Annotated in this window: 128 protein-coding genes, 5 tRNA genes, 3 rRNA genes and 1 pseudogene (1 of these 137 only partly in view); 16 read left to right on the forward strand and 121 right to left on the reverse strand. The window is 30.2% G+C overall.

Going from position 1 to position 115,343, the window contains the following annotated elements; all coding sequences use genetic code 11:
• The 6 genes from KHQ81_12675 to KHQ81_12700 form a co-directional block, all read right to left on the reverse strand.
• A protein-coding gene (locus KHQ81_12675) for an MBL fold metallo-hydrolase (protein QVK17686.1) crosses the window boundary here: on the reverse strand, window positions 1-813 show its start. It extends 1,149 nt beyond the left edge of the window; the window shows 813 of its 1,962 coding nt (coding positions 1-813); the start codon lies at window positions 811-813; the stop codon falls past the left edge of the window.
• A 737-nt stretch (window positions 814-1,550) separates the two neighbouring features.
• The gene (gene rlmD / locus KHQ81_12680) at window positions 1,551-2,924 is read right to left on the reverse strand and encodes a 23S rRNA (uracil(1939)-C(5))-methyltransferase RlmD (protein QVK17687.1); all 1,374 of its coding nucleotides are present in this window, start codon (window positions 2,922-2,924) and stop codon (window positions 1,551-1,553) included.
• Window positions 2,925-3,039: 115 nt separating this feature from the next.
• Window positions 3,040-3,921 carry a DUF89 family protein gene (locus tag KHQ81_12685; GenBank protein QVK17688.1) on the reverse strand — a complete coding sequence of 294 codons (882 nt, stop codon included), beginning with the start codon at window positions 3,919-3,921 and terminating at the stop codon, window positions 3,040-3,042.
• Window positions 3,922-4,373: 452 nt separating this feature from the next.
• Window positions 4,374-5,042, reverse strand: coding sequence for an ABC transporter ATP-binding protein (locus KHQ81_12690; GenBank protein ID QVK17689.1), 669 nt, complete (start codon window positions 5,040-5,042; stop codon window positions 4,374-4,376).
• Window positions 5,032-6,672, reverse strand: a complete 1,641-nt coding sequence (locus KHQ81_12695; protein ID QVK17690.1) for an iron ABC transporter permease — start codon at window positions 6,670-6,672, stop codon at window positions 5,032-5,034. The genes KHQ81_12690 and KHQ81_12695 overlap by 11 nt, the downstream gene beginning before the upstream one ends.
• Before the next feature lie 18 nt (window positions 6,673-6,690).
• Complete coding sequence (locus KHQ81_12700; GenBank protein QVK17691.1) at window positions 6,691-7,740, reverse strand: Fe(3+) ABC transporter substrate-binding protein; 1,050 nt, start codon at window positions 7,738-7,740, stop codon at window positions 6,691-6,693.
• A 351-nt stretch (window positions 7,741-8,091) separates the two neighbouring features.
• Between KHQ81_12700 and KHQ81_12705 the strand changes: the two genes are divergently transcribed.
• Complete coding sequence (locus tag KHQ81_12705) at window positions 8,092-8,745, forward strand: DUF421 domain-containing protein (GenBank protein ID QVK17692.1); 654 nt, start codon at window positions 8,092-8,094, stop codon at window positions 8,743-8,745.
• 181 nt (window positions 8,746-8,926) lie between these two features.
• Here the strand turns inward: KHQ81_12705 and KHQ81_12710 are convergent, their stop codons facing one another.
• Window positions 8,927-10,129 (reverse strand): L-serine ammonia-lyase, encoded by a 1,203-nt coding sequence (locus KHQ81_12710; GenBank protein QVK17693.1) that lies wholly within the window; start codon window positions 10,127-10,129, stop codon window positions 8,927-8,929.
• Window positions 10,130-10,354: 225 nt separating this feature from the next.
• Between KHQ81_12710 and KHQ81_12715 the strand changes: the two genes are divergently transcribed.
• Window positions 10,355-10,684 (forward strand): hypothetical protein, encoded by a 330-nt coding sequence (locus KHQ81_12715; GenBank protein ID QVK17694.1) that lies wholly within the window; start codon window positions 10,355-10,357, stop codon window positions 10,682-10,684.
• Between the two features lie 31 nt (window positions 10,685-10,715).
• Here KHQ81_12715 and KHQ81_12720 read toward each other — a convergent pair whose 3' ends face one another.
• The 12 genes from KHQ81_12720 to KHQ81_12775 form a co-directional block, all read right to left on the reverse strand.
• Window positions 10,716-11,516, reverse strand: a complete 801-nt coding sequence (locus KHQ81_12720; protein QVK17695.1) for a hypothetical protein — start codon at window positions 11,514-11,516, stop codon at window positions 10,716-10,718.
• 26 nt (window positions 11,517-11,542) lie between these two features.
• Entirely contained in the window at window positions 11,543-13,522 is a 1,980-nt protein-coding gene (gene uvrB / locus KHQ81_12725) for an excinuclease ABC subunit UvrB (GenBank protein ID QVK17696.1), read from the reverse strand.
• A 311-nt stretch (window positions 13,523-13,833) separates the two neighbouring features.
• The gene (locus tag KHQ81_12730; protein ID QVK17697.1) at window positions 13,834-15,279 is read right to left on the reverse strand and encodes a S41 family peptidase; all 1,446 of its coding nucleotides are present in this window, start codon (window positions 15,277-15,279) and stop codon (window positions 13,834-13,836) included.
• Window positions 15,280-15,292: 13 nt separating this feature from the next.
• Entirely contained in the window at window positions 15,293-16,396 is a 1,104-nt protein-coding gene (gene prfB, locus KHQ81_12735; GenBank protein QVK17698.1) for a peptide chain release factor 2, read from the reverse strand.
• A 57-nt stretch (window positions 16,397-16,453) separates the two neighbouring features.
• Window positions 16,454-18,967: a preprotein translocase subunit SecA gene (secA, locus tag KHQ81_12740; GenBank protein QVK17699.1), complete on the reverse strand. Its 2,514-nt coding sequence runs from the start codon at window positions 18,965-18,967 to the stop codon at window positions 16,454-16,456.
• Between the two features lie 239 nt (window positions 18,968-19,206).
• Window positions 19,207-19,824, reverse strand: a complete 618-nt coding sequence (locus tag KHQ81_12745; GenBank protein ID QVK17700.1) for an SMI1/KNR4 family protein — start codon at window positions 19,822-19,824, stop codon at window positions 19,207-19,209.
• A 96-nt stretch (window positions 19,825-19,920) separates the two neighbouring features.
• The gene (locus tag KHQ81_12750; protein QVK17701.1) at window positions 19,921-23,046 is read right to left on the reverse strand and encodes an SMC family ATPase; all 3,126 of its coding nucleotides are present in this window, start codon (window positions 23,044-23,046) and stop codon (window positions 19,921-19,923) included.
• Window positions 23,037-24,209 carry an exonuclease SbcCD subunit D gene (locus KHQ81_12755; GenBank protein QVK17702.1) on the reverse strand — a complete coding sequence of 391 codons (1,173 nt, stop codon included), beginning with the start codon at window positions 24,207-24,209 and terminating at the stop codon, window positions 23,037-23,039. Before KHQ81_12755 ends, KHQ81_12750 begins: the two co-directional genes overlap by 10 nt.
• Before the next feature lie 91 nt (window positions 24,210-24,300).
• Entirely contained in the window at window positions 24,301-24,858 is a 558-nt protein-coding gene (raiA, locus tag KHQ81_12760; GenBank protein ID QVK17703.1) for a ribosome-associated translation inhibitor RaiA, read from the reverse strand.
• 78 nt (window positions 24,859-24,936) lie between these two features.
• Complete coding sequence (locus KHQ81_12765; GenBank protein ID QVK17704.1) at window positions 24,937-25,158, reverse strand: cold-shock protein; 222 nt, start codon at window positions 25,156-25,158, stop codon at window positions 24,937-24,939.
• 97 nt (window positions 25,159-25,255) lie between these two features.
• Window positions 25,256-25,936, reverse strand: coding sequence for a ComF family protein (locus KHQ81_12770; GenBank protein ID QVK17705.1), 681 nt, complete (start codon window positions 25,934-25,936; stop codon window positions 25,256-25,258).
• Between the two features lie 4 nt (window positions 25,937-25,940).
• Window positions 25,941-26,909: a DEAD/DEAH box helicase family protein gene (locus KHQ81_12775; GenBank protein ID QVK17706.1), complete on the reverse strand. Its 969-nt coding sequence runs from the start codon at window positions 26,907-26,909 to the stop codon at window positions 25,941-25,943.
• Window positions 26,910-27,156: 247 nt separating this feature from the next.
• Here KHQ81_12775 and KHQ81_12780 point away from each other — a divergent pair, with 247 nt between their 5' ends.
• From KHQ81_12780 to KHQ81_12790, 3 genes are all read left to right on the forward strand, one after another.
• A complete protein-coding gene (locus KHQ81_12780) occupies window positions 27,157-27,354 on the forward strand; it encodes a hypothetical protein (GenBank protein ID QVK17707.1) in 198 nt (65 codons plus the stop codon).
• A 176-nt stretch (window positions 27,355-27,530) separates the two neighbouring features.
• Entirely contained in the window at window positions 27,531-29,222 is a 1,692-nt protein-coding gene (locus tag KHQ81_12785; protein ID QVK17708.1) for a hypothetical protein, read from the forward strand.
• Between the two features lie 20 nt (window positions 29,223-29,242).
• Window positions 29,243-29,494 carry a hypothetical protein gene (locus tag KHQ81_12790; GenBank protein QVK17709.1) on the forward strand — a complete coding sequence of 84 codons (252 nt, stop codon included), beginning with the start codon at window positions 29,243-29,245 and terminating at the stop codon, window positions 29,492-29,494.
• Between the two features lie 269 nt (window positions 29,495-29,763).
• Here KHQ81_12790 and KHQ81_12795 read toward each other — a convergent pair whose 3' ends face one another.
• The 26 genes from KHQ81_12795 to KHQ81_12920 form a co-directional block, all read right to left on the reverse strand.
• Window positions 29,764-30,219 (reverse strand): hypothetical protein, encoded by a 456-nt coding sequence (locus KHQ81_12795; protein ID QVK17710.1) that lies wholly within the window; start codon window positions 30,217-30,219, stop codon window positions 29,764-29,766.
• Window positions 30,200-31,033: a hypothetical protein gene (locus tag KHQ81_12800; GenBank protein ID QVK17711.1), complete on the reverse strand. Its 834-nt coding sequence runs from the start codon at window positions 31,031-31,033 to the stop codon at window positions 30,200-30,202. The genes KHQ81_12795 and KHQ81_12800 overlap by 20 nt, the downstream gene beginning before the upstream one ends.
• Window positions 31,026-31,307 carry a hypothetical protein gene (locus KHQ81_12805; GenBank protein ID QVK17712.1) on the reverse strand — a complete coding sequence of 94 codons (282 nt, stop codon included), beginning with the start codon at window positions 31,305-31,307 and terminating at the stop codon, window positions 31,026-31,028. The genes KHQ81_12800 and KHQ81_12805 overlap by 8 nt, the downstream gene beginning before the upstream one ends.
• A 152-nt stretch (window positions 31,308-31,459) precedes the next feature.
• Window positions 31,460-31,939, reverse strand: a complete 480-nt coding sequence (locus KHQ81_12810; GenBank protein ID QVK17713.1) for a hypothetical protein — start codon at window positions 31,937-31,939, stop codon at window positions 31,460-31,462.
• Window positions 31,939-32,364: a hypothetical protein gene (locus KHQ81_12815; GenBank protein ID QVK17714.1), complete on the reverse strand. Its 426-nt coding sequence runs from the start codon at window positions 32,362-32,364 to the stop codon at window positions 31,939-31,941. The genes KHQ81_12810 and KHQ81_12815 overlap by 1 nt, the downstream gene beginning before the upstream one ends.
• Window positions 32,365-32,540: 176 nt before the next feature.
• A complete protein-coding gene (locus KHQ81_12820) occupies window positions 32,541-36,182 on the reverse strand; it encodes a hypothetical protein (protein QVK17715.1) in 3,642 nt (1,213 codons plus the stop codon).
• A gap of 38 nt (window positions 36,183-36,220) precedes the next feature.
• Window positions 36,221-36,598, reverse strand: coding sequence for a DUF5011 domain-containing protein (locus KHQ81_12825; GenBank protein ID QVK17716.1), 378 nt, complete (start codon window positions 36,596-36,598; stop codon window positions 36,221-36,223).
• A 49-nt stretch (window positions 36,599-36,647) separates the two neighbouring features.
• Window positions 36,648-36,911 carry a hypothetical protein gene (locus KHQ81_12830; protein QVK17717.1) on the reverse strand — a complete coding sequence of 88 codons (264 nt, stop codon included), beginning with the start codon at window positions 36,909-36,911 and terminating at the stop codon, window positions 36,648-36,650.
• 35 nt (window positions 36,912-36,946) lie between these two features.
• Complete coding sequence (locus KHQ81_12835) at window positions 36,947-39,349, reverse strand: hypothetical protein (GenBank protein QVK17718.1); 2,403 nt, start codon at window positions 39,347-39,349, stop codon at window positions 36,947-36,949.
• A 2-nt stretch (window positions 39,350-39,351) separates the two neighbouring features.
• Complete coding sequence (locus KHQ81_12840; GenBank protein ID QVK17719.1) at window positions 39,352-39,798, reverse strand: hypothetical protein; 447 nt, start codon at window positions 39,796-39,798, stop codon at window positions 39,352-39,354.
• A 1-nt stretch (window position 39,799) separates the two neighbouring features.
• The gene (locus tag KHQ81_12845; protein QVK17720.1) at window positions 39,800-40,615 is read right to left on the reverse strand and encodes a hypothetical protein; all 816 of its coding nucleotides are present in this window, start codon (window positions 40,613-40,615) and stop codon (window positions 39,800-39,802) included.
• On the reverse strand, window positions 40,612-40,905 hold the full coding sequence (locus KHQ81_12850) for a hypothetical protein (protein ID QVK17721.1): 294 nt from the start codon (window positions 40,903-40,905) through the stop codon (window positions 40,612-40,614). Before KHQ81_12850 ends, KHQ81_12845 begins: the two co-directional genes overlap by 4 nt.
• Window positions 40,906-40,910: 5 nt before the next feature.
• The gene (locus tag KHQ81_12855; GenBank protein ID QVK17722.1) at window positions 40,911-41,237 is read right to left on the reverse strand and encodes a hypothetical protein; all 327 of its coding nucleotides are present in this window, start codon (window positions 41,235-41,237) and stop codon (window positions 40,911-40,913) included.
• A gap of 8 nt (window positions 41,238-41,245) precedes the next feature.
• Complete coding sequence (locus KHQ81_12860) at window positions 41,246-41,692, reverse strand: hypothetical protein (protein QVK17723.1); 447 nt, start codon at window positions 41,690-41,692, stop codon at window positions 41,246-41,248.
• Window positions 41,693-41,701: 9 nt separating this feature from the next.
• Window positions 41,702-41,899, reverse strand: coding sequence for a hypothetical protein (locus KHQ81_12865; GenBank protein ID QVK17724.1), 198 nt, complete (start codon window positions 41,897-41,899; stop codon window positions 41,702-41,704).
• Between the two features lie 11 nt (window positions 41,900-41,910).
• Window positions 41,911-42,867: a phage capsid protein gene (locus KHQ81_12870; GenBank protein QVK17725.1), complete on the reverse strand. Its 957-nt coding sequence runs from the start codon at window positions 42,865-42,867 to the stop codon at window positions 41,911-41,913.
• 26 nt (window positions 42,868-42,893) lie between these two features.
• Window positions 42,894-43,493 (reverse strand): phage scaffolding protein, encoded by a 600-nt coding sequence (locus KHQ81_12875; protein ID QVK17726.1) that lies wholly within the window; start codon window positions 43,491-43,493, stop codon window positions 42,894-42,896.
• 91 nt (window positions 43,494-43,584) lie between these two features.
• Entirely contained in the window at window positions 43,585-43,971 is a 387-nt protein-coding gene (locus KHQ81_12880) for a hypothetical protein (GenBank protein ID QVK17727.1), read from the reverse strand.
• Between the two features lie 237 nt (window positions 43,972-44,208).
• On the reverse strand, window positions 44,209-45,033 hold the full coding sequence (locus KHQ81_12885; GenBank protein QVK17728.1) for a hypothetical protein: 825 nt from the start codon (window positions 45,031-45,033) through the stop codon (window positions 44,209-44,211).
• Window positions 45,033-46,610, reverse strand: coding sequence for a capsid protein (locus tag KHQ81_12890; protein ID QVK17729.1), 1,578 nt, complete (start codon window positions 46,608-46,610; stop codon window positions 45,033-45,035). The genes KHQ81_12885 and KHQ81_12890 overlap by 1 nt, the downstream gene beginning before the upstream one ends.
• Window positions 46,611-46,624: 14 nt before the next feature.
• Window positions 46,625-48,097, reverse strand: a complete 1,473-nt coding sequence (gene terL / locus KHQ81_12895) for a phage terminase large subunit (GenBank protein ID QVK17730.1) — start codon at window positions 48,095-48,097, stop codon at window positions 46,625-46,627.
• Window positions 48,094-48,552: a hypothetical protein gene (locus tag KHQ81_12900; protein ID QVK17731.1), complete on the reverse strand. Its 459-nt coding sequence runs from the start codon at window positions 48,550-48,552 to the stop codon at window positions 48,094-48,096. The genes terL and KHQ81_12900 overlap by 4 nt, the downstream gene beginning before the upstream one ends.
• A 71-nt stretch (window positions 48,553-48,623) precedes the next feature.
• Window positions 48,624-48,818, reverse strand: a complete 195-nt coding sequence (locus KHQ81_12905) for a hypothetical protein (protein ID QVK17732.1) — start codon at window positions 48,816-48,818, stop codon at window positions 48,624-48,626.
• A gap of 243 nt (window positions 48,819-49,061) precedes the next feature.
• Window positions 49,062-49,535, reverse strand: coding sequence for a hypothetical protein (locus tag KHQ81_12910; GenBank protein QVK17733.1), 474 nt, complete (start codon window positions 49,533-49,535; stop codon window positions 49,062-49,064).
• A gap of 3 nt (window positions 49,536-49,538) precedes the next feature.
• A complete protein-coding gene (locus KHQ81_12915; GenBank protein ID QVK17734.1) occupies window positions 49,539-50,129 on the reverse strand; it encodes a hypothetical protein in 591 nt (196 codons plus the stop codon).
• A 3-nt stretch (window positions 50,130-50,132) separates the two neighbouring features.
• Window positions 50,133-50,441 carry a hypothetical protein gene (locus KHQ81_12920; GenBank protein QVK17735.1) on the reverse strand — a complete coding sequence of 103 codons (309 nt, stop codon included), beginning with the start codon at window positions 50,439-50,441 and terminating at the stop codon, window positions 50,133-50,135.
• A gap of 127 nt (window positions 50,442-50,568) precedes the next feature.
• On the opposite strand from KHQ81_12920, the gene KHQ81_12925 reads away from it, so the two are divergent.
• Complete coding sequence (locus tag KHQ81_12925) at window positions 50,569-50,739, forward strand: hypothetical protein (GenBank protein QVK17736.1); 171 nt, start codon at window positions 50,569-50,571, stop codon at window positions 50,737-50,739.
• 148 nt (window positions 50,740-50,887) lie between these two features.
• Window positions 50,888-51,343, forward strand: a complete 456-nt coding sequence (locus KHQ81_12930; GenBank protein ID QVK17737.1) for a hypothetical protein — start codon at window positions 50,888-50,890, stop codon at window positions 51,341-51,343.
• On the opposite strand, the gene KHQ81_12935 is transcribed toward KHQ81_12930, so the two are convergent.
• The 24 genes from KHQ81_12935 to KHQ81_13050 form a co-directional block, all read right to left on the reverse strand.
• Window positions 51,340-51,522, reverse strand: coding sequence for a hypothetical protein (locus KHQ81_12935; GenBank protein ID QVK17738.1), 183 nt, complete (start codon window positions 51,520-51,522; stop codon window positions 51,340-51,342). The genes KHQ81_12930 and KHQ81_12935 overlap by 4 nt on opposite strands.
• Window positions 51,519-51,692 carry a hypothetical protein gene (locus KHQ81_12940; protein QVK17739.1) on the reverse strand — a complete coding sequence of 58 codons (174 nt, stop codon included), beginning with the start codon at window positions 51,690-51,692 and terminating at the stop codon, window positions 51,519-51,521. Before KHQ81_12940 ends, KHQ81_12935 begins: the two co-directional genes overlap by 4 nt.
• Window positions 51,693-51,705: 13 nt before the next feature.
• Window positions 51,706-51,918: a hypothetical protein gene (locus tag KHQ81_12945; GenBank protein QVK17740.1), complete on the reverse strand. Its 213-nt coding sequence runs from the start codon at window positions 51,916-51,918 to the stop codon at window positions 51,706-51,708.
• Between the two features lie 10 nt (window positions 51,919-51,928).
• Window positions 51,929-52,528 (reverse strand): hypothetical protein, encoded by a 600-nt coding sequence (locus tag KHQ81_12950; protein QVK17741.1) that lies wholly within the window; start codon window positions 52,526-52,528, stop codon window positions 51,929-51,931.
• Entirely contained in the window at window positions 52,525-52,875 is a 351-nt protein-coding gene (locus KHQ81_12955) for a hypothetical protein (GenBank protein ID QVK17742.1), read from the reverse strand. Before KHQ81_12955 ends, KHQ81_12950 begins: the two co-directional genes overlap by 4 nt.
• Entirely contained in the window at window positions 52,817-53,347 is a 531-nt protein-coding gene (locus KHQ81_12960) for a hypothetical protein (protein ID QVK17743.1), read from the reverse strand. Before KHQ81_12960 ends, KHQ81_12955 begins: the two co-directional genes overlap by 59 nt.
• Window positions 53,331-54,035, reverse strand: coding sequence for a ThiF family adenylyltransferase (locus KHQ81_12965; GenBank protein QVK17744.1), 705 nt, complete (start codon window positions 54,033-54,035; stop codon window positions 53,331-53,333). Before KHQ81_12965 ends, KHQ81_12960 begins: the two co-directional genes overlap by 17 nt.
• 6 nt (window positions 54,036-54,041) lie before the next feature.
• Window positions 54,042-54,383, reverse strand: coding sequence for a hypothetical protein (locus tag KHQ81_12970; protein QVK17745.1), 342 nt, complete (start codon window positions 54,381-54,383; stop codon window positions 54,042-54,044).
• Between the two features lie 5 nt (window positions 54,384-54,388).
• The gene (locus KHQ81_12975) at window positions 54,389-54,574 is read right to left on the reverse strand and encodes a hypothetical protein (GenBank protein ID QVK17746.1); all 186 of its coding nucleotides are present in this window, start codon (window positions 54,572-54,574) and stop codon (window positions 54,389-54,391) included.
• Entirely contained in the window at window positions 54,571-54,771 is a 201-nt protein-coding gene (locus tag KHQ81_12980; protein QVK17747.1) for an HTH domain-containing protein, read from the reverse strand. The genes KHQ81_12975 and KHQ81_12980 overlap by 4 nt, the downstream gene beginning before the upstream one ends.
• A gap of 1 nt (window position 54,772) precedes the next feature.
• Window positions 54,773-55,036 carry a hypothetical protein gene (locus tag KHQ81_12985; GenBank protein ID QVK17748.1) on the reverse strand — a complete coding sequence of 88 codons (264 nt, stop codon included), beginning with the start codon at window positions 55,034-55,036 and terminating at the stop codon, window positions 54,773-54,775.
• A 169-nt stretch (window positions 55,037-55,205) separates the two neighbouring features.
• Window positions 55,206-55,589 carry a hypothetical protein gene (locus KHQ81_12990; GenBank protein QVK17749.1) on the reverse strand — a complete coding sequence of 128 codons (384 nt, stop codon included), beginning with the start codon at window positions 55,587-55,589 and terminating at the stop codon, window positions 55,206-55,208.
• A complete protein-coding gene (locus tag KHQ81_12995) occupies window positions 55,586-55,831 on the reverse strand; it encodes a hypothetical protein (GenBank protein QVK17750.1) in 246 nt (81 codons plus the stop codon). The genes KHQ81_12990 and KHQ81_12995 overlap by 4 nt, the downstream gene beginning before the upstream one ends.
• A complete protein-coding gene (locus KHQ81_13000) occupies window positions 55,824-56,501 on the reverse strand; it encodes a hypothetical protein (GenBank protein QVK17751.1) in 678 nt (225 codons plus the stop codon). The genes KHQ81_12995 and KHQ81_13000 overlap by 8 nt, the downstream gene beginning before the upstream one ends.
• A complete protein-coding gene (locus KHQ81_13005) occupies window positions 56,498-56,848 on the reverse strand; it encodes a hypothetical protein (protein ID QVK17752.1) in 351 nt (116 codons plus the stop codon). Before KHQ81_13005 ends, KHQ81_13000 begins: the two co-directional genes overlap by 4 nt.
• Before the next feature lie 15 nt (window positions 56,849-56,863).
• Entirely contained in the window at window positions 56,864-57,565 is a 702-nt protein-coding gene (locus tag KHQ81_13010) for a hypothetical protein (GenBank protein ID QVK17753.1), read from the reverse strand.
• Window positions 57,566-57,713: 148 nt separating this feature from the next.
• The gene (locus KHQ81_13015) at window positions 57,714-58,370 is read right to left on the reverse strand and encodes a hypothetical protein (GenBank protein ID QVK17754.1); all 657 of its coding nucleotides are present in this window, start codon (window positions 58,368-58,370) and stop codon (window positions 57,714-57,716) included.
• 99 nt (window positions 58,371-58,469) lie between these two features.
• Entirely contained in the window at window positions 58,470-59,327 is an 858-nt protein-coding gene (locus KHQ81_13020; protein ID QVK17755.1) for a recombinase RecT, read from the reverse strand.
• 58 nt (window positions 59,328-59,385) lie between these two features.
• Window positions 59,386-59,631 carry a hypothetical protein gene (locus tag KHQ81_13025; protein QVK17756.1) on the reverse strand — a complete coding sequence of 82 codons (246 nt, stop codon included), beginning with the start codon at window positions 59,629-59,631 and terminating at the stop codon, window positions 59,386-59,388.
• Window positions 59,631-61,730 (reverse strand): hypothetical protein, encoded by a 2,100-nt coding sequence (locus KHQ81_13030; protein QVK17757.1) that lies wholly within the window; start codon window positions 61,728-61,730, stop codon window positions 59,631-59,633. The genes KHQ81_13025 and KHQ81_13030 overlap by 1 nt, the downstream gene beginning before the upstream one ends.
• 112 nt (window positions 61,731-61,842) lie before the next feature.
• Complete coding sequence (locus KHQ81_13035) at window positions 61,843-62,172, reverse strand: hypothetical protein (protein QVK17758.1); 330 nt, start codon at window positions 62,170-62,172, stop codon at window positions 61,843-61,845.
• Window positions 62,173-62,454: 282 nt separating this feature from the next.
• A complete protein-coding gene (locus KHQ81_13040; protein ID QVK17759.1) occupies window positions 62,455-63,156 on the reverse strand; it encodes a phage antirepressor in 702 nt (233 codons plus the stop codon).
• Between the two features lie 22 nt (window positions 63,157-63,178).
• Window positions 63,179-63,376: a hypothetical protein gene (locus KHQ81_13045; protein QVK17760.1), complete on the reverse strand. Its 198-nt coding sequence runs from the start codon at window positions 63,374-63,376 to the stop codon at window positions 63,179-63,181.
• 17 nt (window positions 63,377-63,393) lie between these two features.
• The gene (locus KHQ81_13050) at window positions 63,394-63,585 is read right to left on the reverse strand and encodes a helix-turn-helix transcriptional regulator (GenBank protein QVK17761.1); all 192 of its coding nucleotides are present in this window, start codon (window positions 63,583-63,585) and stop codon (window positions 63,394-63,396) included.
• Between the two features lie 273 nt (window positions 63,586-63,858).
• On the opposite strand from KHQ81_13050, the gene KHQ81_13055 reads away from it, so the two are divergent.
• The 5 genes from KHQ81_13055 to KHQ81_13075 all read left to right on the forward strand — a co-directional run bounded on the left by KHQ81_13055 (window position 63,859) and on the right by KHQ81_13075 (window position 68,481).
• The gene (locus KHQ81_13055; GenBank protein ID QVK17762.1) at window positions 63,859-64,212 is read left to right on the forward strand and encodes a helix-turn-helix transcriptional regulator; all 354 of its coding nucleotides are present in this window, start codon (window positions 63,859-63,861) and stop codon (window positions 64,210-64,212) included.
• A 58-nt stretch (window positions 64,213-64,270) separates the two neighbouring features.
• Complete coding sequence (locus KHQ81_13060) at window positions 64,271-65,650, forward strand: hypothetical protein (protein QVK17763.1); 1,380 nt, start codon at window positions 64,271-64,273, stop codon at window positions 65,648-65,650.
• 49 nt (window positions 65,651-65,699) lie between these two features.
• Window positions 65,700-66,557, forward strand: a complete 858-nt coding sequence (locus KHQ81_13065) for a DNA adenine methylase (protein QVK17764.1) — start codon at window positions 65,700-65,702, stop codon at window positions 66,555-66,557.
• Between the two features lie 125 nt (window positions 66,558-66,682).
• Entirely contained in the window at window positions 66,683-67,138 is a 456-nt protein-coding gene (locus KHQ81_13070; protein ID QVK17765.1) for an ImmA/IrrE family metallo-endopeptidase, read from the forward strand.
• Window positions 67,139-67,143: 5 nt separating this feature from the next.
• A complete protein-coding gene (locus tag KHQ81_13075) occupies window positions 67,144-68,481 on the forward strand; it encodes a recombinase family protein (protein ID QVK19640.1) in 1,338 nt (445 codons plus the stop codon).
• Here KHQ81_13075 and KHQ81_13080 read toward each other — a convergent pair.
• The 3 genes from KHQ81_13080 to KHQ81_13090 form a co-directional block, all read right to left on the reverse strand.
• Window positions 68,425-68,823 carry a hypothetical protein gene (locus tag KHQ81_13080; GenBank protein ID QVK17766.1) on the reverse strand — a complete coding sequence of 133 codons (399 nt, stop codon included), beginning with the start codon at window positions 68,821-68,823 and terminating at the stop codon, window positions 68,425-68,427. The genes KHQ81_13075 and KHQ81_13080 overlap by 57 nt on opposite strands.
• A 739-nt stretch (window positions 68,824-69,562) precedes the next feature.
• Complete coding sequence (locus KHQ81_13085) at window positions 69,563-70,288, reverse strand: leucine-rich repeat domain-containing protein (protein QVK17767.1); 726 nt, start codon at window positions 70,286-70,288, stop codon at window positions 69,563-69,565.
• Between the two features lie 63 nt (window positions 70,289-70,351).
• Window positions 70,352-70,930, reverse strand: coding sequence for a leucine-rich repeat domain-containing protein (locus KHQ81_13090; protein QVK17768.1), 579 nt, complete (start codon window positions 70,928-70,930; stop codon window positions 70,352-70,354).
• Between the two features lie 211 nt (window positions 70,931-71,141).
• Between KHQ81_13090 and KHQ81_13095 the strand changes: the two genes are divergently transcribed.
• Entirely contained in the window at window positions 71,142-72,569 is a 1,428-nt protein-coding gene (locus KHQ81_13095) for a DDE-type integrase/transposase/recombinase (protein QVK17769.1), read from the forward strand.
• 483 nt (window positions 72,570-73,052) lie between these two features.
• Here the strand turns inward: KHQ81_13095 and KHQ81_13100 are convergent, their stop codons facing one another.
• On the reverse strand, window positions 73,053-73,916 hold the full coding sequence (locus KHQ81_13100; protein ID QVK19641.1) for a DegV family protein: 864 nt from the start codon (window positions 73,914-73,916) through the stop codon (window positions 73,053-73,055).
• Window positions 73,917-73,932: 16 nt separating this feature from the next.
• A complete protein-coding gene (locus KHQ81_13105; protein QVK17770.1) occupies window positions 73,933-74,796 on the reverse strand; it encodes a DegV family protein in 864 nt (287 codons plus the stop codon).
• Between the two features lie 175 nt (window positions 74,797-74,971).
• On the opposite strand from KHQ81_13105, the gene KHQ81_13110 reads away from it, so the two are divergent.
• Window positions 74,972-75,598 carry a YigZ family protein gene (locus KHQ81_13110; protein ID QVK17771.1) on the forward strand — a complete coding sequence of 209 codons (627 nt, stop codon included), beginning with the start codon at window positions 74,972-74,974 and terminating at the stop codon, window positions 75,596-75,598.
• Between the two features lie 15 nt (window positions 75,599-75,613).
• On the opposite strand, the gene KHQ81_13115 is transcribed toward KHQ81_13110, so the two are convergent.
• The 23 genes from KHQ81_13115 to KHQ81_13225 all read right to left on the reverse strand — a co-directional run bounded on the left by KHQ81_13115 (window position 75,614) and on the right by KHQ81_13225 (window position 92,365).
• Window positions 75,614-75,868, reverse strand: a complete 255-nt coding sequence (locus KHQ81_13115; GenBank protein ID QVK17772.1) for a sporulation transcriptional regulator SpoIIID — start codon at window positions 75,866-75,868, stop codon at window positions 75,614-75,616.
• Window positions 75,869-75,978: 110 nt separating this feature from the next.
• The gene (locus tag KHQ81_13120) at window positions 75,979-76,638 is read right to left on the reverse strand and encodes a M23 family metallopeptidase (GenBank protein QVK17773.1); all 660 of its coding nucleotides are present in this window, start codon (window positions 76,636-76,638) and stop codon (window positions 75,979-75,981) included.
• A 107-nt stretch (window positions 76,639-76,745) separates the two neighbouring features.
• Window positions 76,746-76,970 (reverse strand): DUF1146 family protein, encoded by a 225-nt coding sequence (locus KHQ81_13125; GenBank protein ID QVK17774.1) that lies wholly within the window; start codon window positions 76,968-76,970, stop codon window positions 76,746-76,748.
• Window positions 76,971-77,113: 143 nt separating this feature from the next.
• Window positions 77,114-77,485: a hypothetical protein gene (locus KHQ81_13130; GenBank protein QVK17775.1), complete on the reverse strand. Its 372-nt coding sequence runs from the start codon at window positions 77,483-77,485 to the stop codon at window positions 77,114-77,116.
• 64 nt (window positions 77,486-77,549) lie between these two features.
• Window positions 77,550-77,759 (reverse strand): hypothetical protein, encoded by a 210-nt coding sequence (locus KHQ81_13135; GenBank protein QVK17776.1) that lies wholly within the window; start codon window positions 77,757-77,759, stop codon window positions 77,550-77,552.
• 109 nt (window positions 77,760-77,868) lie between these two features.
• The gene (locus KHQ81_13140) at window positions 77,869-79,122 is read right to left on the reverse strand and encodes a hypothetical protein (GenBank protein QVK17777.1); all 1,254 of its coding nucleotides are present in this window, start codon (window positions 79,120-79,122) and stop codon (window positions 77,869-77,871) included.
• 122 nt (window positions 79,123-79,244) lie between these two features.
• On the reverse strand, window positions 79,245-79,640 hold the full coding sequence (gene atpC / locus KHQ81_13145) for an ATP synthase F1 subunit epsilon (GenBank protein ID QVK17778.1): 396 nt from the start codon (window positions 79,638-79,640) through the stop codon (window positions 79,245-79,247).
• A 12-nt stretch (window positions 79,641-79,652) separates the two neighbouring features.
• Complete coding sequence (atpD, locus tag KHQ81_13150; protein QVK17779.1) at window positions 79,653-81,074, reverse strand: F0F1 ATP synthase subunit beta; 1,422 nt, start codon at window positions 81,072-81,074, stop codon at window positions 79,653-79,655.
• Window positions 81,075-81,100: 26 nt separating this feature from the next.
• Complete coding sequence (atpG, locus tag KHQ81_13155) at window positions 81,101-81,973, reverse strand: ATP synthase F1 subunit gamma (GenBank protein QVK17780.1); 873 nt, start codon at window positions 81,971-81,973, stop codon at window positions 81,101-81,103.
• A 36-nt stretch (window positions 81,974-82,009) separates the two neighbouring features.
• The gene (gene atpA / locus KHQ81_13160) at window positions 82,010-83,518 is read right to left on the reverse strand and encodes a F0F1 ATP synthase subunit alpha (protein ID QVK17781.1); all 1,509 of its coding nucleotides are present in this window, start codon (window positions 83,516-83,518) and stop codon (window positions 82,010-82,012) included.
• Window positions 83,519-83,536: 18 nt separating this feature from the next.
• The gene (gene atpH / locus KHQ81_13165) at window positions 83,537-84,073 is read right to left on the reverse strand and encodes an ATP synthase F1 subunit delta (GenBank protein ID QVK17782.1); all 537 of its coding nucleotides are present in this window, start codon (window positions 84,071-84,073) and stop codon (window positions 83,537-83,539) included.
• 3 nt (window positions 84,074-84,076) lie between these two features.
• Complete coding sequence (atpF, locus tag KHQ81_13170) at window positions 84,077-84,601, reverse strand: F0F1 ATP synthase subunit B (protein ID QVK17783.1); 525 nt, start codon at window positions 84,599-84,601, stop codon at window positions 84,077-84,079.
• 60 nt (window positions 84,602-84,661) lie between these two features.
• Entirely contained in the window at window positions 84,662-84,949 is a 288-nt protein-coding gene (gene atpE / locus KHQ81_13175; protein ID QVK17784.1) for an ATP synthase F0 subunit C, read from the reverse strand.
• A 27-nt stretch (window positions 84,950-84,976) separates the two neighbouring features.
• Complete coding sequence (locus KHQ81_13180) at window positions 84,977-85,702, reverse strand: F0F1 ATP synthase subunit A (protein ID QVK19642.1); 726 nt, start codon at window positions 85,700-85,702, stop codon at window positions 84,977-84,979.
• 186 nt (window positions 85,703-85,888) lie between these two features.
• Window positions 85,889-86,284, reverse strand: coding sequence for an ATP synthase subunit I (locus KHQ81_13185; GenBank protein ID QVK17785.1), 396 nt, complete (start codon window positions 86,282-86,284; stop codon window positions 85,889-85,891).
• Window positions 86,285-86,299: 15 nt separating this feature from the next.
• Window positions 86,300-86,596 carry an AtpZ/AtpI family protein gene (locus tag KHQ81_13190; GenBank protein ID QVK17786.1) on the reverse strand — a complete coding sequence of 99 codons (297 nt, stop codon included), beginning with the start codon at window positions 86,594-86,596 and terminating at the stop codon, window positions 86,300-86,302.
• Between the two features lie 12 nt (window positions 86,597-86,608).
• Window positions 86,609-87,256 carry a uracil phosphoribosyltransferase gene (gene upp / locus KHQ81_13195; protein QVK17787.1) on the reverse strand — a complete coding sequence of 216 codons (648 nt, stop codon included), beginning with the start codon at window positions 87,254-87,256 and terminating at the stop codon, window positions 86,609-86,611.
• A 168-nt stretch (window positions 87,257-87,424) separates the two neighbouring features.
• On the reverse strand, window positions 87,425-88,669 hold the full coding sequence (locus tag KHQ81_13200) for a serine hydroxymethyltransferase (GenBank protein ID QVK17788.1): 1,245 nt from the start codon (window positions 88,667-88,669) through the stop codon (window positions 87,425-87,427).
• A 15-nt stretch (window positions 88,670-88,684) separates the two neighbouring features.
• A complete protein-coding gene (gene rpiB, locus KHQ81_13205; GenBank protein ID QVK17789.1) occupies window positions 88,685-89,131 on the reverse strand; it encodes a ribose 5-phosphate isomerase B in 447 nt (148 codons plus the stop codon).
• Between the two features lie 143 nt (window positions 89,132-89,274).
• On the reverse strand, window positions 89,275-90,156 hold the full coding sequence (locus KHQ81_13210; GenBank protein QVK17790.1) for a DUF3137 domain-containing protein: 882 nt from the start codon (window positions 90,154-90,156) through the stop codon (window positions 89,275-89,277).
• Between the two features lie 56 nt (window positions 90,157-90,212).
• On the reverse strand, window positions 90,213-91,022 hold the full coding sequence (locus KHQ81_13215) for a hypothetical protein (GenBank protein ID QVK17791.1): 810 nt from the start codon (window positions 91,020-91,022) through the stop codon (window positions 90,213-90,215).
• 126 nt (window positions 91,023-91,148) lie between these two features.
• Window positions 91,149-91,634: a hypothetical protein gene (locus tag KHQ81_13220; protein ID QVK17792.1), complete on the reverse strand. Its 486-nt coding sequence runs from the start codon at window positions 91,632-91,634 to the stop codon at window positions 91,149-91,151.
• A 5-nt stretch (window positions 91,635-91,639) separates the two neighbouring features.
• Window positions 91,640-92,365 (reverse strand): helix-turn-helix transcriptional regulator, encoded by a 726-nt coding sequence (locus tag KHQ81_13225; GenBank protein QVK17793.1) that lies wholly within the window; start codon window positions 92,363-92,365, stop codon window positions 91,640-91,642.
• 308 nt (window positions 92,366-92,673) lie between these two features.
• Between KHQ81_13225 and clpP the strand changes: the two genes are divergently transcribed.
• Complete coding sequence (clpP, locus tag KHQ81_13230; GenBank protein ID QVK17794.1) at window positions 92,674-93,252, forward strand: ATP-dependent Clp endopeptidase proteolytic subunit ClpP; 579 nt, start codon at window positions 92,674-92,676, stop codon at window positions 93,250-93,252.
• Window positions 93,253-93,257: 5 nt separating this feature from the next.
• Window positions 93,258-94,016, forward strand: coding sequence for a methyltransferase domain-containing protein (locus KHQ81_13235; protein ID QVK17795.1), 759 nt, complete (start codon window positions 93,258-93,260; stop codon window positions 94,014-94,016).
• A gap of 475 nt (window positions 94,017-94,491) precedes the next feature.
• Here KHQ81_13235 and KHQ81_13240 read toward each other — a convergent pair whose 3' ends face one another.
• The 24 genes and pseudogenes from KHQ81_13240 to KHQ81_13355 form a co-directional block, all read right to left on the reverse strand.
• Window positions 94,492-95,382 carry a hypothetical protein gene (locus KHQ81_13240; GenBank protein QVK17796.1) on the reverse strand — a complete coding sequence of 297 codons (891 nt, stop codon included), beginning with the start codon at window positions 95,380-95,382 and terminating at the stop codon, window positions 94,492-94,494.
• 278 nt (window positions 95,383-95,660) lie between these two features.
• Window positions 95,661-95,885 (reverse strand): cytoplasmic protein, encoded by a 225-nt coding sequence (locus KHQ81_13245; GenBank protein ID QVK19665.1) that lies wholly within the window; start codon window positions 95,883-95,885, stop codon window positions 95,661-95,663.
• A gap of 245 nt (window positions 95,886-96,130) precedes the next feature.
• Window positions 96,131-97,192: a hypothetical protein gene (locus tag KHQ81_13250; protein QVK17797.1), complete on the reverse strand. Its 1,062-nt coding sequence runs from the start codon at window positions 97,190-97,192 to the stop codon at window positions 96,131-96,133.
• Window positions 97,193-97,662: 470 nt separating this feature from the next.
• Window positions 97,663-98,058, reverse strand: coding sequence for a hypothetical protein (locus KHQ81_13255; GenBank protein ID QVK17798.1), 396 nt, complete (start codon window positions 98,056-98,058; stop codon window positions 97,663-97,665).
• A 98-nt stretch (window positions 98,059-98,156) separates the two neighbouring features.
• Window positions 98,157-99,329 carry a D-alanine--D-alanine ligase gene (locus KHQ81_13260; protein QVK17799.1) on the reverse strand — a complete coding sequence of 391 codons (1,173 nt, stop codon included), beginning with the start codon at window positions 99,327-99,329 and terminating at the stop codon, window positions 98,157-98,159.
• 21 nt (window positions 99,330-99,350) lie between these two features.
• A complete protein-coding gene (locus tag KHQ81_13265; protein QVK17800.1) occupies window positions 99,351-100,949 on the reverse strand; it encodes a UDP-N-acetylmuramoyl-tripeptide--D-alanyl-D-alanine ligase in 1,599 nt (532 codons plus the stop codon).
• 4 nt (window positions 100,950-100,953) lie between these two features.
• Entirely contained in the window at window positions 100,954-101,706 is a 753-nt protein-coding gene (locus tag KHQ81_13270; GenBank protein QVK17801.1) for an alpha/beta hydrolase, read from the reverse strand.
• A gap of 139 nt (window positions 101,707-101,845) precedes the next feature.
• On the reverse strand, window positions 101,846-103,180 hold the full coding sequence (locus tag KHQ81_13275; protein QVK17802.1) for a phosphoglucosamine mutase: 1,335 nt from the start codon (window positions 103,178-103,180) through the stop codon (window positions 101,846-101,848).
• 261 nt (window positions 103,181-103,441) lie between these two features.
• Window positions 103,442-104,248, reverse strand: a complete 807-nt coding sequence (gene cdaA, locus KHQ81_13280) for a diadenylate cyclase CdaA (GenBank protein QVK17803.1) — start codon at window positions 104,246-104,248, stop codon at window positions 103,442-103,444.
• 343 nt (window positions 104,249-104,591) lie between these two features.
• On the reverse strand, window positions 104,592-104,957 hold the full coding sequence (locus tag KHQ81_13285) for a hypothetical protein (GenBank protein QVK17804.1): 366 nt from the start codon (window positions 104,955-104,957) through the stop codon (window positions 104,592-104,594).
• Between the two features lie 446 nt (window positions 104,958-105,403).
• The gene (locus tag KHQ81_13290; GenBank protein ID QVK17805.1) at window positions 105,404-105,736 is read right to left on the reverse strand and encodes a hypothetical protein; all 333 of its coding nucleotides are present in this window, start codon (window positions 105,734-105,736) and stop codon (window positions 105,404-105,406) included.
• Window positions 105,737-105,929: 193 nt separating this feature from the next.
• Window positions 105,930-106,490, reverse strand: a pseudogene (locus KHQ81_13295) (hypothetical protein).
• Between the two features lie 392 nt (window positions 106,491-106,882).
• Window positions 106,883-107,656 (reverse strand): alpha/beta hydrolase, encoded by a 774-nt coding sequence (locus KHQ81_13300; protein QVK17806.1) that lies wholly within the window; start codon window positions 107,654-107,656, stop codon window positions 106,883-106,885.
• Between the two features lie 63 nt (window positions 107,657-107,719).
• A tRNA-Gly gene (locus KHQ81_13305) sits at window positions 107,720-107,793 on the reverse strand.
• Window positions 107,794-107,802: 9 nt separating this feature from the next.
• Window positions 107,803-107,887, reverse strand: a tRNA-Leu gene (locus KHQ81_13310).
• Between the two features lie 11 nt (window positions 107,888-107,898).
• Window positions 107,899-107,974: transfer RNA gene (locus KHQ81_13315), tRNA-Lys, on the reverse strand.
• An 8-nt stretch (window positions 107,975-107,982) separates the two neighbouring features.
• Window positions 107,983-108,058: transfer RNA gene (locus KHQ81_13320), tRNA-Thr, on the reverse strand.
• A gap of 3 nt (window positions 108,059-108,061) precedes the next feature.
• Window positions 108,062-108,137, reverse strand: a tRNA-Val gene (locus KHQ81_13325).
• A 19-nt stretch (window positions 108,138-108,156) separates the two neighbouring features.
• A 5S ribosomal RNA gene (gene rrf / locus KHQ81_13330) occupies window positions 108,157-108,261 on the reverse strand.
• Window positions 108,262-108,348: 87 nt separating this feature from the next.
• Window positions 108,349-111,239, reverse strand: a 23S ribosomal RNA gene (locus KHQ81_13335).
• Window positions 111,240-111,496: 257 nt separating this feature from the next.
• Window positions 111,497-113,027 (reverse strand): 16S ribosomal RNA (locus KHQ81_13340).
• Together the 16S, 23S and 5S rRNA genes with 5 tRNA genes alongside form the textbook arrangement of a ribosomal RNA operon.
• A 745-nt stretch (window positions 113,028-113,772) precedes the next feature.
• Window positions 113,773-114,312 (reverse strand): cob(I)yrinic acid a,c-diamide adenosyltransferase, encoded by a 540-nt coding sequence (locus KHQ81_13345; GenBank protein ID QVK17807.1) that lies wholly within the window; start codon window positions 114,310-114,312, stop codon window positions 113,773-113,775.
• An 11-nt stretch (window positions 114,313-114,323) separates the two neighbouring features.
• Complete coding sequence (locus KHQ81_13350) at window positions 114,324-114,815, reverse strand: hypothetical protein (protein ID QVK17808.1); 492 nt, start codon at window positions 114,813-114,815, stop codon at window positions 114,324-114,326.
• A 12-nt stretch (window positions 114,816-114,827) separates the two neighbouring features.
• Window positions 114,828-115,244 carry a DUF4430 domain-containing protein gene (locus tag KHQ81_13355; protein ID QVK17809.1) on the reverse strand — a complete coding sequence of 139 codons (417 nt, stop codon included), beginning with the start codon at window positions 115,242-115,244 and terminating at the stop codon, window positions 114,828-114,830.
• Between the last annotated feature and the right edge of the window lie 99 nt (window positions 115,245-115,343).

The raw sequence follows: 115,343 nt of genomic DNA on the forward strand, positions 1-115,343 counted from the left end.
AAACTGCATAATTAATCCATCAATTTCTTTTTCTACATACTTCTCATTTGCAATCTGAGATATTTCATAAACATTATCTGTAAAGGTTACTGTTCCTGAAGAAACATACTTACCAATACCACAGTCTATTTGACCTTTTTTATCACGTGGTAATACTTCACCATACATATACAAGCCTCTGCGAGTCATTGCAACTCCTGCATTTACATTTTCTTCTATGACTGCATCAGTAAAGCCTTTTGGCGCATATACCTTAATATTTTTTTCTGCACTACTATTTAATACTCCTAATATTCCTCCATAATGATCTACGTGGGAATGAGAACATATTACAGCACTAATTGGTATGTCTCCAAAATATTCATTAACTAACTTTATTGCAGCTTCTGCTGTTTCTTGTGAAGTTAAACAATCTATTATAATCCAGCCTGTATTTCCTCTAACAAAACTCATATTTGCTAGATCAAAACCTCTAACCTGATATATTTTTTCTGTAACCTTAAATATACCAGAAATTAGATTCAACTTCCCTTGTTCCCAAAGTTTCGGATTAACAGTATAGGGGATTTTATCCTTTAATAAAAAATTATACCTTTCTAAATCCCATACAGGCATTAAAGCTCCTTCTATATATATTACAGGGAGTGGTACATCAACAACCACATTCTTTTTCGCTAATTTTTCTTCAATTTCCAATCTACCCCAGTGAATATTCTTATATATTTCTTCATTTATTAACTTTGTTTTAAGGGTAGCATTTTTTCTTCTACCATTTAGTTCTTCGGTATTATTTTTTTTCTCTTTACAATTCAAAGTAACACCTCCAATATTACACTACACTTTAATTTATTCAGACTATCCGTTAAGTGTGATGTATAACAACATAAAGTAGTAAATCTACATGGATAAATATTTATCTTATATCTACTTAATGATACTTGCTACTTGTATTTATTCAAAAAAACAATAAAAAAACCACGACATCAAGTCGTGGTTTTCAATGGTGGAGGCGAACCGCACCTTGCTACCATTATGTCACCCAAACTTAATAAACTCATCTCTTATTTATGATATATTTACTCTATCATCATCAAAATTTAAAAATTTCCTCAATTCTTAACTACTTTAATCACGGCATTTTAACTTCCTATTAATAGACATAACTGAACAATTATCTAAAACTGATAATTTTACCTATTAATTGATTTCTTCAAAATAACAATTCATTATAGTATTCTACAAACTTCTAACTATACCTTTTAAATATCAGTAAATATTCCAATATATTTATATTTTATCATCAATATATAAAATAAACATTAATTTACTAATATACAATTTACAATACACAAAAAGACCATGAATTTTTAAGCTATAATAGCTCTCTTCATAGTCTTTCTCTACTTTATATTAAATTTGAAATAACATATCCCCTTATACCCTATCAAATACCAACTCTTACTTTAACACCATTAATTTGCTCTTTATTCTTAAAATCATCACCTTTTGAGCTAAAGTTAAAAAGCTGGTAAAGTGCGCGAATTCAACGTTTACAAGGTATCTTTGCGTTGTATTCCTATTACACATTCCACATGCATCGTATGTGGGAACATATCAACTGGTTGTACCTCAATAATCTTATAATTATTTTCATTTAATATCTTTAAATCTCTTGCTAAGGTTGCTGGGTCACATGATACATAAACTATTCTTGGTATTTCCATTTCAATTATAGTCTCTAGTAGTTTCTTATCGCACCCTTTTCTTGGTGGGTCTACAACAATCACATCTGGTTTAATGTTATCCTCTTGCCAGTTTTTTATGATTTCTTCTGCCTTACCTGCTTCATAATGGGCATTAGTGAAATTATTTAACTTCGCATTTAATTTCGCATTTTCAATCGCATCTGGTATGATTTCTACCCCGTATATCGCTTTCGCTTGTTTCGATAAATATAGTCCAATTGTTCCAATTCCACAATAAGCATCTATTATATATTCATTTCCTGTTAGATTAGCATATTCTAAGACTTTATCATATAACTTTTTAGTTTGAACTGGATTTACTTGATAAAATGAACGTGATGATATCGCAAACTTCACATCCCCTATATAATCATAAATATAAGGTTTTCCATAAAGAACAACAGTTTTTTCTCCCATAATGGTATTTGTCTTACTTTTATTAATATTTTGAATAATTGATTTAATTAGAGGAAATTTTGTGATTAAGTCATTAATAACCTCTTCTTTATTTTTTAGATTCTCTTCCTTTGTTACTAAGGTAACCATATATTCATCTGTTATATATCCTTTTCTTACAATCACATGGCGTAGAATCCCGCTATGTGATTCTTCATTATAAGGAGTAATATTATACCTTTTAGAAATAACCTTCATATAATTAATGATTTCATCCGTTACTTTATCTTGAATATCACAACTTGTCATATCGATAATCTCATGGGTGTTTTCTTTATAAAATCCCGCTACAACATTACCATTACTTAAACCAAATGGTACTTGTGTCTTATTACGATACTTCCAACTATCATCCATTCCTATACAATCATGGACATTAATATCAATTTTCCCAATTCGCTTTAAAGTCTCTTGAACCATATCTTTTTTTATAGTTAATTGCCCATTATAAGAAAGATGTTGAATACTACATCCACCACACTGATTATATATTGGGCAATTTGGCTCTACTCTGTCCTCACTTTTTTTATACATTTGCAATACTTTACCAATCGCAAAATTCTTTTTTATCGCAATGATTTTGACAGATATCGATTCCCCGGGTAATGAATTTTTGATAAATATCGGAAAATTATTAACTTTTGCGACACCTAATCCTTGATGTGTCATTCCTGTTATTTCAACATCATATAGTCTATTCTTTTCTACTGGCCTACTAGTCATTTATTAATACACCTTCTTTTTCATCATACCCTTATTTTACCTTAATCTAATGTTTTTTAGTAGTAAAAAAACAAATAAACTGGTATACACCAGTTTATCTAATAAATCAAACTTGTTAGTTTCTATAAGCACTCTCATGCATAAATACACATTCAAATTTTTTCTTATTCAATTTATCAACTAACATATCACATTTACATAAAAATAGATAATATATATTTTTACCACAACCAAACAAAGTTTCAAAATTACCCTGACCCTTTGAAATAATTAAATCTGAATTTTCTATAATAGAATTACATTCCTGACTAACACAATTAATATCTGTACCAGGAATACCCGTCCCATTATCAACAATCATTCCATATTTATCAAGCCCTACATAATAAGCATCTTCTTTTGTTACATCATTATACACAGGTCTACCTCTTGTAATAATACTTATAGTAATATTAGGATATTGTTTCTTAATTTCCCTTATTAATACCTTATCTAATACTACTTCTCCTGCATTATCCAATAGATAACATAAATGAGTAGCCTTATTCAACTCATTTTTAAACTTCATATATACTTCATTATCTATTTGATGTTTTAAAGATTTTTCAATACTTTCCATTACCATACATTCATTAACATCTTCTAAAGCACCAAAATCAATAATATTACCTGCCATCGCATATTTTATGCTTTCTAATAAACCATCTTCACAATCATCTAATTTTCCATAAATACTTGCTTCCAATTTAAGAATTAAATCATTAAAATATTTTTTCTCTTCTACATATATATTAGTATCTATTCCATACTCTTCTTCAAGTATATCAAATAATTTTTCATTAATCGTCGGAGAACTTGATTTTCCATCTTCTTCACTGATAATTCTTAAAGACCTTTTTATAAATTCAAATTTTTTCTCTTCATCTTTAAAATAATAATTAGCCAGTTCAACGACCTTTTTTACCATACATGGTATACATTCAATACTTAAACGCAATTGCATCTCCTCTTTCTTTATAAAAATATTTCTTTGCTGTAGTAGACTTCTTTCATAATTAAATCTTAATAACTAGTCAATCTTATGTTAATTTGCTTTAACTACTTATTTAAATACTTATTAATTAATTAATAAGTACTTAAATGCGAGATGGCTACATATCTTGTTAGTTTAGTGGTCTAGACAAACCTGCACTTACTTAATTTTAACACAAATAAATTAGTAAACACAATAAAGGTCTTACTCTTACTCTAATTATGATAGAATATTATCAGTTTGTCTAAATATAAATTTGATTTTGGTATGAGATTTTTTTTATGTTTTCTCTAACATTATCTAAACAACATGCAAAAAAACCATAAAATCACTAGAGGATCAAATGGTTTTGTTTTATTTATATAATTTACAAGCGTATAATATTATCTCTTATTATTTAATTTTTAAAGAAGCTTTTATCTTAAAGTTATTTTTTTCTCAATATTTCCTTGATTTAGAAATACAATTTGATCTGCCAACACATTTGCATCTACTCTATCATGCGTAACAAATATAGATGTAATATTTGCTTCTTTTAATATTAATCTTAATTCATTTCTTATCTTCTGTTTTAAGTTTGTATCTAAATTACTAAACGGCTCGTCTAGTAGTAACAGTGCTGGATTGGGTGCTAATGCTCTAGCTAGAGCAATCCTTTGCTGTTGTCCACCACTTAGTTCATAAGGATAACGTTTTTTAATTTCTGGTAGATTGACGAGTTTTAGAAGTTCATTCACTCTTTCTATTTTATCTTTCTTATTCTTTCCTTTTAATCCATACATAATGTTTTTTTCTACTGTCATATGAGGAAATAATGCATAATCTTGAAACACAAAACCTATTCCTCTTTTTTCTGGTTCAATAAATTTTTCATTATCAAATACAATCTGATCATGAATTTTTATTTCACCACTACTTGGTATTTCTAAACCTGAAATAAGCCGTAATAAAGTACTTTTACCACTTCCACTTTGTCCTAATATCGCAACAATTTTTCCTTCTTTAATTTCTAAATCGAAATCCTTTATCACATGAGTATTTGTTGATTCATATGTGAAATTTAGTTTCTTAATATTAATAATCAACTCTTTTCCCGACCTTTCCCACAATTTTATTCAGAATATAGATAGATAATACACTTATCATAATAATCATCAAAGCAGGAATTGCAGCTTCATGAATCATTTCATCATTAGCGTATTCATAAGATTTTGTTGCTAATGTATTATAGTTAAATGGTCTTAAAATAAGTGTTAATGGTAATTCCTTTAATACATCAATAAATACTAATATGATTGAGCTAATAATAGAAGGCTTTAACATAGGGATATCGACTTTTAGAAACGTTTTAATTCGGTTCATTCCTAATGTCCTTGACGCCTCATGAAATGTATTGCCAATCTTATCAAATCCTGATTCAATAGAATTATAACCAATTGCCATATAACGAATGACATAGGCAAATAAAAGCATTATTAATGAAGAGGTTAAAACAAGTTTTTTTGTATCTGGATTAAAAAATTTATATAATGGATAAAAATTATTATCTACAGTTATAAATGACGTAATTACTGCAATTGCAATAACTGCTCCTGGAATTGAATAACCTAATGTTGTAATTCTTGTAATGATTTTTGATAGTCGTGTTTTAAATAAACGACTATAATTCCCAATAATTAATGCAAATAAGACAATAATAATCGTTGCAATCAAAGCATTAATGAATGTATTTAACGATAAAAATAAGTAACTAGTAAAATTAATTTTACGGATTGTGAGTAATCCCCAACTAAATAATTGAAGTGTTGGAATAATAAAACCTACTGCTAATACTATTAATCCATAACTAGTAGCAAGTAACGCTTTGATTCCCGTTAATCTAGTTCTTTTTATAGGTCTAATTTTTGTATTAGCATAACTATAGTTGGTTCTACCCCTTGAAAACCTTTCTAAAACCAACACAATTCCAACAATCATCATCAACAATACAGATAACCTTACCGCTGAAGTTACATCACCAAATGAAAACCAAGCGGTAAAAATCGCTGTACTAAATGTCTTAATCCCAAAATACTTAACAACCCCATAATCATTTAACACTTCTAATATAACTAAAATAACACCCCCTATGATAGAAGTTTTTAATATTGGTAACCCAATATAGATAAATGTCTCAAAAGGACTTCTTCCTAAAATCCTAGAGGATTCAATAAGAGCTGCTGATTGTTTTTCTAAAAAAGATTTCGATATAATATATATATAAGGAAACATAAACATAGTGAAAATAAAGATAGTTCCTTCCATTGTCATAATATCAAAATATTTAGGATTCACACTGATATTATTGGTTCTAAAAAAAACTTGAATACTTCCTGTATAACTAAATAAGCCGCCATACGTATAGGCTGCTATATATGGTGGAATTGATAACGGTAAAATAAGACTCCATTCTAACATTTTCCGTAAAGGAAAATCATAAACTGAAATCACCCATGCTAAACTCACCCCTATAATTGAGGTTAATAAAGCTGTTATACTAATTAAGTAAAGTGTGTTTTGGGTATATTCAGGTAGTAAATACGTCTTTATATGAAACCAAACATCATTTGGTTGTTCAAACACTTTGAATAAAATAGTGGTTGTTGGAAGAATGATTAGTAGTACAAATAATAAACTAATTAAAAACCAACCATTAAAATTTCTTTTTACCGACATAATTATCAACTCTTTTATTTACTTCCAATCAACTTCATTAAAGATTTCAACAGCTCTCTGATTGTTTTCACCTAATTGTGATAAATTAATATCTTGAGCCTTAAAATCTCCCCATGATTTTAATAATTCAGATGCTTCAACACTTGGATTCGCTGGATACTCATAATTAGCTTGTGCATATTGTGCTTGTGCTTTTTTACCTGATAAGTACTCTAGTAATTTAATCGCATTGTCTTTATTTTTTGCATGTTCAGTAACACCAGCACCACTGACATTAATATGAGTCCCTGTAGTTCCTTGATTAGGGAAATAAACGCCTACTTGTTCTCCAACTTTAACCTCTTCTGGGTCAGCTGAATTTAATAATTTACCTATATAATAAGTATTCATTATCGCAATGTCACCAATTCCTGCAACCACAGCTTTTGCTTGATCACGGTCATTTCCTTCTGGTGTTCTAGCCATATTATTGACAATACCCTGGGCCCAATTTTTAGCTTCTTCTTCACCATTTATCGCAATTAATGATGCTAATAACGACTGATTATATATATTTGATGATGAACGAACTAATATTTTACCTTTCCATTTATCACTTGATAAATCTTCATAAGTTGATAAATCTTCTGGATTAATTCTATCTTTTGCATAAACCATTACTCTTGCTCGAACAGTTAATCCATACCAATAATTTTCTGAATCTTGTAAGTTATCTGGAATATTAATTTCTAAAGTCTCACTTGAAATAGCTTGTAAAAGTCCTTTATCTTTCGCTCGATATAATCGTCCCGCATCAGCTACCACTAATAAATCAGCTTCTGTGTCTTTATCTTCTAATTGTAATCGGTTAATTAGTTCATCAGCAGATGCTTTTTGAACATTTACCTTTATCCCTGTATCTTTAGTAAATTCATCATATAATGCTTGATCGGTGTCATAATGTCTATCAGTATAAATATTAACAACTTCTTCTGTTGTTTTTTGTTCTAACTGACACCCTGTCATTAATAATACAGGCAAAAATATATATAGTACAAATGATAATTTCTTAAATGTAATTTTATTCATCTGTTTTCCTCCTCTAAATGATAATGATTATCAATTACGATACTAATATACAGATTTATTTTGGATTTGTCAACAAAAATAAATAATCTAATTTTGTATGGTTATCCATTTTTAGTTTTTACATTAGGTTTTATTTAATTCAATAAAAAAATAAATGCTTTATAAACATAAACTTACAAACATTTTTTATTCAATAGTCTCATTAGGTTCTAATAAATCCTTCCTTATAAATGTAATAAATTACCATTATTGAAACACTATTATTTCAGACACAATACACATTCATGAATATGAGTAAATAATTCACTAATAATAATAATATGTTTACTAATCAAAAATGAGGAAGATAATATGTTAAATTCAATATACACACAAATAACAATTGAATTAATCGGTGGATTTATCGCATTACTAATCAGTGTTAAAATAATCGGTAAAAGGCAAATATCACAAATTACTCCTTTTGACTTTATTTCAGCAATAGTTTTAGGAGAAATATTAGGTAATGCAGTTTACGATAAAGATACGAATATACTCCATATTTTTTATTCTCTTTTTTTATGGACAATATTATTATATATAATCGAAAAAATCTCTCAAAAGTCTATTAAATCCAGAGATATAATTCAGGGCACACCAACTTTTATAGTCAAAAAAGGTAAGTTTGATTTTAATAAAATTAAAAAAGAAGGACTAGATTTCGCTGAGGTATTATCACTATTTAGAGAAAAAGGTGTTTTTTCAATCCAAGATGTTGATTATGTTATTCTAGAATCCAGTGGTAAAATTTCCATCATCCAAAATACAGATGATTTAGCAAAATTAACACTTCCTGTTGTGTTAGATGGAAAAATAGTCAAAGAAAATTTAAACTATACAAATCATGATGAAAATTGGTTATTAGAAAAACTAGAAAAGTTTCAGATAAGCAATTTAAAACAAGTTTTATATGCTGAATGGAATGTCGATGATGATATCTATATCCAAAAAAAATCTGATGAATAAAAAAGAAACTGATATTATTATCAATTCTTTCACAATCTGAATTCACACCAAAATATATAATAACCATTAGATTAATCATAATATTATTTGTCAAATTATAGAAAAACCCATTCATTACCAAATGGTTGACTTAAAAATATAATATATCAAAAAAGAGGAAAGTGATACTTTCCTCTTTAACTTATCTATACATCATAACACACTTTGCTAGACCTCCAGTTGAGGTTTCACGATACTTACTATTAATATCTTTGCCGGTTTCAACCATCGTTGAGATTGCCATATCAAGTGTTATAATATGCTTTCCATCTGTTAATAACGCATATTTAGCTGCGTCAAAAGCACGTCTTGCTGCGATAGGATTTCGTTCTATACACGGTACTTGAACCAATCCATCTACTGGATCACATGTTAATCCCAAATGATGCTCAAGCCCAATTTCAGATGCATATTCAATTTGATAAATATCTCCACCTAGTAAATAGGCACAAGCCCCAGATGACATTGCACAAGCAGTTCCTATTTCAGCTTGACAGCCTGCTTCTGCTCCTGAAATCGAACCATTTTCTTTTATTAAATTTCCGATAATCCCACCTGTAGCTAAAGCTTTAACAATCTCCTCATCACTATACCCATAAAAAGATTGTAAACTATACATTAACCCTGGGACAGCTCCACTAGCACCACAAGTTGGGGCTGTGACAACCTTGTTACCAGAAGCATTTTGTTCAGATACTGCTTCACTACAAGCAAACATTAATGTTGTAAAATCATTATCAGCAATATATCTATCATAAAACATCTTCGCTCTTCTTCTAAATTTTAAAGAACCTGGTAAAATACCTTCTTCTTTTAAACCTTCTTCAACAGATGTCTTCATGACTTTCCAAATATCTCTTAAATAATCAAAAATCTCTTTACCTTCTGCATATTCTACATATTCGTGTATTTTTTTATTATTCGTTTGACACCAATCAAGTATTTCTTTCATTGAATTCAACTGATAGACCGCTTGATTTCCTTTTCTTTTTTCCCCTAATTCCATAATTTGACCACCACCAACGGAAAACACTAAATAAGAATCAAGTTCATTTCGATTTTTGTCTAACGCATAAAACTTCATTCCATTTGTATGATAGTCATATACCACTTCAGGTTTAAACACAACATTTGTTTTGTTTTCACCTAATGTTCTTAAGATAATCCAATCAGTTAAGTGACCCTTTCCTGTTGCAGCTAAACTTCCATATAACTCAACATAATAATTATCAACTGATAAATGCTTTGTCTTTTCTAAAAATCTTTTTGCAGCTTTATGAGGACCCATTGTATGAGAGCTGGATGGTCCAAAGCCTACTTTATACAATTCTTTTAAACTATCCATTGTAACCAATCTCCTATACTAATATATTGAACATAATATATCAAAATATACTCTAGATTTAATTGTGTTTCATATTATCCTATACCACTATAACACAAACAGTAAGCGCTTTCAACTATAATTTATAAAATATATTTTCTAAATTTATCCATGTAAAATTAATGAAAAATTTCACATGGAAGATATTTTATGTTATAATTAAACAATGTAAAGGAGATGGGGGATATGAAAAGTATTGTATCACAATTTTTTTTTCACATTGTTTCAAGAAACCAAGCACAACTTAATCGTTTATTAGATGAAAACTGCATTTATACTAATTTAAGTAAGTCAATATTAGGACGACAAAAAGTGATCAACTATATAAACAACCTACGTAACACTTACAACATAAATCGCATATCAATACTTAATTGTGTAAAGGACAGTAAAGATACTTTATTAGTTTCATATCATGTCATTACTGGTAAAGAGACTATGCCAGTTTATGGTTCAGCAGTTATACAAATAAACGAAAAAAAAATTGGTTATATTAAAAATTATATTGTTAAATAAAACAGTGGATATCATTCCACTGTTTTTAATTCTAACTTATATCTACCGCTTCATTTTTAATTTCATCATCAATCGTTAAATTGAATTCTCCAAAATAATTAAATACAATGTTAGCCTCAATTTTATCAATTCTTATATTTATCATAGGATCTTGTTCTTTAGCTTTTTTGATAATAGCGGAAACTGTATCGGTTAAATCTAAATCTATTTTTCTAATTAATTTTTCTTCTAAATCTAGATACACATGATAACTAACATCTTTTGTGAATTCAGACACCTCTTGTTCTGTTAGACTTAATTTTTTAAAGTCAGGTCCTAGTATAATTTTTATTAATTCCACTAAATCTTTAGTAAGTAGATACTCGGTCACTTTTTCACCACTACTTAAGGTCTCACTTCCTATTTTTTTAGAGGAATCATAATCGTTGATAACCTCGTAAAAAAAGCTATAATCAAGAATAACATCATCAATATCAGATATAGATAAAGTTTGTTTTTCCCATGAGCCATAATTGCGGACAAAATGCGTTGCACTTTCACCATGATATTGATAATACCCAGTTATGGTCTTATAACCCAAATTCTCTTGATATTCAATAATTCCTCCATCTTCAGATGTCATATCCAAGAACACAATGTAGGTAATATCCTTCTCTTTTCCATAACATACCTTTTCTATCTTCAACTTATAATAAAAATTGTTCTGCGTCTTCATATTTTTATAGATGTCTTCAAATGTTACTTCTTGACTAACTTCTTTTTTACAACCAGTTAAAATAATAAACAAAAAACTTAATGTGATTAATAAACTCTTTTTTAATAAATAGTTCATTTCATCCCCCTCAAAATTATAAATATTTACAACTCAACTTTCAACTCAAATATAACGTCACGAAGAGAAGCAGCTCTTTCAAAATCTAACTCTTTAGCTGCTTTCTTCATATCTTTTTCTAAATTAGCAATCATCCCTATTTTCTCTTCTTTTGTCATCTTTTTAATTGATTTTTCTTCATAATCAGTTTCTTCTGCAGCTTGTGTTGCTTTAATTAAATCCCTAATATCTTTTTTTATTGTTTGTGGTGTAATATTATGATGTTTATTATACTCATCCTGTATTTGACGACGACGATTTGTTTCTTCTATCGCTATTTTCATAGAATCGGTTATCTTATCCGCATACATAATTACTTTACCATTCACATTTCGTGCAGCACGTCCCGTTGTTTGTATTAATGAACGTTGACTTCTTAGGAATCCTTCCTTGTCTGCATCTAATATCGCAACTAGCGATACTTCTGGTAAATCTAATCCTTCACGTAATAAGTTAATTCCAACTAAGACATCATATTTACCAATTCGCAAATCACGAATTACTTCAATTCGTTCTAATGTTTTTACCTCAGAATGTAAATAGGCAACTTTAAATCCTACATCTTCAAAATAATCTGTTAGCTTTTCTGCCATCCTAATGGTTAGTGTCGTTACTAAAATACGTTCTTTTTTATCAATACGCTCTTTTATTTCATCGATTAAATCATCAATTTGCTGTTCTGTAGGTCTCACTTCAATAATTGGGTCTAGTAGACCTGTTGGTCTGATGATTTGTTGAACAACTTCTTTTACATGTGATAACTCATAATTACCAGGTGTTGCTGAAACATAAATCACCTGATTTATTTTGTTTTCAAACTCCTCAAATTTCAATGGTCTATTATCTAAAGCAGATGGTAATCGAAAACCAAAATCTACTAAGGTTGATTTTCTTGAACGGTCACCATTATACATCCCTCGAACTTGTGGTACAGATACATGTGATTCATCAATCACAAGTAACCAATCATCTTTAGGAAAGAAATCTAGCAAGGTATAAGGTGTTTCACCAGATTGTCTTCCTGTTAAATGACGAGAATAGTTTTCAATCCCAGAACAAAATCCCATTTCTTTCATCATTTCAACATCATAGTTTGTCCTTTGTTCAAGACGCTGTGCTTCAAGTAAATGATCGTTATCTCGTAATTCTTTTAATCGCTCTTCTAACTCTTGCTTTATTGCACTGATAGCTCTTTTTAATTTATCTTCACTCGTAACGAAATGTGACGCAGGGAAGATGGCTACATGTGTCCGTTCACCTATAATTTCACCTGTGACAATATCAACTTCACGTATTCTGTCTATTTCATCTCCGAAAAATTCAACCCTAATACAATTATTTTCGTGAGATGCTGGAATTATTTCAACCACATCCCCCCTTACTCGAAATGTAGCACGGTGAAAATCTAAATCATTTCTTTCATATTGAATCCTTACTAATTCACTTAACAATTTATTACGATCCATTTCTAAACCAGTCCGAATGGATACTACCATATTACTGTACTCTTCTGGATCTCCTAATCCATAGATACAAGATACCGATGCGACAATAATAACATCACGTCTTTCAAATAAAGCCATAGTTGCACTATGTCGTAATTTATCTATCTCATCATTAATACTGGCATCTTTTTCGATATATGTATCACTTGAAGGTACATAAGCTTCTGGTTGATAATAATCATAATAACTCACAAAGTATTCTACTGCATTATTTGGGAAAAACTCTTTTAGTTCTGAATAAAGTTGTCCCGCTAATGTTTTATTATGAGCTAAAACTAAAGTTGGCTTATTTATTTGATTGATTACATTGGATATTGTATATGTTTTACCAGTCCCTGTTGCACCCAATAAGATTTGTTCTTTTTTCCCTTTAACAATTCCTTCTACTAATTTTTCAATCGCTTTCGGTTGATCTCCTGTAGGTTTATATTTCGACACAAGTTCGAATTTTCTAGATTGCATTACATCACCTCGATATACATACTACTTTATTAATTATAACATTTTTAATGAATATTGTTAACAATTTAACTAAGTATAATTGTAAAATATTTATTTTGATACTGTTTTTATTAATTATGACAAAATCTACTGTTTTAAAATATTTCATTATTATTTTCGTCATTCATTTCCTACAATTTATTATCATTTTTTTATTATTTTCTTCTAACAGTTTTATATACAAAATTCTCTTTTTTTCAATATCTAATATTTAGATGTAAAAAAACCAGTACTGATCATACAGAACTGGTTTTTTGATAATATTTATTTTATTATTGATTTATAATATAATCTAATGCTTTTTGATATTGATCATCATAATTTTTATCAGTAATATAATTTATAATATCTAAATTTAAATAATAAGCTGTTCTATCATCTACTACACCCGTTTGATCAAGTCCTTTCATAGCTTGATAAGCTAATACTGCGTTTTTGGTATCATTATCAAAATAACCATCTATACGTGTTGTAGATAATTCTTTATGATTCAAAAAAGTTTGTACATCTTTTATTTCTTCATTAACATGGTCAAAACTAATCTCTTGAGATGAATCTATATAAGAAATACCCGCATATTTTGTCTGTTCAACCTCAATTGTTGGTTCTACACCAATATGATGAATCCACTCTTTATTCGGTGTCAACCAGATATGAGTTGTTAATTTAACCATTTGAGTTTTTTCAATATTTATAGGAAATGAACTTTGCATAGTTCCTTTACCAAAAGTTGTTTTTCCGATTAACTGATAATTACCGATTTCATGCATGGTTGCTGCGAATACTTCCGCAGCTGATGCACTGTTTTCATTCATTAATACAACAATATTGTAGTAAATTTCATGATTATCATCATCTAGATAATAAAGGGTTTGTTCCTTGTCTTTTGATTCAGAATACATAAAAGGACGATCCGTATTTATATAATAATCTAAAACTTCCTTTACAGTAGTAACCAATCCACCAGGATTATCTCTCACATCAATAATTAAATCGTCTAGATTTTGATCTTCTAAATGACTCATCGCTGCTAAAAGTTCTCCATAAGTAGGCGCCATAAAAGAACTAATCAATAAATAACCAATCCTATGATTATCTACTATCTGAAAATCATAATTAATTGTTTTCAAATTAATCAAATCTATTGTCACATTAATATTACTTACCACATTTGAATTATCTGAATATACACCGAGTGTTCTTGTAGTTCCTTTTTCACCTTTAATTAATTCTGCAACCTCAGTAATCGTTTTATTTTCTATATCAATACCATCAACTGTTTTAATCGTGTCTCCCTTTTGTAAACCTGCAATATCTGCTGGTGAACCTTCAATCACATTAAAAATTAATGGATAATGCCCATTTAGTGTTACAGATATACCAATCCCATACATCATTTCTTTTAATCGATTGGTATGCTCTATGTACGCCTCTTCAGATAAATAAGTTGAATATGGATCATCTAGTGACTCTACCATTCCATTTAAAGCACCCTCAGTTAATAAATCATCATTTTGGTAATAATAAGATTTTTCTCTTATCACTTCAGATAAATAGTCTTCAACCCTTTCAACAGGTTCAACGGAATTATTAATGGTAGCCGTCGTGGACTCTTGATGTTTAATAAATTTATCACTTAAAGTTGTTCCTAATATACCTAAAATAATCCCTAAAGAAACAAGTAACCCCCCAATAATAATATTGGTTTTTTTATTCATACTTTTATCCACCTTAATTTTTTATTCTATGTTTTAAATACTCATTAATGAAAAAATCAATATTTCCATCCATCACCGATTGAATATTACCCATTTCTGCACTGGTTCTATGATCTTTAACAAGAGAATAAGGATGAAAAACATACGAACGAATTTGACTTCCCCAACCAATTTCTTTATATTCTCCACGAAGATTTTGTAATTCTTCTTGTTGTTTTTGTAATTCGTGTTGATATAATTTTGTTTTCAACATTTTCATCGCTGTTTCACGATTAGCGATTTGACTTCTACCATTTTGACAAGTAACTACAATTCCAGTTGGTAAATGGGTTATTCGAATGGCAGAATCCGTAGTATTAACGTGTTGCCCACCAGCTCCACTAGAACGATAAGTATCTATTTTTAAATCATCACTTTTAATGTCAATTTCGACCTCTTCATCTAATTCTGGCATCACGTCAACTGAAGCAAATGAAGTATGTCTTCTACCAGAAGAATCAAAAGGTGAAATTCTCACTAAGCGATGAACCCCTTTTTCAGCCTTCAAATAACCATATGCATTGGTTCCTTTAATTAGAAGTGTGACACTTTTTATTCCTGCTTCTTCACCAGGCAAATAATCTAAAATCTCGACTTTAAAATCTTTATCCTCTGCATAACGTGTATACATTCTAAGTAACATTTCTCCCCAATCCTGACTTTCTGTTCCACCAGCACCAGGATGAATCTCTAAAATCGCATTTTTTTGATCATATATTTCAGATAATAATAATTCAATCTCAAATTGATTAATATCTTTATGTAATTGTTTAACCATTGATGACATTTCTTTTATCAGTGTCTCATCATTAAAATCTTCAATTAAATCAATTCCTACCTCAACATCTTCAATCCGTGATTTTATATCATCCAAAGTTGATATTTGATTTTTTAAATAATTATTTCTATCAATTACCTTTTTTGCTTCTCTTTGATTGCTCCAAAAATTAGCTTCATTCATCACTTCATTCAATTGTTTCATTTCTTTATCAATTGCATCTTGATCTATATATTGATTTAAATCTTTAAAATGATCATTAATTTCTTTTAATAATTGCTTGATTTCTAATAAATCCATCATATCATCCTGCCTTTTTATACAAATTGACCCTTGATACACCAAGGGTCATTTTTATTAAGAACCACAACATTGTTTATATTTTTTGCCACTTCCACATGGACATGGATCGTTACGATTAACCTTTTGCTTACGAACAGGTTGTTTTTTCGCAGTTGTATCTTCTTTTCCTGATTTAGCCGCAACTGGTTTAGCTACTTCCTCACGTTGTAAGTTATCTTGCACTTGCGCTCTAATAATATATTTTAATACATCTTCATTAATTGAAGCGACCATATTTGTAAATAACTCAAACCCTTCTTGTTGATATTGAATAAGAGGGTTATTTTGTCCATAGGCAACAAGACCAATACTTTGACGTAAACCATCCATTATATCTATATGATCCATCCATTTCATATCAACAATTCTTAAAACAATTACTTTCAAGAATTCATGGAATACTTCTGGTTCATAGATTTCTTCTTTTTTATTTAATATTTTAAATGCTTTTTGATTAAAGAATTCATTTAAATCATTCTTACTTAAATCTTTTACTTCATCTAATTTAATTGAATTAGGTCCAAAAATATTCGTATTAAAATAATTAACTAAATTTTTAATACCTTCTTTTTCAGCCTCAACATCTTTAGAATTATCAAATAGAACATAACGGCTTACAACATTATCAACTGCATCACGGAACATATTTTCAACAATTGGTTTTATATCATCAAGTGTTAATATTTGATAACGTTGACTATATATTATTTCTCTTTGTTGTCCTATTACTTCATCATATTGTAGTAAAGTCTTACGACTATCGAAGTTATTTCCTTCCACGCGTTTTTGAGCAGACTCAACTGAACGACTAATTAATTTATGTTCAATCGCTTGGTCATCTTTCAGTCCTAAACGACCTAACGTATTTTGTAATCTTTCAGAACCAAATCTTCGTAATAAGTCATCTTGTAATGACAAATAAAATCTTGAATACCCTGGATCCCCTTGACGACCTGAACGTCCACGTAACTGATTATCAATACGACGTGATTCATGACGTTCTGTACCAATAACTGCTAAACCGCCTAGTTCTATAACACCCTCGCCTAATTTGATATCAGTTCCACGTCCAGCCATGTTTGTCGCAATCGTTACAGCACCTTTTTGTCCTGCTTGAAGGATAATTTCTGCTTCACGCTCATGATTTTTTGCATTTAATACATTATGTTTAATCCCTTTTTTACGTAAATAATTAGAGATAAGTTCTGAGGTTTCAACGGCAACAGTACCAATCAATAATGGTTGACCTTTTTGATGTCTTTCAGCAACATCTTTTGTTATTGCTTTAAATTTTGCATCCATTGTCGCATAAATAAAATCATTTGCATCATCACGAATGACTGGTTCATTCGTTGGTACTTCTACTACATACATATTGTATATATTAATAAACTCTTCTTCTTCCGTTTTTGCTGTTCCAGTCATACCAGACAATTTATTATACATACGGAAGAAATTTTGGAAAGTAATCGTTGCTAGAGTTGCTGTTTCTTCTTTAATTTTTACCCCTTCTTTAGCCTCTACCGCTTGGTGCAATCCTTCACTCCATTGTCTTCCATGCATTAAACGACCTGTAAATGGGTCTACAATTATAACTTCACCTTCTTGAACAACATAATCTATATTATTTTGCATGACAACATTTGCCTTCAAGGCATTATTAATATGATGCACTAATACAGCATGCTGAACATCAAAAAGATTTGTTAAATTAAATGCTCTTTCTGCTTTTTCAATTCCTAATTCTGATAATTGAACATTTCTCGTTTTAATATCATGATCATAGTCTTCTGGTGTTAAACTATTTACAAACATATCCGCTTGACGATATAAATTCGCATTCCTTTTTTTACCACCAGAAATAATAAGTGGTGTTCTCGCCTCATCAATTAAAATTGAATCGACTTCATCTATAATCGCAAAGTTCAACGGTCTTAAAACCATTTCTTTTTTATAAATAACCATATTATCACGCAAATAATCAAATCCTAATTCATTATTTGTCGTGTAGGTAACATCACAACTAAACGCTTTACGTTTTTCTTCTTTTGTCATCGAATTTATATTTAATCCGACTGACAATCCTAACCAATTCAATAATATACCCATTTCATGAGCATCACGTCCAGCTAAGTATTCATTAACGGTTACAATGTGTACCCCTTTACCTTGTAATCCATTTAAATATGCTGGCATCGTTGAAGTTAATGTCTTACCTTCACCAGTTTTCATTTCTGCTACATTACCATAATGAATAACTAAAGCACCAATAATTTGGACATAAAATGGTGTCATATGCAATACTCGAGTAGCCGATTCTCTTACAACCGCAAATGCTTCAACTAAAATATCATCTAAAGTTTCTCCATTTTTTAAGCGGTTACGAAATTCTTCAGTTTTATTTTGAAGCTGTTCATCTGTCAATTGTCGCATATCATTTTCAAGTTCTACGACTTTATCAGCTATTTTTTCTAATCTTTTCATTTCTTTATATCCCGAATCAAATATCTTCTTTAATAAACCAGCCATGATTTCACTCCTTTTAATTTGATACGATATACTCTAGTTAGATATTTTTCTATCACCTTATATAATAACACTTTTATATACTATTACACAAGTTAAATAAATGACATTTTTTTTATTTGTATAATTATTTAGTAACTATCCTTTATTATGTGATAATTTTTAGTATATATATTTATTTTTTGTTTTCTAAATAAAAAAGATAGTAATACTATCTTTGATACTACTAATTATCTTTTTTACTATATTATTTCTATTAAATTTTTTATTAAATTAGCTTCAGATCCTGATTCAAATAATTGTTGATCTTTAATTAATTTACCAGATTTATTAAAATACTTAGATAACATCTCAATTGCATGATTTAACCATTCATAAAAAGAAGAATACACTTTAACAGTTTCAAATGAGAGCTTCTTCATAACATAAACTTTATCTTGTTCACCTTTTTTAAAAAATAAATCAAATTCTTTTTTATAAGAAGCAAACTTTAAATAACCTTTTAGAGTATACTCTTCAAGATTCTCAATAATAATATCAAACGGTTGAAAAAAACGATCAAAATGTCTGTAATCTCGATTATTTCTTAGTCCAAAAATTGAGACGTTCAAACTAAAAATATCCATGCCATTACAACTTAATAAAAAATCAACGAAATTATCCGGTAGAGTAAATTTCAAAGCGGATTCAATTTTTTCGATATCTAAAGTATTTAAGGGTGAATATATTTTGTGTAAATACCCTAACGGAGAAACATGTGGAACTTGACATATTAAAAGCGTTCCATTTTGAAGAATGGCATTATCCTTACAATCCCACTTCTTTAATTGATAAATAATCTTATTTAATCTAGCATCCATACCTGTCCTCCTATTACTATTATATCAAAAAAATTAAATTATAATTGAAAAATATAAAAAGTAATAGTTTTACTATCATATGTGACAATATATGGATTAATTTATATGAAAAATAGGTTTAATTATACTTCCGCTTTGACTTGGTTTGATTTCTAACTTGACATCGATTCTTTCTTTTAATTCTTGAACATGAGAAATAATCCCTACTAATCGTCCACTCTTTTGAATATTAACAAGCATAGAAATCGCTTGTTCTAAACTCTCTGGATCTAGTGAACCGAATCCTTCATCAATAAAAATTGTATCTAACTGAATCCCCCCTGAATAACTCTGTACTACATCTGCTAAGCCTAACGCTAATGAAAGCGAAGCAATAAAAGCTTCTCCTCCAGATAAGGTCTTAACCAAACGGCTTTTACTTGTATAGTTATCCACAACTTCTAAATCCAACCCTTGTTGTCCTCTACCTTTTCCTTTTTCTTCCTTTCGACATAAGAAATAACGATTATTTGTCATCTCTCCTAAACGATTATTCGCTGCTTGAATGATTTCATCAAAGTAAGCTGCAAGTACATACCTTTCAAATGTTAATTTCTGTGGATTATCACCATTTGCAGCTTTGGAAATATCACTTAATACTTCATATTCCATCAATTGACTTTTCATTTTTTTATATAAAGATTTTATATCTTTATAAATTTTATTATTGTTTTGAATCATTAATAGCAATTCTTTTTCATTATTTCTTAACTGATTAAGTTCCTCTTTTACCTGGTTTTGTTTTTCAATTAATGTCTCAATATCTATTATTTTATTTTCTTTCAAAACTTCTTTTAAATCATTTAAAGTTTTATCAACATAACTAACCTCATTATAATAGTCTCTTATTTCATTTTCAAAATCCTTTAATTCTTCTGCATTAAATAGATAACCTCGATATTCATCAAGACTAGTAAAATGATAAACTGCTAACTTCTCCCTAAATTTCTTATCTTCTCCTTCTAATGATTCTTGATAATCAACTATTGCTTTACGTAAATTTGTTAGATTTGTTTCAAGCACTAACAATGCATCTCTTTGTTCTTCTCTTTTATTAAAAACCAATTGAAAATCTTGAGTGATTTTTTCTATCTCAGTTTCTAATTGTTTAATTTCAAGTATTAGTGATGATTTGTTCGGATAATCTTTAATTATTGTTTCTTTGTATCTATTAATTGTTTCTAACTTTACATGATATTGTTTATCAAATTCACTAAAGGATTGATTAATCATTCTAAGCTCATCTTCCATTTGATTTTTATTTTCTCTGTTTTTTTCTATCTCATTTTCTATTTCACTGTTTTTTTCCAGATTAACTTCAAGTTTTTTTATGACATGATTGAGATGATCTAGATGACTTCTATCTTGGTCTAGCAACTCTTTTGAATTACTAATCTGATTTAATAAATCAAAATTATCTGATTGGTCTTCACTTAATTGATTCACTAACTTCTTCTTATCAATTATTCCGTTATTAAGACTAAAAACTTCTGAATAACATTCATTCATAAGTTTTTCTTTTTGTTCAAAAATCCTCTTTAAATCATCTAACTCCTTCGTTGTTGGTACATTTTCAAATAACATTGCTTTCTTAGGATGGTGGGTAGATCCACAAACTGGACAGGGTTCATTGTTTTTTAAATCATGTGCTAATATTCCTGCTTGCCCTAACAAATAATACTCAAACTTGTTCGCATATTCATTACGACTTTTTTGATAATCTAAATGCTTTTGTTGATAGTTTTCACTTAATTTTCGATGTTTTTCTTGTAAATTAATTAGATCATTTAATACTGATAATAAAAATTCTCTATTTTTCATTTGATTCTTGATTGAATCTTGTTTTAATCTATAATCACTTAACTGTTGGTTAAGCTCTTGATGTGATTCTAATGATTCACTTAAATATGATATATTTTTATTAGTTTCCGTAATATTTTTTTCTTTTCTCTCAATTAGATTTTTTAATTCTTCTCGCTTATTTTCAATTTTTTTTAAGTCTTTTACTTTTTCATCATAATCTTGATACTTTGATAACTTATCTTTCAATTTAAATAAACATTCATTCAATTGTTTTACTTCATTTAATGCTTTTTGTTTTGTTTCAAGTAATTCATTTAATTCTAATAATCCTTTTTGTTTCTCTTTTTCTTCTATTAATACACTTTTTTCTTTTTCACTTAAATTCTTTAAAGAATCATTAATCTTATTGATTTGTTCCTCAATTTGATACACAACTTGTGCATAACCAGCTTTTTTAACCTTAATTTCCAATTTCCCAATTTCATTTTTCTTCTCTTGAAGTTGATTCTTTAATAACTTTAATTCTTTTTCTTTAGAGAACTTCTCATTAAGCATTTGTCCTTGCTGAATAGCTTCTGATAACTGATAAATTTCTTCTTCTTTCTTTTTTAAATTCTGTACCAATTTATCTAATGATTTCTCATCAATATTTATTCTCTCATTAAGTAATAACATGATTGATTCATAGTCTTTATAGGTAGCGTTAACACTTGATGCTAACGGGCTTTCAGCATCATAGACAATATGACTAATGTAATTATCTAGTAATTTATATACATCACCAATCTCATTTTTTAATTGACTGGTCTTGAATTTTAATTGTTCTTGAATAACTAAAAAATCTTCAGTTTTAAATAAATTTCTAAAAATCAATTCGCGTTCTTGACTATTTGCTTCTAATAATCTACGAAATTCGCCTTGAGGTAACATAACAATTTGTTTAAATTGATGATGATTAATCCCTATTATCTCCTGTATTTGATTATTTACTTCTGTAACACCTGTATAGGTTTTTCCATTTTCAATCTCTAATATTGCCTCAGCCTGTTTAGTAGTTGTCCCCTCTCCTCTTATCTTTCTTTTTTCTTGTTTGGGACTTCTTTTCACTAAATAATTAATCCCTTTTAATTGAAATTGTAAAGAAACATAAGTTTCATCATCGACTGATGCAAAATCACTACGAAAACTATCCGCATCCCGACTATTACCACTCGCATTTCCAAATAAAGCATAACTAATCGCATCAAATACAGATGTCTTTCCTGCTCCTGTAGGTCCTGTAATTAAGAATAGTTTCCGATCGTTAAAATGAGAAAACTCAATTGTTTGTTCATCCTTGTAAGGACCAAATGCACACATTGATAATCGTACTAATCGCATACTTGTCCATCTCCTTTAATGACCTCATCAACAACAGACTTAAATACAGTTTTTCTCTTTTCATCCAGATTTTGACAAACAACATTTGTATAAAACTCTTCAAAAAGATCTAATTTACTCTTTCTTTTAAAATCGCTTGATGCTTTTGTTTGACTATTTACATTTGTGATTAAATGGTTTCTTTGAATTTGCATTAGATTTGGATATATCGCACGTAAACTCGATAATGGGTCATATAAATCAGTGGTATCTGTTAATTTCGCTAAAATATAACTTGAGCAATCAATCTTTTGATAATAAGCAGGACTAATTAATGTATTTAATTTTCCCTCAATCACAATCATGTCTTTTTTAGGTGTCAAAACAACTTGTCGATAATTATAATTTCCTTTTTCTTTTAACTCTGCTACGACAACACCTTTTTTACGATTTACTTCCGAAAATGAATATTTTAAAAGCGAGCCACTATAACGAACATAATCTTCTTTTACTTTTTGTCCTTGATGTAGATGTCCTAAAGCCACATAATCAAAATCCTCTACAAGTGATACATCAATATATTCTGTACCACCTACTGATAAACTTCTTTCTGATTCTGATAATAGAACATCATCCATACTCGAAATTAAATAATTATGTGTAATCAATATGTTTCTTTCATTAAAATTCATATCTTCTTTTAATTTGTTTATTAACACTTTAAAAGCATCTTGATGGTCTAAAACAGTTTCTTCTTCAAAGACATTTCGTATGATAGCTGGATGGGCATAAGGTAACATATAAAAATTGACTAATCCATAGGAATCTTCTAATGTAACTTTCTTAATATTAGGGGTAATTACTCCTTCAATATATAATTTTTTATGTTCTAGTAACCTATTTCCGAAACTAAGCCGTTCATGACTATCATGATTTCCTGAAACAATTAACGTAGGAATTTTATAATCTTCAATCAATCTTGTTAATGTATTGTCTAATAACTCAACTGCTTCTTTAGGTGGTATTGAACGGTCATAAATATCTCCTGATATAATGATAACGTCTGGTTTTTCATCTGAAATAATATCAAAAAATTGATCTAAAATATATTTTTGGTCGTTTAACATCGAGAAATCATTTATAATTTTTCCGATGTGCCAATCACCAGTATGTAATATTTTCATATCCTCACCCACTTGTTAATAATAAGTATATTATAATACATATTTATAAAAAAATAAAAATAAAAATGCCTACAAAATGTAGGCATCAATATTATTCTGTTTCTATAACCGCATAATCATGATCTTTTTCACGTTTATAGATAATGGAAACTTTATCAGTTGCTTTATCTAAGAACACATAGAAATCATGGTCTACAAGCTCCATATGCATCATCGCTTCATCTGCTGACATTGGTTTCAATTCAACTTTTTTATTTTTGACTAAATTTTTACCAACGATTTCAGCTTCTAATTCGTTAATATCTAACTCTTCATTAGATTTAAAAAACTGTGCTACACCATCTCTTTGACGATACATGGAATTAATCTTATCTTTATGCTTTCTGATTTGAGTTTCTAATTTGTCTACAGCAAAATCAATCGCTGCATATAAATCATGTTTACTAACCTCAGCCCGTAAAACAGTGTGTTTAATTGGAATCGTGATTTCAATTGTTTGAACTTCATGTAGTACACTACAAACAATTCTAGCCTCTAAATTCTCTGGATGATTAAAATAATTACTAACTCTTTTTAATTTCTCAAGGACATAATTTTCTATTGCTTTAGTGAATATAAATCCATCCTTACCACGAAAATTTACTTTCATACTCAACAACTCCTTTATCTGTTTATACATCTATTTTAGCACAAATTGAGTATAATAGTCCAATTTTTACACTTAATTTTATATTTTTACGACATTTGTAGCCTGTAACCCTTTGTCACCTTGAATTAATTCAAACTCAACATCCTGACCTTCTTCAAGCGTTTTGTATCCATTAGCGACTATTGCAGAATAATGAACGAAAATGTCTTCTACTTCATCTTCTCTACGGATAAATCCATAACCTTTTTCATTATTAAACCATTTAACTTTTCCTCTAGCAACATTAGAATTATTACTCATACATCCTACCTCCAAAAAATTACTTTATATATATATTAATACATTATATCACAAATTTCAAAGTTTTTTAACAGATAAATTTCGACAATTTTCTCGTTTAACTACGAAAAAGAGTAAAACTAATCATTTTTTTAACATTTTTCTCAAATAAAAGCCTACCAATTTTGTGAACTGTCGCTCCAGTTGTATAGATATCATCAACAATCATAATGTTTTTATTTATAAGATTAATATCTTCTTTTAAGCAATATTGATTATCAAATAGAATTCGTTCACTTCGTCTTTTTTTACTCTGTTTTTCATTATTAACTTTGTTTAGAATATCTAGTATCGGGAAAGGCATTAACTTTGCTAGAAACAAACTTTGATTAAACCCTCTTTCATTTAACCGGTTTTCATGAAGAGGAACAGGAACTAAATATAAGTTATTGAATTTCTTTTTTTTAAAATACCATTGAATTTCTTTTTTAAACGCAAGAAGCAATTTTGTATCACCTAAAAATTTTACTTGTTTTAACATACTTTTCGCAAAATCATTATAATAAAAAAGTGAATAATTGATTATATTAAACATTTTCGTATTTTCATTACTTTCCCATTTAAGACAATCCCCACATATGACTTCCGTTGTTTTTTTTCCACAGCGTATACAGCCGTTTTTAACACGTTCTAAGCGACTTAAACATTCATCACACAACAATCCTTCACTTGATTTAAAAACGTTAGAGAAGTTCATATTATCCCTAATTATACATCCACAATATAAGCAATACTTCATAATGTTACCTCAACAATTGCTTTTTATAAGCAGTTTGATTCATTCTCTTTATTTCTTTTATCGCTAATTTAATACTTTTTGTTTGATAATCTGTAAATAAAACTACATCAGATGTAGGATATCTTTTATCACGACCTGCTCTGCCTACAATTTGCACAATCGCTCTTTCATCAAAAACACGATTATCACTACAAAGAATACAGACATCAACATTAGATACCGTAACCCCCCTCTCTAAAATAGTCGTTGTGATAATAAATTGAAGCTTGTTTTCACGAAACTTATTAATAATTTGTTTTCTATCTTTCATTTCTGCGTAGACAAACTGACAATTGAACTGGGGTTTCAAAATGGTTTCTAATTGTTTTCCACAATCAATAGTTGGTACAAAAATAAATACTCGTTTATCTAATCCTTTTCTTTTCATTAACCAGATAAAAACCTTTTTGGGACATTTATTATTTTCAATTTTTTTTAATGTGTGATTTGTAAAAACTACCTTTGGTATTGGAATAGGATACTTATGATAACGAGCAGGAATGATAAAATAATCTAACAGCTTCTTCTTCATCAAATACTTAATTCTTTTAGTTGGTGTTGCGGTTAATAAAATAATCGGTGCTTCTGGCTTCTTTGATTTCTTAATGAATCCTTCTAACATTTTATTATTATAATATGGAAAAGCATCTACTTCATCGATAATAATTAAATCAAAAAAATGGTAGTAATTTATTAATTGATGCGTTGTCGTGACATACAAATTTCCTACTTTTCCTTTATCAGGAGAATTACCATATAAAGAAATAATATCAACTTGATAAAAATCCCTTTTAAAGCGTGGAACTAATTCTAATACCACATCTTTTCTTGGCGTAGCAAAACAAACAATATCTTGATTATTTAATGCTTTTAATATTACTTCATAGACAATCTCTGTTTTTCCTGCACCACACGTTGCCAAGAATGAAAACATAAAAGAGTGAGATTACTTTTTCTCACTTTTTATATTTCAAAGAAGTTATTTTCTTCTTTGATTATTTATAAATATGGTATTATTGCTAACTTTAATAAAGAGTATGGCTATATTTCAATTAATCGGGGAGAAAACAGTACACTTAAGAGAACAAAATTAATCAAGTTTAATGAATAAATTAATATGGTGACATGCTTATAAATTTGATCATATTACTTCCTATATAATTATAGAAAGGAGAATTGTAATGAACTGGTTACAAGAAATATTAAAAGCGAAGAATATGTCAGTTGAGGAACTATCTAAGACTACTAATTTAGATTGGAAGAAAGTTATAAATCATAATATAGCAATTGATGATTTAACTATTGAATATGGATATTATTTAGTCCATACTTTGAATCTAGATTTGGGAAAATTGTATTTAAAATATAAAAAGGAGTAAGTTAAAAGTTTACTCTTTTCTGCTATTAATTTCTTCCCCTCAATGGAAAAAGAGCATATTTTCTTAAAGTTAACTTATGTGAGATTTGAATTTTTATAAAAAACTCTATAAAATAATGGTTAATTATGGTAAAATTAAAATTGCATAAAATTTTCAAGAAAAAGGAGAAGTTTTTAATGAAATATTTTAAGAAGATTATATTTTTATGCATTTTTACCATTTCTTTATCAATTTTTATTAATGAGAAAGTTACTGCGAATGAAATTGATGATGATCCACTTAATGTTAATATGCCAAACGGTTGTATTGGAGTTATTTGTGAGGATGATGGTGGAGGAGGAGGAACTAGTGACGGTAATAATAGTTATTCTACTGCAGTAACTATATCTACACATTTTGATGTTAAAGAATCATACAGTAGATCAGATATTATAGATTATGATTATGATTTAGATTATTTTAAGTTTTCTACTAATGTAGATGGATATATGAATTTTCATTTTTCATCTGGTTATAACGATCCAATAGTTGCAAGAATATATGATGAAAATAAGGTAGAATTAATAAGTGAAACAGCTACAGATCCTAATTATTGTGAATCATGTTCTTTTGATATTAATGATTTTAGAATTGAAAAAAATAAGATATATTATATAAGAATAAACGATGGAAGTGCTACAGATCCATATAATACATACGATTTCTCAATGACACTTGTTGATGATTTAAATAATGAAAATCATCCTGTAACAATTAATTCAAATGCTAATATATCATCATCAATTGATTATAATGGAGATGTTGATTATTATACTTTTACTAATTTAGGTGGAGTATATGAAATATATTCAACTGGATATGGTACAGGAAATATTGATATGAAGGCAGAATTATATTTATGTAATGATAGTAATTGTAGTTCGCATAGTACAAATCCAATAGTTACAAATGATAATCATCCAGGTACAATGTCTTTTAGTGGTATGGGAAGTAATGATTTTGGATTCAGAGTTGATTTGGGATATAATAATGATACATACAAAAAAACTTATCTACTAAAAGTATATCATCCTACTAACACTCAAACTGGTAGATATACAATCCATGTTGATAAATATATTGGCGAAGTAATAAATATAAATTATGTAAAGAATGATAATATCGGGGCATTATGGGAGAATAACGTAATACTTGGAGATCCATTAAATAGCCGTAAAGGCAATATTTATATTAAAGGCACCGATCTACTTGAAGGCACCGTGCCACGAATTCTTAAAGATACATTCGGAAAAGATTATGTTAATAGTGAATATATAGTAAGAGAATTATATATTTGGGATAAAGATACACTCCATGCAATGCACGATGCATTAGAATTTTATGTTAGTAAGTTAGAAGATTTAAATGATAAATCAGATTTAATAGTAGATGCGACAGTTGTAACTGGAGGGATAATTATTTCAGTAGCTTTTCCTCCATCAGGACTTTTTACATCAAAATTAATACTTACCTCAGCAACTAGTATTATGATATACTTTGTACAACAAATAGTTACTGATTTACTTGATAAAGGCGATACTATTAATGATATATATAGATTATTAGGTTCATTAGACACTGCTATCAGTTATCCTGGAGAAGCAACCTTTGTGTTCTCAGAGGTTTCTTATATGGTCGAAGTTGGTCCTATGTCTGGTGTTCCTGAAAGTATTATACCTCATTTTAAATTAAAAAATGGAGCCACGTTTCATACTGGTACTTCTATAGATCCAAACCGTAATTATTTTGGAGGTAAGATAACTTTAATAAGTAAACAAAACCAGGATATGGATCTTTTATCAGATATTTTAATCAGTTTAGCTCGATAAATTTTGAAGGAGAATATTAAATGAAAGATGAACAAATTGTCAAAATTTATGAAAAGGGAATTAAGTATCAATTTATCAATAATATTTCTATCGCTTTCCTTTTTTCGGTTTTTTTTGTTTTACTTCGTATAAAAGAAAGAGAGAATACAGGTCAACTATTATTAGGAGCTTTAATTGGACTTGCCGGTGGACTTTTATTTATTTTAATATATACTCCAATTCAATGGAAAAGTATAAAAAAGAAATATGAAAAACAAAAACGAAATAGTTGATTAAAAATCATGATTGTTTAACTAATATCATATAGTAATTTTTTATTTTATTACATCCTAAAAAATTAAATTATTAATAGTTGCTGATACATCTATTCCTTTTCCACACATTTTTCAGTATAATTTACTTATTCTTAAGGTGTTTTTTACTAAAACTATAAATAATTAATTAGTACCACTAGCTTAGATTTGTTATATCATTTCTTTTTCTTCCATCTTCATCTTAACGTAATATTTTAAATATATTTTATATAAAAAAACCCAGGGAATTAACCCTGGGTTTTGTCTTTATATACAATCTCTTCTAATTTCTGTATTCTATAATACATCTCTGCAAACAAATCCGGTCTACTCTCCATCATATCAGCTGATATATCTAATGACTTGTTTATGTATAGATAACCAGCTGGTGAGTACTTTGCAAGTTCTACCAAGTCTTTATCATAATGATGAACAGTAAAGTATAAACGACCTTTCTTCATCACTTCACGAGGTATTGCAATACTATATCTATTATTATTAATGCGATCTAATTTATAAGGTTTAACAGTATCTCCATTAACAAACAAAATCAGCAGCTTGTTATCTGCAGGAATTATTCTATCAAATATAAATGTCATTGAGGTAGACATATTTTCCAACTCATTTAATATAGTTTCCTTAGTTGATGGATCCAAAGTCAATGTTCCTTTTTTAGTAATAACTTTATATAATAGTTGTTTCATTTGTATCACCAGCTTTCTTTTTAGCTTTCCAAGAAACATATCGCTCAATATATTTAATCCGGTAATCTAGATTATACAGAACAACTTCATTGACATATACTTTAGCATATGATTTCCCATTCATAAAATTAGAAATTAATGAGACCAATTTAGACGCTATCGTCAATAATAACACCGGGCTAAAATCCTTAACATCCATAACAAAAGAGGATATGAAAATAGGAAGCGATATAGACAATAGAAACTTAGGTAATATATCTTTAGATACTTTATTAAATCCTGATTCTAAACGTTCTACTTCGTCTCCTGAACGGAATCCAGATATAATCTGAGACATTTTAATATAATAGTATTTGATTTTAATAGAATCAATGTATTTATCTATATACTCTTTTGTTATCATAGATTGTAACTTTTGGATTGCTGCATCTCGTTTTTGAGATGCTTTTTTATTTTCTAGTTTTCTAAGTTTTCGATTGATGTAGTTCTTCCAGGATGTTATTTTTCTGCTCAAGTTATCTTGAACAATAAAATCTTTAAAATCAACATCAATATCATTAGCAATTGCCTGTCTAATTTCTTTTCTGTCATCTAATATACGTCTATCTGTTTCCTTTAACTTATCTACATCATAAAAAGTGGATGATAATAAAACCAATAGATTTGCTATCGCTACTGTTAAAATGTTTGACCAGTACTCTGAAGAACCAATCCTATCTAATGAAAACTGAGCTGTAACTAAATCTATTAACACAACCATTGATAATGAAATAAAGTACATGAAGAAGAAAGGAAGACATCTCCATTTATTCATTAGTAATCACCTTCCTATGTTCTTTCACTAATCGTAAATACTTATAGTGTTGCACCTGGAATACAACCGCAACTAGATTTGATACAAAAGACCATAGTACTATAAATTGAAAGTTTTGCATCTGTACTTCAGCAAACTGCAATGCAAAAAATAAGAGAAGAATAGGGAACACTCTCATAGACTCTCTAGCGAATACTTTAGCGTTCCCATCATCCATGTTTTCAATCATGTCTTTTAATTGGCCACGAAAATAAAATAGTATAACTATGGCCATAATGATTCCCATTCCGGTAGTTTTGTACTGGCTTTTTGCAACCACTAGGGCATACTTTTCAGAGACTAATATAATTGGTATACCGATTGCGAAACACGTGTATATCCAATAGAATATGAACCTCAAGGTGTTATATTTTTTCATACAATCACCTACTCATCCTCTTTAAGTTCTTTTCTATATTTATCCATTATGCTTTTGGTTTCTATTTTAACTTCTTCCACATTCTCTACAGCTGTATCAACAATTTCTTTAGCTTGATCAACAGTACTTTCAATAAGTTGTTTTGATTTGTTTGTTAAGTCAATTGCATTGTTCTTTATGTCATTATACAAATTAATGATATCAGTCTTTGTACCATCTTTGATATTTGTGTTCAATGAGAATAACATTATCATTTGATTGACGTTCTGCAAAGCTCGATTGTTTTTAACCTGGTTTTCAATTAACATATCCATTTTCTCTTCAGGTACTTTTTGTTTATCATTTGCAAGTAATTTTCTTGCTTTTTTCTTTAACCAGGATATTACCCAAATGAAGATAATAGTAATTAACAGATTTAATATTTGAACAGTGTTAGACACTGCATCACTATTGTTATACCACTTTTGAAATTCGTGTAATACATCCATTATTCTATCGCGCCTTTCTTTTCTAATCGTTCTAACTTGTCATTAAGCAAAACATTAACACGCTTTAAATCTTTTATTTCCTTAAACAGGTACTGGATGATATCCGGGTACTTCTCATCTAATAAGTCACCGATTATTTTTATATTCTTGACTTTCAGATCTAAAACAAAAAAATCCGGGAATGTACTATTCTCAGATTTCAAAGTTATCTTAATATCATCTTTTAGATTGTCAGAATTAACTACAAAACATCTATCTTTTATAGACTGTGTAGAGCCAAGTTCTAGGCTGTAAAAGAGTTTATCTTTTTTACCTATATCATTTATCACAATGAATTGGACGTCCTCAGAAGGCTCTAAATACACTGTGTCTTTGTTAATTATTACAGCTTTATTTTTTTCTAGTTTAACTTTGACTTGTTTCATTATGCTTCCCTCCTATTTTATACCTAATATTTTATGTATTCTAAAATTATCTTCAGTAACAAGTTCATGTGTTAGAACTCCTTCAGGTATTGTTTGTTCTGTATGTTCACGCATAGGGTTTTTCATAGCTAATATAGACGCTGATACTAACTTCAGATTAACATACAGTTTATGCGTTATAATAACTGTAGGAAGATAATCAATCGAAGCAACCCCCCAAAACAGCTAATGCTGTACGCATTGGCACTTATCTCTATAGGAACTGTAACTTTAGACACATGTTTAAACACCTGATCAAAACCTGACCCCCAAGTCCATACTATTTCTAGATAACGAAAATTTGATATATCTGAGCTCAATGCAAAAGTAGTTTCAGTTAATTCATTACATGACTGACCATAGCTTTCAGGTGATATCCATAAATCCACATATTTATCAATTTTATTAGATATATTTGTAGTATTATTGTCTACATCACTTTGTTTAGCATAATAACTAGATAATTGATCATTTAATTTAAAAGAGTCTCCTACTTGATATTCACCAGATCTTATTTTGGCTATATCGTCATCATTAGTTGCTATATTAGTAGCATTAGTTTCTACATCTGATTGTTTAGCATAGTAAGAAGCATCTTGATTATTTAGTTTAGATGAGTTTCCAACAGCTGTTGTTCCATCCTTTATATTACTTATGTCATTTGCGTTAGTTTGTGTATTTGTAGTGTTGGTAGTTACATCTGATTGCTTAGCGTAGTAAGAGGCATCTTGATTATTTAACTTGGATGAATTACTTGCTTCTTTAACTACTGTAGTACCTTGTTTCATTTTATCTATTTCACTAAGTAGCTTCTCTCTTGATTCGCATAATGCTACTATTTGGGCTGAGGTATCTAAAGTACAATTAAATGTTAATACAGGTAAAACAGGTGTATCTGATTCTTGATAAATTGTACTATTAGAATCAAACACAGGGTTATCACCTAGCCATGACTCAGTAGGTACAATATCCTCTTCTGTCACACTTGCACTTTGTCCTATGAATTGACCTTTTATTCGATATAGATAAACTTTTAATTTATGTACTAATGTGAGTGAATCAACTAGTGAAAATAGTGTTCTTTCCTCAGTTGTTGTAGTTGCATAAGTTATATCGTCTATAATTGATTTTTCTATATACAACCATAGTGTGGTAGATTCATAATAATAGTGTCTTACATCGCCCATAAAATCTCTTATGTATGGAAAAGTGTTTATTTTTGATAATCCATTTGGTAGTAATAAATTATCTGGTACAAAATTATTGATTTGAAAACGATAAACATTAGTTAATGTAGCATGTAATGTAAATGTTTCTTCCCACAATTTAATTAGTTTTCCACCTGTTTCTTTTTTGTTACCTACAATTTTAGTATATTCAGGGAAGATTCCTGCATATACTCTTTTACTTTCTTCATATGATTCGTATGGAATATCTTGATAACTTACCATGATTTTATGATTTGTAGTTTCACTTATACCATCACCAAACTTGAAGTAGATATATTTTACGTTTTCAACAGTCGTAAACATACCATTGTCTAAATTATTAAACAATATTCTTCTATCTAGCAACGTCATATCTTCATCATATTGTGCAATTACAAAATTAGGTACTTGTGTGTCTACTTTTATATAAATATCTTGACTAGATTTTATAATTATTGGATTTTGATTTCTGACATACCCACTCGTAGCGCTAAAAGAACCGTTCATATTAATATTTTCTTCAATGAGTACACCATCAAACAAATTCTTCACTACAATTTTAGTTGTTGGATTTTCAACATTTTCAAGTCTAGTATCAAGTATGCGAGGTTGTGCTAATTGATATGTTAGTTTTTTGCCTCGTAAACTATCTCTTGCTTGTTGTAATGTTGTGTCTTTTGCAACCATTAACATAATATATGACGCATTTACTTCAGAGTAGAATTTATCAATACTACTTATATTATCTCGTTCTGCATAAATTCCCTCGGCGTACCCCTCTAACGACATTACCCCTCTATGCGTTGTATCATTAAACATGATTGAATCATAAGGTTTTATTATTTGTATGGCGTCAACATTGACATATCCTGTAAAAACAGAATTTACATCCGCATCATCAATAGGTTTTTCAAATGGATTTTCAACCGTTAATGTGTATGTAATTATTAATGGCTCTATTTGTAATAATTGTTTAAATCCGTCTACATCCACGGTTAAGCCTTTATCTATTAATCTACTTTTATTAATTCTTACTGCGTATCCTCTAACCCATATACTTTCATTATCATCATAAGTTTCATCATTATAACAATCGATACCGTAATTATCTTTCGTATTTTGAGTTGTAAATTGTTCACTTTCAGATATTTGAGAATTAGTAAACATTATAGTATTAGCCAGTTCTCCGTCAGGGAATAATTTCCAATTTTCACTACCATCATAAACTTTTTGTCTAAGTTTTTCATTAAGTCTAGGACATTCTTCATCTACAACGGTATTTTTATGTGTATCACTTACCTTTATATCTGCGATTGCTTGTTCACTTGCAGTAAGAATTGGAAGTGTATTACCCTCGATAGATACTAACTCTTGAGGTGCTTCTAATATTTTATTAGCAGGAGTATTAACTGATTTATCAAATGTTTCTTCTACAAATGTAGGGTCATCTAATTCTGCTTTGACTTCATTTACTGCTTCATCAAGTTGAGCAGGAGTAACTAGGTTACTTAAATCCTGACCTGTTACAGCCAAAATCGATTTATCAACATAGTCTTTATTCGCTACCTGTTTTGGCGTAGTTGGTTGATAATTTTCATTCATCTCTACAGAACCATCTTTTTTAAGATACGCTCCCTCGATTGCACTTAATCTATTATCCTGAGTAGTATTTTTTAGTTCAATATTTGTTGCACGAGTTTCTAAATCACTAATTGGTTTAAAAATATCATCTACTGGGATAGCAATCTCAGAACCATTCGCTAACACCATGATTAAATCCTTGGTAGCTTCAACATATCTACCTGATTCAAATCTTAATTCAGTCGGTAAATCGAATGTAATATCAGGTATGTCCTCTCCAGATGTGTTTAATGTAACTACACCAGTCGTGGCATTGTAACTTGCATCAATAACAAAACCTTTAATATCAATATTAAACTGCTGTGTTTCGTTTTCATAATGAATCTTAGGTATATCTGTTGTAGTATCAACTGATATTGATTTGACTTTGTTTTGTAGTCTAGTTTCATGATCTTGTTCTGCTTGTTGTAAATCTGCAATCGCTTGGTCAGTGTTCGTCATATATGTTGTGATAGTAGTATCAGAACCAGTTATATGTTCATTTAGTAATGTTATATCTTCTTTATTAGTTTGTGCTTGGGCATTTACACCATTTACAGCATTCATAAATACTTCCTCAGCAGGAAGTGCTAAATCATTGCTAGTTGATGCCTCAACTGTGATATATGTTTCAGCTGTAGTTTGTATTTCTACATCATCACCATTTGTAGCGTGTATTTCCAACGATACTATTACTTGCCCTTCGATTTCGGTGATACTATGTGTTACTTTACATGTAAAGAGGTTTTTCTCTTCATCTTGAGAAAACTCCTGGTAAAGCATCACATCACTAAACACACTTCCATCAGGCAAGGTATAATTTATTTTTATACTTGCATCTTTTGCAAAGGGTGCAAAAAGAGCAATAGTACTAACACTATTACTCTTTCTAAACACCCTGGAACCAATGACTTTTGCTATTGTTCCATCTTTATTTAAGTTAATAAACATCTATGAATCACACTCCTTTTTTATCACCATTAAATTACTTAATAGTCAACACATTCATACACACCTACTTGTTTAGATTTTGTTGTTGTTCCATTAGAATTACTAACTGTATATGTCACCGTATAAGTACCTGCTTGATTCATGTCTACATTTTCAGTAATAACAATCTGTGGTGTCAAATCTCCCTCATTATCATACGCTGTAGCATAATCGCTCCAATCAGGTTCAGGTATATCTGTAAAAAGATGATCAGGAAAATCAATTGAAATAATAATCTGAGGGATTTCTGTTGGATCAAAACATACATCATTTTCATCGCAAATTAAAAATTCTGCTTTAGTTTCAAATGAACCAAAGTTTATAAACATAAACATACAAACAAATACAAGTACAATAATAAATAAAAGCTTTTTCATTTATCTTCTCTCCTTTTTAACAATAATAAAAAGAGCAATAGATTTACTATCACTCTTCTGGCTTAACTTCGCTATCATCATCAAATGTAATAATATAGTATAGTTTTTCACTTATCTGATAAAACAATTTAGCTCTAATAATGAAAAACATCAAAACAAAAACAAATATGGTTATGTACAACAATAAATTCTCACCTTTGTTTAATATTATTGCTACAATTAAACCCAGAAATGAAAAATAAATGGGGGCACGAGACCACCACTTCATCTCTTCTAACCAATCCTTAGCAAGTTTCTTTTTACCTTCTTTCATTGTTTCCTCCTAAGTTCTTAATTATATGACTTCTTTTATTTGAAGTATACATTAAATTCTCCACTACGTAAACTAGTTTTTAATTGTTCAATACTATTATCATCATTTATTAGCATTATGATATCTTTTGTTTCTTCAACAAGGAGTACTATAGTTTGTAAATTGTCTACTATTGTAGTTTCAAGACTACTAAACGAATAATTAATATTAAATTTGTCGATATCATCAGATTCATAAGATATTTCAGGAGTTCTAGAATTAAACGTCAACTGTAATATAAAATCATCAGATATACTGGTATCCAAAGATAAACAAGAGGTAAAAAAGTATAATTTTAGTGAATAAGAATTAATTGAATTTCTATATTTTTTTATGTTTTTGTCATGAAAGAACAAACTACCAATTGTCTTGTATTCTAGATTATAAGTTAAATTAATTATTTCCCTAGCATCTTTTTTTACATTCAATTGATTTAGTGTAATTTCTGCATTGTGGAAAAAACCATTAACTTCGGTTTCATTAGATAAGGGATAATCTCTGGCAAAATCTTCTTTTGTAAGAAAATCAAAGCTGTGTGAAAATCCTATGTCTACCGTCTCAAAATTACCATACTCATCAGTATATGTTACACCTAATTGATTGTTTACTTTGCTAACCCAATTTAATGATTTAGAGTACCCCAACAATGTATTATTTAAAGTTTTAATTTCATATATTATTTTATTTCCGTATATTGCTCTTGAAACAACAACTTTTGCTGGTATTATAGTATCATTCTTTAGATGAAATCTTAACCCTGCAAAAATTGATCTATTTTCTTGAGGTTTATTTACTAAAAAATTAAACTCGTTTTCTAATATTAAATCAAATCTGGATGGATTAATAGACACGCTATTTTCTTTTTCGTAGTTTGATAAATCGCTTTTCAATACACCAATATATAATTTTTCTCCGATTAAAATATTTCTATTTTCTATTCTTCCGGTTGCTGGTATTTCCCAAGTTCTTATCTCATTTTTTGCTCGAATAAATTCAGCTCTACGAGTATATCCTTTTGATAATTGCTTAGTCACATCATAGTAATTATAATACTTTGTATAACTTAGATTTGTAAGTATATAATCATCGTTAACATAGTGACCAAGTTGCGGTAAATCATCTAAACTATTATAAATTTTCGATAATATTTCATCACCATTTTCCATTCTTTTGATGTAATTTTTTAAGTGTTTAGAGTACACGCTATTTTCAATTATATTATTATTTTGGTTATATATTACAGCATATTCTGTTTTAGCTTGATTACTTTGAGAAGTTTTAGTATCGATGTATGGTATGTAGGTTATCCGATACATTGTCGTTCTTACCTCGTTTGATAAAGGACCGTCACCTCCGTGGCAAAAACCTTTAATATTCATAATATGTTTATCATTATACTTATAGTACAAGGTGTAATCTTTTGTATTCCACGGATCTGCTGAGACTAAAGCAGCTGGTTTCAAGGTTTCCCACTCTTTAAATTCATATATATATTTTGTCACATCATACCATGCTTTTGTTGTACTCGAAGGACCAATATAATAACCTTCTATCTTTATAATTTTATTAATTCGATTTGGTAATGTAATAATAGCATTATCATCTGTTATTTCTGATTTTCCTTCAGGAGCATTAACATACACACCAAGTCCTTCAGCAGGATGAACAATTATATCATCTACAGAAAGGTTAGATACATTTGAAATAACAGTATTTGCATAATTTTCAAGGGGTTGCTGAGTTTCTACTCTATTATTATTTTCAACGATATAATTATTTTTATTTTTCACATCTAATTCATCAAATGATATCATTAATTTGCCATTAGTTTCATAGTTTCCAAATTTGATTCTAGGAAACATATCAAGATACATTCCAATATCTACTAAGAAGTCAAATAAAGTATATTCTGAAAATGAAAAATCTGGTGAATCTATTGTATGAAAAAAAGTTCTAATTTGGGGATCTATTTCAAATTTGTATAGTATTGTTTTATCAATATTATCTAATTTGACTACTGGAGTAATTTCTAGTATTCTATCGATTTCTTCATCTAGCATTTTTTTAGGATGATGTATATCTGGATTTAATGGTTGAGTAATCGTTATGTTATCTAATTGTATTCCTTTAGCAATTTCAGTAGGCTCAATTAATTCTAATGTTTGAATATAAGCATTATACCCAATCCTTTCAGTAGGAGAATTGTTAACTAAATAATCAAATACTTTATTACCATCAATCAATTGAACTTTTGTTAAAACAGGAAGAGATTCTTTTGAATTAACAATTCTCTGTACTACTGCATTATCAAATGATTCATCTAATTTTAGATGATTAGGATACGGTAGAAGATTAGGTGATTCTACCCATTGACCTTGAGATATTTCTATTCTTAACATATTTATCTTCTCCCATATATTGTTTGTGTACCGCCGTATGTTTTTCCAGTGATCATATTAGTCCTAACATTATACAAATTAGCACGAGTTCGATGTTTACCTCCAGCACTTAATAATGTGTTAACTTGCTCTTGTTGTTGACGTTTCATTTCTTTCCATTCTGCATATAACTGATTTGCAACACCTAATGCCATCATTGCAATACCAACAGGAGTTGTAAAACTAGCTGCTATTCCTAACATTTGACCAGATAATCCATTTGTAGCGGTATTTGCAACATTCATCCCTACTGTCTTGGCAATTTGATTTGATGAAGCTTTTTGTCTCAAGGTTATATCCGTTTTAGTTGTTGTTGCAGCTTTTTGAATTGATTCTCCAATATCATTATTGCTGAAACTATTTCCATTTGAGTTATCTTCAATTTTAATTGTAATTACATTTTCAGCCATATTATATCACCGTCTTCATTAAGGTGCAGGATAAGATAACATACCCACCAATTGATGTATCCTCAGTCACTTCAATCAAAACTGCATTAAGCCAGTTACGTGTATTTCCATTGTAATTCACTCGTACACTAACAGTTGGATTATCTTCAAACATTTGAGGGTAATATATATATCTCATAAGATCGGATGCAATTGTATCATCTAATCGAGTGTGCATAGTTAATGATAATGTATTTATCACATATTTTTTTAGCACCTGTGGAGTTAGTCCACTTTCAACTGTTCTTATATCTGTTTCCACATGCACTGAAGCATTATGGCTAATTACTCCCTTGACTTCAACTTCGTTAATAAATACTTGAAAATCATTTCCAAACATCGACTGATCAGAATGAGCAATAAAGCCTGTAAGAGAAATCTTTTGATAGAATACACCATCAATTGGTCCTGTATTCTCTAGTGGAATAGGTGAGTTAAACGTTATGATATATCGATACGTTTCATTATCATTCAAAGACCCATTCATGGTTGATATCAAAATATCTACATCATCATAAAACGTAACAACTGATTCAATAGGAACTATAAAATCAATTGAAAACGAGAAAGACGATGAAAATAAGTCCTTGAGCGCAACTATTTCACCAGCCTGAGTCCTAAATATTCCTACGATGTGAGATTCATAATCTGCAATCTGTTTTTCAATTGTCATATCTTTGTCAATGTTGATATAACCAAGGCTATTGTTATCAACATATATTTTATATTTATCACCTAATACTGCTTTAATATCAGATGCAATATCAGTTTTAATCATGCAACTCTACCTCCTGTTGTTGATGCTATTTCTTCAGCTGCAGCATTAGCAGCTCTTTTTGCCCACCCTTCATGTGGGTTACGTTTCCCATTCCAATGTGGACTGACCCATGGAAGAGTAGTAATAGGTCCATATGGAGCCAATGGTCCACCCATTTCAACTCCCATTGAGTTAGGACCAAATTGTTTTTTAACAAGCCCTCGATCATGCAAATTCTCAGTATCTACCGGGCAATCTCTATAAAGATGCTTATGAAGTATGTTAGTCATTTGAAATAATGTTAATCCCATAACTATCACGCCAGGTCCAAGATGTATTCAACTGACAGATTTTGTTTTAATAACATCAACTGCTTAGAATTCACCTTTTTAGATATATTAGCAACGACTAGTTCTTTATCATAAGCATCTAATATAATTTTATCTCCATAAACAAAATGAAGCTCCTCATGAGTTTTGATGCTCTGAGAAGCTTTCATCCACATTAGTCCATTAGTTGGATCATTACTAACATATTTTCTACTGTCAATCTGTTCATACTTAAATGTCTTAACTGAGTTCTTTCTAATTAATTTGGCATCACCATATTGTTTTGAGTTGTTATCATTCATTTGTAATATCATAGTCTCACCTACCAATTACGAGTTGGGTCGAATAACTTGCTAACAGGATCATTATAAAACAATTCATCATCTGAAATTACAGTTCGTAAAAATCCCATGTTTTTTAATATATCCAACGCGCCTGGACTGATTCTCATCTTCTGCCAATCATCATAATTAAACTGGCCATCAGGTAACATGAGTGTTAAATCACCATTAGACAAAACATACAACGTCTGTTCAGCTAAAGCTCGTTTGAAATCTTCTACACGTTCATCATCTTGGGAAAGGTAATTATCTATTTCAATTCGTTTACTAAAATTAGCACTGTTACGAATAATATGATCATAAACACGATAAGATAATTGTTTTAAAAATATCTCAGCAATATTACTTGCATTATTTTTAACTTTTAAAGATGAGCGGACATCAAGTGCCCGCTCGTTTCTCATGTAATCATTATCGATGATATACATTTAATCACCCTATTTCGCTGGAGTTTCTTCGTTAACTTCTTTTTCTCCAAATGGTTTTCCAACTGAATATGAATCTTTATGTTCTTTAAACCATTGCATTGCTCTTTTGTTACCATTGTCAATTTCTCCAACACCTTTATTAAAAGATACGCCTGCAGATATGCCGACGTATTTTTTGTTTTTTGTATAAATTTTAGTAGTAGCCATAATAAACCTCCTTAATTAATTTTGATTTTACGATATACGCCCGCAGCACGAGTTGCTTTTAATACAAGACCTGCAACCATTTCATATTCACCTTTTTTAACTGCGTTAGGTAATTTCCAGTTTGGCATATATTGATTGATTACATTTCCACCTTTAGGCGTAATACAATGCAAACCATCAAGACCAATTCGAACAGCATAAATATCTGTTGTCCCAGCTACACCATCAATTGGAATTATTGGGTCAGAAGTACCAGGTTTGTCACCTAGTTCAATAAGTTGAGTGTTACCCCATTTTATAATCTCTTGACCTAATTCATTTTTAGTTTGCATGAATTGAGTAGAGCGGTCTGCAATAGATTGGAACACTGCATACATTTCACGATTCATCAAAAATGCATCTGGTGATGAATCTAGTTTAGCTCTCCAACGTCTTAATCCATCTAACAATGTTTTATAATTTGAATCAAGTGCAGCAGCAGTTGAAAGGTCAATAACTGCAGATGGAATAACTTCTGTAGATGAACTAACTAATGCTTTATCTAATCCATCAAAAGAATTAGCATCACCAGCTGTATCACCATTGATGAATGTATCCCCGAATAGTGCTCTTGCTGCAGTAATCCCTTGTTCCATTTGAAATGCTAGTTCATTTACTAAACCTTCTGTATCTAATTGAATAACACGGTCGATTTGGAATGAACCCCCAAAAATACCTAGTGAAGCAATAAATTGAGAAGTTTCAGCTTCATGAGGAGTGTACTCAGAGTTTATTGCTCTGAATGCAGCAGAACCATAAGTTGTTACACGATCATATAGATATTTTAATGAACTACCTTTTCCTTGAGGTGAAAAAGTGTCATCAAATAACATAATATCTAATAAAGGATCCTTACGGAACTCATCTATGATGGAACCGTATAATTTATCTTGTACTCTTGTTCTAACCTGTTCTAATGTTACTGGCATATTTTATGCCCTCCTTTTTTTATTTTTTATTCTCCACCTTGAATAGTGAAAGCCAAAGCTTCAGCAATCCCTTTGGGCTCTTGATGTTGAGGCGGATTTTGATTAGGATCTCCTCCAATTTTCTTAAATCCAAACGGATTAGGAACATCCTTCTTTTCAGGTACAAACAAAAAAGACTTCGATTCTTTCAAAGTCTTCAACTGGTCATCTAGACCCTCGGTTATATTTCCGTTCTCATCGAACTTCAATTTACTTTTATCTACTTGACTAATTGCGTAGTCAACATCATGGACTTTCCCATTGAAAGCCATTTTGAGAGCTGTGTTCTCTCTCGTTTCTTTTAGCCGAGTTTGATAGTCTACTTCTTTCTTTTCAAAATCAGCTTTTAGAGTTGCTAACTGAGTATTGAGTTCTTCAGTACTCTTTGCACTCTTTGTAAGGTCTTCAACCTTTTTGTTATATTCTTTTACTTGTTTTTCAAACTCATTCTTAGCATTGTTTACTTCATCAAAACGAGTTCTAGCTATGTAGTTTTCAGCAAGCCCGAAAATATATTTGTTACTTCCTATTTTTTCAGAGACTTGTTTGAATAGGTCTTCACCTAAAAGTTGTTTTAATTTTTCCATTTTACTTTCTCCTTTCACTTGATATCGCAGTCGTGTCTGCGTAGGTTAAAATGAAAAAGGATGCTTTTATCGTCATCCCAAGACGAGTTGTTTACACTATGTTTTTATTGTACTTCAAATCTTGCCAACGCTTATCCTTAACGAGTCTAAATCCTGGTTTCTCACGCCAATAGTGAGGACGATATAAACCATCAGTACTCTTAACAAGGTGATTACGTTTAGCTTGCCATACTCTTACTTTAAGACGTGCTTTACGATATTCTTTTTCAGATAATGATCCAAGTTCTCTTCGTTTCCACATACGAATCTGACGTTCCATATTACGTTGTAATTGTTCTTTTTTATATATTCGATGTTGTTTACCGATGTTAGCATGTTTTCTTTTTCCGGTATCGATATTTGGAACATAGTCCGGTACTTCAGGTATCTTGTCAACACCTTCAATAAACGTTAACCTGTTGTGACGACAATTGTACATTAATTGGACTATCTCATCATACTAATGTATGCGATGCGCTTCGAATGGCACAATACCCATTCTACTCCCTTTCGGGATAGTCTCTACACTTTCTATTGTAAAAGATTATTTGTCCCTTTTTACAATAGCTTAGCACGGGATTGGGATGGCTCCGTTCCCCGTTAGCATAAATCATTAGGATTTATACACCCACTTTGTGTTGTGGTTCACACCGTTTTACTTCCACCCAACTTTTCGTCAATGGAAGAGTCCTGCCTTTATAGCAGTACTAAGTAAATCATGTTTTCCATCTGGCTTTCCATTTTGGTAAACATCATCTATAAGGACCTTGTTTTGCCATGGGGTACACAAAGGACACGCCGAACCATGTATTGTGATATACACAAGATAATTACCAACTTCAGATGCTTTTTCACCTTCGCCCATGAACATGATCTCTTGACTGCCTTCTACTGTTTGTAACTCTAACTGATTAACAATATTCATTCTTCTTCCTGCAGCCGTTAACCCAGCAGTAATTCCACCAACTAGTAATGTCTTACCAGCTAAATCAATTGCACTATGAAGAGTATCAGAAGCTTTTGCTAATGTTTTAGTCTTAGACACAGTTTCTAAATACTGTCTATCTAGGTCCTTTAAAGCATTATGAAAAGCATAATTGAGTTTACTTTGAATATCTTTTATTTGCTTTTGAACTCTACTATTTTTACCAAAAGAAGATACTGAATAACCTGTTCTTTTCAGTACTTTTCCTTTTTTCTTTGCACGCTTTATTTGCTTGGTGACATAATTAATACCAAACTCGTAAGATGCCTTTAAATCGTCTAGAATGGCTTTGTTAAGTGGCTTTATATATGATTTAACAATTGCTTGATTCCTTCTTTGAAATGTTGTGAACTTACTTAGTTGTTGGCGTTGCCATTTATCTACGTCAACCTTGTTGATTGGCTTATCTTTCTTGGCATCAAAGAAGTTCTTGTAGTTGACAATAAGTCCTGATTCCATTTGTTCTAGGATACGTCTTACTTCTTCACCCGTACTGATTCCTTGAGCATCAATCATTATTTATCAGCTCCTGGTTCCTCTTCTTCTCTCTTTTTATCTTCATCATCATTTTCAATATCTTCTTCAAAAAAGTTATCCATTCCACCAAATTGACCGTTATCTTGAGCAAAACTATTTTCATCCTTAATGCGTTGAACTTCCAATTCTTTTTCTTCATCAGACTTGGTATCACCATACATTTGCTCAACTGCTTCTTCAGTACTCATGATTTGATACTGTTTAGCTTTACCAACTGTTTCAACTACTGCTTCAAATGATGGATTGTTGTATTCACCAAATTCAATAGTTGCTTTATATTCACCAGGTGCGTTCTTACTCATGGTATCGTAAGTCTTTAACACCAAGTCGACTAGAACAGGAATAGCTTTTTCTAATGCTGAAATCAGTTTGTTGCGTGTGTACATTGTAGTTTTTTCTTTTTCACGTTGAGCTTCTCCATTGTCTAGCTTCTTAACATCAATACCTAATGTGGATGGCGCTAAAAGACCCATGAGACAAAGGTCTAGAAACTGTGTGTATGATAGCAAGAACCTCTCTGACTCAATAGTAGGTTGAATAGTAGTTGGTTTTTGTTCATCATCTTCATTCATTGATTGATTAAGTTTGTAAAACTGATTTGTTATAGGGTTAAATGGAAGTTTGTTACCTTCAGCATCCCGAGGTAGTAATTCCTCCGGAACAAACTTTTCAGCACGACCAAGACGGATTGCATCAAGCCACTGACTAATAATTTCATCTAGTGCATCAAAATTATCATATTTACCATCAATTATTGATTGACCACGATTTTTATACTTACTAGACTCAAAGAACATAAGAGGAACAGCCATGAAAAATTTGCCTTCATATTCCACATCTACTAAGTCTTTAGTTTCTTCTAATAAATTTAAATCTACTTTATTTCCTTTATCATCTTGTAGTTCATACTTGATAGAACCTTTACCATATTTTTCAACCAGGATGTATTCCTTGTTCTTTTCATCATAGTAGTTAGTTTTAAACTGAACTTCAATCAATCGCCCACGTTTATAAACATAATCAACTTTGGAACCAGAGTAAAACTCTACAATTGGGTATTCGCTAATATCAGAATCAATACTGATTTTAAACGCTCCATCACCATCAACTAATGTATCTCGTGTTGCATCCTTGATAACCTTCGAAAGTGAATTATCTTTTTGAATCTCATTCCATAAATCAATTTCTTCTTGTGTATGGCCATCTCCACCTGGTTTATCTTTTTCTTTTTCAGTTAATTCAACACCCAGTGAATCATCAATTGTAATATCAGTAAGCATATTAATCATGAGAGCAGGTAATCCTGAATGGATTTTTCTAATTGTTTTCCCAGTTGGGGGAGTAACATACCAAAACCGACTATCATTTGTTCCCCACATACCTAGATGCTTGTAAAACTGACTTAGTTCTGATGGATCAGCACGATACCACACACGATTCATCAAGACATAATCTTCATGAGTAAATGATTCACGTATTATCATGTGTCTAGGTTGTGCAGGGATAATACCCAGCCATTTTTGGATTTTATTCTTAGCATAATTAATAATCCCCAAATTATCACCTCTTTCTATCTATGGATTAAATACATTGTCTCAGCCATTCCAGTAGTTGCATCTGGTGCATCATCATGTGCATTCTTTCCTTCTCGTTGATAACTGTTCATTGCTTTGTAATACTCTGGCCATCTGTTACGCCAATTAGCTGGATAATACACATGATTTACAACCCAACTTGAATAAGTAAGGATTCTAGCGTTTTTGTTCTTTGACTGATGGAACCAGGTAATCGTTGTGTAATTGCTGCCTAACTCATCCTCAGTGATACGCTTAACATTACGAGCGTACTGTTTACCACCATTGTTTGATTCAATACGAGCTTTGTTTACTTGGTACTCAATGTAGTGTTCAGCAACCTTAACCTCTGTTATTTCAACCGGTTCCTTTGTGTATATAACATCAAGAACATAAGATTCTTTGTTATAATCACCCCAAATGATATTACAAAGGTAATCAGACCCATCATCCGCTGTATCTGTATAGCTATAAATACCTGTGAACAATGAGTTACCATTTTGATCAACTGGAAGTGTGTCATAGGTTTTGAATGATTGATACAATTTCCCTAAAATATTTACTGGTTGTTGATGATAGTTAGCCATGAAAATTGATAAGTCTAAGATACTTTTTTGAGATAGGTAACGTTTTTTACTAAGCCTATCATCACATAACATTTTATCTTCTGTTTCATCGTAAGCTTCAAATTTAAGGACATACCATTCATCTTTTTCAGATGATTCTAATATTCGGCCACATAAATCGCCATCGGCCCAACGCGTCATATTTAATATTTCGATTGGTTCTCCACCTTTAGCACTTACACGAGACCTAAAAGTGTTAGTGTACCAAGTCCAAATTTTATTTAAATGGTTCTCATTCATAGCTTCTTCTGCACCTTTTATTGGATCATCAACTATTAGAATTGTTCCACCTTTCGAAGTGATAGAACCCCCTACACCAGCACCAAGATATGAGAAATGTTGACCATCTAAAGCCCATTTTTCAAATCCAGCATTTCCTTTTTTGATTTTTGTTTTAGGGAAAATATCAGAATAAACAATATCGTATTTATCATTTTTTTCTAGTGCAATCCCATCTCTTGTATAACGAGAGAAGTCTGAGGCAACTGAATCATTATAACTTGCTGTAATGATCTTTTCGCTAGGGTTCTTACCAAAAACCCAACAACAAAAATTAACTAAGGTTCTTGATTTTCCATGTTGTGGTGGCATGTTAAGCATCAACTTTTTACAAGTTTGATAATTTGTATATTTTGTTACATCCTCAACTATAACCCAATCAACACTTGGAATTAATCTTATGATTCGCCCCTCATAGAGTGCTTGAAGCGTATTAGCTAATGTAACTAGATACTTATATCCCCTCTTATAAAAATCAGGAGCTAATACACGCTCAAAAGAAAAGAACTCACGTCTTGCAAGTTCTTTTTTGGCTTCAAGTGCTATTAATTTACGATCAATCATTCTTCATCAGCCATCTTAGCCAATCGTTTTAAATCTTCAGTTGATAAATCTTTCATTGGATTAGTATTTATATCCATAGAACCGGAATGATCTATTTCTTGTTTATCTCTCCATTGAGCAGGTCTACGATTCTTTAACCAAAAGATTTGTGCTGTAGTATTAGGATGAGCATATTTCTTAAGCGGAACCACTCTACCATCTTTAGTCATTGACTCTTCAATGAAATGATAACCCAATGCTGCTTTTAACATAGCATTTTCTACTTGTACATCAACAACCTCTTTTCCACTTTTTAAGGCGTCCGAAAAGTCTTGATGTTCTTTCTTATATCGATAAAAAGTATCTTTACCAATTCCAAGATTATGCCATATCTGTTCATCTGTAAGGCCATCTCTAGCCCATGCCTCAACTAATATTAACTTTTCCTTAACCCTTGGCCACTTAGATTTAGCCATACAGATTCACCACCTTTTATAAAATAAAAAAGACACCTATTAAGATGTCTTTAAGTAATATACTTTAGAAATCAGATTATCCTCGACTTGATTCTAATATATCGTTGCATACCTGATTGTTCATCTTGAAAAACTTCCCTAAGTTCTAATGTTCCACCACCAGTGTGTTTTTTTAAGATAATGGTACTTCCTTCTTGAAGCTTAACAAATTCACATACATCAAAATTTTTTAAATTAACCAATTTCCCATTGAAATCAACCCACATATTCACCACCCCCTCTCTAATTCCATTATATCCCAATTGATTATATATTTCTATATAATTAACTAAAAAACACCACCTATCCAGATGATGTTTTTCTAAATATATATTTTATGAGAGGGGGTAAAGTGAGTTTGGAAGGAAGCAAATTATCAAGGGTAGGGGACCTCGATATAGTACCTCAAAGATTATTATATAAGAGAATGAATATTTTTGCTTTCTAGATTCCCATTTTATTCCCATTTTTTAAAAAAAGTTTAATTTTTTTATGATTTTTAAGTAAAATATGCGTTCTGCCTTTCGTCTATGACGATAATACGTTGATTTTGGATATTCTTTGTTTTTAGGCATTCTAAGATAGTTCTTTATCCTATCCATTGTATCATCCTTAGGTTCTTCTTGAATATAAACACTGTCAATAATCAACTGGTTTAATCCTTTTAATTGATTTTCTATGATATCATCAATGGTACTAACAATGTTTTTAGCTGTAAGATGTTTTATTGTTTCTTCTTCTAATTGCTTTGAATTATAATTTGTTCCTGGAGTATTTCGTATGCTTTTATTCCCGATCATTTTGTTAGCTAGTTCTTCTTCGGTGGTATAAGCAAGATCTAATGAATCCCAATACAATTTCATAGTTTTTCTAATCTTTAATCTAATTTTGTAGTTGCTTATTTCCTCATCACTGATTACTTCATCAACAAGTTTATTTTCCACGAACTATTCCCCCCTATTTCGTTTGAAATCTCTTAACTCATGATCTAATTGATTCAAAGCGATTTCTACATATCTATTCATATCCATTAAAATTGCTTTTCTATCCAATTCTGTTGAAGTGCATTGACTTGTACCTTGCTTCATCATAGTAATAACAATATTTCCTTTTTGATGATCAACGACAAACTTAATTGTATTACCAGGTTTACAATTCTCATATTTCCTTTGTAATAAACAAACTAGTTCTTCTGGTCTCCCATTAACTGCTTTTGCTTCTTTTAAATCAAATTTTATACCTCTTCCTCTTGCCATAACAAGGTTTCGAATGTAATGGTCACATATGTTTCCGGCTCTATATTCTTTTAAAAGAAAGATCAATTTATCTGTATCTCTATCACAACTATCATTCCATAGCATATAGAGCTCACTTCCATATATTTTCAATTTAATAAACTGTTCTAAAAGCGATACGCATTCGAATGTTGTTTTTTGTGAAATTTCCATAAGAGCAGTTAATGCTCCAGGATTACCTTTTGATATTTTAAACAATAAATCATGAAATGAATTACATATCATAGTAGCTGTTTGGTTCATAATCTATTCCCCCTTAATCCCAAACTTCGCCTTATACTCATTGTCATAATGCTTCACGTTCTTTTCTAATAGTTCCGGATTAGTTGTTAAATAATGTGGTTGCAATGGATTACCAAAGGTAAGCATACTCACATAAACACGTTTGTTCTTTTTGATTTGTTCTATTTCTTCATCCGATAACTCATAAGCAAATGCTACTACGCCTGTATATGTAACATGCGCTGGTAATGATTTGTACTCATCTTGATGTTCAGCGATGACAACATTCGTCTCGAGATTATCGGTTATTTTCCCTTTAATTAGTTTTGGCATTAAACCAACTCCTTTATAATTTAGTTATATCTATATAAATTAACTTCTTTTTAATATTGTTTTCAGAGAGTAACGGTGCTATAATAAGGTATTATTTAAATATATATAAGAAAGTGAGGTGAGAATGATGAGAGAATTTAACGATTTTATAAAATCATTAGATAAAGAAACATTAGCTGAAATAGTAAATGGCGACAATGATTTCAATTTAAATGCTATTCTTTCCAATTTAATTTTTGGAGATTATAGAGAACAATTAAAATCAGAAATTAATATTCAAGCATTCCGGTTTCTATAAAATTACTTAACAAGTATCATGAGTGGTTAAATAAAAACTAAATATTTTGAAAGGGGAGATTTGTATAGTTTATTTTTACATATTTTTAGGTGTTTTCTTTTATAAATTAATATCCAACTATATATATTTGTTTTCAATGAAATATTATATGAAAAAATATGATAGATTTCTTTTTATAGATAATAAAACTAATTTATTAAGAAATAAAACATCAATTGAAAGACTAGTGAAAATGTCAAATGTTAAAGAGCCATCAGTCCCTGTGGCCATTCAATGTGGTTATGGTCAAGTTGCTACAGGAATGGTTTCTTTGCTGTCTAGATTTCCTAACAATGTTGAAGATGATGCTATTGGTACCGCAAGATTGTTTGAGACTGTTATTGGAGAATATAATAGACGTATTTTTGAAACCATTAATCCTTTATATTGGATTAATTTAGTGATTTATTTACCTAAAAATATATTGAGTTATTTAGGATTAAACACTGAATCAGTTATTATCAAAATAGCACAAATTTTTTACTGGATTTTAACTCCTATCATTCTAATATTTAGAAATGATATAACAACTAAATTAATTGATTATATTTCGTCATTAAGTTAGATCCATTCGGGTCTAGCTTTTTCTTTACATTTTGAACAGTCTGGATTATATTCTTTTTTCTTATGACAAAACTCGCCGACTGCTACTTCAACAGGTCTAGCAACAGCTTCACCTGTTTCTGTTTCTCCTATCTGTTCTGCTTCAGTATCTGTTAATAATTCTAAATATTTACAGCTCATCTCTTCACCTTCTCGTAAAACTTACCTTTCTTTCTTCTATGCTTTCCTGACAACTCCTGAAGATATCTTATCTGTTCTCTATCTTCATCCACTGGAGTAGTATCAGCACTTCGATAGATGTAAACACACGCTAGAATGATAATCACTACACATAATATCCATTTCCACATATTTAGACCTCCTCTAAAATCTTCTTTCTCTTGTTTTTGTTTTTACTCCCCAGGTATAATGACAATGGTTACACTCATAATAAAAATCCTTTTTATTAAACTCTTTATCTGGATCATAAGTATCATAATGCTTTATCTCGATATTGCTCCATCCATTATCTAACAAATGGTTTTTCTCTCCACAATCAGGACATTTTTGAGGTTTAACAAATATTGTTTCTCTCATGATTCCACTCCTATATAAATGAACTCATCTTCTTTTTATTTTGAAATGTCTTTTTAAATCCTTGTTCTTGTATCTCACGTAAGTACTTCACTTCATGAGCATGTGATGCAGGATAACAAATGAGTTCTCTGAAGTACTCCCGGGCATTGTTCAAGTCTATTCTCTGGTCAAAACTCCCCAAACAGACATGGCCATCTCCGTATACATGGCCTATTTTTAATGGATATATATTGCTCTCAATTGTTATATTGTCATCATCATCTGTATAAAACAGATAAATATTAGTTGTTTTTTTAATACATATCACCGGTGGTAACTTACATTGAAACACTATTGGTTCTTTACCTGCTACATATGGGATGTAATAAGTATCAGCTGGAAGTACTACAATAATTGAATTTGTTTCATTGTCTATTGCTAAAGTGTTTGGTGTTGGTATGTTCCAGCGTACTTCTTGATCTGTGAGTTTATGTTGAAAGACTCGTTTGACATCATCTAGGACCTTGATACAATCTCTTGGATCAATAAATCCTTTTTTCTTTATCTTCCCATCCTTAACTTGAATCTCCGGTACTCCAACATCTTTAATTTTTAATACAAACTCTTTCAAAATAACACCTCATCTCTCACATTGATTCGTTTAAATGTATCTGTTTTCTTTATCAAATCTTTTAATTCATAAGAAAATCTAAAGTTTCTTGCGGTATCTGTCAGGTTATCTATAATTTTTTCTAAGACATAAGCTACATCTGATTTAAAAAGTGGGTCTTCAATATTAGCAATTAACTTTTCAAAATCCTTTTCTTTTGAGATACTCACAAGATACTCTAATACGTCTTTATATTTACGACTTCGTAAGATTCCTTTTTTAGTAACTCGCTTTTTAAAGATATCTATTTCATCGTCTGTAATTGTAACAGCCAAAACGCCTTGCCAAGTTGCCCCAGAAAATTGCATCCACTTCAACCCCTTTCTTAATTAGCCCTACATAAAGTATCCTATTTTTATATGTCGTTTTTTCAAATGGTATAACATAGTTTTGCTGCCAATCTACTTTACCTTGCAGGTACCAATGAATGCCTAACACATAAGCATCTGCTTTAGGTAATTTCTTGTATAGTTTTGAATATCGAGTTTTAAAGCATTGTTTTTCTAATGATCTAACTTCTTTACAATAACCCATCCACATTTCAATTTGTAAAGAAAACATATTGTTATCAGATAATAAAGAACATATCTTGTCTATATTCCCATAGAAGGTGTAATCATTCTTTTTCTGCATTTCTTCAAATAAATCTGTTACAGGTTTTATTCTTACTCCTCTATCTGGCACTCTAGAATCTTTAATTCGATTTAAGAACGCCATTTTTTTATTTAAGGACTTATAAAAGAATGGTTGTTTTAGCAATGAATCATACTTTGATGACACGACTTATCACCTCACCAAAGTAAATAATACCTATTTTTGTTTTACCTCTCAGATAGGCTGTAATTAGCTCTAGAGCAGTGATAGCTGCTTTCCTATTAGCTATAATCGTTTGTTCATTACCTGCAGCTATTGCATCACTACAACTTTCTTCATCTTCAACAACTAGTTCATCAGCTCCGGTTGTATCTTCAAGAACATTTGGATCATACTCACTACGATAGGATCCGTGCACTTTTCTGTAATCAATAAAAGTTGCTACTACTTCACCAGCATTCTGACCATTCGCACAATCAACATAATAATAATCTGAATTCTTATTTCCGTTATCGAAGTACTCTTCAATTAATTTTCGTGTTGGATGATTATCCACACATCCGACTATTACTTTTTTTTGATGTGGTAGTAACATAGAAAGAATTTCTTCAACATTATTTTCTTTGATGTATTGATTGCAATAATACAAATTACTTAACCCTAATGCTTGAGTTGCTGTATCAACCAGTGACTCAGCCTTAAACTTTTTCACATGCTTTTTACTAAAATGTTGACGTCCTATATTTTTGGTTTGGACTCTGTCACCATCAACGAGGTATATATCCGCCTTAATATCACACCGGCATAGGTCCTGGAACAGGGCAGAGCCTGTCCCACCAGCACCTATAATCATAATTCCGTTCCTATTCCCCATATCTCATTACCCCTTTGTATTACCTTTGATGTTCACTGCTAATATTCCACGTTCCTGGTTAAATGCAAATGTTGTATCTCTTTCCTTGAATTCATAATATCCTGCAGCATTCAACTTATGAACAAGTTCTTGATCAGTATATTCTGTATTTTCATCTATATCTAACTCAGTCTTGATATCTATTGCACCATATCTAAAAATCTTAATACCTTTGAATTTCTTAGGTTGTTTTGATTTAGATTGTTCCTTCACTTCTTTTTTTGGTTTAGGTTTCTTTTCAACTTTGACTTCCTTTACCTCAGAAATCTCACCACTATCGAAATCAAATGCTAATTCTTTTTCTGGCATATAAATCACGCTCCCTTTCTTTTGATAAAAGTTATAACAACTTTGTCATACTTCTTCTTTGATTTTATATGTCTCTCTAATCTCTTAACTCCAGCAATTTGAAAAGGACTGAAGCAAGTTTCAATATCCATATTCTCAACATCAATCTGATCTCCATTTTTGTAGAAGCACTCTACGTTATATTCATTCATCTTCTATCACCTACAAATTGATAATAATGATCATGTCCTCTTTTGACCTTAATATCAAATCCAGCTAATTTACATTGAGAAACATAATGAGTAATGTTTCGCTCAGGTATCTCAAGTTTGTTTGCTAACTCTTGTCTTGTAAATTTATTACCTGATTGTAATACTTTTAGTAATTTAAGTGCAGCTAACATTCCCATCTCAATAACCCACCAGCTGATAAAAGTTTTGTTCAATAGGACTTTTCACACGAGTATGAATTACGATTCTAAATGTATTCTTTGGGAAGTGACCCTGCTGAACTTCTATCACTGATACAACAAAGGCATGTTCATATTCATCAGACTCAATCTTTCTCACTTTCACTATTGCCTTTGAAGTTTTATTTTTAAACGTTTCTTTGTATACATAAACTCCACCCTTGTGGATGCATTCCAACTTAACAGGTTGTTCTACTATTGACACATTATCCCCTCCTAGTTTCTTTTCTCTTTCTTTGCCTTTTCAGCATATACAAGATACTCTTTATAATTTGGACACCACCTGTGACAACTCCCATTCTTTGTTCTAGCTTTACAATCAAAACAAGGTGGTTGCATATGAACAGGTAGTGCTATGTTTTTGCAGTTAGGCATTAATTTAACACTTTGACTTTCTTAACAGGTACTAATCTAGTATGATTTAATGCATATGCAATTTTGTAGACTTCAATGTAATTTGTTTTACTTATTTCTGGGCGTTCTGAACCATCATGATGAAAACCAATATCAAAATACATACTTAACGGTAATTGTTTTTTACCAATAACAATTCCTTCGAATTCAATATTTTTAAATTTATATAATCTTTGATGAAATGGATCATCCCAAACAATACAATCATCCGGACAGTGTTTAGCGAATTCATCTTTTTCATCGTATATAACAGGTTTGATTTTCTGTTTCTTCATGTAACCATAACACTTAACTTTTTGACCTAGTTGTAATTTAGGTATTCCTCTTATCTCTAACAATTTCATAATGAGACCTCAGGTCTTATTTCTTCTTCATCTATTAGTTTTAGTTCTTTACTTCCGAAGAACCATATTTGCCCATCTATTTCAACTGCTATTGGGTTGTCTTCTTCTTTCATGTTTTCATAAATAGTAACTATTTCCCCTTTTTTACCAATAAGTGCATTTACTTCTTCTTTTTCAGATTCATCAACAACGTTTGTAAACTTAACAACTTCCACTTCATCCCCGTCTTTAAATTTATTCATTTGAATCACTCTCCTTTAAAGCTAGAACACAAGTGTCTGGTTTACTTTCACATCTTTTTGAACACATATTTTTTTCATCGCATTCTTCACAACATATATATCTGCTTTTAAAACAGTCAAATTGACAAGCAAAGGTATATTTACCTCTCGGTTCTCTAGATGATTTATAATGATAACCAAATTTTGGGTTAGATTTACATGAATTACATTTTTCTGTTCCCTCATATGTACAACAGAAACAGTCTTCTCCGTAATGCTTTAACATATATAAATTACCTAAAACATTACGCTCAAAGGCATCTAAATCAATAAAATCAGTTTTCCAACTATCTGGTGTTTCTACGTCATAACGACTCGTAAATTTATATTTACCTCTATTTGGGTCATCTACTTTAACACCTGCGTCAAATTCAGTTTGAGATAAGTTTAGTTCTCTAAACTCATCAATAGAAAATAACAAATTATGGATAAATTCATTTAACTTTTTGCTATCTACTTCACATGTATAAAATTCATTTGAATTATAGGCAATTTTACGAAATGCCTCTTTAACTTTTTTCATGATTACATCAGCTTTTCTCGGTTGTCTATTAGGTGCTTGGTCATATAATTGACCTGCAATAGCAAACATTAAATTTCTTTCACTTAAACATATAGTTTCTTTTCTCATTTCTTTTCCTCCTTATAACTCTCTAATTCTTCAAAATATTTTTTTCTTAACTTTTGTTTTTCTTTTTCTCCACATCTTAAGCACATATGGTCGTGATTTCCCATAGATGAGCAATAATTTTCTAATACTACTTCTTTAGCGCCACAAACCTTACAAGTTCCATACTTCGCTTTTTGAGTTGAGTAAGTAATTTCAATATCTCTTGTAGCATAAAATGATTTATCACATTCTTCACATTCTATTAATCCTAAATCTTCATCGCCATCAAATTCCCAACTATCACTAAACTCATACCCACAATAAGGGCATACAATTTCATTGGTGTACTTATGTTTTAGTTCATTCACTTTCATTCCCTCCCTCTATTTAAAACTCTGTAAGTCTTTTCTTAATTCCTCGAGGTCTACTTCTTCCTCATCTTGTTTTTGTACTTCATTAGATTGATGACTCGACATCCAACCAGGTACCGTTTCTTGATGTCTAATGTTATTGTTTTTTGCATTAGGGTTATTGTCATATGTCCCTTCTAAAATTTTGATGTAATTTTCTTTTTTGATGATCCAATCAAAACCACAACTAGTCCATTTACCATTCCTACCGCTCAAAAAATCACTTGCGTGTGTTTTATCGATTACTATTTTTAAAGATTCTTTTCCGTGCTGTTCGATACGTTTTTTAATGTTCTTTTTACGTGTGTCGGTTATGTACTTAATTTTCTTTAAATCTTCTCCACAAATTTTGTTATAATAATCTTTAATTTTCTCGTAATCTACTATATTCTTATCATTCTTTTCATTCTTATCATTCTTATCATTCTTAGTTGTTGTTAGTTGATTGTTAGTTGATTGTTGATTGAATGTTAGTTGATTGTTAACTTGTGTGTTATTTTCTTGATAATCATCATAATTTTTTATATATATAATTGAATATTTGTTTGTTGTTTTGACTGTTAATTCGTTTGTTGATTTTAACTTATTTATTGAAGTACGAATATTTTGTACTGTTAACCTTAATTCTTTACCTAAATTGCTATAAGATGTTACAAAACTCCCTCTTTCAATCATGACTCCTCGCCACTTTTTATCAGTGTGATTTGCTTTGATTAGGCAATGGATAAACACCCTCATTACATTTGGATTTGTATACCATTCCCATTCGCATATCTTTCTATGAATCTTGATATACCCCGTATTCGCCATCCTATCACCTACCTTAAGTTACCCCACCATGCTTTTTACACACATAAGTCATAATTCCAAACTCTGAACTGACTTCTTTTTTCATCAACTGTTCATCACTCCGGGCATCACTTAGATGCACCAGGTATATCTCTATGCACTTTGATAAATCAAATGACTTCAAAGTTTTAATACACGTTGTTAAACTCATATGACTGTTAATCAATCTCTTTTTAAGAGCAAAGTTAATCTCTTGTGACTCCAATAACTCATCAACATAGTTACACTCAATCATGACATAATTGAACCTAAAAGCATTTAGTTTGAATTTGATATACTTTGTATCAGTTAGAAACAAAAGGCTCTCAGAGGTCTTATTTGACGTTATAATAAAGCCTAGACTTCCTGGACAATCATGTTCTGTATTAAAGGCTACAATTGAATAAGTACCGATTATTGTTCTTGTTCCACCTTTTATAACTTTACATTTACCTGTACAAATATCTTTTTGTTCTTTTTCATTGAACACAATTATTTTCTTTGCTTTCAGTGTTTCAGCTGATGCATATATAGTCATAAATCTACTTAAATCATTGATTGCTATCGAATGATCATTATGACTATGAGATACTATACAACCCACAAAGTCGTTTAGTTTCAGTCCATGTTCATTAAGTTTGGACACAATCACTTTATAGGGGATGCCCCCTCTAATAGCAGTTTGCTATGGCCATCATCTATGACATAACAGTTACCACTAGAGGAGCTAGCTAAACAAATGATTTTCATTTTAGAAACCTGGGTCATCAGAAACAGATTCATCATGATCAGCTGGTTTACTGTCAGTAGGGGCTTTTATTTCTTCAGCTTCTCCCTCAATTATCAACTGTTCTTGATTGGCAGTGTTATCAACTTCTTCCTGGAGTTCTATTTGATTGCTTGGTTCTGTATTGATGAATTCGTTTTCTGTAGTACGGTTGTAAGACTCAACTATGAACAAGTTAGCATCATTAGATGTGTTCATATGACGTTTGCATAAACGCTTAATTACAGTTCTTTTTGCCATTTCTTGAGGGAATTCTTTTTGAACAGATTGTGTTTTTGTTTGAGATTTATCCCAGGAAACTTGAATTTCTTTCATAGTCATAACTTCTTGATCAGATGAATTATCCTCAAATATGATAGTTGCGTATGCACCAGCAATGCCTTTATCTATATTCTCAAATTTAGTTACATGAGATTTCACTCTGCGTTTACCAGTTGAATCAATATCTAATTCAATTTCATCATCTTTATAGATAATAGTTGCTGTAATTTCTTTGACGTTCATAAGTGCATTTTTCACAACAATTTGATCTCCAAAATAGGATCTAAATAAATCCACACTGTTACCATGAACCATAAAGTAACATTGTGTTTTAACTGGATTTAATCCTTGTACAACCATTTCTAATAGAGCATTAGCGATAGATTCTTTTGTACAAACTTGAAGAGCAGGGCATTTATTTTTATCAACAGTTTTTTGAATTATAAGATACGCTGACTTCAATGCATTACCTACAGCGTAATTTGGTGGAAACATCAACTGTTGAGTTGATTCCATCTTGTTTACTCTATTGAATATGATATCTGCAATGTCCTTTTCCATGATTTGAACTGCTTTGTTAACTTCTTCCTTTTGGATCTGATTTTTATTTTCTGACATATTAGTCCTCCTCTTTATTTTCTAATAAGTATTGAACTGCCAATTTATTTAAGACTCCAATAAATTCTATTAAATCAAATTCTTTGCTCGTTAATTTCTCAACATATAATTTAAAAGAGATTAATGTGTTAGTGAACAAATCTGTGATATTATCACTCTCTAATTCAATATAATTTTCATTTTCCACATCATGAATACCTATTAATTGCTGATAAATTTTTATTACTTGATTTTCTCTTTCTTCCATCACTTATCACCATCCAAGCTGAATAAATTTGTTTGTTGCTCTTCAGTCATCTCAAGATTTTCTTGAGTATCTACATCCCAAGCAACAAAGCTTATCGTCTGTTCACTAGTTAACTTACTAAAATCTCTATCAGTGATTTGCTCACCATTGTCAATCACATAGAACAAGTTTTTAACTCCTAATGCTTTCTTAATGCACTCACATACTTTAATACCTATACGAATCTTAGATGCACTATTTGTATTGTGATAAGGTACTTCACCATCTAAAACATAGCAAACTTCGTTCCATGAACCTTCTTTGAGATTACTCTCAACCAATTGGAACTTGATGTAACCAAATACTGATGCTACTCGATCATTTAAGATGTTAAGTTTAGTCTTGATGAAGTCAGTTAACATCATTAGAAGTGATTCATATTCAGCAATCTTGTCCATAACTAGTGAATGTTTTTCTTTGAGTTGTTCAGCTTTTCGAATGTTCATTTGCTCAGCATTGTAAGTATCGATTGAGGTTTGAATCTTTAACTTGTCTTGCTGTAATTCATTGATTTGTTTTTCAATGTCTTGTTCACCAGGTACTACTGGATAAGGTTCTTGTTCTAGTTTCTTGATTTGTTCTTCTAAATCAGTGATTTTTTGAGATGCTTTAAATTGTGGAATAGAGTTATTCAACTCACTTTCCTTGTTGCTAAGTTCAATTAGTTTTGAGTTAAACTCTGAACGTTGTGGAATAAGTTGTTCAGCTTGTTCTGCTAACTCTTTTTCTTTAATTTTGAGTTGTTCAATTTGTTCAGCTAAATCATTATTTGTTTGTTTTAGTTGAGAACCTTCAGCTGTAATTGCCTCTAACTCTTTGACCTTATCAAGATTGAATTGTTTACGTTTTTCTTCAATCTTGTTTTCATATTCTTCTTTTACTTGTTTAATTAATTCACCATTTAAGTCGTGGCCACATTCAGGACATATCAATGAATCTGGAAGTGTTAGAATATCTGTAGTAAACTTCGAATTGTTTATATGAGTCCACTTGTTTCGTAAGGATTGCATTGTTGATTCATTTAACTTAATTTCTTCCGCTATCCTTTTTTGATCATAAATAGCATCTGATTTTTGTCTGTCTAAAGTATTGATTTGGTTATTTAATGTTGAGAAATCAGCTTGAACACGCTGTTTTTCATTTCTTAGTTGTTGCAAATCTAATTGTTGACTTTCAATTGATTTCTTATAGGTCTCATATTCAGTCTTTTCTAACTGATTAAGCTTTGATTGCATATTAGCAATCTTCTCTTTACGTTCTGCTATGATATCTTTTTGATCCTGGTACTTCTTGTTATGCAAAGACTGAATACTAGCTTCTATCTCTTGAATTCTCTTAGATCCTGCGTTGTATCTCTCAACCGGAATTGTTTGATCAGTTGTAAGTACTTCAATTTGAGCATTAAGTTTAACCTCTTCTTCATTTTTATCTTTAAGGTTTTTATTCAGAATCTTTTTAATGTCTTCGAATTTGCCTTTTGATTGGAGCAAGTACTTCTGTAGAGGTAATAACTTATTATCTTTCTGAAATACATCTTCATCAGTAACATCACCAACAAGGTCGATGACTAACTTTCTACGTTCTTGCCAACATTCCTTAGTACCAAAATAGAGTGGATCCACGAGTAATTGAAATATATTACCTTTCCACTTCCCGACAAAGGTTACATTGAATAATTCTTTTAAGGAGTCATCAAACTTGGTCACTGGAATGTTTACTCCATTTACGAAGCAATTTGTTGAATGTCCCTCTAAACGTTTCTCTTGAGTTCCACGAGTTCTAACCCAATTCTCCTGGTATGTTTTCATAATGCTTGTACCATCATCAAAGGTTAGTTCAACTGAAACAAGTTGTTTAGAATCATCTTTAGGTTTGATGCTCATGATATCTGATGAACCACTAAGCAGCTTACCGGTTAACACCCAGAATATAGCATCAGCGATTGATGTTTTACCAAATGCATTCTTTGCTAAGAACTCATAATTCATAGGACCACTTAGGTCTAGTATGAAGTTCTTTAGATTCTTGAAATTTTGTATATGAACTTTAGTTAGTTTCATTTTTTCACCTCAGTTAAAATGTTTTTAATTTGCTCTTTGGCTTTGCTAATTTTCTTCTCAGCAGCATGAAGTTCTAAAGACAACTCATGAAATAGTTCTGCTGCTTTTTCATTCATACAACCACGCTCTTAAACTTTTTTACAGCTGGACCTAATACATTAGCATAAAATATTTGTTCATTATAAGGACCATAAATTTTGACTCTATAAGCATGATGTAAAGTCTTAGTTCTCTTCTTTAAGAATGTTGTTTCTTCTTCAAACTTAATAAAGTTAGAACCCTTTTGTAACAGAACAACATAATCTCCATTAAACGGGTTGCATTCTTCAGCTAATCGTTTACAGTTTTTTAATAATATATTTCTAACGTCTTCACGAGCTCCAAACCGTTTCTCGCCTATGACATTTTCCACTTTCTTAATAACTTCTGACATATTTAACAATTTAATCCCCACCTAACATGTTTATTTATTTAGTGGCATATGATATAATAGAATTGGGTACGACAAAAGACGTACTAAATGTTTGAGTACTTGGGGTGTTTGGTCACTTTCCCAATTTTACTTTACTTTAAAGAATCCTACTGCCAATAGGGTTCTTTTTCATTTAGATACATACTCACGAATATATTTACTGTTTGATTCATATTTCTTTAACTTTCTATCGTTTCTAATCTTGTCAAACTTATTATGTTTTCTAGGTTTAGTTCTTTTTTTATAAGGCATCTAAGACACCAACTTCCTGATGTAGTTGATACCTTTTTGATAGACTAGTGTTTTAAAGCTAATTTTTACTTCATCATCTTTCGTATATTTTTGTTCAATTACTCTAAAATAGCCTGCATCTACATACTTTTGATATGGTATATTGTCTTTCATAAGTATTTTTTTATTTCTAAGTAATTCAAATAATTTATTTCTACCTAGTCCTTTAATTCCTAAAACCTTAGCTACATCACCTAATGAAACTGCTGTTTTGCTACTTGCTACAGCATCGAAAAATTCTACTTTAGGTTTCATTGTTTCAATCTGTTTGGTTTTATCATCAATTATTCTTTGAGCAACTACCAAAGCATTAGCAACAATTTGTTCCGGTGTAAGATTTTCTTGATTTGCTATGTAGCCACCGTTTTTACGAATGGATGGAAGTACTTCTGATGTTACCCATTTTCTGAAATGTTTAGCTTGAGGTTTATCACTTCTTAAAATTAAAGTATAAAGACCAGATTCATTTACAACATTTGTTTCACCTTGACGCCCTATGTTTAACATAGACCGTTCGTCTTCATCTAGTCTTTGTATGGCTTGTGTGGTATTTTTGATGTCAAGAATACTACATACATCTTTAGCAACAAACCATGGTTCGTTATTATTTTCAATTACTCTTACTTCTCCAAATTGGTTATTTTTAAATACTTTTAACTCCAAGTAATATCCCTCCTTTCTTTCATTATTTGATTGGACATATTGATGTGTATAATCGTCCACTATCTTCATACCACTTGATTCTTCGACCATTATCTATATATTCAGGACCTTTAGGCTCACTTGATGGTACTGTTGGTAGTGACTCAAACAGTTTTTCCGCGCCTAACGGTAACTGTCTAGGACCAAGTGGTGTATTAACTGTTTTTCTTTTGCTAGTCATGGTTTAACCTCACTTTCTTATATAATTTTTTCTAATGGTATGTTTAATATCTTTGATATTTTGATTGCTGTTTGACCCCTAGGTTTTCTGTTTCCATTTTCATATTGACATACTGTATTTGATTTAACACCTAATAAGTCCGCCAACTGTCCTTGAGTCATTTCCAACTGTTGTCTTTTCTTAATCATCATTTCGTTTTTTTTATTCATCTGTTCACCTCCGAACTAACAATAGTTTTTAACTTTGATGATTTGTAATATTAAGTCACATAATGTATAAAATAATATCGCTTAGATTATTTCTTCACATTATGTAATCATCAATCTCACGTAACGTGATGTGTGTAACCTTATGATACTTCACAAAACGTGCATTGTCAATGGTTTATTTGCACTTTTTGTGAATTTTTTTATATTTTTACCTTTGTACTCACGTAATGTGATATAATTTTTATAGACATATTTGTAGAAGTTGGTGATTTTATGTTACAGCAAAATTTAAAAAAGCTAAGAGGAACTAAAGGTATTACTCAAAAACAACTAGCTGAGTTTTTAAATATTTCATCTAGTACTATTGCTATGTATGAATCAGGAAAAAGAGATCCTGATACAGGTACTCTTAAAAAACTAGCTAATTTTTTCGATGTATCTACAGACTACCTATTAGGCAACGACATAAAGAAAAAACGTTCCACCGAAGCTGAGGACTTCGAGCAGAACGTTAAGAAAATAGATGATAATATTAATATTGTGTTTAGTGATCAAGCTGGTCTTGATGATAATGATGTTGAGGAGATTAAAAGATTTATTGAGTTTGTAAAAAGTAAAAAGAAATAAATAATTTAGGAGGGATTTATTATGTTTGTCATGAACTATTATTTAAAGGAGGAAAACTATGAGTATAAGGGGTAAATATCAAACTGTTAATTTGAATAATATTGTTGTTTATGATAAAAATCCAAGAATTTTTGAAGCCGAAAGTGAAAATGAAGCTATTATAAACATTATGTATGATAATGAAGACAAAATTTATAATTTAGCAGATTCTATTCTTCAAAATGGACTAAGTCCACTAGATATAATAGGCGTATTCAAAGAGGGTAATAAATATATAGCGCAAGAAGGTAATAGACGAATTACCGCCATAAAAATTATGAAAAATCCTAGTCTTATAAAAAGTGAATATCCAAAACATTATGCAAAATTTAATAAATTAACTGAAGATATAAACTTGTCTTTTTTAGATAATGTTTATGTATATATAGTTGATAGCAAAAAAGATTTAGATTATTGGATGGAAAATAAACACTTAGGAGAGAACCAAGGAAGAGGAATGGTCCGTTGGTCTACAGAACAAATTGAGCGGCATAAACAAAATACTGGAAAACCAACTCGTACAAAAGACTTTTTAGATAATCTTATTGCCAAAAAAATAATAACATCACAAGAAGCTTTCGATGACATGAATTATACTTTTTGGCAAAGAATATTAGGTACAATCGGTCGTAGAGAATTAGGAATATCACTCAAGAACCAAAAGTACTCCATTGCTGATGAAGAATTATTGAAAAGTAAAATACACTTAGTTATAGATGAATTAAAGGGCTCCAAAGTAAAAAGAATTTATCGAAACGATGATATACAAGTTTTTTTCGATGAAATTAACTCTAAGATAGAAAAAAATGAGCCTACCCCAAAAAAAGGCACTAAAAATCCCCCACCTGACAAAGGTCCTAATACAGATAATCCTACATCGACTCCCCCAAAATCTCCTCCAGGTAAAAATCCAACGTCTGATGAAGAGGAGCAAAAACCAAAGAAAAAATTAAAGGTACCAAGAAATCGTACATCAAATAGAGATAACTTAATTCCTTATTACATAACGTTTCATTGTGACTATACAAAGATCAATAACATTATTGATGAACTCAAAAAGCTAAAGTTAAATGATTCACCATACTCTATTGCAATTACCTTTAGAACTTTTATAGAATTATCCTTACGTTATCTATCTGAGAATCATCCTACATATAACTTTCAGGATAAAAATTTAGCAGCAACTTTAAAAGATGCATCTAGAATAATTTTCGGTGGTGAACATAATACAAAAAACAATAAGAAAATAAACTCAAGCATAAGTACAGCAATTAAAAAAGATAATAATATAGACATTTTAAATGGATTGGTTCATGATATGATTATTCAAGTTAATAGAATAGTATTGGTTGATTTTTATAATACATTAGAGCCTTTATTTAAACATATTTATAAATAACTATGGCCAAATATATCATTCTTTGATATACTTGTTTTAGGTGATTAATATGAGTAGATTTATTTCTCCACTCAGATATCCAGGTGGAAAAGGGAAAATGTATAGGATTATTAAACGGATAATAATAAATAATCAATTAACTAACCATATATATACTGAACCGTTTGCGGGAGGATCTGCCATAGGCTTAAAATTACTATATGATGAAGTGGTAAACAGGATAGTTATTAATGACTTTGACAAATCTATCTATGCTTTTTGGTACTCTGTATTGTACAATAGTGAAAAATTAGTACAATTAATTGAAGAGACACCCGTTACTTTAAATGAATGGTTCAAACAAAAAGATATACAAAAAAATAAGTCCATCGTTGAAGATTTACTAATATTAGGATTTTCTACTCTATTCTTAAATCGAACTAACCGGTCAGGTGTAATTAACGGTGGACCTATTGGCGGAAAACACCAAAGCGGAAATTATTTAATAGATTGTAGATTTAACAAAACTGATATTATTAGAAGAATACATAGAATTACATTATTACGAGACCGAATAGAATTATATAACCTTAATGCAACTGATTTATTAAACTTATTGGAAACTAGAAATGAAGATTATTTTATTAATATGGACCCTCCTTACTATGTTAAGGGTAAACAACTATATATGAATTTTTTCACACATGAAGATCATATTAACTTAAGAGATAAAATTCATAACTCTAGGTATCCATGGATTATTACATATGATAATGTAACAGAAATTTCAAACATGTATGATGAATTCAATATAATTGAATACTGTTTAACTTATACTGCTGGTAACGTCAGAGAAGGCAAAGAAATACTGATACATAATAACACTTTAGAAATTAATGATAATATTTTTATTGAAGGTACTTTATAAGTACCTTTTATTTATTCTTAATGCAAAATATTAGTCCATTTATTACATATATTCTGTAACAAACCGTGCTACAATAAACTTACCTAAACGACTTGCACCCAAAAAATAAATTTGGGAGTGGTAGTATGTGTTATGAGGATTTTGTAAATACTATTTTATTAGACAGAGGAATTAATTCAATCGAACAACTAAATATTGAATGTTTGGCTGCTGCATTCAATATCAATGTCTATTATTGGAACTGTAAGACATTTTTATTAACCGATGAAGATGTTACTATTGCAATTAATATTAACAAAGACAAGGTAGAACAATATGAAGAATTTCTTCATGAATTAGGACACTATATACTTTACCAGAACCACATCAAGTTGATTACAGATTTAGGAGAATGGAAATACATCGAAGGTAAAGTTAATCAATTAGTACCTTACATAGCTATACCAAAATTTGCTATGAAAGAAGCTCTTGACCAGGAATCAATTTATGAAGTATCATCAATATTTAAGATATCCACAGCCTTTGTGGAAAAACGACTTACGCTATTCAAAAACAAAATATTAAAAGCTATAGGATTTTAGGTGATATTATGAAGATAGCAATTTATGCACGTGTATCCACCGAACAGCAGATAGAAAACTATAGCATTCCATTACAACGAGAAAGAATGATTGCTTTATGTAAATCAAAAGGTTGGGATGACATTACTGAATATATCGATCCTGGTTATTCTGGAAGTAATTTAAATCGTCCTAGACTAAATAAGTTATTAAGTGATATAAGTCACATTGATGTAGTTGTTGTATATAAGTTAGATCGCTTATCTAGGTCACAAAAGGATACATTGTATCTTATAGAGGATTGTTTCTTGAAGAATAATGTTGAATTTATTTCATTATCAGAAACTCTGGATACTTCAACACCATTTGGAAAAGCGATGATAGGAATACTATCAGTATTCGCTCAGCTAGAAAGAGAGACGATTACAGAACGCTTAAGAAGCGGTAGGCATAAAATGACTAAAGAGTTAGGCTATTGGTCAGGCGGAACTGATGCTAGCCCTACAGGATACATCAGAATGAAAAGAGGACAACTTAAAGTTAATCCTGAAGAAGCCGAACTTGTAAAACGGATTTTTCATGAATATTTAGCTCTTCAGTCCGTGACAAAGATTCAAAAAAAATTCAAAGAAGAAGGACTTCCTGTATGGCGTTTCAATCGATATGTTCGCATACTTAAGAACAGATTATATATTGGGGAGGTAACCTTTGGTGGAGAACCATTTAAAGGTTCTCACAAGGTACTTATTGACGAAGGCACTTTTAATCAGGTGCAACTAATAATGTCGAAACACAAAGGAAATAACCACGGTAAAATCAAGGATATGTATCTGAGTCAAAAGATAGTTTGCTGGCATTGTGGCGAAAATTATCAATCTTACTCGACTGGTAGCAAAGTTAAGTATAGGTATTATATCTGCAGAAAACGCAGGTTTCCTCGTGAATACGATTCTAAGTGTAATAATAAAACATGGAAAAAGGAAGTTCTTGAAGAACAGATTTTCACTTTGATTGAAAATTTTACTACTAAAAACTTGATTAAGAAAAAAAAGCATATCAATTACGATAAGCTTATAGAAGATGTTGACAAAAAATTAAGAAAGACTTTAGATCTTTACATTGAAGGAACAATCCAAAAAGTACAATTGGATCAGAAAGTAGCAGAGCTTAATCATGAGAAAGAAGAACTATTTAAACGTAAAAAAAATGATAAGGATAACACCAATCAAAAAGCCTTAAACTTGTTGAATCAGAAAATTAACATTAGAGAAGCAAGCAAGGACGAAAAGCTTGCAATTATAAACACATTAATTGACAAGATATACATAGATAATGACGAAATTAAAGTTGTATGGAATGTTTAGGTTTTCATTTCCTGCACCACATACGGCATAAATCAACAAATCTTTCTTATATTTATAAGCATCAAGACATCTTTTTGATGCTAATTTCTGTATTTCCGACAAATATATTACTTTATTTAGACAAATAATGTCATTAAATTCATTTATAACTTGTTTTCGACATATTTTTCGATAAGAAGAACTCTTGCCAAAAATCAAACATTTTCGACAGTAAACTCCAAGTTGATCCTTAAAAAATCCCTCTTGGTCAATATTTCCACATCTTTGACAAATAAATTTATTATTCTCCTTAATAACAGAAAAAACATTACTTTCGACATCTTTCGTATACTCAACCAACAAAAAAATCACCCGATTATATATACGACAAAAAAGCAAAAAATTCTACTCCAAAACGTAAAGGACAAGTAAAAATTTATTATTTACTAAATTAATATTTTTAGATGAAATATATGATATAATTTGTCAAAATTAGTTATGATTAAATGACGGAGAAAAATGGAAAACAGATATTCTTTTATTTTGGGCATTTAGGCCTTTGGTATTTTCTTTTGTCAATTTTACTAATATCGATCCATCAGATTTGATTATAATAACAATTATTTATATGTTTATTCTAGCTATATTTATTAGTCTTAAGATTATTTTGGGAATTGTAGAAATAATTGAAACTAATATATTACATAAAAGCTAATTTTTCAAGATATTATATATAATAATTCTTTAATAATCGATGACTTAAACTTTTTTGCTATTCTTATCATGGAACATGGAATATTATAATTTGATATGGAATTAAAAATTCAAATGTACATAACTTAAAAATTGAATTTTTCATCTTTTTTAATACTATAAATCATAAATATTATCGATAATAGTAAGTAATTTAATTAACTTATTATTAACCCTATGCTACTTTTTCCTACAAATTCCTCCTCATTTTAACGTCTTCAAGATATGTAAATGAGAATATTACTTCATTTATAACAATATCTAACTGGGTTAATGAAAAAACATTATACTCAACAGATAAAACGTAAAAAAATCCTACTACAAAAGTAGTAGGATAATATAAAAGCAATTAAATTATTACACCAATAATTTTTACACCATTTTCTTCTAAGTACTTTATAGTATTATATGCATCAGATCTTTCTGAGATATCAAGTGTTTCACTATCTAAAAATATTTCGTTATCATGTTCTTTTGATGTAAAGGCTCCGTTATCGAACATAGTACTTAAAATACTTATATCAGAAATTCTATTACTCTCAACATCTAAATATGTCAGACTAACCAAGTTTTTTAAAGCATTTATATCACTTATTTGATTAATATTCAAATGTAATTCTGTTAAATTTGTTAAATCACTTAATGCTGTTATATCACTTATTTGATTTTTACCTAAATGTAATATTGTTAAATTTGTTAAATTACTTAATGGTGTTATATCACTTATTTGATTACTACCTAAATATAATTTTGTTAAATTTGATAAATTACTTAATGGTGTTATATCACTTATTTGATTTATACTTAAATGTAATTCTGTTAGATTTGTTAAATTACTTAATGCTGTTATATCACTTATTTGATTAATTCTTAAATCTAATTCTGTTAAATTAGTTAAATTACTCAATGCTGTTATATCACTGATATTACATTCTAAAATCAAATCTGTTAAATTAGTTAAATTACTTAATGCTGTTATATCTCTTACTGGATTATTACTAAAAGTTAATTCTGTTAGATTTGTTAAATTACTTAACGCTGTTACATCACTTACTTGATTAAAATCAAAACGCAATTTTTTTAGATTTGTTAAATTGCTTAATGCTGTTATGTCACTTATTTGGTTACTTTCTAAATGTTATACTTTCAATTTTGTTAAATTATTCAAAACTGTTATATCACTGATTTGATCACTTTCTATATATAATTCAGTTAAATTTGTTAAATTACTCAATGCTGTTATATCACTAGTTTGATTACTATCTAAATGTAATACTTTTAATCTTGTTAAATTATTCAATGTTGTTATATCACTGATTTGATCACTTTCTATATATAATTCAGTTAAATTTGTTAAATTACTCAATGCTGTTATATCACTGATTTGATTACCATCTAATCTTAATTCAGTTAGATTTGTTAAATTGCTCAATGCTGTTATATTAATTATTCCGTTAATCTGTAAATGTAATTTTGAGAGATTTGAGAATTGTTCAATCCCTGATAAATCTGTAATCTGACTATTTTTAATATCTAGTGAAGTTATACTTTCACAATCTTTTGGATATATTGGACCAGTTGGTTTTCCAATCGTATTTCTAATTATTTGTTCAAAATTAGAATCAACAAAGGTTACTTCTAAATGACTACTACTACAACAAGTTAATGTCAAAAGAACTATTACATATAAAACCATAAATTTTACTAAATTTTTCATATTTTCCTCCCCTATTTTGTAAAGGTAGTGTAAAAGTTTTTCTTAAACCCTATACAAAACCTTATATATATATTATTTTTTATTATATAATGAGTTCCCCCCCTGTGTTTGGGAGGTTTCTCGTTATATTTTTTTAACCCTTTATATACAAAAAGATAGATACACCTGATATAATTTAATCACCACAAAAAAACTATAAGGAGTATCTATCATGGTTAAAATTATATCAGTTCTTTCAGTATTTTTAAAGTATTTAAACAAACTACTTTATAAATTTATTCTTTTTCTAGATTCACACATTATTTCTACACCTAGTTCTAAGTCATCTGGCACTTATTATGAACCTTTTAGGAAGTTCACTGTTGATGGTGAACCTATTATTCAGAAGGTTGAAAAGCTAGATTATCAAGAATTGCTTAATGTGTATTTTTTAAAGTACAATAAGCATCTCAAACCAGTTACTAGACGAAGGCCATCAAAACTTGATTTCAAAGGAAATTGCCCTATTTGTGGTGCTCCTCATGATTACATCTATGAAAATAATATTAAATCAAAACAGTTACTTTGTAAGGTATGTAGTCATACATTTACCTTGAATAATGATTTTCTTGAAAAGATTATTTTAAAATGTCCTCATTGTTCAAAGAACCTTGAAAGAATTAAAGACCGTAATAGTTATATTATTTATAAATGTAGACATAAGAAATGTTCCTTTTATTTAGATAAATTAAAGAAATTAACACCAGATCAATTAAAACAATTCAAAAAGAAACCAGGTAAATTTAAACTTCATTATATCTATCGTGCTTTCGATATTAACTTTGATTCCCTAGAACGTGACTCTATGTCTAATTTAAATATGAAGGTTGATTTAGCCAATATCAGACATTCTAAGCATACTCTAGGCTTAATCTTAACGTATTACGTTAACTACGGTTTGTCGAGTAGGAAAACTGCAGCTATCATGTATGATATTCACCAAGTTAAGATTTCCCATCAAACCGTGATGAATTATGCAAATAGTGTTTCTACAATGATTCGTCCCTTACTTGAAAATTACCCATATGATTTATCATCTGACCTTTGTGGGGATGAAACATATGTTAGGGTTAAGGGGAAGAAGCATTATATCTTCTTCTTCTCAGATAAAATTAAAAAGATTATTACTTCTTATCAAGTTTTTAGTAAACGTGATACTTTTTCAGCAGTCGTTTCACTATATCAAACATTCAAAAAATACACTGAACTACCTAAGAATTTGAAAGTAGTTGTGGATGGTAATCCTATTTACAACGTTGCATGGTCATACTTTAAAAGCATGAACATAAATTTCGATTTATTTCAAGTTATAGGACTCACTAATAACACGAAAACAGACAAGGATTACCGTCCATTTAAACAAGTAACTGAGCGTTTAAATAGAACTTTCAAAGACGATTATATCCAAATGAACGGATTTGGTAATATCAAGAGCGCTAATGCTTATATGGTCTTGTTTACAACGTTTTTTAACTTTCTAAGACCACATAAATCGTTAGGTTATAACCCACCTGTTAAATTAGAAGAGTTTGAGGATTTACCTCATATGCCAAGCAAATGGCTTTCTCTAATAGATATGAGTTACTCTTATATAAACTAATTTTTAACTAAGGAGTATCTCTATATAAGCGTATTTAAATATGCCTTTTTTATTTGCATATAATGATATAGTAAGATAAAACTGAGTATTGTAATCTAACATACTACAATTCCAGTTTTTTTTATTTTGGGTCATAGAGTTATCATGAGTTTTCATAATTTATTTGACACTACCTTTGTAAAAAATGTCAATATTATATATAAACGTAATCACTTAATTATAGCATATTAATTAAATAAACAAATTGTTTTCACCATTAATTTCCTTAATCACTTTCACAACACAAAATTTAATATATACTGTACACTGCATACTTTTTTATTTATTCAAAATCAAATAATTTTTTTAAGATATTTTAAATAATAAAAATCTACTAAGAATCAATTTTAGTAGTGTAATTTAGAAAAAGGTTTAGACAAAACTGTCTAAACCTTAACATGTTGTTATACTATTTTTACATATGCTATTTGACTAAAGATCCTTTTATTCTTCAATTATAAAATATCCAACTGATACAACACCATTCCCAACATGTGCACCAATTACTGATGGAAGTGGTAAAATTAAGAAGTTTTCAAGATCTGTAATTCTTTTTAGTTCTTCCTTAAACTTCGCTAGAAGCTCCATATCAAATCCATGACATACAGTATATTGTACTTTCTTACAATCTTTAGTTGCTTCTATTACGTGATTTACAATCGTTTCCATTGTTCTTTTAGTCGTACGAATTTTTTCAGTTCCAATGATTCGACCCTCATCATCAAATTCTAAAACTGGTTTTATTTTAAGTAAACTTCCTAAAAATCCAGCTGCATTTGATAAACGACCATTTTTGATTAAGTATTTTAAATCATCTACCATGAAATATATATGCAAATTATCTCGTAAATGTTCTACATAAGTTATAATTTCTTCGACCGATGTATTTTCTTTGGTTAATCGTGCAGCTTCAAGTGCCATAAATCCTAAATGGACTGCAGTTGCTTTCGTATCAACAACTTTAAAATTAATCCCCTCTATTAAATCAATAGAGCCAACAATAGAATTATAAGTACTACTAATTCCTTTTGATATTGGTAAATAAATAATATCTGTATAACCTTGACGTTTAATTTCCTCACAAATTTCGATGGTTTGTCCAATCGATGGTTGTGAAGTTGAAGGAATAACATCCTCTTCGACAATTCTTCTGAAAAACTCATCATTTGTAATATCAACACCATCAACATACTCTTCCGAACCGAATATCACTGTATGTGGTAAAACAAAAATATTATCATAGGTATGATTAGAGTATTGTACTGAAGAGGTCGTGTCTGTCAAAATTGCAATTTTATTATCCATAATTTTTCCACCTTTATTTTTATTCTAAAACGAAATAACCTAAAGCAACAATTCCACTTCCTACATGCGCACCTATTACTGATGGAAGTATACTCTCAATAACATCTTCTAAATCAATATATTGAGCCACCTGAGCTTTAAATTCTTCAATTAATGTTTGATTATGACCGTAAGAAATAAAATATTGTACTTTTTTATAACTTTTAGTCTCTTCTAAAATCTTTTGAATAATGTGATTCATTGCTTTTTTGGTCGTTCTAATCTTTTCAATTCCAATAATTTCACCAATATCATTAAATGTCAAAATTGGTTTTATTTTTAAAACACTACCAATAAATCCAGCTGCGTTTGATAATCTTCCATTTTTTATTAAATATTTTAAATCATCTACCATAAAATAAGGTTTATAGTGTGTAGAAAGATACTCACTGTAAGTTAATACTTCAGAAACACTCTTATTATCTTTTACTAATCTAGCTGCTTCTAAAACAATAAAACCTAAAATAATCGCAGTACTTCTTGTATCTACGATATGAACATTAATTCCATCAACAATGTCCCGAATAGAAAATAAAGATTGATAAACCCCGCTTAATCCTTTAGAAATTGGAAAGTGAATAATATCTGTATAACCCTCATCTTTTAACTTCTCATATAAGTCAAGTGTTTCACCTAATGACGGTTGAGAGGTTGAAGGGATAATATCTTCTGTTTCTATACGTTGGTAAAATTCCTCAACTGTAATTGTTTTCCCATCAATATATTCCTTGTTACCAAAATATATTGGCATTCTAACCATAAATATGTTATCATACTCATCGTAATTTAAATAATCTAAAGACGATGAACTATCTGTAACAATCGCTATTTTCTCCTTTGCCATTTTATAACCCACCTATCAATATGTTAGTTTATATTAAACTTTCTATTTAATTTTATCAATAAATCTATTAATTGTATAGTCCTTTTTTAAATTTTAACTATTTTATTTGAACTTCAAATAATCTATTCCTTGATTTAATTCCTTAATATTTTTATAATATAAAGTAGGTGATAATATGTATCTAACAATAAAAGAAAATGGAGAAAATGAGATAATTATTAATAAATCTCGTTTTATTTGTTCGATTTATCGAGCAAATACTGAAGCTGAAGCAATGTCCTTCATTAAAAGAATTAAAAAAATTAATTATAATGCGACTCATAATTGTTCAGCTTACATAGTAGGAGAAAATGGTATTCATCAAAAAGCAAATGATGATGGAGAACCTAGTGGCACTGCAGGGATTCCTATGCTTGAAGTATTGCGAAAGAACCATTTAACAGATACCGTATGTGTTGTAACTCGTTATTTTGGTGGTACCAAATTAGGAGCAGGTGGTTTAATCAGAGCCTATGGCCAAGCTGTAAGTCAAGTAATTAATAAAATAGGGATTATCGAAAAAAGGAAAATGCGATTAATTGAAGTAGAAGCTGATTACGCACAAATTGGATTACTTGATTCTAAATTTACTCAATATTTACTCATTAATAAAGTGTTTCTTGAAAAAGTATATTATACTTATCAAATTGATTTAAATCAGGTTCAACTATTTATTGATTATTTGGTAGATCTCACTAAAAATAATATTTCATATCAACTAAAAGATATCACAATGTGTGAGGTTATCTACGAAAAACATTAAATATATTTATTTCTTTTAAGCTTTTTTTACTAAATATTTTAACTTCGTCGAATTCCCACCTCTTAAATGTCTAACAGATTTATTATATTCTAATAATGCTCGTACTTTCTCATATAATCCAAAATCAATTTCATAGAGCCTTTCAGTTAAATCCTTATGAATTGTACTTTTTGAAACCCCATATATTGAAGCAATACTTCTAACGGTTCCTTGATTTTTCAGGATGCTTTTCGCTACAGTTAATACTCTAGCCCCTATTTTTTCATTCATATTATTCCTCCCGTAATTAGTCTTTATTTAAATATATTTAAACAACACTTAAAATATACAAAAAATAAAAAAAGCCTTTAAATTTTTATTTAAAGGCTTTATTTATTGTCTTATTCATTATCGAACTCACTAATTTTAGTACCAATCAATTCATTAGGATTTAAATTGATGTTTCCTAACAACACTTCAAAGTGCACATGTATCCCAGAATCTTGATCATAATTATTAGCTCCTGCTTTTCCTAATAAATCACCTTGTTCTACTTGATCTCCGACAGCTACATTTACTGTTGCTAAACTATGATAAACTGATTTAATACCATATAAATGTTCTACTTCAACTAGATATCCAACTAATGCATCTTGTCTAACTTTTGTGACTGTTCCTGTTAATGTTACTAAAACATTAAAATCTGTTTCTTTATCTACTGTATAATTTACACCATTATTAATAAAGAAAATATTGTCAACTTGAATAATTGATGATAATTGTTCATCTAATGTAGCTTCTGCATCGTAGAAATTACGTGCGATTTCTGGGTTTTCAGCATCTAGTGGTAATTTAAAAACTTCATCTTCAACTAGATTAGTATCTTGATTATTTTGTTCTGTAGTTACCGTAGTTTGTGTACCTACTGGTTCTACATCATCTTTCTTTGAATTATTCAACTGAGATAGTACGAAGAAAGCTCCTAAAATTAATGCTAAGAAAATGATAAATGAAAATGATTGGAATTTTTTAAAAACAACATCTACGATTTTGTTTTTCACTGTTCTCACCTCGTTTTTAGTATTAACAGTGAATTTCCAATTATTCATCAAATTTAGCAAATTCTGTTTATTTTTTCTTAGATTTTACCATTTTTAGAAAATTCTAGTTATAGAGTTATGCCTAGCAAACTTCTAAAACAATCCATCAACATAATTATAAAATCTCCAGTTACTTTCGTGATAATAATTATCATAAAAAAATAGAACATTTTAATCTCTGTGGTATGATTCTTTTTAAATATTTTACTAATATCAATTACTATAATGACTTTATAAACAATTGGTAGCAAAGATAAATAAATACATAATTCTAATAGTTGATATATACTCATATTACCATTCTCCTAATAATATAATTCACTTTTCTAAATTATATCATACAATAGAATAAAAAAAGAAAGAAAATCGGATAATACATTCAAATAAATAAAAATAGGCCAAATTGGCCTATTTTGGGAGTTGAAAATATGATATATTAACCTTCTAAATATGTATCCTTACATGCAATTTTTACAAAACAACCATCAACTAATTTTATATTTAGTTGAACCCAGGGGTAAAAAATACTTTTTGAATTTATAGTATTATAAGGCAATTCATAATTATTTCTAATTTTGAATACCGACTCGACAATTACATCTCCCTTTTTATCCACAGAGATGGAATCGATTAAAGATTCTTCCCATTTCCCTAAACATTTAATCCCAATAAACTCTTCACAACTAATAGTTTTTATATTATTATCCTTTTCTAACACTTTAATTATTATGTTATCCCCATCTAATTTAAGTTCACTTAACAATAAGTCCCCCCAAGAAAAGTTGTTAATCTTATGTTTATATATCATCTTATTACCTCTCATAATAACATTCATATATTATTTAAATAAAACTCCCTCAATAATTATCCTATTAGAGAGCATCTGGAATAGGATTATCTGGTGTTTCTATTTCAGGTTCAGTAGGTACGTTTGAGTCAGAACTACTTGATGTTGAATAAGGCATTGGTACGGGATCTATAACTACAACTCCATCATCAACTGCTTTACCTTTATTTCCTAAACACACTGCGACCATAACTACAACAAATGCCACTAAAAATATACTCTTTATTTTTTTCATATTATACTCCTCCTTGTTTCTATATGTATATTTTACTACACATTATACTAGAATAGGTGAAATTTATAAAAAGTATATATTTCTGTCTCATATGAGAGTGAATTCCAAACTATTTATATAAATCTTCGTAAAAAAACAACAAAATTTCGTTTTTTGAACGGTCATCAGTTAACTTTGGTATTATTTTTTCATATGCGAATTTCCGATAATACCTATTTTTTTCTATTTTGAAACGAAAATATTTAAAAATATTTTTATTAGCTTCATTACTATATTCAATATATTTCTTTCCTTCATTATAAAACTCTTCTATTTGATCAGAATTATATTTTAGTTTAGTCATAATAATTAATATCATATTAATTGTTTGTAGCTTATTGCTATTGATTTTACAATGATGATACGCTGTAATAAAATCTTCTAATGCTTCTATATATAAGTTATCTTTAAAGCATCTAAAAGCCCAATTATAAAAGAGGGGATATTTAAATCTTTCTAAAGTTTCATCATTATCAATTATTTTAATTGCTTTATCAAAATAGTCTTTAGCCACAGTATGAGCATTAATTAAAAAATAATATTCAGATAAATAATTATAAACATGCATTAATCGTTTATAATTATTTGTATTTTTATAGTATACTTCCATTTCAGTACATAAGGGAACTGAATGATAATAATCATTTGTATGAACATAAACAGCAATAAGATAAGGACTGATTAATCCCTTATCAACATTAAATTCTTGATAAATTTCTTTTGCATCTATAAAATATTTTTTAGCTTTTTCAGTTTCTAGTTTATTTAAATAATATATACCTAGACACTGATTAACTAAGCCTTTAGTCACGCCATTATAAAAATCAATAAACTTTTCTAGTTTCATAATTGATTCGAAATCCACATTTTCAATTAAGTGTAATTTTATGATAAGTTTAATTAAAAATATGTACATTTCAGCGATAATATCATTATGAAAATAGACATGCATGATTTCTTTTTTTATGTTAAGTATTAAATCATCATCTATATACTCACTAGCATGTAGAACCTTTTCTATTATTTCATCAATAAATTTCATATGCGCTTCATGTTCTTTTTGATTCACTTGATAATAAATATCTAATTTCTTTAATAATGTATGATATATCGCATCTTCTTTAATTACGTCATTTTCTAACTTCGTTAAAGTGTGATAATGGCAAATACAATTATTTTCACAGAAATTTTCTTTAGTGTATGGATTATGTTCTATCAAAGTTGTATTTTTACACTCATTAAAATTCATTTTTCTTGTTTCTCTTATAATATAACCTAATTGTTTTTTAATATCTTCATCAAGAAAAAATTCTTTCAATTCCATTATCCTCACCTACCTTCTTACTAATTATACCAAACTTTATTATTTCGTTAAATAATAATGTTATCATAAACTAAATAATATTTCTAAGATACTAATAAAAAAGGCAACATTTGTTACCTTTATCATTGATATTTGCTTGCATTAATATTTTTAATTTGTTCCTTCAAGTCTCTCTCAGCCTTCGTAAAGTCAATATTTTTACGTTTATTCTCATCTAACCGCTTTTTACGTAAGTCCGCTAGATGTTTTAAAGCATTTTCATGATCCTTACCGATTTCAGCTTCTTGAGCAACTACATTAACAAGATTGTTTGAAAATTCTAAAAATCCACCAATAATCGTTACATATAACGTTTCATTATCTTTAATTAAACGAACATATCCAGGATTTATCGCAATCACAATTGGTGTATGGTCTTGCATGATTGCCTGTTCTCCATCACTATTTCGAACAATGATAATGGATGCATCTTCTTCAAACAATTTACCTTCGGGAGTCACAACATTAATTTTAATCATTGTTTACCTCCATTACTGAGCAGCTTGTATTTTTTTTGCTTTAGCAATAACATCATCAATTGTTCCTTGTAAATGGAATGCATCTTCTGGTAAATCATCATGTTTACCATCTAATATTTCTCTGAATCCACGAATTGTTTCTTTAATTGGTACATATGAACCTGGTTGTCCTGTAAATTGTTCCGCAACATGAGTATTTTGAGACAAGAACAGTTGGACACGACGTGCTCTATGCACAATTAATTTATCTTCTTCACTTAATTCATCCATTCCTAATATAGCGATAATATCTAGCAGCTCATTATATCTTTGTATAATTTGTTGAATACGACGAGCAACTTCATAATGTTCTTCACCAACAATGTCTGGAGATAAAGCACGAGAAGTTGAAGCTAGAGGGTCTACTGCTGGATAAATCCCCATTTGTGTCAATTTACGGCTTAAGTTAGTTGTTGCATCTAAATGACTAAAAGTCGTTGCCGGCGCTGGGTCAGTATAATCATCAGCAGGAACATAAACTGCTTGAATAGATGTTATAGAGCCATCATTAGTTGATGTAATTCGTTCTTGTAATTGTCCCATTTCTGTAGCAAGTGTTGGTTGATATCCTACTGCAGAAGGCATTCTTCCTAATAAAGCAGAAACTTCTGATCCCGCTTGAACGAAACGGAAAATATTATCCATAAAGAATAAAACATCTTGTTTTTCATCATCACGGAAATATTCAGCAATTGATAATCCTGTTAAGGCAACACGTAAACGTGCTCCAGGTGGTTCATTCATTTGACCAAAAACCATTGATGTTTTGTTTATAACACCAGAATCCGTCATCTCATGATATAAATCATTTCCTTCACGAGTTCTTTCACCTACTCCAGCAAAAACTGAAATACCACCATGTTCTTGGGCGATATTATGGATTAACTCTTGAATTAATACCGTTTTTCCTACTCCGGCACCACCAAACAATCCAATTTTTCCACCTTTTATGTAAGGAGCGAGTAAATCAATGACTTTGATTCCTGTTTCTAATATTTCTTCCTTTGTTGATAATTCTTCAAATTTTGGTGCTTCACGATGAATTGGATTACGCTTTATTTCACTAGATAAATCATCTTTGTTATCGATTGGTTTTCCTAATACATTGAACAATCTTCCTAATACTTCTCTTCCAACTGGAGCAGAAATCGGATTACCCGTATCAATAACTTCCATTCCTCGAACTAGTCCATCTGTAGAATCCATCGCAACACATCGTGCTTCATTATCACCTATATGAAGCTCAACTTCTAAGGTTAAGTCAATAGATACACCATCATTTTTATCTGCTGGTATTTCTATCCTTAATGCATTATATATTGCAGGTAATTCACCTTTGTTGAATTGAACATCAACAACAGGACCCATTACCTGTATAATTTTTCCTTTATTCATTTAAGGTTCCTCCTCTACTTGTAGAGTTACTTTAATGCAGCAGCACCACCGACAATTTCTGTTAGTTCTTGTGTAATCGATGCTTGTCTAGCACGGTTATAATGTAGTGTTAAATTATCGACAATGTCTTTAGCATTATCTGTTGCATTTTTCATTGCTGTCATACGGGCTGCATGTTCACTTGCTTTAGCATTTAATATAAATCCATAAATAATATTTTGGATATAAATTGGCATTAATGTATTTAGTACTTGTTGAGCTGAAGGTTCAAATTCATATAAGATAGTACTTTCTTCATTATCACCGTCAATATTATCTACAGGCAAGATTTTTTCAGAGACGATATCTTGTCTAATCGTATTGACATACTGATTATAATAAACTATGATTTCATCAATTTCTTCTAATACATACATGTCAATTAACTTTTGTATTAAATCAATAATATCAATAAATTGAACATCATCACGCAGATTAACCGCATTATTATTAATGATATGGACATCTTTATTTTTAAAATAACTATATCCTCTATTTCCAAGAATACCTAATACATAATCACTAGGTGAACCATGCTTCTCTTTCATATCTGATAGAAATTGGCGAAATAAATTGTTGTTATATCCCCCGGCCAATCCACGATCAGAGGTAATCAGTAAATATCCTGTTTTTTTAACTTCACGTTTTTGCAACATTTTATGACTAATATCTAAATTTGAATTTAATATTTGCGAAATAGTATTTTTGATACTTTTCATAAATGGATGATATTCTCGCATTGTTCTTTCTGCACGTCTTAATTTTGCAGCTGATACCATATGCATCGCTTTTGTAATTTGTGAAGTCTTCTTCGTTGCTTGTATTTTATTTTTAATATCTCTAGCTGTACCACCAGCCATTTTACCTCACCACCTTTTACTATGGTGTATTATTTTTTAGCTAATAAATTGTTTTTTGAATTCTTTTAATAAAGTATCCATTTTTTCATCAGCTGGCAATTTTTTTGTATCTTTAATTATATTAATAATTTCTTGACCAATTTCGTCTTTATCCATGTAATGATATAAATCTATTTCAAATTTACGAATGTCTTTAACATCAATATTATCTAAGTAACCATGTGTTAAAGCATATAAAATACTAGTTTGTTTTTCAACTGGTATTGTTTCATGTAATCCTTGTTTTAAAACTTCAACGGTTCTTTGTCCACGATCAAGTTTAGCTTTTGTTGATGCATCTAAATCAGAACCGAATTGAGCAAACGCCTCTAATTCACGGTAAGTTGCTAAATCAAGACGTAGTGAACCTGATACCTTTTTAATTGCTTTTATTTGAGCCGAACCACCAACACGTGAAACTGATAAACCAGCATTAATCGCAGGACGGACACCTGAGTAGAATAAATTAGATTGTAAGAAGATTTGTCCATCCGTTATTGATATTACATTTGTTGGAATATAGGCTGATATATCACCTGCTTGAGTCTCAATAATTGGTAATGCAGTTATTGACCCACCGCCTAATTCATCATTCAGTTTAGCAGCGCGTTCAAGTAAACGAGAGTGTAAGTAGAATACATCACCAGGATAAGCCTCACGTCCAGGTGGGCGTTGTAATAATAATGATAATTCACGATAAGCTATCGCATGTTTTGTTAAATCATCATATACAATTAATACGTCTTTTCCACTATACATAAATTCTTCTGCCATTGTAACACCCGCATAAGGTGCCAAATATAACAATGGAGCTGGCTGTGAAGAAGATGCAGAAACTACAATTGAATAATCAAGCGCATCATATTTTCTTAATGTTTCAACGACACTAACAACTGTTGATTCCTTTTGACCAATCGCTACATATATACAAATACAGTTTTGACCTTTTTGATTTAATATTGAATCTACAGCTACTGTTGTTTTTCCAGTTTGACGGTCACCAATAATTAATTCACGTTGACCTCTACCAATAGGTACTAAGGAATCAATACTTTTAATACCTGTTTGTAACGGTTGATGTACTGATTTTCTTGCCATAACACCAGAGGCTTTTCTTTCTACTGTTCTTGTTTTAGTTGTCTTTATTGGTCCCTCTCCATCTATAGGTTGTCCTAAAGGGTTAACAACTCGCCCAATTAATTCCTCTCCAACAGGAACTTCTAAAATTCTTCCTGTCCGTTTTACGGTGTCGCCTTCTTTTATTAATTTCGTATTACCTAATAATATAACCCCAACATGGCCAATCTCAAGGTTCAGTACCATTCCGTACAAATCATTAGGGAAAATCAATAATTCACCAGACATTGCATGATCTAATCCATGAACTAAAGCAATACCATCTCCAACTTTAATAACCGTTCCAGTTTCAGAGGTATCTAATTTTGTTTCATAATTTTTTATCTGTTCTTTAATCAGCGCACTTATTTCTTCTGGTTTTATTGCCACGTTGTTCACCTACCTTGCCTAAGTTTGTTTTAAAATATGTGATTTTAAATTTCGCAATTGATTTTTAATTGTATAATCCATAACTTCATGATTAATTGTTAAAAGCATACCTCCACCAATTGAAGGGTCAATTATATTATCAATTCTTATTTTATGACGATATTTAACTGATAATTTGTTTTTTAAAACTCCAATTTGATCTTCAGTTAATGGAATGGTTGTTTTAGCTTCAACGTCAATCACTTCATTATACGCATTATATAGTTTACTAAATTCTTTATTAATAAACTTAATATCATTAACTCTGTCATTTTCTATAATCACATATAAAAAATGAAGTAGTGTTGAATTTAGTTCTTTAAAGACATTGTTTACAATATCTTTTTTATTTTCTTTACTTAATTGTGGATGTGATAACAACTTTTCAAAATCTTTATTTTCTAAAAAAGCAGCTGAAATGATAATTAACTCTTCCTTTATCGATTCAACACTGTTTTTCTCTAATGACAAATCAAATAGGGCAGTAGCATATTCTTTAGTAAATTCTTTTCCCATCTACTATTCCCCTATCTCTGTAATAAATTTATCAATTAATTTTCGATTCTTTTTATCATCAATATTTTCATCCACTAATTTTTCAGCAGCAGAGAATGCGATATCTATTAATTCAGTTTTTAATTCTGCTTCAGCCTTCAAGCGTTCTTGCTCGATGTCTTTTTTTGCTTTTTCTAATTTATAAGAAGCTTCTTTTTCAGCTTCAGATATCATCATTTCTTTCGTTTCTAGTGCTTGAATACGAGCATTTTCAATAATTCTTCCCGCTTCATCTTTAGCATTATTTAAATCAGTAGTATATTCTTCTTTTAACTTTTCTGCTTCAATTCGTGCTTGTTTAGCACTCTCTAATTCTCCTACAATCACATCGCTACGTTTAGCTAAAAACTCACGCATTGGTTTCCATACCCATCGCTTTAATAAATAAAACAATATTAATGTAGCAATAACTTGCGTTAGAAATGTGATTGGATTTGGATACAATCCGCCTCGAACCAAGTCCGAAAGTTTTTCACTTAATTCTCCCACAATATGCCTCCTTTATTAACTCTATTTGAGGCTAATCCTCGATATAATTTTAAACTATAATTACACTACAAAAATTAAGATTATTGCTATAATTAATGCATATATACCTGTTGATTCAGCAACACCTTGTCCTACTAACATCATAGAACGGATAGGACCAGCAGCTTCAGGTTGACGTCCAACAGCTTCACATGCTTTACTTGCAGCAAGACCTTGCCCAATACCAGGCCCAAGTCCAGCTACCATCGCAATCCCAGCACCTAAATAAGCATACGCTTTATTATCGATACCAGTTGTAGCTAATACATTACTTGTAACATCTAATACATTTGTCAATAAATCTAACATTTAAAATTCCTCCTAAAATATTTTTTTTTATTGTTCTGATGCGGTTGAAATAAACACCGAAGTTAACAAGATAAACACGAAGGTTTGAATGAACCCCGCAAATAAATCAAAATAAACATGTAATAATGGCACTCCTATGAATGGTGCAAATAATTCACCATATTCAAAATTCATATGGAGGTATTTAAGAGATAAGGCATTAACCACCAATCCAATTCCACCATATAATAATGCCATTACAATCGTTCCACTTAGGATATTTCCAAATAAACGAAGAGATAACGAAATTGGAACAACTAATTCTCCTATGATATTCATAGGCGTTAATGGAATAGGTTTAAATAATGATTTAAAATGCCCCCATCCATTATACTTAATTCCATAATATCTAATTAAGAAAAAGGTAGTTAACCCAAAGGTTAAGGTAACTGTTAGATTAGCAGTTGGAGGAGGTGTAAATCCTATCAGACCAAATACATTTGCGGCAAATAAATACATCGCTAAATAGCCAAGATATGGTGCAAATGATTTAAACTTTTCTCCTAGCATGTCTACAGTAAAATTATCAATTGTTGTTACAAATATCTCCACAAGTAATAATAGCCCTTTCGGTTTTTTAAGTGGATCTGCTTTCTTTATTTTCCGGTTAATCACAAGCATGAGTATGATTAAAAATATGACAATAATAATAATTGACACGACATGTGGTACGATTACAAACGTATCACTCTCTACCCATTTAAGATGATACATTCTCTTTGTTTCATCATTTATCGTAACATTCTCATACTCAAAAAGTAAATTCACAACAAAACCTATTATAGCAACTACTAAAAAGAAACCAAAAACGATTGATAAGATTGGAAGAATAACTGAAAATAATCGTTTGAATGGGATAACTTTTTTACCATGACTATTACTCAAGATTTCCCCTCCCTTCTACTTATTTTTATTTAACAATGAGTATATATAAATCGCAATTCGAACCGTTATAAAGCCTGATGCGACTACATAAGGGTTTAATTTATCATTGTTAAAACTTATAAATAATACAAAAGCATAAATCATCAATCTAACTGCATAATTCGTAAAAGAACCTGCAATGGCATTTTTACTATCAGCTGTTATATTGGCAATATTATTTTTTAATAAGTTAAATGCAAAAATATTGGTCATCGCACCTAATAAATAACTGATTGGTAGACTATACCAAGGTTGTTCAGATAAAAATATTATTGATACTAAACTTAATATGATAATTACAGAAATCATGATTACCCATGATATTCCAATTATTTTTTGATAAGTGGTATTAAAATCTTGATTATCACTCATTTAATAGGACTTCCTTTACTTTTTTCTATTTGCATCTTTAATCAAATTACGATAACTCGCTCCAATCCCTAAGAAAGTAAATAGGAGTATAAATAATGGTGAGGTCTTTAACTTTTGATCTAGCTTGTTTCCTAAAAATATTCCAAGAAAAATTAAAATAACAAGTGTCACTATAAATGAAACAATCATTTGATAATCAGATGCCAAACTTTTCATCTTATTCGTTTTTTTATCTAACACTTTTTTTTCGAGGTATTTTTCACTTAATTCCTCATAAGTATATTTTGCTTTTTCTTTATTCTCTTTATTCATATATATACCAAACTATTTTGTCCCAAAAATTCTATCTCCACAATCACCTAATCCTGGGACGATATATCCTTTTTCATTTAGCTTTTCATCTAAAGCGGCAATATATACGGGTACATCAGGATGCTTGTCCCTTAATACAGCTACTCCTTCAGGTGCTGCTACCAAGCATACAAATTTAATGTTTTTTGCGCCACGTTTTTTTACAATATCAACAGCACTTATGGCTGAACCACCTGTAGCTAGCATTGGGTCAACAATGATAACCAATCTTTCATCTAATTTATTAGGAAATTTTGCAAAATATTCAACAGGTTGTAGGGTTTCCTCATCACGATATAAACCAATATGACCTACACGTGCTGATGGTAACATTTGTAAAATACCATCTACCATCCCAAGTCCTGCTCGAAGAATTGGACAAATAACTAGTTTTTCTCCTGATAATTGCTTAGCTGTCATAGATTCTACAGGAGTCTCAATATTAACATCTTCTAAACCTAAGTCCCTTGTTATTTCATAAACCATCAATCCACCAATTTCATTGACAATTTTTCGAAACTCATTCGTACCAGTTTCTTTTTTACGGATTTGTGTCAATTTATGGGTAATTAGGGGATGGTCTATAACTAATACTAAATTGTCATCTTTAATACTATGCATTTACAACTCTCCTTTTTATTTAAACAACAGTATAATTCTATCAAAATTTGGCTCAAAATACCATAATTTTGATTGCTTTTTTTCGATAAATTACAAGGGATTTATATATTAACTAATTATACTGTTGTTTTATATAACACACTTGAGATTAAGATATAAAACTACTATTTAAAATTTGGGATATAGTGGATAACGTTCAGTTATTTTTTTAACGCGATATCTTTGAACATCTATATTGTTATTATCCTCTTTATTTTTCAAAGTTTCATACATTATGTCTGCGATTTCTTCCATATCAACTAATGTTAACCCTCTAGTAGTTAAAGCAGGTGTTCCTAAACGAATACCACTAGTCACAAATGGTTTTTCATTATCAAATGGGATCATATTTTTATTCGTTGTTATTCCAACTTCGTCAAATAAATGTTCTGCTTCTTTTCCTGTTACATTAAAACTAGATTTCACATCAACTAATACCATATGATTATCAGTTCCACCTGAAACAATTCTAAATCCTTTTTCTTTTAAACTATCAGATAATTTTTTCGCATTATCTTTTACCTGTTGCATATATTCCTTATATTCAGGTTGTAATGCTTCATAAAAACTAACTGCTTTAGCAGCAATAACATGCATTAAAGGACCACCCTGCATTCCTGGAAATACTGCTTTATCTAATTCTTTAGCATATTTTTCTTTTGTTAAAACAATTCCACCACGAGGACCACGTAATGTTTTATGCGTAGTTGATGTTACAAAATCAGCATATGGTACAGGGCTCATGTGAAGATTAGCTGCTACTAGACCAGCTATGTGTGCCATATCAACCATAAAATAAGCACCCACTTCTTGAGCAATCTCGCTAAATTTTTTGAAATCAATTTCTCTTGGATAAGCACTAGCGCCAGCTACAATCAATTTTGGTTTTTTCTCTAATGCAATTTGTCTCACATTTTCATAATCAATTGTTTCTGTTTCTTTTGATACACCGTAACTTATAAATTGATAACTTTTCCCTGAAAAGTTTAATGGATGACCATGCGTTAGATGACCACCATGGGCTAAATCCATCCCTAAGACAGTATCGCCATGATTTAAAATCGTCATATATGCAGACATGTTAGCTTGAGAACCCGAATGTGGTTGAACATTAACGTGTTCGGCATTAAATAATTTTTTTAGTCGATCTCTTGCGATATCCTCTACCTTGTCAACATTGACACATCCACCATAATAGCGTTTGTTCGGATAACCTTCCGCATACTTATTTGTTAATACAGACCCTTGTGCTTCTAAAACTGCTTCTGATACAAAATTTTCTGAGGCAATCATTTCTAAATTTCTTCTTTGTCTTTCTAACTCCAATTTTACGTTTTCAAAAATTATCGGATCTTTTTCCTTTAATACACTCATATACTTTCCCTCCAATTATTTATTTAAATTTTCATAGGTTGTTATTTTACCTACCCGTCTTTCATGCTTTCCACCTATAAAATCAGTACCTAACCAAGTCTTAACGATTTCTTTTGCGACTTCAAGACCGGTTACTCTACCACCTAAACATAATACATTACTATTATTATGCTCTCTTGTTACCTTAGCTGAATAAATATTTTCGATGAGTGCTGCTCTTATCCCCTTAACCTTATTACTAGCAATACTCATACCAATCCCCGTACCACACACTAATATTCCTCTATCATATTCACCTTTTGCGACTTTTTCACTAACAATAATCGCATAATCTGAATAATCGCAACTGATTGCTTCATCAGTTCCAAAATCAGTATATTCTATTTTCATTTCATCTAATATTTGTTTAATTGATTGTTTTAGATCATAACCAGCATGATCACTTCCAAGTGCAACTTTCAATTATATTCACCTCTATCTATTATTATCGTTGTAATTATACCATATTAAACACTTTTAATTAACTATTTAGACTATTTTTCCTTTGAAATGAAAAATATAACTAAAGCGTCCAAATAAAAAGATTATGTTAGAATACATAATCTTTAATTATTAATATAATCATTAATATACTTTGTTATTTCATTTATTATATGATTTAATTTATGATATTCTTTCAATTGTTTATCAATACATTCCTGATTTAACTTTTTAAAAAATCCAAATTGAAATAAATTCTTTCTATTATGAATTCCAATTACTAATTCTTTATCCATAATGGTTAAATAAAACCCTTTTTTATACTCTTTTTTTATTTCTGAATACAATTTAACTAATTCCTCAGTAAAATACTTCTCTGCTAAATAGTCTTGGCTAGTAAAAAAACGAATATCACTAAATCGATTCGCAATACCGCTTTTATATTGATGAGTATCTATTTCTAATTTTTTATTTTTTTCAGCCCTACCTTTATCTCTTAATTGAACAAAACCATCAACCTTTTGATTTGTTTGAAAACTAATATACGTTCCCGAAAATACATCATATGAACTTTGACCTGTTGATACAATATCATATATAAAACTAAAACGTACCGGAATATGATTTACATTACCCTTCACAATTTTAAAAGATTTAAAAGAACCATAACGACTAATGATGAGACTTCTAATTACTTCTTCTTTCATAAAAACATCATCCGTCATTTGATAATCAATACTGACTTGTCTAAGCATGTATGGTAGTAGTTCTTCTTGTACCAATTTATTTATTTTTTTTGAATTTTTAACTATCACTATAATAGCGATTATTAAACTAGCAGTAACTACACTACCAAATGCTAGCAATAAAAATGTTACCTTTTGAGCATTAAACAAACGATACACAAGTAATAAAAATAACATACAACTAATAATAAGCAACACTATAATAGTATTCCATCCATTTTTTTTATATTGATCAATCTTTTGATAAATTTCTTCCAACATCTATCTCGCCTCCCTATTTAATATTATACCATTAATTTTCCAATTATTGAAATTCCTTATTTATAACATTTAATAAAATTTACTACCATATCATTTATTTTTTCAAATTCGTCTTTTTTAAATTCAAAGAAAGATTGATTAATTTTTTTAAATATTGGTTTTCTAAAGAAACTGATACGATTTGATTTAAAAATCATCATTTTATGATTTAAAGAAGCGTATGATTCTAACTTTGGATATTTTAATATCACTTGTTTCAATCGATTAAATAAATCAAGATTAAGTACTTGATGGCTTTTATTATATACTTTATAATCTCTAAAATTTAATTCATTCAATTCTTTACAACAACCTAAATAAAATTTCTTTTGACAAATAATTAAATCTTCTTCATTTTTTATAGGTAAAACAATAATATAACCTTTAAATTGAACTATTTTATTTAACAAAGAACTTTTATAATATACTTGTGCATCATAAAACCAATATTCATTTAAAGAATCCTTCATATGCACAAGATGGTTAATGTTTATCTTACTATCATAATCAAAAACATTTATTAAACTCCCCTTAAATTCTCTTGGTGTTATCTCATAATGAAAATTAGGACTAATTGATTTAAGCAGTAAAGGTATAAATTCTTGAGAATATAATATACTATAATCCTTTCCTACTTTCACTTCAATAAAATATATTAATATTACCAATACTATTACATTATCAAATATAAGTAAAGCATATAACCATTCCTCTTTTGTCATTATATGATTTATTAACATAACTAACATGAAAAAAATGAATGCACTTAAAAATAGAATATTTCGTAAAATCCGGATCCTATTTAACCGATAAAAAATATCTCTCAAATAACCACCTGTTTCTTAATTTCTATTTTTATTATATTTTCAATAGAAACAAGAGGTGATTATTCAATAACTTCATAAAATAAAAAAAACATCAAATATTTTTTCATAATATTTGATGTTTCATTATTATTGTAAACAAAAGATATATCGCATAAGAATATCGTTTAATGAAAAACTCTCTTTTTTACGAATCTTATGGATACGCACTATCACATCTTTAATCGCGTATTCTTTATCAATCATATCTAAAGTATTCTGAATAATTGCTTTTTTACTTTGATTTTTATAATTTATTAAATATGTAAACATCTTTGCTTCAAGTTTTTTTCTGTTTTGATTAATATTTTGTGTTAATAGGTGATCCTCTATATCACTATAATGATAACTTAAAAATAGACAGAAAAGGTCTTTATAATGAGGGGCAATTATATGATAAAACTCATTAATTGTCATCTCTTCTAGTAAAGCATTACTTAGTTCATTATCATCACTTGTTTCAACACGCGCAATTTTGTCATGATATCGATCTAAGATATATATATCATAATGTTTTGACGTCTTTTCAATTTTTAATTTTGGATTGAAATCTAAAACAATCGCTGTTTTTTTCATGCTTATCATTCCTTTTCTTTATCTGTATTTTTAATTTCATTATACTTTTTAAGCAAATCAACAACTTCTTTTTGTGAGATATTCGTATATCCTAATTCCGACAGAGACTTTTTAAGTGCCCCTAAATCAATTTCATTTTGTTTTTTAGTACTATTAACAAATTTCTCATATTTATCTTTATATTCCTCAAAATTCAAATTTGGTTCATCAAACACTTCATTCAACAAAGCTTCTCTACATTTATCTATATCTGAATTAAAACGTGGATCATCAAACTGAATTAAAACATATTTTTTACCAATATAACTTAGTAAAGAACGATAAGACTCTTCTTTAGTAATATTCTCCATAAAGATAGCGAATGATTCTAATAAATCTTGATCTAATTTTATTAAATTTTGAAAATACTCCACTATTTTAAACAGTTCCATTTTCTTTTCGTGTTCTATATTAAATAAGTTGTCAATACTTTCTTTTGTAGACTTAACAATCCCCATCCGTTTTTTAATAGTTTTGGCATTTCTTATAAATGCATCATCATATATTTCATCTCTTGTCTTACATTCAAATAAAAATAATATATTGTCAAAATATTTTTGGGGAATTTTCGGTTCTTCTAATGTCTCATCTAAATAATTATTTAAGTATTGTCTTGAAATGCCAAGATAATCCGCTAATTCTTGTTGTGTTATGCCAATTTTTTTTAACACTTCACGGAAATTGGTACTCATTTAACCACCTACTCACGTGTAATACTATTTACATTAATTATATCAATATATCGTATGATGTCAACTACTTTACATTAATTTCTTTGGTCTACTTGTTTTAATTTTCAAATGTTACAATCATTATCATATTTATTATATACTATTAAAATATCATAATTTATATATATTATGCTTACCTTAATCATAAAAATGAGAATATTATTGTTAAATACAACTTTTTCCCTAATTTTTACATTTTTTTCAATTGTTGTTTTGTATGATTCATGTTAGAATCTAATATATAAATTTAAAAGGAGGCTACTTAATCTATGAATTTAGTACCAACAGTAATTGAACAAACCGGAAAAGGTGAACGTGCGTATGATATTTACTCTCGTTTATTAAAGGATAGAATTATATTATTAAGTGGTGAGATTACAGACCAACTCGCTAACAGCATTATAGCTCAACTTCTATTTCTCGCTAGTGAGGATAGTGAAAAAGATATTCAACTCTATATCAATAGCCCTGGAGGCGTTATTACAGCTGGTATGGCTATATACGATACCATGGAATATATTAAACCAAATGTTTGTACTATTTGTTGTGGTATGGCTGCTTCAATGGCATCGTTTCTTCTTGCTTGTGGAGAAAAAGGTAAACGTTACTCATTACCAAATAGTGAAATCATGATACATCAACCATCAGGTGGAACACAAGGACAAGCAACTGAAATAAGAATTGCAGCTGAACGAATTATTAAAATAAAAAATAGAATGAACAAAATTCTGGCTGAAAAAACAAATCAACCCGTTGAAGTCATTGAACGTGATACTGAGCGTGATTATTTCATGTTTGCTGATGAAGCCTTAGAATATGGTATCATTGATAAAATCATTACGAAATAAAAAATATGATTATAAAAAATGAAACATTATTCAATAACTTATTAAGAGATAGTGAACAAACATTTAAAGGGTGGGACTTTTCTTATTTAAATCAAAGTAGTCGAATGGTAGAATTTCCTTTATCATGGAATTATACTATTGAAGTTTTAAGAGAACTTACAGAAAGTAAATCTTTATTAGATATGGGTACAGGTGGTGGAGAGTTTCTATCGACCTTACCACTTCCTAAATACACTTGTGCTACAGAGGGATACCCACCAAATGTTCAAATCGCAAAAGATCGCTTAGAACCACTCGGTGTTCATGTTTATCAGATAGAAGATGATAATAGATTACCATTTGATGATCATTCTTTTGATTTCATAATAAATCGTCACGAAGCCTTTAGTTCAAAGGAACTAAAAAGAATACTTTTACCCAATGGATATTTTATTACCCAACAAGTGGGGGGAAAAAACGATCAAGAATTAAATAGCTTATTAGAATCAGAAGAGAGTATCTATGCCTCATGGAACTTAGATGAAGCGATTAATAAACTACAAGATGAACATTTCACGATACTTAAACAAAAAGAAGATATAACAAAAACCCGATTTTATGACATTGGTGCCATTATTTATTACCTTAAAGCAATTCCTTGGCAAATTCCAGATTTCTCTATTGCAAAATATAGAAATCATTTAATTAAAATTCATAATATGATAAAAGAAACAGGCTACTTAGATATTACTTGTCATCGTTTCTTTATCATCGCAAAAAAATAAACGTTCATAATTGAACGTTTATTTTACTTTTATTAATTATATTTAATAATACTTTAAAATAAGAAAACAACCCCCCTGTTTCATTCAATTTTTTTCAAAAGATTTACCACATAGATTATTGTCTTATATTAGCAATCTAAACTTATTATATCATTTAACTACTATTTTCTTTAGATGATTATTATTTAAACAACACTAAGCAATGCAAGTACTGTTTTTATCTCTCTAGATAGTAGTAATAAAGGTACAGATAAAACCAACTACAACAAAGGTTATTGGTTAATTTAGGTTTATTTAATTGTAGGTCTTATAGCCTAACCTTTTATCAATGACAGGTGTAGCAAGTTGACATATACAAAAACAATAAAAAAACATTGCCTCTGTATTTGCAACTAAGTCAGTAGTATATGACTTGATTGCAGTGGCAATGGTTTTGACTTTTATGAGTATTGAAGAAAGTTTTTACATTCATACATTAATTAGCTTGTGGATCAAATATTACATTATTAACATCAAAAATCTTTATGAAATTCTTTTTCTTTATATACTTACTTAACTCAAACTTATTCTTCTGAATAAATTTTATTTTCCGTTTATATTGAATTACATATTCTTCATCAAGTGCTATTTCATCTAAGACTCCAACTATGTCCTGACCGTCTATATTATAATAATAAACATCATTTATATATACATTAAAATACCCTGCCAATACTACTTTGATAATAAAGTGCTTATTTATATTTATGTATAAGCAATTACCATTAATAGTACATTTGTTGTCATAATAAGGGTCTAAATCATAAACTAGTTCTTCCAATGAAAGTGGACCTGCTGGATGTCTTGATACAAACATTTCAATAAAGTACTCATCTAGTATTGATTTGTTATTGAAATATTTAGCTATTAAATTAAATGTAAGCACCTTACTTTTTTTAAGTGTAAAAAACTTGCCTTTTTGTCTTCTGTTTAAGAGCAAATGTGCTAAATCATAATAAATATCACCTTTATTTGGTTTGATATTCTCAAGCATTTGATACCCTAAATCTTCATATTGATCTTTAATCATAAATCCATGGAGTATTAAAGTATAGGCAGTGAAAAAATAACTTTTTAAAGTATAATTATTTTCTTTTACTACAGAATCAATATACTTAGACCATGTATCTTCATAAAAATCAATATCATAATTCACATTACCGTATATACAGCCACCTTCAATATATATGTACCAAGCATATACAATAATAGTAGCCAGTATATCATCGTCATTATTAATTGAATACTTACTAATCAAATAATTAATTATTGACATGAAATCTTTTTTATTTTCATAGTCCTCAATTACTTCATCAAAATAAAGCACCTTATCACCACCCCTTATATTAAAGTATACCATATTATGGGATTTATAAATATATCTACAATTCAATAATATATGCTAGAAATAATGAAAACCATTGCCACTGCAATCAAGTCATATACTACTGACTTAGTTGCAAATACAGAGGCAATGTTTTTTTATTGTTTTTGTATATGTCAACTTGCTACACCTGTCATTGATAAAAGGTTAGGCTACTTGACCATTGAAGATTAATAGATGTTAAAAGCACCTTATCCAAACCAGTGTTGGTTTATTTTTTTCTAAAATTTTTTTGTTAAAGGATAACCACTGCTTTTACTAATTATTGAGTCTATATTACAATAAGGATACAGTGCTGTATCACCATCTCTATCTTCAATCCAACCTGTAATTCCTTTTGGATTAAAGATTTCAAGACAATAAAAACATCCACACAAATTATCCTTTTCTAACATTTTCCTATTTGATGTACAAAATTGATGTGCTGCAATTGGATTTTCTTTCAATTTTATCTCCCCCCCCAATATGAGGTTTGTATATATAAATTTTAACATAATCTTCCAATTAATACCTACATCTCTTCTAATTTTTCAATGTTGCTACTTATAACATGACACCAATAGGATGTATAGCAAGTTGACCTATGTATTCACAATAAAAAACCATTGCCTGTGTTTGAGCAACTGAGATGATGTAGATGGTTGCAAGTGTCAATAGTATTTTATATATACTAAATAAATTTAATATTATTTCACTGATCATGTAATTTTCCTTTGATATCAAAAGGGTAAATAAACCCATGACTCCATGTACCAACTAATATTAAAGTATCATCAGGACTAAATGAAACATAGCATGTATATTGATTTTCAATTTGATCTAATAATTTTAAAGTTGCTAAATCATATATCTTGATTCTATTGGTTGTTGCTACAGCCAAATATTTACCACCATTAGAAATATTAAAATGTTTAATGTTCCCATCTAATGAAATTTCAATCGCGTTCTTTTCATAAATTTCCTTTAAAGTTTTAACTTTTTCTTCATTTTGATTTAACTTTTCTCTAAGTTTTTTAGATGAGTTCAAAACATCGAAAAAACTTATTTTAGTTGTATTTAATGATAAAGGGCTTAACTTATTCAGTATTTTTCTGTAGTTGTTAGATATAAAAAGAATATTTTTACTTGCTAAACTATTAACAATAAATTTTTTAGTTAATCCATGATATATGAAAGTGTTGAAATCATGCTTTAAATCTATTCTTTTGAACTTGCTTTGATTTTCATCATATTCAACTACAAACTCTACATTTCTAAACTTACCTCTTTCAAATCCAGTAAATACATATTTATCTTTTTCACTAATATACCGCGCACCATTAAATACGCAATTCTCAGGACTGTAGATTATTTCAGTTTCTCCACTTTCAATATTTATCTTCGAAATATATCCCAATAATTCATTTGTATAAACTGTATTGTAAATAAACTTATTATCTTTTGAAAAACAGAATTCCCCATCTTGTGGTTGTCTTGTTTTTCTAATATATATTTTATTTATTAAATTCATGTTTTCTAAGTCATATACAACAAACTTGCGTTCTGCACTCTTTGACACTAATCTTTTACTATCAGATGAAAATTTAATTTGATTAGCATGTTTTACATCTTTAAATACTGCTATTTGATCAAAAGTTATTGTGTCATGTATATATATTGATGCTCCACTAGTTCTTGCTATATATTTACTGTCATTTGACATTATGATTTTATACGATTTATTGAATTTTTTAATATATTCATCACTGTTCATTGTATCCCTATCCCCTTATTTAAACTGTACATATACTTATTTTTTTACCATGTTTTACTCATTTATTATAACATAAAAAATTAACATAGTAGCCACAAAAATAAACTAATAAGTAACATATTGCCCACTTACAACCATCTACATTATCTCAGTCGCTCATATATAGGCAATGTTTTTTTATAATTCCAATTAGTCAGCTTACAATACATGGTATTGATAGATAGTTAGCCAATAGATAAAAATATTGGTTTATTCTTGAGTTTCATTGTTCCATTATCTATTACCTGAAAGCTATTCCTTGGCAAATTCCTGATTTTTCGGTTTAAAAATATAGAAATCAATTAATTAAAATTCATAAAATGATACAAGAAATAAGATACTTAGATATTACTTGTCATCGTTTCTTTATCATTGCAAAAAAATAAACGTTCTTGATTGAACGTTTATTTTACTTTTATAAATTATATTTTTTACACATGTATCTTAAAAGTTACCTTATTTAAAATTTCAACATCATCCTCTGTTGCCTTGTATTGCTTCATTGCTTTTATCACTGTATACACCTGTATATAATATTTAATTAAACGATAAAGATTAAAAGCTATTATACCAATAATTAATCCTGATAGTATTTTTGACTCCTGAATAAAGTATTTACCAAAATAAATACTTTCATCGTATCTGTTAATTTTATCATCTAAAATCACAAAAATAAAAGAAAATATTATAAAATAAGATACATATTTCATTGTATGATAATAAATTTCACTAAAATCTAACCATTTATTTAATGGTTTTCGATTAATAATCCCTTTTTTATACGCTACGACTAACGCTGTTAAAATCCTCCTATTATACTTACGCATCTTTATTCCTCCACTTCAATTACTATTCTAGCATACTATACATCTAATGTTAATGTTAAGAAATAATTACCACTATATTTAGAAAAAATTGAAATGGGTTATTTCATAAATTTACCTTTATTTAAATTTGTTGGAAGTGATAGTAAGTTTGTATCATAAGAAATAAGTTTTGAATTTTTGATACGATAAGTCTTTAACGCAAGTTTTATTAATCTTTCTATTAACTCCTTATACTTCAAACCTTTTGCTTTCCATAAATAAAACGCTAAAGAGCCTGGAATTGTATTTATTTCATTGAGGAATAAGATTTTATTCTTATCATCATATAAAAAATCAATTCTTAATACCCCTCTCGCCCCTATAACCTTAACAGCTTTTATCGCTACTTTCTGTATTTCTTCTTTTAGTGCATCACTGATATTTGCAGGCAGTTCTCGATTTGTAGATTCCATCCCTTTACTATTTTTATTACTTCCTCGTAAATACTTATCTTGATAACTTAAAATATCATCTTGTTGAATGACCCTTTCAACAACAGAAGCTTCTAAATTCGTACATTCCCCTAATACTGAACAATTTAATTCTACTAAGTCTTCAATAACTTTTTCCACAAGTACTTCAGTATCATACTGTACAGCATCTAATATCGCTTGATGAAGTTCTTCTCGATTAAAACATTTTTTTATCCCTACACTAGACCCAAGTGAAGCTGGTTTAACAATAAGTGGATATCCTATCTTTTCACAATTTTCAAATATATTAACTTCATTTTCATAAAAATCACTTTCATAAAATCCATAATAAGGTACACCACGAATCTCATTATACGCTAATAGTTCTTTCATTTTCCATTTATTTTGATTAATTGCTGAAGATAAGACTGAACTTCCTACATAAGGAATATCTAACATTTCAAAATAAGCTGATAAAGTTCCATCTTCACAATTTGATCCATGAACTACTAGAAAAATTAGATCAATGTCAAATAATTTCTTTATCTTTTTATTCGATATAGATAATAATTGATGTCTATTGTTTTTCTTATCAAATATAACTTTTTTCGCCACCATATTTAATTGATTTAAATCTTTAAAGAATGCGATATCCTTCATATTTTCATGATAATAAAAATCATTTTCTTTGGATAAATAGATAGTGATTGGATTATACTTTAATTGATTCATTTGTTCAATCATTTGTAAAGCAGTAATAATCGACACTTCATGTTCAACCGATTTTCCTCCAAACACTACACCAACATTTAAACGCAAGTTAAATCGCCACCCTTATCCTTAATTCTCACTATAATTATCAGGTAAGTCATTTTCAATTAAAACTGTAAAATTAGTTTTAAAATGGTCGATGATGTGTTTAAAACCTTCCTCATATTGATTTGTGACAAAAATGTTTTCTTCAGGAAATTGAATATCTATTAAAGCATCCCGAATTGGTTTTGTTTGTTTTCTACCTACTAAGACAACATAATCGCATATTTGAGCAATTTTTTCACCAAATCGATAATTATGATCATATTGTTCTCTACCTAGTTCAATCATCCCTGGTGTTATAATAATTTTCTTTTGATCAAAATGACTTAAAATATCTAATGCATTCGCACATCCTTCAATATTTGCGTTAAATGAATCATCTATCACATGATAGTTAGAGAAACTTTTTAATTCTAATCGATGAGCTACAGGTTCTAGTTGTTCAACTGCTACAATTATTTTTTTGATATTTATTTCTAAATAATCTGCTAAGGCAATTCCAGCTAGAATATTACATATATTGTGTTTACCTAGTAATTTGGTTTTAAACAAATATCTTTCTTTATTTGGAAATTGAACTTCAAAAGTAGAACCATACGTTCCATAATGAATATTTAAAGCATAATAATCGACATTAGATTGCTCAATACCATAAGTTAAAATTTTAATTTTATTTCTAACAATATAATTTCTAATATAGTAATTATCATAATTTAATATCGCTAATCCATCACTTGGTAATGATTCTACTAATTCAAACTTCGTATTTATAATATTCTTAATCGTGCGAAATGTCTCTAAATGTTGTGGACCAATTGAAGAAATAACCCCTATTTTAGGAAATACAATGTCGCAAAGTTCTTTTATCTCACCTACCCGGCAAGCCCCCATCTCACAAACAAAATAGTCATCAATATTTCTTAAGTATTCATTGACTGTTAAAGTTACTCCCATTGGGGTATTATAGGAGTTTGGTGTAATACACACATTATATGCTTTTTTTAATAGATCACCAATGATAAATTTTGTTGATGTTTTACCATAACTACCAGTAATCCCAATTACTTTTAATTCATTATTTTCTAAAATCTTACTTCTTGCTTTCATTATAAACTTATATTGAAAATATTTTTCAAGCGGTAGTGCTAATAATGATCCAATTAAAACTAAATCATAAACCAAAAAATTATTAATTAATAGATATATAAATATTATTTCACCTATATTAAATCTATTTCTAAGAACTAAATAATTAATCACAAATATAACAACAGCTAGAAATAATGTAAAGGAAAACATTCGTTTCATACGATTTGTGATTTTAAGTTTCTTTTTTTCTTGTTTATAATTGATAAACCACATCGTAATAATTCCTAAAACGAGTTCAAAATATAAAAGATATTTAAAAGAAATAAACAATATTAAAATAAGAGCAAGTAAGGATACAACCAATGGAATTAGTAATTTTTTATTCGTTTTATTTTTATAAAACCAATCTAAGTATTTCCCCAATTGATAATGTTCTAGTTGAAGTATAAAACAACTATACAAATATCTTTTAACCAATATGTAAAGATAAAGAATCGATGTACCTATCAATAGTAAATTAAACCATATATTCATTCCATCACCCCTTTTCTTTTAGAAAAACATCTAAAACAGATAAGAATAGATACCTATTTTCTAGATAAGAAAAATGACCTGCGTTTTCTATTTTAACAATTCCAGCATCACCTAACATCTTTTTCATAATATAAGCATCCTCTATAGGTGTTTCATTATCTTCTGTTCCCCAAATTAGTAACGTAGGACATATAATTTTATTCATTTCATGTCTTAAGTCCTCATTTACTACTTTAACTAAAATTTGTTTCATAAAATTATCTGCGTTTTTATAATCACTAGAACCAAATCTTCCGAGTAATTTTTGTTTGTATTTTTTTAAGAAAGGTATTGAAAAACATTTCTTCAATAATTTATAAGTATAAACCTTTAAATAATAGTTTAATTTTTTCTTGTGAACAATTCCAGCACTATCAATTAACACTAATTTTTCAACATGATTGTACATCGTAGTATACTTAATAGCGATTCGACCACCAAATGAATGCCCAATAATGATTAAATTATCCAGTTGATAATAATCAACTATTCCTTTTATGATATCTGCATAATCTTTTGTATTATATGGATAAGGTGGTTTCTCACTTAAACCAAAGCCAGGTAAATCAATATTATAAACTGTAAATGAGGTTGCTAAATGTTGACTAATTTCAGTAAATGCTTTTGTACTTTGTCCCCAACCATGTAATAATAAAATATTCATATCACCTTGACCACTTATTTCGACATTTATCTTTATTTGATTGATACAAATCATCTTATCACCCACTCTTTACTCACACTAAGTATATTCAATTTTTCTTTTTTTTTGACATATTCAACAAAAAAAAGCAAGTAATATTTACTTGCTTAAAATAATTTGTCGAAAAGTAATTAGATAGACTCTTAAAATAATATTATAAGAGTGTTTTAATTAGCTCAACGATTTCATCGACATATTTTTCGCATATTTCGTCATTTTCAGCTTCAACCATTACCCGGATTAATGGTTCAGTTCCTGATGCTCTTACTAATACACGACCATTATTTCCAAGTTCTGAATTGATCACTTCTATTTTACTTTTTAATTCCTCATTATCTAATACACTAGCTTTATCAAGAACCTGTACATTTTTTAATACTTGAGGGTATGATTTCATCTCTTTCGTTAATTCTGAAAGTGGAACATCTTTTTCAGCCATTATATTTATTAATTGTAATGCGGTTAATAATCCATCACCTGTTGAACTATAATCTAAATAAATGATATGACCTGATTGTTCTCCGCCGAGATTATATTTATTTTTAAGCATCTCTTCTAAAACATAGCGGTCTCCAACTTTTGTTTGAACACTACTAAGACCTTTTTCTTCAATTGCTTTATAATATCCAACATTACTCATAACAGTTGAGACAAGGGTATTATCATTTAATTTACCTTGTTCACTTAAATAATTACCAAGTACATATAAAATATAATCACCATTAATAATTTGACCTTTTTCATCTACTACAATTAAGCGATCTCCATCACCATCAAAGGCTAAACCAATATCTACTGAATTTTCTAAAACAAATTGTTGTATTGACTCAATATTAGTAGACCCACAGTTAACATTAATATTTGTTCCATTAGGTGTATTATTAATCAATGATACATCAGCACCTAAATTAGCGAATAAATGTGGTGCTAAAAATGAAGTTGCACCATTTGCACAATCAATAGCGATTTTCATATTTTCAAATGTATGATCAATTGATTTTTGTAGGTACGATAGATACTTATGTTGACCTTCAAAATAGTTTTCTACAACACCAATTTTATCATTAATTGGTCTGTCCAAATGATCTGGTTCGTCGATTAATCGCTCAATTTCTAACTCTACATCATCCATTAACTTATACCCATCACTACCAAATATTTTTATACCATTATCTGGATAAGGATTATGTGATGCTGAAATCATAATACCAGCTTGTGCATTTAATGATTTAGTTAAATAAGCAACTGCAGGCGTTGAAACAACTCCTAAACGCATTACGTTTGCTTCTATTGATAATAGCCCAGAAATTAAAGAGTATTCTAATAACTCACCAGATATCCTTGTATCTCTCCCAATTAAAACATTTATTTTTTCACTACTTTTTTTAAGTACGTGACCTAGTACTCTTCCTAATTTAAAGGCCAGTTCAGGAGTTAATGTTTGATTAGCTATTCCCCTGATACCATCAGTTCCAAAATATTTTTTCATAAGAAATTTCCTCCTATTGATCTAGTCGATATATACAAATATTAAAATCGTTATAATCAGCGCAATAAACTTAAGAAATAACGGATTGTTAAAATATATGTCCATATATTCTTCAATCGCTTCTATATTAATGATTTTACTAACGTATTTAGAAGGAATGAAGAGGGATAAGCACATATACAACAGATAGAAAATAAAAACAAATGGCAATTTTATTATATTCAATACAATCAAAAATTGATTCTCTTCCATGTTATCCTCCTACTCCTTAACAACTTTCGTAATAATATATTTATCTAAATACAAGCGTAAACTTTCTTTTGTAATTCCATAATCTAACTTTCCATTCAAACTGACCGATAAGTTACCTGTTTCCTCAGAAACAACAAGTGTTAAGGCATCAGTTTGTTCACTTAACCCTAATGCTGCTCGATGTCTTGTACCAACCTTTGGTGGTAAGTCTTCTTCATTCTTACAATTTGGAAGTACAGCCCGAGTACATAGAATATTTTCTCCACGTATGATAACAGCACCATCATGAACTGGTGTACTTGGAATAAAAATAGTCGTTAAAACTTCACTAGATATCCGAATTTTATAAGGGGTTGCCTCTTTGACAAAATCTTCTAGTGATTCATTCCGCTCAATGGAAATTAAAGCACCTATTCTTCTCTTTGATAAATACTCTGTTGTTTTTAATAATTCATCAATAATATAATCTTTACCAATTTTTTCAACATTTACTTTTTTATTTGAAGCATAGCTTCTTCCAGCACGTTCTAAAATCATTCTTAACTCAGGGGTAAATACAACAGCTAATAAAATAACCCAATTTTGGAATAGATAATCGTAAAACTTCATCATATAATTTAACTCTAATAAATCTGAAATCAAATAAATTAAAATGAAATACATTAGTCCCTTAAAAATATTAACGATTCTAGATGAAAATGTTAATATTTTTAAAGAAAAATATATTATCAAAAATAAAAAAAAGAAATCAACTGCCTGAATAAATACCTCATAATAATTTGAGTTATTGATTGAATTTAGAGCCTCAAAAATCATTTTAAACACCACCTATAATCAGTTTGTTTTTATTATATCACAATTTGATTCTTATTTATATTAATAATATAGGAAACTAAAAAAAGTTATTTATTTATCTTTTTCGTTTATTTATTGTATATATTTTACTAATTTATTATTCAAATATAATCCAATCTATCCCTATATAACAGTAGAAAATTCACAAGAAGTGTTGAATCATTCTGTCTTAATTATTAGATTTAATTGGTATACTATAATACTTGATAAATTATTTCGAATTTGTATTCATCTACTTATTATTATTTACCATTAAAAAAAGACAACTACAAAAGCTGTCAAAAATTGTTATGATCTTAATTAATTAAATACTTAGTGGAACATTATCCCAATCCTCTTCACTCAATATCCATTCTAAAGCATGTTGTCTCCATAATGCTATTTGTTCTAATTGAACTACTTCATTATTAGATAATAAATAATATGGTTCATTGAAAGCAATAAAATCCTTGGGACTTTCTTTTGTTAATTTTATTTTTGTGGTTTTTATTAAATCTTCATTAAATGTGTTTATTATTACTTTATTTATATCCTCGGTCATTTGTAGTCCATAAGTCTGTGCTCGCCAATTCCATAACATTGCAATATCTCTTTGTCTTTTAATCTCTTCAATATCTACTAATTTTGCTTTCTGCATTAATTTACTTAAATCATAAAATCTTCCAATCATTAGAGTCGGATGAAAGTCTTTTAATACAGGTTTATCATTTCTTCTGTTAAATAAGTGTCATACCCTATCCGTTTTAACCAATTATATACTATTTTTCTTTGATTTTCTCTAATATCTTCCTTCAAGATCTTCTTCCTCATGAGCACATCTATCACAAAAAGATATTAATGCAACTGCTCTTTTTATTATATCTTCAACTGATTTCATTCTATCACTCCTTTTAGTAGAATATTGAATATCCTCCACGACCTCCTGGATGTAGAAGTGGTTGATATAATGAACTTGTATGTTGTGACCTTGGAATTAATTGCATTACATCCCTCTTGATTCGTGTTTAGATAGTAGTGTTGATAACATAATTAAATATATATTCCAAAGCCATTAAGTATTCCAATAGATATTTCCACATCAGAAATAAGTTCCGTTATTCATATAATACTTTCAAACTATTTAATATTTTTTATTATATTATCAATTTTTATCATCCACTGTTTTCTTTTAAAAACTATAAAATGGAATACATTTTTCTCAGTAAATATTAACATCCCATTAGGAAAAATACCTACACTTGAAATTCTTTCAATACGAATAAGCTCATTTTTAGGTATTAACAATATTTCATTGGTATTATTTTTATATGGTCTAAATATTAATTCTTCTTCTGTTAATATTAAATAGCCCCCAATAGATTCACTTCCTATGAAATATGTCGCATTACTTTTAAATATAATATCTTTATTAATAGATGATAATATCTTTTTTCTATTTCTATATAACAAAATAGTATATAGGAATAATAAAATTATTGGGATTATAATTATATAAAATGTTAATCTCATTATTTTTTGTATAAACTTATTTAATATGTAAAAGAAGTCTATACTCCTCCTTTCATTGTTAAATAATAACAAATATTTTATAAGAAAAAATTTTTTCGTATTAGTAAATAATCTACAGACTGTAATTTTTTCCCTAACTTTCTTTCAGCTTCTTCTGGTAAAGCATTTTAAATAATCCTACACTTTTATAAAGATCATATGCAGAAGTATAAGTATAATTACTCTCTATTGAATTATTATTTGCAACTGACGAATTCGTTGATAATTCTCCACTACTAACAATTGAACTAGTTACACTCGTTCCATAAACTTGAGCAACTCTTTCTGTATTAACATTTACCATAACTGGATTATTAACTGAATACATATATAAGTTAACACCATTAATACTTGATGGTGAGTTAGCACTAACATCATTAGCGTTAATATATCTTCCTATCTCAGGATTATAATATCTAGATTGCAGATAATACCAGCCTGTCTCTTCATCATATCGATATCCACGATAACAATATGGATTTAATTTAGCTAGATCAATTCCTGAATTGTCAAAAGTATCAATTTTATTTCCCCATGCATCATATGTATATTTTACTACTTGAGTACCATTATTGTCCAGTAATGCTATGATATCTCCTTGTAAATTTCGCATATACCATTATTCTGTTGTTACATTATTTTTGTTGACAATCATACTGAATAATTTTCCATCTACATCGTATGTATACGTAATTTTATCAGTTGAACTTGACCGTTTTATTTCTTCGTAAATAACCTTATCACCATTTATTTGATACGTGTATTCACCATAATGGGTTTTCTTGTAGGTCCTAACCCCTTGATTATTATACTTATATTGTGCAAAATTTATAGTTTACAACAACTAACTCAACAACATCATCGAGCCTAAAACTGTCATCTGATATTTCTTTACATTCATCTATTTAACTCCAAAATTCCCATCAAAATCTTTTTTTGTTCGTTGTGTTGTTATAGTCCTTATATTAGTATAGAAATAAAAAAAACTCGAATAATCACAATAATATGATTCACGAGTTATTATTACTTTATTGAATTATTAGATTTTTATATCATTTGTTTAATAAAATTAATCGTTATCTTATTAAAACGTTTGGGTTGGTCGATATTACAGACATGTCCACTTTCTTCAATACATGCTAACTTTAGAAACGTTTGTCTTTTAACGAGTTCTTTTATCGGTGTTAAAAATAAATAATCATCCGCGCCCATTACAAAAAGGGTTGGTATGCCTCTAGTCACTAATTGTAGACGATGCAAATATGGATTTAATGATTTAGTTAATTTAAACCAACGACAAAATTCTTTTTGACACATTTTTTTCGCTTGTTCTACAAATGCATGTCGTGATTCACTATGACATTCTTTCGGCATGATAATCCAGGCGAAAACTTTATATAGCCATAAATAGGGAATAATTCGCTTAAATATATTTCCTATCATAATTAAAAATTTAGTACGTATATTTAATTGTATAATTGCGCCACCTAAAATCATTGATTTAACACGATTAGGATGACTACGTGTAAGTGTTTGTATAATGATAGTTCCAAGTGACATCCCTACAAAGTGAGTTGATTCAATATTTAAAAAATCTAAAACCTCAATCACTTCCTCTGATATGTGATGAAAGCTATCTCCCTTTTTCCATAGGACATGATTACTCTTCCCATGACCACGTAAATCAATACATAACACATTGAAGTTTTGTTTATAATCTCTTATTTGTTTATACCATATATTAGAACTGCCACCAGCTCCATGAATAAACGTAACCCATTCATTTGATTCATTGTTTTCGTATATACGATAATATAACATCACTAATCCTCACTTCTATATATATAAAAAAAGTATTAATATAATAATACTTGTAAAAATCATTGGAGCGAGCGAAGGGAATCGAACCCTCACAGTCAGCTTGGAAGGCTGAGGTTCTACCATTAAACTACGCTCGCATATTAAAGTGGTGCGGGTGAAGGGACTCGAACCCTTACGTACAAAGACGCTAGATCCTAAGTCTAGTGCGTCTGCCAATTCCGCCACACCCGCATTTATAAAAATGGTGTCCTGCAGAGGATTCGAACCTCTGACCCTTTGATTAAAAGTCAAATGCTCTACCGACTGAGCTAGCAGGACACAGTTCCTGGTGCCGACTACAGGAATTGAACCCGTAACCTACTGATTACGATTCAGTTGCTCTACCTATTGAGCTAAGTCGGCAAATGGTGGAGATTGACGGGCTCGAACCGCCGACCCTCTGCTTGTAAGGCAGATGCTCTCCCAACTGAGCTAAACCTCCAATATGAAAAAAAAGAATAGCCTAGCAGCGACCTACTTTCGCGTGAACTATCATCGGCGCTATAGAGCTTAACTTCTGTGTTCGGGATGGGAACAGGTGTTTCCTCTATGCTATTACCACTAGACTATGTTTTTTTCTTTGAGATTGATCTCTCAAAACTAGATAATGTAAGTAATTATATCATACTTGTATGATAATATTCGTATTTATTTAGGTTAAGTCCTCGAACTATTAGTATCAGTCAGCTACATGTGTTACCACACTTACACTTCTGACCTATCAACCTTGTAGTCTTCAAGGGTTCTTACTTCTTAAAAGAATGGGAAATCTCATCTTGAGGGGGCTTCACGCTTAGATGCTTTCAGCGTTTATCCCTTCCATACTTAGCTACCCAGCTATGCTCCTGGCGGAACAACTGGTACACCATCGGTATGTCCATCCCGGTCCTCTCGTACTAAGGACAGCTCCTCTCAAATTTCCTACGCCCACGACGGATAGGGACCGAACTGTCTCACGACGTTCTGAACCCAGCTCGCGTACCGCTTTAATGGGCGAACAGCCCAACCCTTGGGACCGACTTCAGCCCCAGGATGCGATGAGCCGACATCGAGGTGCCAAACCACATCGTCGATGTGAACTCTTGGATGTGATCAGCCTGTTATCCCCGGGGTAGCTTTTATCCGTTGAGCGACGGCCCTTCCATTCGGCACCGCCGGATCACTAAGCCCGACTTTCGTCCCTGTTCGACCTGTATGTCTCACAGTCAAGCTCCCTTATGCCTTTGCACTCTTCAAATGATTTCCAACCATTCTGAGGGAACCTTTGGGCGCCTCCGTTACTCTTTAGGAGGCGACCGCCCCAGTCAAACTGCCAGCCTGACACTGTCCCCCATCCCGATTATGGATGTAGGTTAGAATTTCAGTGCAACAAGGGTAGTATCCCAACGTCGACTCCTCCAAGACTAGCGTCCTGGATTCACAGTCTCCTACCTATCCTGTACATGTTACACCGAAACTCAATATCAAGTTACAGTAAAGCTCCACGGGGTCTTTCCGTCCTGTCGCGGGTAACCTGCATCTTCACAGGTACTATGATTTCACCGAGTCCACCGTTGAGACAGTGCCCAAATCGTTACGCCTTTCGTGCGGGTCAGAACTTACCTGACAAGGAATTTCGCTACCTTAGGACCGTTATAGTTACGGCCGCCGTTTACTGGGGCTTCAGTTCGATGCTTCGTTTCCTAACATTTCCCCTTAACCTTCCAGCACCGGGCAGGCGTCAGCCCCTATACTTCACCTTTCGGTTTAGCAGAGACCTATGTTTTTGTTAAACAGTCGCTTGGGCCTTTTCACTGCGGCTTGCTTTTATACAAGCACCCCTTCTCCCTAAGTTACGGGGTCATTTTGCCGAGTTCCTTAACGATGGTTCTCTCGCGCGTCTTAGGATTCTCTCCTCGCCTACCTGTGTCGGTTTACGGTACGGGCACCATAATAATTAACCCTAGAAGTTTTTCTCGGAAGCTTGACATCAGGTGCTTCACATCATTCTGCTATCTTTCACAGCTTGACATTAGCGTATAGCGGATTTGCCTTCTATACTGTCTTACTGTTTAGACCCACTCTTCCATCCGTGGGCTCACCTTAGCCTTCTCCGTCACTCCATCAGTTATTATGGTGGTACTGGAATCTCTACCAGTTGTCCATCGGCTACGCCTTTCGGCCTCACCTTAGGTCCCGACTTACCCAGAGCGGACGAGCCTTCCTCTGGAAACCTTAGGCTTTCGACGGATAGGATTCTCACCTATCTTCTCGCTACTTACACCGGCATTCTCACTTCTAACATCTCCACTAGTCCTCACGATCTAGCTTCTCCGTTGTTAGAACGCTCCCCTACCATCCCATTGGATCCGCAGTTTCGGTAAAACGTTTAGCCCCGGTACATTTTCGGCGCAGAGTCACTCGACTAGTGAGCTATTACGCACTCTTTGAATGGTGGCTGCTTCTAAGCCAACATCCTAGTTGTCTATGTGTCTCCACATCCTTTTCCACTTAACGTTTATTTTGGGACCTTAACTGGCGGTCTGGGCTGTTTCCCTTTTGACCATGGACCTTATCACCCACAGTCTGACTCCCGTTTATACTTATCTGGCATTCGGAGTTTGATTACATTCAGTACCTCGAGGTGAGGCCATCGTATATTCAGTGCTCTACCTCCAGTAAGCTCTTTAACGAGGCTAGCCCTAAAGCTATTTCGGGGAGAACCAGCTATATCCGAGTTCGATTGGAATTTCACCCCTAGCCACATGTCATCCGGGCCTTTTTCAACAGACTACGGTTCGGGCCTCCAGTTGGTTTTACCCAACCTTCACCCTGCACATGGCTAGCTCACTCGGTTTCGGGTCTACGACATAATACTATTCGCCCTATTAAGACTCGCTTTCGCTTCGGCTCCGGGTTCTTCCCTTAACCTTGCACTATATCGTAACTCGCCGGTTCATTCTACAAAAGGCACGCCATCACCCTTTAACGGGCTCTGACTATTTGTAGGCACACGGTTTCAGGTTCTATTTCACTCCCCTCCCGGGGTTCTTTTCACCTTTCCCTCACGGTACTGGTTCACTATCGGTCACTAGGTAGTATTTAGCCTTACGAGATGGTCCTCGCGATTTCCGACCGGATTCCTCGTGTCCGGCCGTACTCAGGATCCCACTTAGTCTAATCTAGTATTTCAACTACAGGACTCTCACCTTCTTTGGTTGACTTTCCCACGTCATTCGTCTATACTACATTAATCCTGTTTTTGTGGTCCTATTACCCCATGTTGCCATGGTTTGGGCTCTTTCCCTTTCGCTCGCCGCTACTTAGGAAATCGATTTTTCTTTCTTTTCCTCCAGGTACTTAGATGTTTCAGTTCCCTGGGTATGCCTCCTGCTACCCTATCTTTTCAGGTAGCGGTTATAGGATATTACTCCTATAGGGTTTCCCCATTCGGATATCACCAGATCTGCTTACTTACAGCTCCCTGATGCGTTTCGCCGTTAGTTGCGTCCTTCTTCGGCTCCTAGTGCCTAGGCATCCTCCGTGCGCCCTTATTAACTTAACCTAATAATTCTAAATAAATTTCTTTATTTAGTTACGCGCTTGTTCTTTGCTTAAGCTTTGTTTCTTGGTTGGTTTTACCCAACCTTTGTAAACACTGCTGTTGTGTTTACTTTCTTACATTATCCAGTTTTCAAAGATCAATTTCTTTTTATTTCTAAAAAAAAATAAAAACTTGAGAGTATTATCTCTCAAAACTAAACAGAACTTTTGATTCAAGTTAAACCTTTGTGTGCTTTTTCTTTTATTCTTTCTCCTTAGAAAGGAGGTGATCCATCCCCACGTTCCCGTAGGGATACCTTGTTACGACTTCACCCCAATCATCTGTCCCACCTTAGACGGCTCCCTCCTATAAATAGGTTAGGCCACCGGCTTCGGGTGTTACAAACTCTCATGGTGTGACGGGCGGTGTGTACAAGACCCGGGAACGTATTCACCGCGACATGCTGATTCGCGATTACTAGCGATTCCGACTTCATGTAGTCGAGTTGCAGACTACAATCTGAACTGAGATTAGTTTTTTGAGGTTTGCTTCACGTCTCCGCTTCGCTTCTCTTTGTTCTAACCATTGTAGCACGTGTGTAGCCCAGGCCATAAGGGGCATGATGATTTGACGTCATCCCCACCTTCCTCCAGTTTGTCACTGGCAGTCTCGTTAGAGTCCTCAACTTAATGTTAGCAACTAACAACAAGGGTTGCGCTCGTTGCGGGACTTAACCCAACATCTCACGACACGAGCTGACGACAACCATGCACCACCTGTCTCCAATGTCCAAAAGGAAAGGTATATCTCTATACCGGTCATTGGGATGTCAAGGCCTGGTAAGGTTCTTCGCGTTGCGTCGAATTAAACCACATGCTCCACCGCTTGTGCGGGTCCCCGTCAATTCCTTTGAGTTTCAGTCTTGCGACCGTACTTCCCAGGCGGAGTACTTAATGCGTTAACTTCAGCACCGAGGTCTCCCCCGACACTTAGTACTCATCGTTTACGGCGTGGACTACCAGGGTATCTAATCCTGTTTGCTACCCACGCTTTCGTGCCTCAGCGTCAGACACAGGCCAGAAGGCCGCCTTCGCCACCGGTGTTCCTCCACATATCTACGCATTTCACCGCTACACGTGGAATTCCACCTTCCTCTCCTGTACTCAAGTCTACCAGTTTCCAATCACCCTCCATGGTTAAGCCATGGGCTTTCAAATCAGACTTAATAGACCGCCTACGCACGCTTTACGCCCAATAATTCCGGACAACGCTCGCCACCTACGTATTACCGCGGCTGCTGGCACGTAGTTAGCCGTGGCTTTCTCATTAGGTACCGTCACTTCTTAGCCATTTCCTGCTAAGTTCTTTCTTCCCTAATAACAGAGCTTTACAATCCGAAGACCTTCTTCACTCACGCGGCATTGCTCGGTCAGACTTTCGTCCATTGCCGAAGATTCCCTACTGCTGCCTCCCGTAGGAGTCTGGGCCGTGTCTCAGTCCCAGTGTGGCCGTTCACCCTCTCAGGTCGGCTACGCATCGTCGCCTTGGTAGCCTTTACCCTACCAACTAGCTAATGCGCCGCAAGCCCATCTATCAGTGATGCTTTAAGGCATCTTTAAATATAAAATCATTGATTCTATATCCTATCCAGTATTAGCTACCGTTTCCAGTAGTTATCCTCGTCTCATAGGTTGGTTACTTACGTGTTACTCACCCGTTCGCCACTAACACTAAAAGTGTTCGTTCGACTTGCATGTATTAGGCATGCCGCCAGCGTTCGTCCTGAGCCAGGATCAAACTCTCCAAATAATTTATTAATTAATATAATTAATTTCATTGGTTTTTTGATTCTGTACTCAAAGGTTTTAACTTGTTCGTTTATTCAACGTTCTGTTTAGTTTTCAAAGATCTACTCACAATTACGCCATATTATCATATCACTTATGCGCAATTTTGTCAACTTTTTTGTTTAATTTTATTTTGTCGTTTTACCGACGACAATATAAGATTTTATCACTTGTTTCCCTCATTGTCAACAACTTTATGTATTTATTTTTTATGTTGTTTTAACATCGGGATTCAAGATTCTATCACTGTTTTATTATTTAGTCAACCACTTGTTTTTTCCAATTTCATTGATCTTAATTTTTGAAACAGCGAGATAGATTGTATCACTTATATCCTATCCTGTCAACAACTTTACTCATTTATTTTCTTTGTTGTTTCAGTATCAGGATTTAAGATTCTATCACTGCTTTATAACTTAGTCAACCACTTATTTTTTCCAATTTCATTGATCTAAATTTTTAAAACAGCGAGATAGATTGTATCACTTATATCCTATTCTGTCAACAACTATATTCATTTATTTTTTGTTGTTTTAGTATCAGGATTTAACATTTTACCACTGTATTATAATTAAATCAACCACTTGTTTTTTCCAATTTTTTAAAATGATAATAAATAACTATACTATCATATATTATGATAAAAATATTGAATATTATTTTGAAATTCAGAAAAAACACCAAGAAATTAATCTTGGTGCTTAAAATCAGAAGTTTAAAGTATCTTCTTCATTACCACTTTGAATATTAATATACCTTGCTAATGTATAAAAATAATCAGACAACCGGTTTAAATATAATAAAATTAGATTATCAATCTCTTCTTTTTCATATAACGCAACAACAATTCTTTCAACACTTCTTACTTTAGCACGTACTTGATGACATAACATTGCTGTTTGATTACCTGTATAATAAATAAAATGTTTTAATTTAGGTAAATCTTGTGTTATACAATCTATTTCTTTTTCTAATTTATCTATGCTTTTTTCTTTAATACCAAAGTTATATTGATTATTTACATCAGCTATCATTGAGGTTATCATAAATAGATTTTTATATACTTCTTTTAAATCCTGATATAATTTTACTTCCTCTTTATCCTTTATATCTTCAATCAGAAAAGCTAACATCACCATTAATTCATCAATTTGTCCATTCACTTCTATACGAAGATTCGTTTTAGTAACTCTTTCATTTAATAAAGACGTCTTACCACTATCTCCATTTTTTGTATAAATTTTCATTATAACCTCCATTATTTATAGTATTGGTTTAATAATGTTTTCAATTTATTATAACCTATTTCTCCAAATAACAACATGAAAATATAATTACCTATTAAATGAGGGACATCATATCTTAATCCATTAATATAATAAGTTAACGCGAAGGTATAATCTGTTAATAAAAAAATCGGAATGGTACATAAAAGTCCAAACAATAAACCTAATAGTCCAGAATAAATAGCCCATAGGATAAAATTTTCTTTAAATAATTTTTTCAACAATGCGGTTAACAAAACAATTATTACCCATATATAAAATTGTTCGGATATTCCCCATACAATAATTTCTAATATCGTATAAACAAAAGCAATAATTATCGCATCTTTTAATCCATAAACTAATGTAAAGATAATTAACAAATATGTGACTAATTCAATATTAGGTATAAAGAATAGGGCAATTTTAAATACAAAAACAAGTGTTGAACTCATTGCTAAAATAACAAGTTTTTTTGTTGTCATAGGTACATCACATTACCAACCAGTTTTTAATTCAAAAACAATAACATCTTTATCGTATATATTTAGATCATCTATACCAACAGCAGCTCCCTCGCCATTCACTTCAATAAACCACCATTGTTGTTTCTCAGAATCTACTGTAATTCCTGCGGCAGTAGTTACAAAATGTCCATATTGACTTTCATCTGCTTCAATAATACCTTCATCTTTAATTGCGTCCCATAAAAGTTCTTCTTCTGTTTTAATTTCTTTTTCTAATTTAACCTCATCATCAACAATAACTTTAACTGTTATCATCATTCCATTATCAGTAGTCGTTACATCTTTACGACTATTTTGAGAATTATACACCCATATTAATGCTACAGCGATTAACACCATAACTACACTAGATAAAATACCATAAAATAATTTTTTGTTTTTAAACATATCTTTTCCTCCTATAAATTTAATAGACAAATAGCCCAGGATATAAATAAAACCTCATTCAAAACAGAATGAGGTTGTCGTTTATGATATGCAAAACAA

This window comes from Mycoplasmatota bacterium (genome assembly GCA_018394295.1).
In the GTDB taxonomy this organism is placed as follows: Bacteria; Bacillota_I; Bacilli_A; order Haloplasmatales; family Haloplasmataceae; genus JAENYC01.

What these genes read in the sequence shown, in the direction of transcription:
- rlmD (QVK17687.1), bottom strand. Translation starts at nt 2,924, where the DNA reads ATGACTAGTAGGCCAGTAGAAAAGAATAGACTATATGATGTTGAAATA.
- KHQ81_12695 (QVK17690.1), bottom strand. Translation starts at nt 6,672, where the DNA reads ATGTCGGTAAAAAGAAATTTTAATGGTTGGTTTTTAATTAGTTTATTA.
- KHQ81_12700 (QVK17691.1), bottom strand. Translation starts at nt 7,740, where the DNA reads ATGAATAAAATTACATTTAAGAAATTATCATTTGTACTATATATATTT.
- KHQ81_12705 (QVK17692.1), top strand. Translation starts at nt 8,092, where the DNA reads ATGTTAAATTCAATATACACACAAATAACAATTGAATTAATCGGTGGA.
- KHQ81_12710 (QVK17693.1), bottom strand. Translation starts at nt 10,129, where the DNA reads ATGGATAGTTTAAAAGAATTGTATAAAGTAGGCTTTGGACCATCCAGC.
- KHQ81_12715 (QVK17694.1), top strand. Translation starts at nt 10,355, where the DNA reads ATGAAAAGTATTGTATCACAATTTTTTTTTCACATTGTTTCAAGAAAC.
- KHQ81_12720 (QVK17695.1), bottom strand. Translation starts at nt 11,516, where the DNA reads ATGAACTATTTATTAAAAAAGAGTTTATTAATCACATTAAGTTTTTTG.
- uvrB (QVK17696.1), bottom strand. Translation starts at nt 13,522, where the DNA reads ATGCAATCTAGAAAATTCGAACTTGTGTCGAAATATAAACCTACAGGA.
- KHQ81_12730 (QVK17697.1), bottom strand. Translation starts at nt 15,279, where the DNA reads ATGAATAAAAAAACCAATATTATTATTGGGGGGTTACTTGTTTCTTTA.
- prfB (QVK17698.1), bottom strand. Translation starts at nt 16,396, where the DNA reads ATGGATTTATTAGAAATCAAGCAATTATTAAAAGAAATTAATGATCAT.
- secA (QVK17699.1), bottom strand. Translation starts at nt 18,967, where the DNA reads ATGGCTGGTTTATTAAAGAAGATATTTGATTCGGGATATAAAGAAATG.
- KHQ81_12745 (QVK17700.1), bottom strand. Translation starts at nt 19,824, where the DNA reads ATGGATGCTAGATTAAATAAGATTATTTATCAATTAAAGAAGTGGGAT.
- KHQ81_12750 (QVK17701.1), bottom strand. Translation starts at nt 23,046, where the DNA reads ATGCGATTAGTACGATTATCAATGTGTGCATTTGGTCCTTACAAGGAT.
- KHQ81_12755 (QVK17702.1), bottom strand. Translation starts at nt 24,209, where the DNA reads ATGAAAATATTACATACTGGTGATTGGCACATCGGAAAAATTATAAAT.
- raiA (QVK17703.1), bottom strand. Translation starts at nt 24,858, where the DNA reads ATGAAAGTAAATTTTCGTGGTAAGGATGGATTTATATTCACTAAAGCA.
- KHQ81_12765 (QVK17704.1), bottom strand. Translation starts at nt 25,158, where the DNA reads ATGAGTAATAATTCTAATGTTGCTAGAGGAAAAGTTAAATGGTTTAAT.
- KHQ81_12770 (QVK17705.1), bottom strand. Translation starts at nt 25,936, where the DNA reads ATGAAGTATTGCTTATATTGTGGATGTATAATTAGGGATAATATGAAC.
- KHQ81_12775 (QVK17706.1), bottom strand. Translation starts at nt 26,909, where the DNA reads ATGTTTTCATTCTTGGCAACGTGTGGTGCAGGAAAAACAGAGATTGTC.
- KHQ81_12780 (QVK17707.1), top strand. Translation starts at nt 27,157, where the DNA reads ATGAACTGGTTACAAGAAATATTAAAAGCGAAGAATATGTCAGTTGAG.
- KHQ81_12785 (QVK17708.1), top strand. Translation starts at nt 27,531, where the DNA reads ATGAAATATTTTAAGAAGATTATATTTTTATGCATTTTTACCATTTCT.
- KHQ81_12790 (QVK17709.1), top strand. Translation starts at nt 29,243, where the DNA reads ATGAAAGATGAACAAATTGTCAAAATTTATGAAAAGGGAATTAAGTAT.
- KHQ81_12795 (QVK17710.1), bottom strand. Translation starts at nt 30,219, where the DNA reads ATGAAACAACTATTATATAAAGTTATTACTAAAAAAGGAACATTGACT.
- KHQ81_12800 (QVK17711.1), bottom strand. Translation starts at nt 31,033, where the DNA reads ATGAATAAATGGAGATGTCTTCCTTTCTTCTTCATGTACTTTATTTCA.
- KHQ81_12805 (QVK17712.1), bottom strand. Translation starts at nt 31,307, where the DNA reads ATGGCCATAGTTATACTATTTTATTTTCGTGGCCAATTAAAAGACATG.
- KHQ81_12810 (QVK17713.1), bottom strand. Translation starts at nt 31,939, where the DNA reads ATGGATGTATTACACGAATTTCAAAAGTGGTATAACAATAGTGATGCA.
- KHQ81_12815 (QVK17714.1), bottom strand. Translation starts at nt 32,364, where the DNA reads ATGAAACAAGTCAAAGTTAAACTAGAAAAAAATAAAGCTGTAATAATT.
- KHQ81_12820 (QVK17715.1), bottom strand. Translation starts at nt 36,182, where the DNA reads ATGTTTATTAACTTAAATAAAGATGGAACAATAGCAAAAGTCATTGGT.
- KHQ81_12825 (QVK17716.1), bottom strand. Translation starts at nt 36,598, where the DNA reads ATGAAAAAGCTTTTATTTATTATTGTACTTGTATTTGTTTGTATGTTT.
- KHQ81_12830 (QVK17717.1), bottom strand. Translation starts at nt 36,911, where the DNA reads ATGAAAGAAGGTAAAAAGAAACTTGCTAAGGATTGGTTAGAAGAGATG.
- KHQ81_12835 (QVK17718.1), bottom strand. Translation starts at nt 39,349, where the DNA reads ATGTTAAGAATAGAAATATCTCAAGGTCAATGGGTAGAATCACCTAAT.
- KHQ81_12840 (QVK17719.1), bottom strand. Translation starts at nt 39,798, where the DNA reads ATGGCTGAAAATGTAATTACAATTAAAATTGAAGATAACTCAAATGGA.
- KHQ81_12845 (QVK17720.1), bottom strand. Translation starts at nt 40,615, where the DNA reads ATGATTAAAACTGATATTGCATCTGATATTAAAGCAGTATTAGGTGAT.
- KHQ81_12850 (QVK17721.1), bottom strand. Translation starts at nt 40,905, where the DNA reads ATGGGATTAACATTATTTCAAATGACTAACATACTTCATAAGCATCTT.
- KHQ81_12855 (QVK17722.1), bottom strand. Translation starts at nt 41,237, where the DNA reads ATGATATTACAAATGAATGATAACAACTCAAAACAATATGGTGATGCC.
- KHQ81_12860 (QVK17723.1), bottom strand. Translation starts at nt 41,692, where the DNA reads ATGTATATCATCGATAATGATTACATGAGAAACGAGCGGGCACTTGAT.
- KHQ81_12865 (QVK17724.1), bottom strand. Translation starts at nt 41,899, where the DNA reads ATGGCTACTACTAAAATTTATACAAAAAACAAAAAATACGTCGGCATA.
- KHQ81_12870 (QVK17725.1), bottom strand. Translation starts at nt 42,867, where the DNA reads ATGCCAGTAACATTAGAACAGGTTAGAACAAGAGTACAAGATAAATTA.
- KHQ81_12875 (QVK17726.1), bottom strand. Translation starts at nt 43,493, where the DNA reads ATGGAAAAATTAAAACAACTTTTAGGTGAAGACCTATTCAAACAAGTC.
- KHQ81_12880 (QVK17727.1), bottom strand. Translation starts at nt 43,971, where the DNA reads ATGTACAATTGTCGTCACAACAGGTTAACGTTTATTGAAGGTGTTGAC.
- KHQ81_12885 (QVK17728.1), bottom strand. Translation starts at nt 45,033, where the DNA reads ATGATTGATGCTCAAGGAATCAGTACGGGTGAAGAAGTAAGACGTATC.
- terL (QVK17730.1), bottom strand. Translation starts at nt 48,097, where the DNA reads ATGATTGATCGTAAATTAATAGCACTTGAAGCCAAAAAAGAACTTGCA.
- KHQ81_12900 (QVK17731.1), bottom strand. Translation starts at nt 48,552, where the DNA reads ATGGCTAAATCTAAGTGGCCAAGGGTTAAGGAAAAGTTAATATTAGTT.
- KHQ81_12905 (QVK17732.1), bottom strand. Translation starts at nt 48,818, where the DNA reads ATGTGGGTTGATTTCAATGGGAAATTGGTTAATTTAAAAAATTTTGAT.
- KHQ81_12915 (QVK17734.1), bottom strand. Translation starts at nt 50,129, where the DNA reads ATGAACCAAACAGCTACTATGATATGTAATTCATTTCATGATTTATTG.
- KHQ81_12920 (QVK17735.1), bottom strand. Translation starts at nt 50,441, where the DNA reads ATGCCAAAACTAATTAAAGGGAAAATAACCGATAATCTCGAGACGAAT.
- KHQ81_12925 (QVK17736.1), top strand. Translation starts at nt 50,569, where the DNA reads ATGAGAGAATTTAACGATTTTATAAAATCATTAGATAAAGAAACATTA.
- KHQ81_12930 (QVK17737.1), top strand. Translation starts at nt 50,888, where the DNA reads ATGAAAAAATATGATAGATTTCTTTTTATAGATAATAAAACTAATTTA.
- KHQ81_12935 (QVK17738.1), bottom strand. Translation starts at nt 51,522, where the DNA reads ATGAGCTGTAAATATTTAGAATTATTAACAGATACTGAAGCAGAACAG.
- KHQ81_12940 (QVK17739.1), bottom strand. Translation starts at nt 51,692, where the DNA reads ATGTGGAAATGGATATTATGTGTAGTGATTATCATTCTAGCGTGTGTT.
- KHQ81_12945 (QVK17740.1), bottom strand. Translation starts at nt 51,918, where the DNA reads ATGAGAGAAACAATATTTGTTAAACCTCAAAAATGTCCTGATTGTGGA.
- KHQ81_12955 (QVK17742.1), bottom strand. Translation starts at nt 52,875, where the DNA reads ATGCAATTTTCTGGGGCAACTTGGCAAGGCGTTTTGGCTGTTACAATT.
- KHQ81_12965 (QVK17744.1), bottom strand. Translation starts at nt 54,035, where the DNA reads ATGGGGAATAGGAACGGAATTATGATTATAGGTGCTGGTGGGACAGGC.
- KHQ81_12970 (QVK17745.1), bottom strand. Translation starts at nt 54,383, where the DNA reads ATGCCAGAAAAAGAATTAGCATTTGATTTCGATAGTGGTGAGATTTCT.
- KHQ81_12975 (QVK17746.1), bottom strand. Translation starts at nt 54,574, where the DNA reads ATGAATGAATATAACGTAGAGTGCTTCTACAAAAATGGAGATCAGATT.
- KHQ81_12980 (QVK17747.1), bottom strand. Translation starts at nt 54,771, where the DNA reads ATGGGAATGTTAGCTGCACTTAAATTACTAAAAGTATTACAATCAGGT.
- KHQ81_12990 (QVK17749.1), bottom strand. Translation starts at nt 55,589, where the DNA reads ATGAAATTGTTAGAGATAAGAGGAATACCTAAATTACAACTAGGTCAA.
- KHQ81_12995 (QVK17750.1), bottom strand. Translation starts at nt 55,831, where the DNA reads ATGAATAAATTTAAAGACGGGGATGAAGTGGAAGTTGTTAAGTTTACA.
- KHQ81_13000 (QVK17751.1), bottom strand. Translation starts at nt 56,501, where the DNA reads ATGAGAAAAGAAACTATATGTTTAAGTGAAAGAAATTTAATGTTTGCT.
- KHQ81_13010 (QVK17753.1), bottom strand. Translation starts at nt 57,565, where the DNA reads ATGATTGAAAGAGGGAGTTTTGTAACATCTTATAGCAATTTAGGTAAA.
- KHQ81_13020 (QVK17755.1), bottom strand. Translation starts at nt 59,327, where the DNA reads ATGGAAAAGGACATTGCAGATATCATATTCAATAGAGTAAACAAGATG.
- KHQ81_13025 (QVK17756.1), bottom strand. Translation starts at nt 59,631, where the DNA reads ATGGAAGAAAGAGAAAATCAAGTAATAAAAATTTATCAGCAATTAATA.
- KHQ81_13030 (QVK17757.1), bottom strand. Translation starts at nt 61,730, where the DNA reads ATGAAACTAACTAAAGTTCATATACAAAATTTCAAGAATCTAAAGAAC.
- KHQ81_13045 (QVK17760.1), bottom strand. Translation starts at nt 63,376, where the DNA reads ATGACTAGCAAAAGAAAAACAGTTAATACACCACTTGGTCCTAGACAG.
- KHQ81_13050 (QVK17761.1), bottom strand. Translation starts at nt 63,585, where the DNA reads ATGAATAAAAAAAACGAAATGATGATTAAGAAAAGACAACAGTTGGAA.
- KHQ81_13055 (QVK17762.1), top strand. Translation starts at nt 63,859, where the DNA reads ATGTTACAGCAAAATTTAAAAAAGCTAAGAGGAACTAAAGGTATTACT.
- KHQ81_13060 (QVK17763.1), top strand. Translation starts at nt 64,271, where the DNA reads ATGAGTATAAGGGGTAAATATCAAACTGTTAATTTGAATAATATTGTT.
- KHQ81_13065 (QVK17764.1), top strand. Translation starts at nt 65,700, where the DNA reads ATGAGTAGATTTATTTCTCCACTCAGATATCCAGGTGGAAAAGGGAAA.
- KHQ81_13070 (QVK17765.1), top strand. Translation starts at nt 66,683, where the DNA reads ATGTGTTATGAGGATTTTGTAAATACTATTTTATTAGACAGAGGAATT.
- KHQ81_13090 (QVK17768.1), bottom strand. Translation starts at nt 70,930, where the DNA reads ATGAAAAATTTAGTAAAATTTATGGTTTTATATGTAATAGTTCTTTTG.
- KHQ81_13095 (QVK17769.1), top strand. Translation starts at nt 71,142, where the DNA reads ATGGTTAAAATTATATCAGTTCTTTCAGTATTTTTAAAGTATTTAAAC.
- KHQ81_13105 (QVK17770.1), bottom strand. Translation starts at nt 74,796, where the DNA reads ATGGCAAAGGAGAAAATAGCGATTGTTACAGATAGTTCATCGTCTTTA.
- KHQ81_13110 (QVK17771.1), top strand. Translation starts at nt 74,972, where the DNA reads ATGTATCTAACAATAAAAGAAAATGGAGAAAATGAGATAATTATTAAT.
- KHQ81_13115 (QVK17772.1), bottom strand. Translation starts at nt 75,868, where the DNA reads ATGAATGAAAAAATAGGGGCTAGAGTATTAACTGTAGCGAAAAGCATC.
- KHQ81_13125 (QVK17774.1), bottom strand. Translation starts at nt 76,970, where the DNA reads ATGAGTATATATCAACTATTAGAATTATGTATTTATTTATCTTTGCTA.
- KHQ81_13130 (QVK17775.1), bottom strand. Translation starts at nt 77,485, where the DNA reads ATGATATATAAACATAAGATTAACAACTTTTCTTGGGGGGACTTATTG.
- KHQ81_13135 (QVK17776.1), bottom strand. Translation starts at nt 77,759, where the DNA reads ATGAAAAAAATAAAGAGTATATTTTTAGTGGCATTTGTTGTAGTTATG.
- KHQ81_13140 (QVK17777.1), bottom strand. Translation starts at nt 79,122, where the DNA reads ATGGAATTGAAAGAATTTTTTCTTGATGAAGATATTAAAAAACAATTA.
- atpC (QVK17778.1), bottom strand. Translation starts at nt 79,640, where the DNA reads ATGATTAAAATTAATGTTGTGACTCCCGAAGGTAAATTGTTTGAAGAA.
- atpD (QVK17779.1), bottom strand. Translation starts at nt 81,074, where the DNA reads ATGAATAAAGGAAAAATTATACAGGTAATGGGTCCTGTTGTTGATGTT.
- atpG (QVK17780.1), bottom strand. Translation starts at nt 81,973, where the DNA reads ATGGCTGGTGGTACAGCTAGAGATATTAAAAATAAAATACAAGCAACG.
- atpH (QVK17782.1), bottom strand. Translation starts at nt 84,073, where the DNA reads ATGGGAAAAGAATTTACTAAAGAATATGCTACTGCCCTATTTGATTTG.
- atpE (QVK17784.1), bottom strand. Translation starts at nt 84,949, where the DNA reads ATGTTAGATTTATTGACAAATGTATTAGATGTTACAAGTAATGTATTA.
- KHQ81_13180 (QVK19642.1), bottom strand. Translation starts at nt 85,702, where the DNA reads ATGTATCATCTTAAATGGGTAGAGAGTGATACGTTTGTAATCGTACCA.
- KHQ81_13185 (QVK17785.1), bottom strand. Translation starts at nt 86,284, where the DNA reads ATGAGTGATAATCAAGATTTTAATACCACTTATCAAAAAATAATTGGA.
- KHQ81_13190 (QVK17786.1), bottom strand. Translation starts at nt 86,596, where the DNA reads ATGAATAAAGAGAATAAAGAAAAAGCAAAATATACTTATGAGGAATTA.
- upp (QVK17787.1), bottom strand. Translation starts at nt 87,256, where the DNA reads ATGCATAGTATTAAAGATGACAATTTAGTATTAGTTATAGACCATCCC.
- KHQ81_13200 (QVK17788.1), bottom strand. Translation starts at nt 88,669, where the DNA reads ATGAGTGTATTAAAGGAAAAAGATCCGATAATTTTTGAAAACGTAAAA.
- KHQ81_13210 (QVK17790.1), bottom strand. Translation starts at nt 90,156, where the DNA reads ATGTTGGAAGAAATTTATCAAAAGATTGATCAATATAAAAAAAATGGA.
- KHQ81_13220 (QVK17792.1), bottom strand. Translation starts at nt 91,634, where the DNA reads ATGAAAAAAACAGCGATTGTTTTAGATTTCAATCCAAAATTAAAAATT.
- KHQ81_13225 (QVK17793.1), bottom strand. Translation starts at nt 92,365, where the DNA reads ATGAGTACCAATTTCCGTGAAGTGTTAAAAAAAATTGGCATAACACAA.
- clpP (QVK17794.1), top strand. Translation starts at nt 92,674, where the DNA reads ATGAATTTAGTACCAACAGTAATTGAACAAACCGGAAAAGGTGAACGT.
- KHQ81_13235 (QVK17795.1), top strand. Translation starts at nt 93,258, where the DNA reads ATGATTATAAAAAATGAAACATTATTCAATAACTTATTAAGAGATAGT.
- KHQ81_13250 (QVK17797.1), bottom strand. Translation starts at nt 97,192, where the DNA reads ATGAACAGTGATGAATATATTAAAAAATTCAATAAATCGTATAAAATC.
- KHQ81_13255 (QVK17798.1), bottom strand. Translation starts at nt 98,058, where the DNA reads ATGCGTAAGTATAATAGGAGGATTTTAACAGCGTTAGTCGTAGCGTAT.
- KHQ81_13265 (QVK17800.1), bottom strand. Translation starts at nt 100,949, where the DNA reads ATGAATATATGGTTTAATTTACTATTGATAGGTACATCGATTCTTTAT.
- KHQ81_13270 (QVK17801.1), bottom strand. Translation starts at nt 101,706, where the DNA reads ATGATTTGTATCAATCAAATAAAGATAAATGTCGAAATAAGTGGTCAA.
- KHQ81_13275 (QVK17802.1), bottom strand. Translation starts at nt 103,180, where the DNA reads ATGAAAAAATATTTTGGAACTGATGGTATCAGGGGAATAGCTAATCAA.
- cdaA (QVK17803.1), bottom strand. Translation starts at nt 104,248, where the DNA reads ATGATTTTTGAGGCTCTAAATTCAATCAATAACTCAAATTATTATGAG.
- KHQ81_13285 (QVK17804.1), bottom strand. Translation starts at nt 104,957, where the DNA reads ATGATTGGAAGATTTTATGATTTAAGTAAATTAATGCAGAAAGCAAAA.
- KHQ81_13300 (QVK17806.1), bottom strand. Translation starts at nt 107,656, where the DNA reads ATGTTATATTATCGTATATACGAAAACAATGAATCAAATGAATGGGTT.
- KHQ81_13345 (QVK17807.1), bottom strand. Translation starts at nt 114,312, where the DNA reads ATGAAAATTTATACAAAAAATGGAGATAGTGGTAAGACGTCTTTATTA.
- KHQ81_13350 (QVK17808.1), bottom strand. Translation starts at nt 114,815, where the DNA reads ATGACAACAAAAAAACTTGTTATTTTAGCAATGAGTTCAACACTTGTT.
- KHQ81_13355 (QVK17809.1), bottom strand. Translation starts at nt 115,244, where the DNA reads ATGTTTAAAAACAAAAAATTATTTTATGGTATTTTATCTAGTGTAGTT.